At 56.1% G+C, this 115,343-nt stretch carries 92 protein-coding genes and 4 pseudogenes (2 of these 96 running past the window's edge); 50 read left to right on the plus strand and 46 right to left on the minus strand.

From position 1 onward, the window contains the following. The 3 genes from GST84_10105 to GST84_10115 all read left to right on the plus strand — a co-directional run. Positions 1-247: the 3' end of a LuxR family transcriptional regulator gene (locus GST84_10105; GenBank protein XGB12705.1), read on the plus strand. The gene continues 602 nt to the left of window position 1, outside the view; only the last 247 of its 849 coding nucleotides appear in the window; the start codon falls outside the window, past its left edge; its stop codon occupies positions 245-247. Positions 248-400: 153 nt separating this feature from the next. Then, positions 401-1,633 (plus strand): ethanolamine utilization protein EutH, encoded by a 1,233-nt coding sequence (gene eutH / locus GST84_10110; protein ID XGB12706.1) that lies wholly within the window; start codon positions 401-403, stop codon positions 1,631-1,633. A gap of 115 nt (positions 1,634-1,748) precedes the next feature. Further along, entirely contained in the window at positions 1,749-2,546 is a 798-nt protein-coding gene (locus tag GST84_10115; protein XGB12707.1) for a LuxR family transcriptional regulator, read from the plus strand. Positions 2,547-2,592: 46 nt separating this feature from the next. Here GST84_10115 and GST84_10120 read toward each other — a convergent pair whose 3' ends face one another. The 3 genes from GST84_10120 to GST84_10130 form a co-directional block, all read right to left on the minus strand. Then, complete coding sequence (locus GST84_10120; GenBank protein ID XGB12708.1) at positions 2,593-3,864, minus strand: FAD-binding protein; 1,272 nt, start codon at positions 3,862-3,864, stop codon at positions 2,593-2,595. 28 nt (positions 3,865-3,892) lie between these two features. Further along, complete coding sequence (locus GST84_10125) at positions 3,893-4,660, minus strand: SDR family oxidoreductase (GenBank protein XGB12709.1); 768 nt, start codon at positions 4,658-4,660, stop codon at positions 3,893-3,895. Positions 4,661-4,906: 246 nt separating this feature from the next. Further along, positions 4,907-5,779, minus strand: coding sequence for a LysR family transcriptional regulator (locus GST84_10130; protein ID XGB12710.1), 873 nt, complete (start codon positions 5,777-5,779; stop codon positions 4,907-4,909). A gap of 135 nt (positions 5,780-5,914) precedes the next feature. On the opposite strand from GST84_10130, the gene GST84_10135 reads away from it, so the two are divergent. The 5 genes from GST84_10135 to GST84_10155 all read left to right on the plus strand — a co-directional run bounded on the left by GST84_10135 (position 5,915) and on the right by GST84_10155 (position 11,196). Then, positions 5,915-7,036 carry a muconate cycloisomerase gene (locus GST84_10135; protein ID XGB12711.1) on the plus strand — a complete coding sequence of 374 codons (1,122 nt, stop codon included), beginning with the start codon at positions 5,915-5,917 and terminating at the stop codon, positions 7,034-7,036. Between the two features lie 21 nt (positions 7,037-7,057). Then, positions 7,058-7,348, plus strand: a complete 291-nt coding sequence (gene catC, locus GST84_10140) for a muconolactone Delta-isomerase (GenBank protein XGB12712.1) — start codon at positions 7,058-7,060, stop codon at positions 7,346-7,348. Positions 7,349-7,391: 43 nt separating this feature from the next. Beyond that, positions 7,392-8,327: a catechol 1,2-dioxygenase gene (catA, locus tag GST84_10145; GenBank protein XGB12713.1), complete on the plus strand. Its 936-nt coding sequence runs from the start codon at positions 7,392-7,394 to the stop codon at positions 8,325-8,327. 115 nt (positions 8,328-8,442) lie between these two features. Further along, complete coding sequence (locus GST84_10150; GenBank protein XGB12714.1) at positions 8,443-8,937, plus strand: GNAT family N-acetyltransferase; 495 nt, start codon at positions 8,443-8,445, stop codon at positions 8,935-8,937. 162 nt (positions 8,938-9,099) lie between these two features. After that, positions 9,100-11,196: an EAL domain-containing protein gene (locus GST84_10155; GenBank protein ID XGB12715.1), complete on the plus strand. Its 2,097-nt coding sequence runs from the start codon at positions 9,100-9,102 to the stop codon at positions 11,194-11,196. 17 nt (positions 11,197-11,213) lie between these two features. Here GST84_10155 and GST84_10160 read toward each other — a convergent pair whose 3' ends face one another. Beyond that, positions 11,214-12,038, minus strand: coding sequence for an aldo/keto reductase (locus GST84_10160; protein ID XGB12716.1), 825 nt, complete (start codon positions 12,036-12,038; stop codon positions 11,214-11,216). A 243-nt stretch (positions 12,039-12,281) separates the two neighbouring features. On the opposite strand from GST84_10160, the gene GST84_10165 reads away from it, so the two are divergent. Then, a complete protein-coding gene (locus tag GST84_10165) occupies positions 12,282-13,160 on the plus strand; it encodes an EamA family transporter (GenBank protein ID XGB12717.1) in 879 nt (292 codons plus the stop codon). A 59-nt stretch (positions 13,161-13,219) separates the two neighbouring features. Here GST84_10165 and GST84_10170 read toward each other — a convergent pair whose 3' ends face one another. Further along, entirely contained in the window at positions 13,220-14,125 is a 906-nt protein-coding gene (locus GST84_10170) for a LysR family transcriptional regulator (GenBank protein ID XGB12718.1), read from the minus strand. 386 nt (positions 14,126-14,511) lie between these two features. Here GST84_10170 and katG point away from each other — a divergent pair, with 386 nt between their 5' ends. The 3 genes from katG (at position 14,512) to GST84_10185 (ending at position 19,635) form a co-directional block, all read left to right on the plus strand. Then, positions 14,512-16,767, plus strand: a complete 2,256-nt coding sequence (gene katG, locus GST84_10175; GenBank protein ID XGB12719.1) for a catalase/peroxidase HPI — start codon at positions 14,512-14,514, stop codon at positions 16,765-16,767. 159 nt (positions 16,768-16,926) lie between these two features. Then, positions 16,927-18,138, plus strand: a complete 1,212-nt coding sequence (locus tag GST84_10180; GenBank protein XGB12720.1) for a M24 family metallopeptidase — start codon at positions 16,927-16,929, stop codon at positions 18,136-18,138. A 162-nt stretch (positions 18,139-18,300) separates the two neighbouring features. Then, positions 18,301-19,635, plus strand: coding sequence for an MFS transporter (locus GST84_10185; GenBank protein ID XGB12721.1), 1,335 nt, complete (start codon positions 18,301-18,303; stop codon positions 19,633-19,635). Between the two features lie 124 nt (positions 19,636-19,759). Here GST84_10185 and GST84_10190 read toward each other — a convergent pair whose 3' ends face one another. Next, a complete protein-coding gene (locus tag GST84_10190; protein ID XGB12722.1) occupies positions 19,760-20,767 on the minus strand; it encodes a helix-turn-helix domain-containing protein in 1,008 nt (335 codons plus the stop codon). 181 nt (positions 20,768-20,948) lie between these two features. On the opposite strand from GST84_10190, the gene pssA reads away from it, so the two are divergent. Further along, a complete protein-coding gene (gene pssA, locus GST84_10195; protein ID XGB12723.1) occupies positions 20,949-22,277 on the plus strand; it encodes a CDP-diacylglycerol--serine O-phosphatidyltransferase in 1,329 nt (442 codons plus the stop codon). Positions 22,278-22,508: 231 nt separating this feature from the next. Beyond that, positions 22,509-23,654, plus strand: coding sequence for a diguanylate cyclase (locus tag GST84_10200; GenBank protein XGB12724.1), 1,146 nt, complete (start codon positions 22,509-22,511; stop codon positions 23,652-23,654). 121 nt (positions 23,655-23,775) lie between these two features. On the opposite strand, the gene GST84_10205 is transcribed toward GST84_10200, so the two are convergent. After that, on the minus strand, positions 23,776-25,149 hold the full coding sequence (locus tag GST84_10205; protein ID XGB12725.1) for a DUF3412 domain-containing protein: 1,374 nt from the start codon (positions 25,147-25,149) through the stop codon (positions 23,776-23,778). A 292-nt stretch (positions 25,150-25,441) separates the two neighbouring features. Here GST84_10205 and GST84_10210 point away from each other — a divergent pair. Further along, positions 25,442-26,500, plus strand: a pseudogene (locus GST84_10210) (IS110 family transposase). 294 nt (positions 26,501-26,794) lie between these two features. Here the strand turns inward: GST84_10210 and GST84_10215 are convergent. Then, positions 26,795-27,856 (minus strand): putative sulfate exporter family transporter, encoded by a 1,062-nt coding sequence (locus GST84_10215; protein ID XGB12726.1) that lies wholly within the window; start codon positions 27,854-27,856, stop codon positions 26,795-26,797. 112 nt (positions 27,857-27,968) lie between these two features. On the opposite strand from GST84_10215, the gene GST84_10220 reads away from it, so the two are divergent. Next, positions 27,969-28,856 carry a LysR family transcriptional regulator gene (locus GST84_10220; GenBank protein XGB12727.1) on the plus strand — a complete coding sequence of 296 codons (888 nt, stop codon included), beginning with the start codon at positions 27,969-27,971 and terminating at the stop codon, positions 28,854-28,856. Between the two features lie 52 nt (positions 28,857-28,908). Here the strand turns inward: GST84_10220 and GST84_10225 are convergent, their stop codons facing one another. Both GST84_10225 and GST84_10230 read right to left on the minus strand, forming a co-directional pair. Next, positions 28,909-29,265 carry a nicotinate phosphoribosyltransferase gene (locus tag GST84_10225; protein XGB15740.1) on the minus strand — a complete coding sequence of 119 codons (357 nt, stop codon included), beginning with the start codon at positions 29,263-29,265 and terminating at the stop codon, positions 28,909-28,911. A gap of 315 nt (positions 29,266-29,580) precedes the next feature. Continuing rightward, positions 29,581-30,045 carry a helix-turn-helix domain-containing protein gene (locus tag GST84_10230; GenBank protein XGB12728.1) on the minus strand — a complete coding sequence of 155 codons (465 nt, stop codon included), beginning with the start codon at positions 30,043-30,045 and terminating at the stop codon, positions 29,581-29,583. Positions 30,046-30,354: 309 nt separating this feature from the next. Between GST84_10230 and GST84_10235 the strand changes: the two genes are divergently transcribed. From GST84_10235 to GST84_10245, 3 genes are all read left to right on the plus strand, one after another. After that, positions 30,355-30,777, plus strand: coding sequence for a hypothetical protein (locus GST84_10235; protein XGB12729.1), 423 nt, complete (start codon positions 30,355-30,357; stop codon positions 30,775-30,777). Between the two features lie 192 nt (positions 30,778-30,969). After that, the gene (locus GST84_10240; protein ID XGB15741.1) at positions 30,970-31,479 is read left to right on the plus strand and encodes a hypothetical protein; all 510 of its coding nucleotides are present in this window, start codon (positions 30,970-30,972) and stop codon (positions 31,477-31,479) included. Positions 31,480-31,904: 425 nt separating this feature from the next. After that, positions 31,905-32,162 carry a hypothetical protein gene (locus GST84_10245; GenBank protein ID XGB15742.1) on the plus strand — a complete coding sequence of 86 codons (258 nt, stop codon included), beginning with the start codon at positions 31,905-31,907 and terminating at the stop codon, positions 32,160-32,162. Positions 32,163-32,414: 252 nt separating this feature from the next. On the opposite strand, the gene GST84_10250 is transcribed toward GST84_10245, so the two are convergent. After that, on the minus strand, positions 32,415-32,705 hold the full coding sequence (locus GST84_10250) for a hypothetical protein (GenBank protein XGB12730.1): 291 nt from the start codon (positions 32,703-32,705) through the stop codon (positions 32,415-32,417). A 329-nt stretch (positions 32,706-33,034) separates the two neighbouring features. On the opposite strand from GST84_10250, the gene GST84_10255 reads away from it, so the two are divergent. Next, positions 33,035-34,378, plus strand: coding sequence for a DUF4427 domain-containing protein (locus GST84_10255; protein XGB12731.1), 1,344 nt, complete (start codon positions 33,035-33,037; stop codon positions 34,376-34,378). A 255-nt stretch (positions 34,379-34,633) separates the two neighbouring features. On the opposite strand, the gene GST84_10260 is transcribed toward GST84_10255, so the two are convergent. After that, on the minus strand, positions 34,634-35,863 hold the full coding sequence (locus tag GST84_10260; GenBank protein XGB12732.1) for an RES domain-containing protein: 1,230 nt from the start codon (positions 35,861-35,863) through the stop codon (positions 34,634-34,636). Between the two features lie 713 nt (positions 35,864-36,576). Between GST84_10260 and GST84_10265 the strand changes: the two genes are divergently transcribed. The 4 genes from GST84_10265 (at position 36,577) to GST84_10280 (ending at position 39,877) form a co-directional block, all read left to right on the plus strand. After that, positions 36,577-36,906 carry a hypothetical protein gene (locus GST84_10265; protein ID XGB15743.1) on the plus strand — a complete coding sequence of 110 codons (330 nt, stop codon included), beginning with the start codon at positions 36,577-36,579 and terminating at the stop codon, positions 36,904-36,906. A gap of 14 nt (positions 36,907-36,920) precedes the next feature. Beyond that, positions 36,921-37,880: a hypothetical protein gene (locus GST84_10270; GenBank protein ID XGB12733.1), complete on the plus strand. Its 960-nt coding sequence runs from the start codon at positions 36,921-36,923 to the stop codon at positions 37,878-37,880. Next, complete coding sequence (locus GST84_10275) at positions 37,867-38,547, plus strand: hypothetical protein (GenBank protein XGB12734.1); 681 nt, start codon at positions 37,867-37,869, stop codon at positions 38,545-38,547. The genes GST84_10270 and GST84_10275 overlap by 14 nt, the downstream gene beginning before the upstream one ends. 97 nt (positions 38,548-38,644) lie before the next feature. Beyond that, positions 38,645-39,877 carry an RES domain-containing protein gene (locus GST84_10280; GenBank protein XGB12735.1) on the plus strand — a complete coding sequence of 411 codons (1,233 nt, stop codon included), beginning with the start codon at positions 38,645-38,647 and terminating at the stop codon, positions 39,875-39,877. A 219-nt stretch (positions 39,878-40,096) separates the two neighbouring features. Here the strand turns inward: GST84_10280 and GST84_10285 are convergent, their stop codons facing one another. From GST84_10285 to GST84_10295, 3 genes are all read right to left on the minus strand, one after another. Then, entirely contained in the window at positions 40,097-41,080 is a 984-nt protein-coding gene (locus GST84_10285) for a hypothetical protein (protein XGB12736.1), read from the minus strand. An 83-nt stretch (positions 41,081-41,163) separates the two neighbouring features. Then, positions 41,164-42,282 (minus strand): ImmA/IrrE family metallo-endopeptidase, encoded by a 1,119-nt coding sequence (locus GST84_10290; GenBank protein ID XGB12737.1) that lies wholly within the window; start codon positions 42,280-42,282, stop codon positions 41,164-41,166. Next, complete coding sequence (locus GST84_10295) at positions 42,275-42,895, minus strand: hypothetical protein (GenBank protein ID XGB12738.1); 621 nt, start codon at positions 42,893-42,895, stop codon at positions 42,275-42,277. Before GST84_10295 ends, GST84_10290 begins: the two co-directional genes overlap by 8 nt. Positions 42,896-43,079: 184 nt before the next feature. Here GST84_10295 and GST84_10300 point away from each other — a divergent pair, with 184 nt between their 5' ends. Continuing rightward, positions 43,080-44,126, plus strand: a complete 1,047-nt coding sequence (locus tag GST84_10300; protein XGB12739.1) for a DUF4062 domain-containing protein — start codon at positions 43,080-43,082, stop codon at positions 44,124-44,126. Positions 44,127-44,170: 44 nt separating this feature from the next. On the opposite strand, the gene GST84_10305 is transcribed toward GST84_10300, so the two are convergent. The 3 genes from GST84_10305 to GST84_10315 form a co-directional block, all read right to left on the minus strand. After that, entirely contained in the window at positions 44,171-44,551 is a 381-nt protein-coding gene (locus GST84_10305; GenBank protein ID XGB12740.1) for a hypothetical protein, read from the minus strand. A gap of 190 nt (positions 44,552-44,741) precedes the next feature. Next, entirely contained in the window at positions 44,742-45,914 is a 1,173-nt protein-coding gene (locus GST84_10310) for a hypothetical protein (GenBank protein XGB12741.1), read from the minus strand. A 524-nt stretch (positions 45,915-46,438) separates the two neighbouring features. Further along, positions 46,439-47,635, minus strand: a complete 1,197-nt coding sequence (locus GST84_10315; GenBank protein ID XGB12742.1) for an IS256 family transposase — start codon at positions 47,633-47,635, stop codon at positions 46,439-46,441. Positions 47,636-47,769: 134 nt separating this feature from the next. On the opposite strand from GST84_10315, the gene GST84_10320 reads away from it, so the two are divergent. The 5 genes from GST84_10320 to GST84_10340 all read left to right on the plus strand — a co-directional run bounded on the left by GST84_10320 (position 47,770) and on the right by GST84_10340 (position 54,208). After that, the gene (locus GST84_10320) at positions 47,770-48,036 is read left to right on the plus strand and encodes a hypothetical protein (GenBank protein ID XGB12743.1); all 267 of its coding nucleotides are present in this window, start codon (positions 47,770-47,772) and stop codon (positions 48,034-48,036) included. Between the two features lie 24 nt (positions 48,037-48,060). Beyond that, positions 48,061-48,594 carry a hypothetical protein gene (locus GST84_10325; protein XGB12744.1) on the plus strand — a complete coding sequence of 178 codons (534 nt, stop codon included), beginning with the start codon at positions 48,061-48,063 and terminating at the stop codon, positions 48,592-48,594. A 1,618-nt stretch (positions 48,595-50,212) separates the two neighbouring features. Further along, positions 50,213-50,707 carry a molybdenum cofactor biosynthesis protein MoeA gene (locus GST84_10330; GenBank protein XGB12745.1) on the plus strand — a complete coding sequence of 165 codons (495 nt, stop codon included), beginning with the start codon at positions 50,213-50,215 and terminating at the stop codon, positions 50,705-50,707. Between the two features lie 41 nt (positions 50,708-50,748). Next, entirely contained in the window at positions 50,749-52,302 is a 1,554-nt protein-coding gene (locus GST84_10335; protein XGB12746.1) for a hypothetical protein, read from the plus strand. A 1-nt stretch (position 52,303) separates the two neighbouring features. Next, positions 52,304-54,208: a hypothetical protein gene (locus GST84_10340; protein ID XGB12747.1), complete on the plus strand. Its 1,905-nt coding sequence runs from the start codon at positions 52,304-52,306 to the stop codon at positions 54,206-54,208. Between the two features lie 415 nt (positions 54,209-54,623). On the opposite strand, the gene GST84_10345 is transcribed toward GST84_10340, so the two are convergent. From GST84_10345 to GST84_10355, 3 genes are all read right to left on the minus strand, one after another. After that, on the minus strand, positions 54,624-56,159 hold the full coding sequence (locus GST84_10345) for an IS66 family transposase (protein ID XGB12748.1): 1,536 nt from the start codon (positions 56,157-56,159) through the stop codon (positions 54,624-54,626). A gap of 63 nt (positions 56,160-56,222) precedes the next feature. Further along, positions 56,223-56,558, minus strand: a complete 336-nt coding sequence (gene tnpB / locus GST84_10350; GenBank protein ID XGB12749.1) for an IS66 family insertion sequence element accessory protein TnpB — start codon at positions 56,556-56,558, stop codon at positions 56,223-56,225. Continuing rightward, positions 56,555-56,875 carry an IS66 family insertion sequence hypothetical protein gene (locus GST84_10355; protein XGB12750.1) on the minus strand — a complete coding sequence of 107 codons (321 nt, stop codon included), beginning with the start codon at positions 56,873-56,875 and terminating at the stop codon, positions 56,555-56,557. The genes tnpB and GST84_10355 overlap by 4 nt, the downstream gene beginning before the upstream one ends. 155 nt (positions 56,876-57,030) lie before the next feature. On the opposite strand from GST84_10355, the gene ltrA reads away from it, so the two are divergent. The 6 genes and pseudogenes from ltrA to GST84_10385 all read left to right on the plus strand — a co-directional run bounded on the left by ltrA (position 57,031) and on the right by GST84_10385 (position 66,103). Beyond that, complete coding sequence (gene ltrA / locus GST84_10360; protein ID XGB12751.1) at positions 57,031-58,827, plus strand: group II intron reverse transcriptase/maturase; 1,797 nt, start codon at positions 57,031-57,033, stop codon at positions 58,825-58,827. Between the two features lie 364 nt (positions 58,828-59,191). Further along, positions 59,192-61,330, plus strand: a pseudogene (locus tag GST84_10365) (hypothetical protein). A gap of 1,840 nt (positions 61,331-63,170) precedes the next feature. After that, positions 63,171-64,580, plus strand: coding sequence for an AAA family ATPase (locus tag GST84_10370; protein ID XGB12752.1), 1,410 nt, complete (start codon positions 63,171-63,173; stop codon positions 64,578-64,580). Further along, positions 64,573-65,295 (plus strand): hypothetical protein, encoded by a 723-nt coding sequence (locus GST84_10375; GenBank protein XGB12753.1) that lies wholly within the window; start codon positions 64,573-64,575, stop codon positions 65,293-65,295. The genes GST84_10370 and GST84_10375 overlap by 8 nt, the downstream gene beginning before the upstream one ends. A 43-nt stretch (positions 65,296-65,338) precedes the next feature. Beyond that, positions 65,339-65,756, plus strand: a pseudogene (locus GST84_10380) (DUF4113 domain-containing protein). Between the two features lie 137 nt (positions 65,757-65,893). After that, on the plus strand, positions 65,894-66,103 hold the full coding sequence (locus GST84_10385; GenBank protein XGB12754.1) for a hypothetical protein: 210 nt from the start codon (positions 65,894-65,896) through the stop codon (positions 66,101-66,103). Between the two features lie 96 nt (positions 66,104-66,199). Here the strand turns inward: GST84_10385 and GST84_10390 are convergent, their stop codons facing one another. Genes GST84_10390 through GST84_10400 form a run of 3 tightly spaced genes read right to left on the minus strand, consistent with a single transcriptional unit; the run spans position 66,200 to position 69,551 of the window. Beyond that, on the minus strand, positions 66,200-67,105 hold the full coding sequence (locus tag GST84_10390) for a ParB N-terminal domain-containing protein (GenBank protein ID XGB12755.1): 906 nt from the start codon (positions 67,103-67,105) through the stop codon (positions 66,200-66,202). Then, positions 67,102-67,998, minus strand: a complete 897-nt coding sequence (locus GST84_10395) for a ParB N-terminal domain-containing protein (GenBank protein XGB12756.1) — start codon at positions 67,996-67,998, stop codon at positions 67,102-67,104. Before GST84_10395 ends, GST84_10390 begins: the two co-directional genes overlap by 4 nt. Beyond that, entirely contained in the window at positions 67,998-69,551 is a 1,554-nt protein-coding gene (locus GST84_10400; protein ID XGB12757.1) for a recombinase family protein, read from the minus strand. Before GST84_10400 ends, GST84_10395 begins: the two co-directional genes overlap by 1 nt. Positions 69,552-70,555: 1,004 nt before the next feature. Between GST84_10400 and GST84_10405 the strand changes: the two genes are divergently transcribed. The 5 genes from GST84_10405 to GST84_10425 all read left to right on the plus strand — a co-directional run bounded on the left by GST84_10405 (position 70,556) and on the right by GST84_10425 (position 75,974). Further along, entirely contained in the window at positions 70,556-70,765 is a 210-nt protein-coding gene (locus GST84_10405; GenBank protein ID XGB12758.1) for a hypothetical protein, read from the plus strand. A 633-nt stretch (positions 70,766-71,398) separates the two neighbouring features. Continuing rightward, complete coding sequence (locus GST84_10410) at positions 71,399-72,595, plus strand: IS256 family transposase (protein XGB12759.1); 1,197 nt, start codon at positions 71,399-71,401, stop codon at positions 72,593-72,595. A gap of 718 nt (positions 72,596-73,313) precedes the next feature. Then, positions 73,314-74,492, plus strand: coding sequence for a hypothetical protein (locus tag GST84_10415; GenBank protein ID XGB12760.1), 1,179 nt, complete (start codon positions 73,314-73,316; stop codon positions 74,490-74,492). Between the two features lie 73 nt (positions 74,493-74,565). Further along, complete coding sequence (locus GST84_10420) at positions 74,566-74,931, plus strand: H-NS histone family protein (GenBank protein XGB12761.1); 366 nt, start codon at positions 74,566-74,568, stop codon at positions 74,929-74,931. 809 nt (positions 74,932-75,740) lie between these two features. Continuing rightward, positions 75,741-75,974: a hypothetical protein gene (locus tag GST84_10425; protein ID XGB12762.1), complete on the plus strand. Its 234-nt coding sequence runs from the start codon at positions 75,741-75,743 to the stop codon at positions 75,972-75,974. Between the two features lie 83 nt (positions 75,975-76,057). Here the strand turns inward: GST84_10425 and GST84_10430 are convergent, their stop codons facing one another. Continuing rightward, the gene (locus GST84_10430; GenBank protein XGB12763.1) at positions 76,058-76,393 is read right to left on the minus strand and encodes an XRE family transcriptional regulator; all 336 of its coding nucleotides are present in this window, start codon (positions 76,391-76,393) and stop codon (positions 76,058-76,060) included. A gap of 634 nt (positions 76,394-77,027) precedes the next feature. On the opposite strand from GST84_10430, the gene GST84_10435 reads away from it, so the two are divergent. Continuing rightward, positions 77,028-78,386 (plus strand): DUF4041 domain-containing protein, encoded by a 1,359-nt coding sequence (locus tag GST84_10435; GenBank protein ID XGB12764.1) that lies wholly within the window; start codon positions 77,028-77,030, stop codon positions 78,384-78,386. A gap of 301 nt (positions 78,387-78,687) precedes the next feature. Here GST84_10435 and GST84_10440 read toward each other — a convergent pair whose 3' ends face one another. After that, positions 78,688-80,643 carry an AAA family ATPase gene (locus GST84_10440; protein ID XGB12765.1) on the minus strand — a complete coding sequence of 652 codons (1,956 nt, stop codon included), beginning with the start codon at positions 80,641-80,643 and terminating at the stop codon, positions 78,688-78,690. 1,140 nt (positions 80,644-81,783) lie between these two features. Between GST84_10440 and GST84_10445 the strand changes: the two genes are divergently transcribed. Continuing rightward, positions 81,784-82,467 carry a metallophosphoesterase gene (locus GST84_10445; GenBank protein ID XGB12766.1) on the plus strand — a complete coding sequence of 228 codons (684 nt, stop codon included), beginning with the start codon at positions 81,784-81,786 and terminating at the stop codon, positions 82,465-82,467. 397 nt (positions 82,468-82,864) lie between these two features. On the opposite strand, the gene GST84_10450 is transcribed toward GST84_10445, so the two are convergent. The 5 genes from GST84_10450 to GST84_10470 form a co-directional block, all read right to left on the minus strand. After that, complete coding sequence (locus GST84_10450; protein ID XGB12767.1) at positions 82,865-83,878, minus strand: DUF3800 domain-containing protein; 1,014 nt, start codon at positions 83,876-83,878, stop codon at positions 82,865-82,867. Positions 83,879-84,682: 804 nt separating this feature from the next. Beyond that, positions 84,683-85,510, minus strand: a complete 828-nt coding sequence (locus GST84_10455) for a hypothetical protein (protein ID XGB12768.1) — start codon at positions 85,508-85,510, stop codon at positions 84,683-84,685. A gap of 481 nt (positions 85,511-85,991) precedes the next feature. Next, a complete protein-coding gene (locus tag GST84_10460; protein XGB12769.1) occupies positions 85,992-86,666 on the minus strand; it encodes a hypothetical protein in 675 nt (224 codons plus the stop codon). Continuing rightward, positions 86,659-87,809, minus strand: a protein-coding gene (locus GST84_10465; protein XGB12770.1) for an IS3 family transposase whose coding sequence is annotated in 2 segments (ribosomal slippage) — positions 86,659-87,575 and positions 87,575-87,809 — 1,152 coding nt in all. Because the reading frame shifts where the segments join, the coding sequence is not laid out codon by codon here. Before GST84_10465 ends, GST84_10460 begins: the two co-directional genes overlap by 8 nt. A gap of 202 nt (positions 87,810-88,011) precedes the next feature. Further along, positions 88,012-88,659, minus strand: coding sequence for a hypothetical protein (locus GST84_10470; protein XGB12771.1), 648 nt, complete (start codon positions 88,657-88,659; stop codon positions 88,012-88,014). A 978-nt stretch (positions 88,660-89,637) separates the two neighbouring features. Between GST84_10470 and GST84_10475 the strand changes: the two genes are divergently transcribed. The 3 genes from GST84_10475 to GST84_10485 are packed head-to-tail and all read left to right on the plus strand — an operon-like array spanning position 89,638 to position 94,970. Beyond that, positions 89,638-91,017 carry a tyrosine-type recombinase/integrase gene (locus tag GST84_10475; protein XGB12772.1) on the plus strand — a complete coding sequence of 460 codons (1,380 nt, stop codon included), beginning with the start codon at positions 89,638-89,640 and terminating at the stop codon, positions 91,015-91,017. A 4-nt stretch (positions 91,018-91,021) separates the two neighbouring features. After that, positions 91,022-94,336, plus strand: a complete 3,315-nt coding sequence (locus GST84_10480; protein XGB12773.1) for an integrase — start codon at positions 91,022-91,024, stop codon at positions 94,334-94,336. Further along, the gene (locus GST84_10485) at positions 94,329-94,970 is read left to right on the plus strand and encodes a hypothetical protein (protein ID XGB12774.1); all 642 of its coding nucleotides are present in this window, start codon (positions 94,329-94,331) and stop codon (positions 94,968-94,970) included. The genes GST84_10480 and GST84_10485 overlap by 8 nt, the downstream gene beginning before the upstream one ends. 615 nt (positions 94,971-95,585) lie before the next feature. On the opposite strand, the pseudogene pncB reads toward GST84_10485, so the two are convergent. Both pncB and GST84_10495 read right to left on the minus strand, forming a co-directional pair. After that, positions 95,586-96,449: pseudogene (gene pncB / locus GST84_10490) on the minus strand (nicotinate phosphoribosyltransferase). Then, positions 96,446-97,096: an isochorismatase family protein gene (locus GST84_10495; GenBank protein ID XGB12775.1), complete on the minus strand. Its 651-nt coding sequence runs from the start codon at positions 97,094-97,096 to the stop codon at positions 96,446-96,448. The pseudogene pncB and the gene GST84_10495 overlap by 4 nt, the downstream one beginning before the upstream one ends. Positions 97,097-97,234: 138 nt before the next feature. Between GST84_10495 and GST84_10500 the strand changes: the two genes are divergently transcribed. Both GST84_10500 and GST84_10505 read left to right on the plus strand, forming a co-directional pair. Beyond that, complete coding sequence (locus GST84_10500; GenBank protein XGB12776.1) at positions 97,235-97,942, plus strand: NUDIX hydrolase; 708 nt, start codon at positions 97,235-97,237, stop codon at positions 97,940-97,942. A 200-nt stretch (positions 97,943-98,142) separates the two neighbouring features. Continuing rightward, positions 98,143-100,194: a TonB-dependent receptor gene (locus GST84_10505; protein ID XGB12777.1), complete on the plus strand. Its 2,052-nt coding sequence runs from the start codon at positions 98,143-98,145 to the stop codon at positions 100,192-100,194. A gap of 85 nt (positions 100,195-100,279) precedes the next feature. On the opposite strand, the gene GST84_10510 is transcribed toward GST84_10505, so the two are convergent. Next, complete coding sequence (locus GST84_10510) at positions 100,280-101,692, minus strand: cytosine permease (protein ID XGB12778.1); 1,413 nt, start codon at positions 101,690-101,692, stop codon at positions 100,280-100,282. A 377-nt stretch (positions 101,693-102,069) separates the two neighbouring features. Next, positions 102,070-102,522 (minus strand): winged helix-turn-helix transcriptional regulator, encoded by a 453-nt coding sequence (locus GST84_10515; GenBank protein XGB12779.1) that lies wholly within the window; start codon positions 102,520-102,522, stop codon positions 102,070-102,072. Positions 102,523-102,633: 111 nt separating this feature from the next. Between GST84_10515 and GST84_10520 the strand changes: the two genes are divergently transcribed. Continuing rightward, positions 102,634-103,248, plus strand: coding sequence for a LysE family transporter (locus GST84_10520; GenBank protein ID XGB12780.1), 615 nt, complete (start codon positions 102,634-102,636; stop codon positions 103,246-103,248). Between the two features lie 83 nt (positions 103,249-103,331). Here GST84_10520 and GST84_10525 read toward each other — a convergent pair whose 3' ends face one another. From GST84_10525 to GST84_10570, 10 genes are all read right to left on the minus strand, one after another. Continuing rightward, positions 103,332-105,515 (minus strand): response regulator, encoded by a 2,184-nt coding sequence (locus GST84_10525; GenBank protein XGB12781.1) that lies wholly within the window; start codon positions 105,513-105,515, stop codon positions 103,332-103,334. A 152-nt stretch (positions 105,516-105,667) separates the two neighbouring features. Then, positions 105,668-106,231: an NUDIX domain-containing protein gene (locus tag GST84_10530; GenBank protein XGB12782.1), complete on the minus strand. Its 564-nt coding sequence runs from the start codon at positions 106,229-106,231 to the stop codon at positions 105,668-105,670. A 2-nt stretch (positions 106,232-106,233) separates the two neighbouring features. Beyond that, the gene (locus tag GST84_10535; protein ID XGB12783.1) at positions 106,234-106,986 is read right to left on the minus strand and encodes an FCD domain-containing protein; all 753 of its coding nucleotides are present in this window, start codon (positions 106,984-106,986) and stop codon (positions 106,234-106,236) included. An 88-nt stretch (positions 106,987-107,074) separates the two neighbouring features. Further along, positions 107,075-107,464: a 4-carboxymuconolactone decarboxylase gene (locus GST84_10540; GenBank protein XGB12784.1), complete on the minus strand. Its 390-nt coding sequence runs from the start codon at positions 107,462-107,464 to the stop codon at positions 107,075-107,077. A 186-nt stretch (positions 107,465-107,650) separates the two neighbouring features. Further along, positions 107,651-108,136: a flavin reductase gene (locus GST84_10545; GenBank protein XGB12785.1), complete on the minus strand. Its 486-nt coding sequence runs from the start codon at positions 108,134-108,136 to the stop codon at positions 107,651-107,653. 12 nt (positions 108,137-108,148) lie between these two features. After that, entirely contained in the window at positions 108,149-109,630 is a 1,482-nt protein-coding gene (locus GST84_10550) for an aldehyde dehydrogenase family protein (GenBank protein ID XGB12786.1), read from the minus strand. Then, on the minus strand, positions 109,627-110,460 hold the full coding sequence (locus GST84_10555; protein XGB12787.1) for an alpha/beta fold hydrolase: 834 nt from the start codon (positions 110,458-110,460) through the stop codon (positions 109,627-109,629). Before GST84_10555 ends, GST84_10550 begins: the two co-directional genes overlap by 4 nt. Positions 110,461-110,528: 68 nt before the next feature. Continuing rightward, entirely contained in the window at positions 110,529-111,125 is a 597-nt protein-coding gene (locus GST84_10560; protein XGB12788.1) for an amino acid synthesis family protein, read from the minus strand. Between the two features lie 479 nt (positions 111,126-111,604). Then, positions 111,605-112,645, minus strand: coding sequence for an LLM class flavin-dependent oxidoreductase (locus GST84_10565; GenBank protein XGB12789.1), 1,041 nt, complete (start codon positions 112,643-112,645; stop codon positions 111,605-111,607). Positions 112,646-112,803: 158 nt separating this feature from the next. Further along, positions 112,804-113,289, minus strand: a complete 486-nt coding sequence (locus GST84_10570; protein ID XGB12790.1) for a flavin reductase — start codon at positions 113,287-113,289, stop codon at positions 112,804-112,806. Between the two features lie 316 nt (positions 113,290-113,605). Here GST84_10570 and GST84_10575 point away from each other — a divergent pair, with 316 nt between their 5' ends. Further along, positions 113,606-115,012 carry a cytosine permease gene (locus GST84_10575; protein ID XGB12791.1) on the plus strand — a complete coding sequence of 469 codons (1,407 nt, stop codon included), beginning with the start codon at positions 113,606-113,608 and terminating at the stop codon, positions 115,010-115,012. Positions 115,013-115,064: 52 nt separating this feature from the next. On the opposite strand, the gene GST84_10580 is transcribed toward GST84_10575, so the two are convergent. Next, positions 115,065-115,343: the end of a HAMP domain-containing protein gene (locus GST84_10580; GenBank protein ID XGB12792.1), read on the minus strand. It continues 1,347 nt past the right edge of the window; 279 of the gene's 1,626 nt are visible here — the last part of the coding sequence; the start codon falls outside the window, past its right edge — the gene reads right to left on this strand; the stop codon is at positions 115,065-115,067.

A 115,343-nucleotide genomic window follows, 5' to 3' on the forward strand; every position in this document is an offset into this window, starting at 1 on the left:
GGCAGCGTTCGACAGCTTTGGCTGCCAGGTGCTGACCGACCGCGAGCGGGAAGTGGCGCACATGATCTTGCGCGGGCACTCGGTGAAATCTACCGCGCTGGAGCTGGGTATCTCGCCGGAGACCGTGCGCATGCACCGCAAGAACCTGTACATGAAACTTGAGATCAACTCGCAATCGGAGTTGTTTGCACGATTTATCGACTGGTTACGCGGTGATCAGCTGGAAATCCTTAGCGTAACGCGGTGATCAATTTTCTATACCTCCCGGTATATGGACAGCCCTGCACCTTGCCGCATAGCTTAACCCTCGACGGGGCGCGCCATGCTCAAGCCATAACAACAACGATGCCCCGTTACATTTCAGTCCTGCCAACCCAAAACTCTAAAAATGAGGCGGCAAATGGAAAGCATCGGCACCTATGTCATCTACGTCATCATGGTGTGCGCGGTACTGGGTGCCCTGGCATCCATCTACAACCCCGAAGGCGAACTGGGCCAGGAGTTCATCGCCGGCCTGCACAGCATCGGCCCCATCTTTATCCCGGTAGCCGGCATCATGGCGGCGATCCCGTACATTTCAGCTGGTATCAGTCATGTGATCGCGCCACTGTTCCAGGCCATCGGGGCCGACCCTGGCATCGCCGGTCCCATCTTCATCGCCTCGGACATGGGCGGCTACCAGTTAGCCAAAGCGCTGGCGCAAAGCCAGGAAGGCTGGATCCTAGGCCTGATCACCGGCTTTCAGTGCGGCGCCACCATCATCTTCGTCATTCCGGTCGGGTTGGCCATGCTGCGCAAGGCCGACCACAAGTACATGGCACTGGGGATCATGGCCGGGCTGCTGACCATTCCGCTGAGCATCATGATCATTGCCATGACCATGCAGGCGCTTGGCCTGAGCGTGCGTCCGGACATCGCTACCACTGGCGCCGCTACCCAGGCACTGCACTTCACCTGGGCAATGCTGCTGCGCAACCTGATGCCGTTGATCCTGTTTTGCATTGCCCTGGCAGCAGCATTGCGCTACTTCCCCACACTGATGGTGTACCTGTTCCTCAAGCTCGGCCAGTTCATGTACATCGCCGTGGTTCTGGTGCTGGTAGCGTCCATCGTGCAGTACTTCACCGGCCTGTTCAGCCACCTGTTCGGCAGCTGGGGTTTTGCGCCGATCATCGCCGATGCCGATGATCAGTTTCGCGCCTTGGAAATTGCTGGCTACATCGGCCTGATGCTGTGCGGGGCGTTCCCCATGGTGCACTTGCTCAAGCGCTTCCTGGCGCGGCCAATCGAACGGGTTGCCTCGCGCTTTGGCATGTCTGGTGTCGGTGCGGCCGGGGTATTGGCGGCCTCGGCGAATATCCTGGCCATGTTTCGCTTGGTCAGCGAAATGCCGCCCAAGGACAAGGTATTGGTGATCGCTTTCTCTGTGTGCGCCGCGTTCACCTTTGGCGACCACATGGCCTTCTCCGCCAACTTCCAGCCCTCGCTGATACTGCCGTTGATGATAGGCAAACTCAGTGGCGGCCTGATCGCCATGCTGCTGGCCAGTTGGCTGGCGGTGCCCAAGGCGCAGGAGTTGGGGCGTCAGGACGCTGCCGCAGGTGTCTGCAAGGGGGTGGCCGAGCCGTCCTGAGCAAAAGCGTCATGCGCATAATCCGGAGCGTCCTGGGCGCTCCGGATTTTGTGTTTTTAACCGATCAAGGCGGTAAGGTCATGCAGGCCTTCGGTGCATGAGCGTGTGGTGAACAATGACAAAAGATGAGGCAAACGAGTTGGCAGCGGTGATCGAGGCGATCGGCAGCGAACAGCTGGGACCGGCGCTGGATGCGTGGCTGCGCAGCAAGCTGACGTTCGACATGAGTTGCGCCTACCTGTTCCAGTTCAATCAACCAGCACTGCTGGTGCATAACGGGTACAACCGTACGGTCACGGAGCGTACGTTGAACGCCTACGTGCGCGGCGGCTACCTGCTTGACCCGTTCTACGTTGCTTGCGTCAACGAGCACCCAGCCGGGCTATGGCGCATGAGCGAACTGGCACCTGACTGCTTCTTCTCTTCAGGGTTTGCCATTTCCAAGGACATCCACCCCTGCGTGTCGTCCGACTATGGGACGGCGGTGGATGAGGTGGGCTTCATCATTCCCCTTCGGCCCCGGTTGGCGATCGTCTATTCGCTGATGCGCAACCACGGCAGCGGGGATTTCGGTGCAGGAGAAATGGACCTGTTGGCTGCAATGTCGCCGCTGCTGGCTTCGGTTTTTGGTCAGCACTGTCGATTGCGTTACGCTGATATCCTGCGCGCAGCACCAGAGGGGGTGGTGCTGGAGGACGCCTTCGTAGAGATCTTGCAAGGGCAACTGACTGAAACGCAGCGCCTTATCGCCAAGTTGTTGTTACAGGGGCACAGCAATGCGTCGATTGCGCGGCAGCTGAATATTTCCGATGGGACGGTAAAGGTGCACAAGCACAACATCTATCAGCGCCTGGAAATTTCATCCAACGCCGAACTGTTTCGCCTGTTTATCGATTATCTGGCCAAGGGCTGATACAGCAAGGGGCTGCAAAGCAGCCCCTTGCTGTATCAGGTACAGGTCACCTGAACAGCGGACTCAGGTGCTCGCTGAGGTAGATCCCTTGCGGATCGAGCTGGCGGCGCAGCTTACGGAAGTCCTCGGCACGCGGGTATATTGCACTCACATCTTCACCCGTCAGGAAATGCAGCTTGCCCCAGTGCGGTCTGGCGCCATAGGAACGCAGGATCTGATCCACCGCCCGCAGATAGTCCCAGTAGTCGGTACCCGGCTGGCCGGACACTGAAATGGTCACGCTGTCCTGCTCGAAGAATGGGCTCATCCACGCCCCGTCACCGGCAGTAAAGCGGTACTCGATGGGGTAGATGGCCTTGGGGAAGTCCTCCAGCATCAGCTTGCGCACGGCCCGCAACGCTTCCTTGCTGTGGCGCAACGGCACAGCGTATTCCAGCTCGTGAAAGTTGGGCAGGTACTCGATCGGGTACACATCCGAGCTGTAGGCCACTTTCTCGAACTCGCTTTCCCAGATCGGGTGGCCGGTGATGTCCATGACCTTCACTTCGCAGACATCGGTGGTGCGCCCGCTTGTAGAGGTGGCGGCGGTATCGGGTAGGCAATAGCAATGCCGGCTTTGCTCGTAGGGGCACCAGAAGAAGCTGAAGTGGCGGTGTTTGCGTGCCAGTTCGTCGTGCTTTTCCATCACGCTTTCGAAGTCTTCGCGCCAGATGCGCTCGTGCAGGTTGAAGCTGTCGGTCACCTGCAAGGTCAGTTCGGAAACAATGCCCAGTACGCCCAGCGACACCCGACCCGCTTGTAGCAGGTCAGGGGTGCTTTCGTCGACCACGAGTATTTCGCCATTGGGTTGCACCAGCTTCATGCCGACAATCGACGAGGCCAGGTTGCCGAGGGTCAGACCGGTGCCGTGGGTACCGGTAGTCAATGCGCCTGCAATCGACTGGCTGTCGATGTCGCCCTGGTTGACCATTGATAACCCGGCGGCACGCAATGTCTTGCCCAAGGCATTGATGGTGGTGCCGGCGGCAGCGGTGACGCGCTTCCTCTCGTGGTCGATATGGCGTACGCCGCTCATGTTGGCCAGGGTCAGGTGCAGGCCATTGGTCAGTGCCACTGGGGTGAAGGAATGCCCCGAGCCGGCCACGCGCACGTTCATGCCATTGCTGCTGGCCTGGCTGACCATTGAGCACAGTTCGTCCTCGCTGGCCGGTGCCCCGCGTGCTGTACGGATGCAGGACTGGTTACCGGCCCAGTTGCGCCAGTGCGCGTGTTCAAGGCCGAATTCGTTGATATGCATGTTGTTGGAAGAGGTGCTCACATCGTTCTCCTGCCGGTTGTTCTTGTAATCAGAGGGCGGTGTAGCCATTGTCGGCAAACAGGTGCGCACCGTTTACGAAACTGGCGTCGTCACTGGCCAGGAACAAGGCTGCGCTGGCGACTTCCGAGGGTTGGCACAAGCGCCCCTGGGCGGCAGCGATGGCCTGTTCGCTGACGTCCACGCCATGTTTGCGCAACATATCGATCTCGCGCAGGCCGTGGGCGGTGGCGATGAAGCCCGGGCAGATGGCATTGGCGCGAATGCCTCGGTCGCGAAACTCCACAGCGATAGCCCGGGCGAACATATGGGTGGCACCCTTGCTGGTGCAATACAGCACCTCCATCGGCGTGCCCACCACTGCCGAGATGGATGAAGTGCAGACGATACTGCCGCCGCCGGCCGCGAGCATGCCCGGCAACACCGCGCCGGTGACCAGGAACATGCTCTTCACGTTCACGGCCATGATCCGGTCCCATTCTTCTTCACTGGTTTCCAGGAAGGGCATGGCCGACAGGATGCCCGCGTGGTTCATCAGCACGGTGATGTGGCCGAAGGCCTCTTCTACGGCCGCCACCGCGGCCTTCACTTGTTGTGCGTCCGAGACATCGGCGGCGGCGAAGATGGCCTGGTAACCTGCATCACGCAATCGCCTTGCAACTTCGGCGCCCTTGCTGCCGGGCAGGTCGACAATGCCTACCCTTGCCCCTTCTACCGCGAACAGCTCCGATGCGGCTAGCCCGCAGCCACCCGCACCGCCAGTGATCAGCGCCACCTTGCCGTTAAGACGTCCAGCCATGTTCGACTCCCGATGATTTTTGATTGACTGTCTTGAGCCCGGGCGTTTCGCGATTCGCGTGCCGGAGCATGAAACAGATCATCGGGAACATCCATATACCGATGGGTATACGGGGCACGCATAGGCAATGGGGCAGGGCTATAGAGTCCCTGTGGGGCCTGCCCGCGAAGCAGGAGAACCGGTGCATAGCACGGGCTTTGCCCGTGTTCGCCGGCGCGCCCGCTCCCCACAAGGTGCATGGTGTGTTCATATTGCCTGTTGCTCGATCAACGCCAGGCACCGCTTCACGATCGGGCTTACATCACCCTTGCGCCGGCTGAGGATGATGGGGCTGACGGCGCCGCTATCAAGCAGGCCGACATACTCGATATCGGGACGGTGCTGCTGCTGTACCGATGCTGGCACCAGGGTCACACCGACGCCAACCGCTACCAGGCCGATGGCGGTCTGCAGTTCGTTGGCCCACTGGCTGACACGAATGCTCATGCCGTGGTGGGCGAACAGCGCCAGCACGTGGTCGGCATAGCTGGGCCGGGGATTGGCCGGGTAGAGGATGAACGCTTCGCCAGCCAGCTGGGCCAGACTGAGCGGGCTGCCCGCCAGGGGGTGGCCCTTGGGCAGCACGGCCACCAGCGGGTCCTCGCACAGCACCTGCTGGTGAATCACCGGGTCGTCGATGCGAATGCGCCCGAAGCCAATGTCGATACGCCCGCTTTTCAGCGCCTCCACCTGTTGCAGTGTGGTCATCTCGTTCAGGCCCAGTTCCAGCTCGCTGTCCTGGCGAAGTTCGCGGATCAGCTCCGGCAGCACGGTGTACAGGGTAGAGGGCGCAAAACCGATGCCCAGCCACTGGCGCTGGCCCTGGCCGATGCGGCGGGTGTTGTCGCTGATGTTCTGCAACTGCTGCAGCACGGTGCAGGTCTGTTCGTAGAAGAAACGGCCGGCCTCGGTCAGCCGCAGCGGACGTTCGCGTACCACCAGCAGGGTGCCGAGCTGGTCCTCCAGTTGGCTGATCTGCCGGCTCAGTGGTGGCTGGGCGATGTGCAGCAGCTCGGCGGCGCGGGTGAAGTTCAAGGTCTCGGCCAAGACTTTGAAGTAACGCAGGTGGCGCAGCTCCATCAGACCTCCAGGGTATGGTGGGAGATTCATTTGATATTGGACGGTCGTCAGGGTCTCGCGCAATCCTTCAACAATCAAGTAAACGCATCACTCGGGCCTGCAACTGAAAGCCCGACCTGACGGGACCTGGCAACAATGACAAGCGCGCTGATTGAACACATAGAGGCAATTATCGTCGACCTGCCGACCATTCGCCCGCACAAGCTGGCGATGCACACCATGCAGCAGCAGACCCTGGTGGTATTGCGCCTGCGCTGCAGCGATGGCGTGGAAGGCATCGGCGAAGCCACCACCATCGGTGGTCTGGCTTATGGCTACGAAAGCCCCGAAGGCATCAAGGCCAATATCGACACGTACCTCGCCCCGGCGCTGATCGGCCTGCCAGCAGACAACATCAATGCCGCCATGCTCAAGCTGGACAAGCTGGCCAAGGGCAATACCTTCGCCAAGTCTGGCATCGAAAGCGCCTTGCTCGACGCCCACGGCAAACGCCTGGGTCTGCCGGTCAGCGAACTGCTGGGGGGCCGCGTGCGTGACAGCCTGGAGGTGGCCTGGACCCTGGCCAGCGGCGACACCGCCCGCGACATCGCCGAAGCACAGCACATGCTGGAAATTCGCCGGCACCGCGTGTTCAAGCTGAAAATCGGCGCCAACCCGGTGGCGCAGGACCTCAAGCATGTGATCGCGATCAAGCGCGAGCTGGGTGACAGCGCCAGCGTGCGGGTCGACGTCAATCAGTACTGGGACGAGTCCCAGGCCATCCGCGCCTGCCAGGTATTGGGCGACAATGGTATCGACCTGATCGAGCAGCCGATTTCGCGCATCAACCGCGGTGGCCAGGTGCGCCTGAACCAGCGCAGCCCGGCACCGATCATGGCCGATGAGTCGATCGAAAGCGTCGAGGACGCCTTCAGCCTGGCCGCCGACGGCGCCGCCAGCATCTTCGCCCTGAAAATCGCCAAGAATGGCGGCCCGCGCGCGGTGCTGCGCACTGCACAGATCGCCGAAGCTGCCGGCATCGCCTTGTACGGCGGCACCATGCTCGAAGGTTCGATCGGCACCCTGGCGTCGGCCCATGCATTCCTCACCCTGCGCCAGCTCACCTGGGGTACGGAGCTGTTCGGGCCGCTGCTGCTGACCGAGGAAATTGTCAACGAGCCGCCGCAGTACCGCGACTTCCAGCTGCACATCCCCTATACCCAAGGCCTTGGCCTGACTTTGGACGAACAGCGCCTGGCGCGTTTCGCCCGTCGCTGATCAGCAAGCAAGGAGATAACCATGTTGTTCCACGTAAAGATGACCGTGAAGCTGCCGGTCGACATGGACCCGGCCAAGGCCGCCCAGCTCAAGGCTGATGAAAAGGAACTGGCCCAGCGCCTGCAGCGTGAAGGCACCTGGCGCCACCTGTGGCGCATTGCCGGGCATTACGCCAACTACAGCGTGTTCGATGTGCCCAGCGTCGAGGCGTTGCATGACACATTGATGCAGCTGCCGCTGTTTCCGTACATGGACATCGAGGTCGACGGCCTGTGTCGGCATCCCTCGTCTATTCACAGCGACGATCGCTGATTCGCACCTGTATGCCTGACAAGAACAATACGAGGTAAGCACGATGACCGTGAAAATTTCCCACACTGCCGACATTCAAGCCTTCTTCAACCAGGTGGCTGGCCTGGACCATGCCGAAGGAAAACCGCGCTTCAAGCAGATCATTCTGCGCGTGCTGCAGGACACCGCTCGGCTGATCGAAGACCTGGAAATCACCGAGGACGAGTTCTGGCACGCCGTCGACTACCTCAACCGCCTGGGCGGCCGTAATGAGGCGGGCCTGCTGGCTGCTGGCCTGGGCATCGAGCACTTCCTCGACCTGCTGCAGGATGCCAAGGATGCCGAAGCCGGCCTTGGCGGCGGCACCCCGCGCACCATCGAAGGCCCGTTGTACGTTGCCGGGGCGCCGCTGGCCCAGGGCGAAGTGCGCATGGACGACGGCACTGACCCAGGCGTGGTGATGTTCCTTCAGGGCCAGGTGTTCGATGCCAACGGCAAGCCGTTGGCCGGTGCCACCGTCGACCTGTGGCACGCCAACACCCAGGGCACCTATTCGTACTTCGATTCGACCCAGTCCGAGTTCAACCTGCGCCGGCGTATCATCACCGATGCCGAGGGCCGTTACCGCGCGCGCTCGATCGTGCCATCGGGGTATGGCTGCGACCCGCAAGGCCCAACCCAGGAATGCCTGGACCTGCTTGGCCGCCACGGCCAGCGCCCGGCGCACGTGCACTTCTTCATCTCGGCTCCAGGGCACCGACACCTGACCACGCAGATCAACTTTGCAGGCGACAAGTACCTGTGGGACGACTTTGCCTATGCCACCCGTGACGGGCTGATCGGCGAACTGCGTTTTGTCGAGGATGCCGCGGCGGCGCGCGACCGCGGCGTGCAAGGCGAGCGCTTTGCCGAGCTGTCGTTCGACTTCCGCTTGCAGGGTGCCCAGTCGCCTGACGCCGAAGAGCGAAGCCATCGGCCGCGGGCGTTGCAGGAGGGCTGAGCCCGAGGTTGTGTCACTGTGATTTTGCCTGGGGCTTTCCGTGCGGGGAGGTCCCGGGCTTTTTGCTGCAAGGGCCTGGTGATCTAGAATCGTCCTTTTGCTCAGGCCCCACACCATGCTCCCCCTCGCGCTGCTGCCAACCACCATCGACCAGGCTCCACTGATCCGCAATCTCTACCAGTTCTATTGCTACGAGTCCTCCGACTGGGAGCAGGAAGACGTCGAGGCGGATGGCCGCTTCTACATCCACGAGCAGCACCTGCAACGTTACTGGCAGGACGACGGCTGGGGCGCGTTTCTGGTGCTGGCAGACGGGTTCATCGCCGGCTTCGTGCTGGTCGAGCGCAGCGAACTGCCTGGCATCGATGCGCAGGAGCTTGCCGACCTGTTCATCTTGAAGAAGTACCGTCGCCAGGGCATCGGCCAGGCGGTGGCGTTGCAGTTGCTGGGGGGCAAGGGCGACTGGCTGCTGCGCTGCTACGCACAGGATCTGGCCGCCGTGGCTTTCTGCAATGCAGTGCTGGCGAGCCTGCCGCGGCCGGCGCAGGCTATCGCTTTGGGGGATGAGCCGGACTTGCTCAATTTTCTGGTGACTGGCACCCGCCATTGAGGGGGCGTGCGCTTTCGTTCGGCCTGATAACGAGAAGCGCCATTTTTGTGAGTTGCTTCACAAAATTTTCATTGGCAGCATAATGCCATTATCGCTTTCCAAGACCCGGCCGCCGCTTGCCGGGGTCCCTTTTCATGCGTTTCGAAAGTTCAGGTAAAGTTCATGTCGCTCGCAGCAAACCCCGACATCATGTACCGGCTATTGATCCAGAGCGTGGTGGATTATGCCATCTACCTGCTTACCCCTGAAGGTATCGTCGCCAACTGGAACCCCGGGGCCCAGCGCGCCAAGGGGTACCATGCCGAAGAAATCGTCGGCCAGCACTACTCTGTGTTCTACACCGATGCCGAGCGCGCAGCCGGGTTGCCGACATTTAACCTGGAGCAGGCGCGCAGCACCGGACGCTTTGAAGAAACGGGCGCACGCCTGCGCAAGGACGGTACGGCCTTCCACGCCCATGTGGTCATCGAAGCGGTGTACGACGATGCCGGGCAACTGGTGGGTTTCGCCAAGGTCACCCGCGACATTTCCGAACGCCACCGCCAGGAGCTCGAACTGCTGCAGGCCAAAGAGCTGGCCGAGCAGTACAGCCAGGAGATGGCCAAGCTGTCGCAGTTCCTCGATTCGGTCATTGCCAACATTCCCGCGAGCGTCATCGTCCAGGACCTGGAAAGCCAGCGCATCCTGTTGGCCAACCAGCAGGCCGAACGCCTGTTCGGTGGGCCGCAGCGCAGCATGATCGGCCAGTTGCCCAAGGAATGCCTGGCACCGGCTGCCGGTGACTACCTGGAGCAGCAATTCGTGCGTGGTGCCCGCAGTACCAAGGGGCACGCCGCCGAAACCCGCGTGGAAACTGCCCGTGGTCCACGCACCCTGCGCAGCCGTACCCTGCTCAGCCAGAGCCGCGAGGGGCAGGCCGATTACGTGTTGTTCGTGGCTGAAGACGCCACCGAAGAGCTGGCCGCCCATGCGCAGATCCACCACATGGCGCACCATGACGCGCTCACCGGGCTGCCCAACCGCACGCTGTTCCACGAACGGCTACGCCAGGCCTTGTTGCGCGGCAGCGAAAACGCCAAGCTGACCGCTGCCCTGTGCCTGGATCTGGACAACTTCAAAAACATCAACGACTCCCTTGGCCATGCTTTCGGTGACAAGCTGCTACGCGAGTTGGGCAAGCGTCTGCGCCGCGAACTGCGTGAGCACGACACCTTGGCCCGCCTGGGTGGCGATGAGTTTGCCGTGGTGCTGACGGGCCTGGAGGGGCGGGATGCCGCATGTAATACCGCGCAACGCCTGATCAAGGCCATCAGCCCGCCGTTCCAGATCGAAGGGCATCAGTTCGCGGTGGGGGTGAGTATCGGCATCGCCATCGCGCCTGATGACAATGACCAGGCAGAGCAGCTGTTGGGCTATGCCGACATGGCGCTGTACCAAGCCAAGCGTAACGGCCGTAATCGTTATGAATGCTTCGATGTCGAACTGGACGTTGCCGCCCGCCAGCGCCGTCTGATGGAAACCGACCTGCGCACAGCGCTGCACCTGGGGCAGTTGCAGCTGCACTACCAGCCGGTAGTCGATCATCAGACCAGCAGCGTTACCGGTTATGAGGCGCTGCTGCGCTGGGAACACCCGACCCGTGGCATGGTCATGCCGATGGATTTCATCCCCATTGCAGAAGAAACCGGGTTGATCCACGAGCTGGGCAACCGTGCGCTGAATCTGGCCTGCCAGGAGGCGGCAAGCTGGGACGGTGAGCAGACGGTGTCGGTCAACCTGTCGGCGGTGCAGTTCAAGAACGGCGATCTGGTGCATACCGTCGCCCTCGCGCTGGCCGACTCTGGCCTGCCGCCGCAGCGACTGGAGCTGGAAATTACCGAATCGGTGCTGCTGGGCAACAGCGAGGAAAACGTGCGCACCTTACGCGCCCTGAAAGACCTGGGCGTGTCCATTTCACTGGATGACTTTGGTACGGGCTACTCATCGCTGGGCTACCTGCGCTCGTTCCCCTTCGACCGGATCAAGATCGACAAGTCGTTCGTGCATGACATGTGCGACAGCCGCGAGGCCATGTCGATCATTCGCGCCATTACCGAGCTGTCCAACAGCCTGATGATCAAGACCACGGCCGAAGGCGTGGAGTCGGAGGAGCAGATGCGCCGGCTCGCGGCGGAAGGCTGTTCGCACTTCCAGGGCTACTTTTACGGGCGGCCGGCACCGGCGAGCGAGCGGTTGAAGCAGGTCATCACGCAAGAATAGTGACTTGCGCGGCGGCCTCAGCTGTTCCAGTCCGGCGCAAACGGCGGGCTGACCACGCGCTGGTCTTTCGGCAGCCCGGCAATGGCTGCGCGGTCTTCGTCATCCAGCTGCACGGTCAATGCGGCCAGGTTGGCCAGCTGGTTTTCGCGGCTGCTGGCTTTGGGGATCGCCGCCACGCCGTCCTGATCCAGCAGCCATTTCAGCGCTACCTGGCTGGGCAGCACGCCATGCTTGCGGGCAATCGCCTGGATCACCGGCTGCGCCGCTGCCTGGCCGCGTGCCAGCGGGGTATAGGCGGTGAGCAACAAATCATGGCTGCGGGCGAAGTCGAGTAGCGGTTGCTGGCTGAGCAGAACATGGTATTCCACCTGAATCGCCGACAACGGCGCGCCCAGGGTTTCCACCACCTGGCGCAATAACCCCAATGGGAAGTTGGCCACGCCGATGTGGCGCGCCTTGCCTTCGTCACGCAGGGCTACCAGGGTGTCGATGCTGCGGGCCAGGTCCCAGTCTGTGCCTGGCCAGTGGATGTGGAACAGGTCAACCTGTTCGGTACCCAGCGCGCGCAGGCTGTCTTCCAGCGACTGACGCATGGCTTTGGGCTCCAGACGGTCCCACCAGACCTTGGTGGTCAGGTGAATCTGCTCGCGTGGCACGTCGCTGTCGCGCAGTGCCTGGCCAACGGCCGCTTCGTTTTCGTAGGCGGTGGCGGTGTCGATGTGTCGGTAACCCACGTCCAGTGCCTGGCGCACGGCCTGGGTGCATTCACTGCCGGTCATTGGCCAGGTGCCCAGGCCGATGGCGGGCAGGTCCAGGCCGGTGCGGGTGGTGAGCCTTTGCATGTAAATTCCTTGTAGGGTGCAGGGGTCGGTCGATGGTCAGCGATCAACCGTGCACGGGCCATGCATGCCAGGTGGAAAGTGGTCGATCAGCGAACAGAAATTGCACTTGGCCGGGGCAAGCGGCAAATGAACTTCCTTATTCTGCGGCATCTCTTCTAGAATCCCAGCTGTTACATCCGCCGGGCAATGCCTGCGCATCCTTCCCCGGGCGCGGCTTGCTGCCGCGCCGTCATCGAGAGAGCCATGAGTTCCAGCACACCGCTGTCCGGCGTCAACCAACCCCTGCGCGGCATCGCGTTGGTGGTGGTGGCGACGTTCCTGTTCGCCAGCCACGATGCCTTGTCCAAATTCCTGGGTGGCCTGTACCCGATAGTCATGGTGGTGTGGGCGCGTTATGTGGTGCACACGTTGCTGATGGCCGGCATCTTCCTGCCCAAGTCTGGGCTCAACGTGTTGCGCACCCGCCGGCCGGTATTGCAGACCTTGCGGGCCCTGAGCCTGCTGAGCACCAGCCTGCTGTTCACGACCGGCTTGCAGTACCTGCCACTGGCGGAGGCCACGGCCGTCAACTTCCTTGCCCCGGTGCTGGTCACCGCGCTGTCGGCGCCGCTGCTGAAAGAGCGAGTGACAGTGGGGCAGTGGGTGGCGGTGGTGATGGGCTTTATTGGCGTGCTGGTAGTGGTGCACCCGGGTGGGGCGATGTTTACCCCGGCCATTCTGTATCCGTTCGGTTCGGCATTGGGCTTCTGCTTCTATCAGTTGCTGACGCGCATTCTGGCGGCGCATGACAGCCCGACCACCAGCAACTTCTATGCAGGGTTGTGCAACACCTTGGCGATGAGTGCGCTGGTGCCGTTCTTCTGGGAAGTGCCGCGCTGGGACCATGCTCTGTTGATGCTGGCACTGGGCGGCTTTGGCATGACTGCGCACCTGCTGTTGACCCAGGCCTTCCGCCATGCAGCGCCAGCGTTGCTGGCGCCGTTCAGTTATTGCCAGATCGTGTTTGCCGGGTTGCTCGGCTTCGTGGTGTACAGCCAGGTGCCGGATACCCTGAGCCTGGTGGGGATTTTGGTGATCTGCCTCAGCGGGCTCGGTGCAGCGTGGATGCAGCGCGGCAAATAGCAGCCGCGTGCTTCAGGCTGTACGACCGTTAGGCGCAGCGTTGCGCTGCGAAGAGGGCATCACTGCGTGGCCATGAACTGCAGGATGCGGTCGCGCAGCCAGCGCTCGGCGGGGTCGTTGTCCTGGGCGCCGCTCCAGACCATCGACAGCTCGGCCTCGGTGATGTCGAACGGCGCCGGGTCGGCGCGCAGGCTGCCGTCGTCGGCGAGGGCACAAGCGGCATAGTCCGGCACGGTGGCGATCAGCTCGGTGTTGCGCAGCAGGGCACGCAGGCTACCGAACTGCGGCACCGCCAGCACCACCTTGCGGCAACGACCGATGCGGGCCAGATCGAGGTCGATGTTGCCGCTCATGTCACCGGAGAACGACACCATCACATGCGGGCGGGCGCAGTATTCGTCGAGGGTCAGCGGCCCTGGGCGGTCGTCGGCGCGCAGCACCCGTACGCCGATGTCGCGTAGTTTGCGGCGTTTGGCGGTGGCCGGCAGGTCGGTGGTATAGCTCACGCCTACCGAGATCTCGCCGCTGGCCAGCAGGCCGGGCATCAGCAGAAAGTTGGCCCGCCGCACTACCACGCTGATCTCCGGGGCCTCTTCGCGCAGGGCCTGCAGCAGGGCCGGAAACAGGCCGAACTCGGCATCGTCAGAAAGCCCCAGGCGGAACACGTTGCAGCTGTTGGCCGGGTCGAACTCGCGCGCGCGACTGATGGCGGCGGAAATCACGTCCATGGCCGGGCCAAGTTCGGCAAAGATCTGCAGGGCCCGTGGGGTGGGTTCCATGGCCCGGCCGTTGCGAATCAGCAGTGGGTCGTCGAACAGCTCGCGCAGGCGGGCGAGGGCGGCGCTGACGGTGGATTGGGTGATAAACAGCTTTTCGCCGACGCGGGTCAGGTTGCGTTCGATCATCAGGGCTTCGAACAGCACCAGCAGGTTCATGTCGACGCGGCGCAGGTCGTTGCGGTTCATGAGGGCTCGGCGTCCGGGGCAAAGGGTATGGCTGTGTATTTAAGCAGGGTGCCGGGCCTTGTGCCTTGTATGGATGTGCCGGCCTGGTCGCGGGCTTGATCGCGATGCGGCCGATACAGGCCAGTGCCTGACAGAGCCAGCCTATCAGGCTCCAACAGCCACTCTATTAGAACTCTGCCCAAGCTCGACTAGTCTTTCCCGTGGCCCCGCGAATTCCGCGACCGGGCAGCGCGTCAGCACCTGTGTGCAAGACCGTGGCCCCCCGGCGTGACAGCTTCGCAAGCCCCGTGTACACCTGATGAGGGGTAGTACGAGCCCACCCGCTCGGCTGAAAGAACACTGGCATAGACCGGAAATCTGGATAACCGACCCAAAGGTACCCGCAGATGTCGAACGAATCGAAATGCCCGTTCCATCAAACCGCAGGTGGCGGCACCACCAACCGTGACTGGTGGCCTGACCAGCTCAACCTGAGAATTCTTCACCAGCATTCCTCCAAGTCCAGCCCCGACCCGGACTTCGACTATGCCAAGGCGTTCAAGAGCCTCGACTTCCAGGCCCTGAAGAAAGACCTGACCGCCCTGATGACCGACTCGCAGGACTGGTGGCCGGCCGATTTCGGCCACTACGGCCCGCTGTTCATCCGCATGGCCTGGCACAGCGCCGGCACCTACCGCATTGGTGACGGCCGTGGGGGGGCGGGCTCTGGCCAGCAACGTTTCGCCCCGCTCAACAGCTGGCCGGACAACGTCAGCCTGGACAAGGCCCGGCGCCTGCTGTGGCCGATCAAGCAGAAGTACGGCAACAAGATTTCCTGGGCCGACCTGATCGTACTCACCGGTAATGTTGCCCTCGAGTCCATGGGCTTCAAGACCTTCGGCTTTTCCGGCGGGCGTGCCGATGTGTGGGAGCCGGACGAAGACGTGTACTGGGGCTCGGAAAAGGAGTGGCTGGGCGGCGATACCCGTTATGGCAAGGATCAGGCCAAGGCGCAGGCGCCAGGGCAGGGTGACCTGGTGGCCGAGCCGGCCAAGCATGGCGAAGAGCAGAATCGCAACCTGTCAGCCGAGCGTAACCTGGAAAACCCGTTGGCCGCCGTGCAGATGGGCCTGATCTACGTGAACCCGGAAGGCCCGGAAGGTAACCCGGACCCGGTGGCCTCAGGCAAGGACATCCGTGAAACCTTTGGCCGCATGGCCATGAACGATGAGGAAACCGTGGCGTTGATCGCCGGTGGGCACGCGTTCGGCAAGACCCACGGTGCCGGCCCCGCCGACAACGTCGGCCCCGAGCCGGAAGCGGCAGGCCTGGAGATGCAGGGCCTGGGCTGGCATAACACGTTTGGCTCCGGCAAAGGCGGGGATACCATCACCAGTGGCCTGGAAGTGACCTGGACCTCCACCCCGACCCGGTGGAGCAACGAATACCTGAATAACCTGTTCGACTTTGAGTGGGAGCTGACCAAAAGCCCGGCTGGCGCGCACCAGTGGCGGCCGAAAGACGGCAAAGGCGCAGGCACGGTGCCAGATGCACACGATCCCGGTAAAAAGCACGCACCGTCTATGTTGACCTCCGACCTGGCATTGCGTTTCGACCCCATTTACGAGCCAATCGCTCGCCGCTTCAAAGAAAACCCTGACCAGCTGGCGGATGCTTTTGCCCGTGCATGGTACAAGCTGATCCACCGCGACATGGGCCCGCTAGCGCGCTACCTGGGCCCGGAAATGCCCAATGAAGAGTTGCTGTGGCAAGACCCGCTACCCAAAGCCGACCCAGCCACGATCAGCGAGCAAGACATCGCGACCCTCAAGTCCAGGATCCTGGCCTCGGGTTTGAGCGTGGGCGAACTGGTCTCCACCGCCTGGGCATCCGCGTCGACCTTCCGCGGCTCCGACAAGCGCGGTGGTGCCAACGGCGCGCGTTTGCGCTTGGCCCCACAGAAGGACTGGGCTGCAAACCAGGGCGTGGACAAGGTGCTGGCGGTGTTGGAGAAGATCCAGGCCGAGTTCAACAACAGCGGCAAGAAGGTTTCCCTGGCTGACCTGATCGTGCTGGCCGGTACCGCGGCAGTCGAAAAAGCTGCCAAGGATGCCGGTTACAGCGGCAGCGTAGGATTCCGCCCGGGGCGGGTCGATGCGTCTCAGGAGCAGACCGACGTCGAGTCGTTCGCCGTGCTGGAGCCGCTGGCCGATGGCTTCCGCAACTTCACCAAGGCACGTTACAGCGTCAAGGCCGAGAAACTGTTGCTGGACAAGGCGCAGTTGCTGACCCTGACCGCGCCGGAGCTGACCGTGCTGATCGGCGGCCTGCGCGTGCTCGGTGCCAACCATGGTGGCAGCAACCTCGGCGTGTTCACCGACAAGCCGGGAACGCTGAGCAACGACTTCTTCCGCAACTTGCTGGACATGAGCGTGGAGTGGAAACCCACCTCGGCGGACAACGAGACCTTTGAAGGGCGCGACCGCAAGACCGGGCAGGTGAAGTGGAGCGGTAGCCGGGTCGATCTGGTGTTCGGTTCGCATGCCCAGTTGCGGGCGTTGAGCGAGGTGTATGGCAGCAGTGATGGGGGTGACAAGTTTGTCCGGGACTTTGTGGCCGCCTGGCAGAAGGTCATGGAACTGGACCGCTTTGATTTGAAATAGCGTTGCCTGGCGGGGGGCGCTTAGCGCCCCTCCTTGGCCACTGGTTATTCCGCCAATTCCAGGTCGGATAGATACAAAAGTGTCCTCGTCGGTTCTGTTGCAATGCTTCTCAGGCGGCCGGCCTGAACAGCGTGCTCACAACGACAAGGAACCCCGACCATGCAAATGCCCAAGACCCTGAAAATCCGCAATGGCGACAAGGTACAACCAACCTTCTCCGCTCAGGAATACGCTGCTCGCCACGCCCGGCTGCGGGCCTATATGGCCGAGCAGGACATCGAGGCGGCAATCTTCACCTCGTATCACAACGTCAACTATTACAGCGATTTCCTCTACTGCTCGTTCGGCCGCCCTTATGCGCTGGTGATTACCCAGGACAAGGTAGTCTCGATCAGCGCCAACATCGACGGCGGGCAACCCTGGCGGCGCACGGTCGGCACTGACAACATCGTCTACACCGACTGGCAGCGCGACAACTACTTTGTCGCCATCCAGCAGGCGTTGCCGCTGGCCTCGCGCATTGGCGTGGAGTACGACCACCTGAACCTGCAGAACCACGGCAAATTCGCCGCCTGCTACCCCAAGGCCGAGCTGGTGGACATCGCTGCGCCGTGCATGCGTATGCGCATGATCAAGTCGGCCGAGGAGCAGGCGCTTATCCGTCACGGTGCGCAGGTGGCCGACATCGGCGGGGCGGCAGTGGTCGAGGCCCTGCGTGAGCATGTGCCCGAGTACGAGGTGGCACTGCATGCCACCCAGGCGATGGTGCGCGAAATTGCCAAACGCTTCCCGGACGCCGAGCTGATGGACACCTGGACCTGGTTCCAGTCCGGGCTCAATACCGATGGCGCGCACAACCCGGTCACCAGCCGCCGTGTGGGCAAGGGCGAGATCCTCAGCCTCAACTGTTTCCCCATGATCGCCGGTTATTACACTGCGCTGGAGCGCACCCTGTTCCTTGACCACTGCCCGGACGAGTACCTGCGCCTGTGGCAGGCCAACGTCGAAGTGCACGAAGCCGGGCTGCAACTGGTGCGCCCGGGCATGCGCTGCAGCGATATCGCCCGCGAACTGAACGAGATTTTCCTGCGTCACGACCTGCTGCAGTACCGCACCTTCGGCTATGGCCATTCGTTCGGCACGCTCAGCCATTACTATGGCCGCGAGGCGGGGCTGGAGCTGCGCGAGGACATCGATACCGTGCTGGAGCCGGGCATGGTGGTGTCGATCGAGCCGATGATCATGCTGCCTGAAGGGCGACCGGGGGCTGGCGGTTATCGCGAGCATGACATCCTGATCGTCAACGACAGCGGCGCCGAGAACATCACCAAGTTCCCGTATGGGCCGGAGCACAACATCATTCGCAAATAAGCATCGGCGTCGGCTGCTTCGCGGGTGAACCCGCTCCTACAAAGATTTCACCGTTTTCGTAGGCGCGGGTTCACCCGCGAAGAGGCCGGCCCAGACAACAACAAGATCCCCGTATGACCACCAGACCCTGCCTCCAATTAAAAGAATCAGAGGGTACACGTCATGTCCAGCACCACCCTTGACCCGTCCGCTATTGCCGGCCCCGCACACAACGCCGAACGCCAGGCGCTGCGCAAGGCCGCCCGGGCCAGCTTCATGGGCAACTTCGTCGAGTGGTTCGACTACGCCGCCTACGGCTATCTGGCCACCATCATCGCCGCCACCTTCTTCCCGCAAACTGACAAGACCACCGGTTTGCTGGCCACCTTTGCGGTATTCGCCCTGTCGTTCCTGGTGCGCCCGCTGGGTGGCATCGTCTGGGGCCATTTTGGCGACCGACACGGTCGGCGCAACGCGCTGTCATGGTCGATCCTGATCATGTCGGTATCCACCTTCTGCATCGGCTTGTTGCCGGGCTATGCGCAGATCGGGCTGTGGGCGCCGGCCTTGCTGTTGCTGATCCGCCTGGTACAGGGGTTTTCTGCCTCGGGTGAGTACGCCGGGGCCGCTGCGTTCCTGGCCGAATACGCGCCGCCTGGGCGGCGTGGCTTGTACACCAGCATCGTGCCGGCCAGCACGGCAGCGGGGTTGTTGTTCGGTGCGGCGTTCGTCGCGGTGCTGCATGAGCTGCTCAGCAGTGAAGCCCTGCATGAGTGGGGCTGGCGCCTGCCGTTTCTGCTGGCGGCGCCGTTCGGCCTGGTAGGGCGCTATATCCGCATGAGCCTGCAGGACACGCCCAAGTTCCTGGAGATGGAGCAGCGTCTGGAAACCAAGGCCGGCATGGCCACGACGCCGCTGCGCGAACTGCTGGGCCAGCACCGGCGCAGCCTGGCGATCGGCATAGGTGTCACCTGCCTGAATGCGGTTGCGTTCTACCTGTTGCTCAGTTACATGCCGACCTACCTGTCCAGTGAAATGGGCATGAGCGAGCGGGATTCGTTCATCGCCTCGACGGTGTCGCTGGCCACCTATATCGGCTTGATCTTCCTGATGGGACGGTTGTCCGACCAGTTTGGTCGCAAGACCATGCTGGTGGTGGCCTCGCTGTTGTTCCTGGGGTTGACCGTGCCGTTGTTCCGCCTGCTTGATGGGCAACCGCTGCTGGTGATTCTGGCCATCCAGATCCTTTTCGGTGCGATGCTGGCGATGAACGACGGGACCTTGCCGTGCCTGCTGGCCGAAATCTTTCCGACCCGGGTGCGCTTCAGCGGGTTTGCCCTGAGCTTCAATGTGGCCAACTCGCTGTTTGGCGGGACAGCGCCGTTCATTGCCACCTGGCTGATTCAGGTGACGGGCAGCAAGCTGGCCCCGGCAGGCTACTTGCTGGCGGCAGCACTGGTGGCGCTGGTGGCCATGCTGATGTGTCGGGAGACGGCGCACGCGGCCCTTGAAGATTAGTTGACCTGCACTGGCCCCTTCGCGGGCAAGCCCGCTCCTACAACGGCCTGTGTCGGACCACCGATGTGCGTGTAGGAGCGGGCTTGCCCGCGAAGAGGCCAGCCAAGCCAGTACATGACCCTATTCAATGGAGAGAGGCCTGCCGCCGCTCCCCTAAAGGCGACAGCCCGAAGAACCGGCTATAACTCTTGGAGAAATGCGCAGGCGAACTGAAGCCGCAAGCCAGCGCTACCTCACGTACTTGCACGTCACTGCGCAGCAGTAACTCCCGCGCCCTCGACAGCCGAAGCTCCAGGTAATACTGGCTGGGCGTGCGCTGCAGGTACTTGTGGAACAGCCGCTCCAGTTGGCGCACGGTCACTTCGTTGAGGCTGGCCAGTTCCTCCAACCCCAGCGGTTCCTCCAGATTGGCCTCCATGATCGCCACCACCTGGCTCAGTTTGGGCTGAGCGCTGCCGAGCAGGGTGCGCAGCGGCACACGCTGGCGCTCACGCTCACCGCGTACGCGGTCGCACAGCAACAGCTCGGCGGCCTTGGCCGCGATGTCCTGGCCGCCCGTGTCCCGGGCCACCAGTTGCAGCATCATGTCCATGGCCGCCACGCCACCTGAGCAGGTGTAACGGTCGCGGTCCAGTTCGAACAGCTGGCTGGAGATCACGATACCGGGGAAGTGCGCCTGCAACGTCGGCAGGTCTTCCCAGTGGATGGTGCAGCGGTAACCCTTGAGCAATTCGGCCTTGGCCAGCAGATAGCTACCGGTGCAGATACCGCCCAGTGGCAAGCGCTGGCGGGCCAGTTGGCGCAACCAGTCGATCAGAGGGCGGTTGCTACGGCTTCGGTCGATCGGGTTGGCGCCGACCACCAGCAAGGCATCCAGCGCGGGGGCGTTGGCGATGTTGTAATCGGGCAGCACGCGCATGCCGTTGCTGGCCACCACCGGCGCGTCGTCTGCGGCGATCAGCACACTGCGATACAGTGGCTTGCGCGCGGCCAGGTTGGCCATGCGCAGGGTCTCCACCGCGGACGCAAGGCCGATGGTGGTGAAATTGGGCAAAATCAGGAAGCCAAAGGTCTTTGCCGAACAACCCTTTACAATAGACGGCGATAGGTTTGCAGAAGCGGGGTGGACCATTGCGCTGTTCCTGTGCAAGCTGAGGCCTGGTTGGTCAGGGGCAGTGAGAAAGCAGAGCCTCGCGTGGTTCTTGTTGTTATGTGTCGTTGCGGGGTCGATCATACACCCCGGATGCAGCGGCCAGGAATGGCCCCGCCGGCTGGCAGGGCCGACAGTGATTGCACAGAGAAGGTGAGCGTCAGTGAACCCCGAATCCATGCTGGCGGGCTTGTCAGGCTACGCCATGCCCCCCGAAGCGATACAGGTGCTGCCCGATGCCAAGGCTTACCGCGCGTGCCTGTTCGAGCGCATCCGTACGGCGACTCGGCGCATCGTTATTGTCGCGCTGTACCTGCAAGAGGACGAGGCTGGCCAGGAAGTGCTGGATGCCTTGTACCAGGCCAAGGCCGCGCGGCCAGGCCTGGAGATCACCATCGTGGTCGACTGGTTCCGCGCCAGGCGAGGGCTGCTGGGGGGCGGGCGTCAGCCGGGCAATGCTGCCTGGTACCAGGCCCAGCGCCAGTTGCGCGGGCTGGATATCGCCATCCATGGCGTGCCAGTGCAGACCCGCGAACTGTTCGGGGTGTTGCACCTCAAAGGCAGCATCATCGACGATTGCGTGATCTACACCGGTGCCAGTCTGAACAACGTCTACCTGCATCGTTTCGACCGCTATCGCCTGGACCGCTACCACCTGTTCCAGTCACCGGCACTGGCTGATGCCATGGTCGGCCTGGTGCATCGTTTGCTGCATCACACTGCCACACCGCGCCTCGACCTGCCGGCGCCACCTTCTACCCGCAGCTTGCGCGGCGACATTCGGCGCTTGCGCGCACGGCTGCGGCGCATGGCCTATGAGGTACCGGCCAGCGTGACGGGGCAGGGCCTGCAGGTGATCCCGCTGTTGGGTGTGGGCCGTGGCAATCCACTGAACCGGGCGCTGTGCGCCTTGCTGGCAGTGGCGCGCACGCAGATCATCATCAGTACGCCGTACTTCAACCCGCCGCAGGTCGTGATGCGCGAACTTGACCACGCCCTGGCGCGAGGGGTTGGGGTGGAACTGATTGTCGGTGACCGCACCGCCAACGACTTCTACATCGCCCCTGGCGAACCGTTCAGTGCCAGTGGTGCATTGCCCTATCTGTATGAGGATAACCTGCGCGCCTTCGCCCGCCGCCGCCACGCCGCGATTGCCAGTGGCCAGCTGCAAGTACGCATCTGGAACGATCCCGGGCATACCTTCCATGCCAAGGGCGTGTGGATCGATCAGCGTTATTCGTTGCTGACCGGCAACAACCTGAACCCGCGCGGGTTCAACCTGGACCTTGAGAACGGCCTGCTGATCGACGACCCGCAGGGGCAATGGCTGGCGCCACGGGAAGCGGAGTTGAGCGAACTGCGGCGCTTTGCGCCGAAAATCGGTTCGGCAGAGGCGCTGGGGGCGAAGGCCGAACATCCCAAGCAAGTGCGCAAGTTTCTGCGTCGGTTGCGCTATAGCCGGTTGGAACCGTTGATCAAGCGGGTGCTCTGACGTCGCCTGTACTGGCCCTGTCGCCGGCAAGCCAGCCACAGGGCCAGAGTGGTGCGCACCGTGCATTGATGTCATTATGATATTGCTGCCCACGGCCCTTTTCAGGGGCTGGATTACAATGTGCAGGCAACCGTGCAAGGCCCCTCTGAACGTGATCACGATCGCATACAGTCGGGCCTTTTCCCGTTAACCAGACAGGCCAATGCGTATATGGCGTTAGATCCACCCACGATGCTGACTATTTCAGTCGCTTTGGCCGCTGCGGCCGCCTTGTACCTGGCGATTGAATGGCGCAGTGTGCGCGAAACCTCGTTGCTTTACTGGAGTGCGGGTTTCGCCACGATTACGGTTGGTAGCACCCTGGCATTGTTGCGCGGGGCCGGCTTGCTGTTCATCGGTATCTGGTTCGCCAATGGCTTGCTGGTGATGGCCCACGTGTTTTTCCTGATCGGCGTGCTGCGCTTCACCCAGGAGCGCTTGTCACGTGCCTGGCTGATGATCGTGGTGGTCTGGTTCGCCTTGCTGCTGCTGCCCGTGGGCCCGCAATGGTCGAAGGTGATGTTGATGGTCAACTCGTTGTTGGTGGCCTCGCTGACGCTCAAGGCCAGTTTCCTGCTGCGGCCACATGGCAAATCGCTGAGTGTCGGCGCCGTGCAACTGCGCTACGTGTTGCTGATCCATGGGCTGTTCTATGTGGCCAAGGCGGCCATCGCGATCACGCCAGGCACGCTGATTGACCTGGCGACCTTTGGCGGGCTGATCATTCAGGTTTCGCTGGTGGAAGGCGCGATGGCGATCATGCTGATTGCCTTGTCGATGACCGGCACCGTACGTTACCGGCGTGAAGAGCGCATTGCCCGGCTGGCAGCCCGTGACCCGCTGACTGCGCTGTACAACCGGCGTGCGCTGGAGGTGCGGGCGGGGCATTTCTTCAAGGACGTGAGCCCGGCGCAGCCTGGGGCATTGCTATTGATCGACATCGACAACTTCAAACTGGTCAACGACCTGCATGGGCATATAGCCGGTGACCGATTGCTGATTGCCTTGAGCGAGATGATTCGTACGGCGCTGCCCGAGCGCTCGCTGGCGGCGCGTTTGGGCGGGGATGAGTTCGTCATCTTGCTGGGTGGCGCGAGCAGTGAACGGGTCATGGAACTGGGAAGTGGGCTGCGTGAGCAGTTCCAGCATTACGCCGACAAGACCGTGCCTACGCCCCAGGCGGTTACCTTGAGCATTGGTGCCAACCTGTTCGATCAGCCGCCGACGAGCCTGGCGGCGTTGATCGAGCAGGGGGATGTGGCGTTGTACCAATCCAAACGTGGGGGGCGCGACAGCATTCGGTTTTTCGAGCGGGCGATGGCTGAACTTCGCCAGTGAGCGAGTCACCTGGGTGGCTGAGCTTTCATGAAACCCATGTGGGTGATCCGTACAGGCGCTCCTGTCACCCGGCCCCCGCGTTTGACGGGCATCCATGCCCGTCGTCAGCAAAGCGGAGTGGTCAGGTCGCCACCTGATAGCACGGCACATACTCCGCGCCACCGGGCAGCTTCATCCGGTGCTGGTCGACGAATGCCTGCAGCAGCCGGCCCAGTGGGTCCAGTACGGCGCTGTCGCCGTGGATCTGATACGGCCCGTGTTCTTCGATCAGGCGGATGCCTTTGTCCTTGACGTTGCCTGCGACAATGCCGGAAAACGCCCGACGCAGGTTGGCCGCCAGTTCATGGGGCGGCAGCTCGCGGCGCAAGTCCAGTTCAGCCATGGCCTGGTGGGTCGGGTCGAACGGTCGCTGGAAGCTCTCCTCGATCTTCAGCAGCCAGTTGAAGTGGAAGGCATCGTTGCGTTCGCGGCGGAACTGCTTGACCGCTTTGAGGCCGTCGACCATGTGCCGGGCGACTTCCGCCGGGTCGTCGATGATGATTTCGTACAGGCGATGGGCGGCCTCACCCAGGGTGGCGCCGACGAAAGCGTGCAACTGTTGCAGATAAGGCTCGGCGCTGCGCGGGCCGGTGAGCACTACCGGGAACGGCAGGTCGTGGTTGTCCGGGTGCATGAGGATGCCCAGCAGGTACAGGAACTCCTCCGCTGTGCCGGCACCGCCCGGGAAGATGATGATGCCGTGGCCGACACGCACGAAGGCCTCCAGGCGCTTCTCGATGTCTGGCAGGATCACCAGTTCGTTGACGATTGGGTTGGGCGCCTCGGCGGCGATGATGCCGGGCTCGGTCAGGCCAAGGTAGCGGCTGCCATGCATGCGTTGCTTGGCATGGGCGATGGTGGCGCCCTTCATCGGGCCTTTCATCACGCCCGGGCCGCAGCCGGTGCAGACATCCAGCTTGCGCAGGCCCAGTTCGTGGCCGACCTTCTTGGTGTACTGGTATTCTTCGGTGCTGATCGAGTGGCCGCCCCAACACACCACCATCTTCGGCTCCACGCCCGGGCGCAAGGTGCGCGCGTTGCGCAGCAGGTGGAAAACGTAATCGGTGATGCCCTGGGAGCTTTCCAGGTCGATGCGCTGGCTGGCCAGCTCGCTTTCGGTGTAGACGATGTCGCGCAAGGCGCTGAACAGCATTTCACGGGTGCTGGCGATCATTTCGCCATCGACGAAGGCGTCGGCCGGGGCATTGAGCAGCTCCAGGCGCACGCCGCGGTCCTGTTGGTGGATACGCACCTCGAAGTCCTTGTAGGCCTCAAGGATGGTCTTGGCATTGTCGACATGGGCGCCGGTGTTGAGGATTGCCAGGGCGCACTGGCGGAACAGCGTGTAAAGGCTACCGGTACCGACTTCACTCAGTTGTTGCACTTCACGTTGTGACAGCGTTTCCAGGCTGCCTTTGGGGCTGACGGATGCATTGATGACATGGCGTTGAGGCATCTAAGTCTTTCCTGTGCGGGTAAAACATCCTTCTTTGACACCACCATACCGAGAAATGTGGGCGGCAACGAGGGGGGCGTGGAAAAACCTTGAGACCGAGCTGCCTGCTTCGCGGGTAAACCCGCTCCTACAGGGGCCTTGCCGTCTTCAGGGCAGCACCCACCTGTAATCGATGGACTCGCCCCCGCCGAGGCATCACAGTGCCACGGTGGTGTTCGAAGAAGCCAACGGCAGCGAGGGCGAGACCATGAAAAAGCATAGTTCGAAACACGATTCCCTGTCTTCCACTGATGTGGAGCTTTGCACAACCATCTGCGTAGACCTGGCCAAACAGGTCTTCCAATTAGCAGGCGAGGACGCTACTGGTCGGGTGATCTACGAAGATCGCATCAAATCCCGCCAAGCGTTCCATGATTTCCTGCTCAAGCTGCCAACGACCGTGGCCGTTTTGATGGAATGCGGTCCAGGTGCACAAGCTTGGGCCAGACTGCTGCAGGCCAAAGGTAATCCGGTTCGCATCCTGCCGGCGCAACGTGTCGCCGAACATCGCAGCGGTGCAAAGAACGATCGTAACGACTGCTATGCCATTTTGCGTGCCGGTCGCGATACGAGCATCGCTTCGATACCGATCAAGAGCACCACAGCACTGGCTATTTAAGCGCTGCACCGTATCCGGCGCGGTAACATCAAGCGACATACCGCGCTGGGTAATCAGATCCGTGGTTTGCTACTTGAGCATGGCGTATCCATGCCCCAGGGTGATGCCGCGATCAATAAGCATGTGCCTCAGGCGCTTGAGGATGCTTCCTTGCCTCTGCCCGACTTGTTGCGCGAGTTGCTCGATGAGTTGCTGATGGACTGGTTGTCTTTAGGTGAACGCATAACGGTGCTGAGCCGGCGGCTCGAAGCGACTGCCCAGGAGGATAAAGTCGCTCAGCGACTGATCACCATTCGCGGCGTCGGCCCTATCATTGCCACGGCGATCGTGGCGAAACAGACCGACCCCAGCCGCTTCGCCAGTGGCCGAATGTATTCCGCCTTCTTCGGTATCGTGCCCGATCAGCACAGCAGCGGAAACAAAATCAGATTGGGCAAGATGAGCAAGCGCGGTGACGGCTACATACGCAGCCTGCTGATCCAGGGCGCCCATTCTGTTTTGAGTCAGTTAAGGCCTGATTCCGATCAGCCAGATGATCGCCGCCTCTTGCGCTGGCTATCCCGCCTTGGGCGCAAGGAGGCGGCGATCAGGCTGGCTAATCGAAATCTGCGGATTATCTGGACGCTGTTACAGAGCGATCAGGTTTACCAACGCAAACCGAACGAAAAACCGGAGGCGGCTATGAGCCTCTGACCAACCGGGTAATGCCATCGGGGCGCTAGGCGCTCCAACCCCTGCTAGTGAACATTGACCCTAGGTAAGACCGTCGCAGACCGATGCCTCCGCTCCTACAGGCCTGATAGTGGCCTCAATGTAAACGGCACACTGCGAGCTCACCACGATGTTGGCCAGAAGCAAAAAGCTTCCTCGAATAGGCCTGATACATAGATGCAACCGGGTTCCTATGTTCAAAAAGCAGCTAGACAGTGTGGGCGAGTCCATACATAGGAGCGGGTTTACCCGCGAAGCAGCCGACTCGGTCTCCAGTCAGCCCAACAGCTTCTGCACCCCCAGGGTAATCGCCAGCCCCCCGCCAACCAGCCACAGGTTAAGGATCGCCCCGGTGGCCAGCGCCCGTGGCCCGGCCTGGCGAATCTGGCTGAAGCGCGTTTCCATTCCCAGTGCGGTCATGGCCATGGTCAAGGCAAAGGTGTCCAGGCTGTTAACTGCCTGGGTCACGCTGCCAGGCAGCACGTGTAGCGAATTCACCAGGACCAGTGCCAGGAAGCCGAAAGCGAACCAGGGCATGGCAATGCGCCCGTTGCCCTGCGCCTGGCCAGCCTTGCGCGAACGGCTGATCCACAGGCCCACCACCAGCAGTACAGGTACCAGCAGCATGACCCGGGTCATCTTGACGATGGTGGCGACGTGCGTGGCTTCGGGGCTGACATTGCTGGCCGCGCCTACCACCTGAGCCACTTCGTGGACAGTGCCGCCCAGCAACAGCCCGGCGCCCATGGTATCCAGATGCAGCCAGCCGGCATTGATCGCCAGTGGGTAAAGGAACATGGACAAGGTACCGAACAGCACCACGCTTCCGACTGCCATGGCGCTTTTATGGGGGGCGCTGCGCAGCGCCGATTCGAATGCCAGCACGGCGGCAGCGCCGCAGATGGCGCTGCCGGCGGCGGTCAGCAAGGCGGTATCGCGGTCGAGCTTGAACACTTTCATGCCACACCACAGGCCGATCAGCAGGGTACTGGTGACGACCAGCACCGACACGACAAGCCCCGACCAGCCGACTTCGGCAATTTCCTGCAGGCTTACCCGCAAACCAAAGAACGCCACGGCAATGCGCAACAGGCCGCGAGCGGAAAAATTGATACCTGCTGCCCAGCTTGCCGGTACGCCGTCACGCAGCGCGTTGCCATACAAGGCACCTGCGACAATACCCACGATCAGCGGGCTGATGCCCAGGTTGGCGATAGCGGGCATGGCCGCCAGTTGCGTGACTGCGACCGCGAACAGCGCGACGAACAGGATGCCATTGAGCCGCCCTCGGGTGGAGAGGGTAGGGGCAAAGGCGGGGTTGGACGGAACCGTGGCCATGTGAGTCCTCCGGAAAAGGTGTTTCGACAAGGCCTACGTTAATCTGGTTATAAGCTTATAAAAAATCGTAATTTAGGATGGCAAATATCCGTTTAGCTGATATTTTTGAATCATGACCCCAGAACAGCTGATAACATTCGCCACGGTTGCCGAGCACGGCAACATCAGCCATGCGGCTCAAGCCCTGCACCTGTCGCAGCCGGCAGTGTCCGGCCAGCTCAAGCTCTTGCAAGAGGCGTTTGGCGAACCCCTTTACCAACGCGCCGGCCGCGGTGTGCGGCTGACTGCGGCCGGTGAGCAGTTGCTGGCGCATGCCGAGCGCCTGCGCGAAACATTCCGCCAGGCCCAGGCGCTGCGCGAGGCCATGCGCGGGCTGGAGCGCGGCACCTTGCGCATCGGCGCCAGTACCACGCCCGCCAGTTACCTGCTGCCTTACCTGATCGCCGACTTTCACAGGCGTTATCCGGATGTGCTGGTCAGCACCTCGCATGGCAATACGGCGGAGATCGTCGCCGCCTTGGACAGTGTCGATATCGCCCTGATCGAGGGGCCGCCCGGGCAGGAGTTGCCGTTGGGTACGCAAGTCACGCCGTGGCGCGAGGACGAGATCGTGGCGATTGTGCCCCGTGGGCACCCCTTGGCAGGCAGTGACCAGCAGATGCTTGCGGCGCTCGGCGATTACCCGTTGGTACTGCGTGAAAGCGGCTCGGGCGTGCGACAGATTGTCGAGCGGGCGTTTGCCCGTGAAGGCGTGGCGATGCGTGTGGCGCTGGAGATTGCTGGCGTTGAGGGGGTAAAAGAGGCGGTCCGGGCCGGGATGGGCGTTGGCTTTGTTTCGGCGATGTCCATTCGTCACGAAGATGGCGTGCTGCACCGGCTGCAGGTTGCGCCGCAGGCATTGGTGCGGCGCTTTTCCATTCTGTTGCCGCATGCGGCTACGCCTTCGCGGGCTGCCTCGCGGTTTCTTGAATTGTGTGTTGCCATGCAGGAGGTGGGTTGATTGTACTGGTCTCTCTGCGGGTGTGCCTGTGAAGAGACCAGTACAGACACCCTCAATTCAACTGAAAGACGTGTTTCAGATAGGCAACGAAATTCTCATCCCGGCACTGTGTCTTGCCCGGGCTGTCGGAAATCTTCGCAACCGGCGCCCCGTTGCAGTCGGTCATCTTGATCACGATGTTCATCGGTTCCACCCCCGGTATGTCGCAGGTCAGCCGGGTGCCAATGCCGAAGCTCACATTGATCCGATTATGCAACGCCCGGTATAGCCCCAGTGCCTTGGCAAAATCCAACCCGTCGGAAAAGATCAGGGTTTTGCCTTTCGGGTCGATCCCCAGCCGTTCATAGTGGGCAATGGCCTTTTCCGCCCAGGCCAGCGGGTCGCCCGAATCGTGAAAGGTGATCCCAATACCGTCCTATAAAGTGTAGGGTATAGAGTAAGCACTTGATTTATATTTGATATTTTTGGGGCTAGATTTAGGAGATGATTGCTATCCAAACCCAAATGTGGGGGCTATCCTGCGTTGTGAATAGCTTGCCGGGATCTTTGCCAAGCATCTCAAGACTCAGGTGGCGCAATTTCTCACAAGTGCACGTGGGAATTTGCTGAGCTAATGCATGCACGTCCAAGCCATCGGCGACGCCTTACAGGTTCTCAGTGGTTACGCCGGTCTTTACGGCGAGTCTGTTATGCGCCTCAATCGGGCGCAGGTACCAAATTTTGATCAGATGGGTGGCTTAGTCAGAAAGCGCTGCACAGTCGTTTTTGACACACCCAATTCCTGGGCTATCTCAGCGTTCGACATGCCGGCTTCCTTCAAAAGGGGGGCCCGTTGGAGTGCTTTCTGTATGTCGCGGGTAGCAGGTCTACCAATTGGTCGCTCGGGCTGTGCAGCGATGTTCTCGATGACACCATCCTGTTTGAGAGCGCTGAGCTTGGACGAGATACGCTTGAGCGCGACGTCGACAGGTTCACCGGAGTGAGCAGAGTGGGCGAGCAGGAGAAGGAGAGCGGGGTCGACTTCGAGCATTGAGGCTACTTTAGAAAGCGTGTCTATCGTCACGTTAGCCTTCCCGCCCTCGATGCGGCTTCTTCCCCTCCGACCGATCATGGTCAGATCGTCCTGAGTCATTTTCCGGCTTTGTCTCAGTGCTCTGACAACCGCCGCCATGGCCTCGCTAAGAGACATGTTCTTCACCTGTAAAAGACAGGATGAAGCCACATTGCGCCGATCCATAACACGCCATATAATGACCGTTAAGGATCGAAAGCATCTATTCCCTATGCGCAAAAATCATGCGGGGGAGTCCTGCGCCCATAATTCAGGCGGTTTCAATATATGCCGTAAATTGACAAAAGTTGGGGTGGAGGCACAGATCCCTTCAGCCCATATGGTGGCAGTTTGGCAAGTCTGAATATGTGTTCGGCGGCACTTCGCTGCAAGGCGCTGGCTTTCGGCCAAGCCCTCATGTGCGAGTAAAAATGAAAGGATCGAAAAATGTTTGTCACCCATGAGTCATGGAGTTCGAATGCATCTGCGCTGTTAGGTGAGGGCCACACGTGCATGAGGATTGTGGAATGGCAAAGCTACCATCACTTCTATCAGGTTGTGGTAGAAGAATTGGAGAATGGGAAATTGGCATCGCGTCAGTATTTTTTAAGCGATGTGAATGTGCTTGAAGACGTTCTTGAAAAGCAGTGCGAAAATTTTAAGGTGACTGAGGTTTTGCTGATAAGTCCTGCCTGGATGAACGGAAGTGGTGGTTGGGCTATGAATAAGATCTTAAGTTTGATCGTTGGCCGGGGGGAGGAGGGCGGCAAAGTTTCGATGCACAAGGTTGCAGAGGGTGTTGTTTATACATCACCGGCAGGTGGGAAAATTGATACGCTCGAAGAGGAAGGTTTTAATGTTCTTATTTAAGTCCTCTATAAAGTGGCTGGGTTCTGTGGATTAATCTCTAGCGTTAAACAGAAGCCACGCTCCGCAAGCTCGCGTGAATTTTCGAGGTTTTTAGGCAGAGTGTTGTCACGAGGAGACGTGTGTGAGTATGGCCGTAGCCGGGGGCGTATCATGATAAATTCTTTACGACCTCGCGTCATTCGACCAGACGACGTGATCTTGTTTTTGGATTTCGATGGCGTGCTTCATCCTGATGCAGCTTTCCGAACTAGGCATGGGATTGAGCTTAGAGCTGAGGGTAAACTCATGATGCATGCGCCGATCTTATATGGAATTTTGCAGGGCTTCCCGACTGTCAAAATCTGTTTATCTACGTCATGGGTGCGAATGCTCGGGTATCAAAGAGCTCGTGCAGCTTTGCCAGTGAATCTTCAAGATCGCACAGTTTCGGCGACTTGGCACTCCCGGATGCGGGCTACGGCTAGGGAAGGGTATGACCTTTTTACTCGCTATGAGCAGATTTGTGGTGCGGTGACTCGTGCAGGGATAACGCAATGGATAGCGATCGATGACGATCCAGATTTCAGCTGGCCGGAGTATGACGATAGGCTCGTGAGGTGTGACCCAAATCTCGGGCTTGGTAGTAAGCAGACTCAACTCCAACTGAGAGCCAAGCTGCAACGTCTTTTTCGGATGAGAGGTTATGATGAGGCTCAGCGGTGAGTCAGAACCAAGCGCGGTTCCCGATGCGCTCTGCGATGTCTGCGGAGAATCGACGCGTGTAGGAGGCGAGTTTCAGTTCGCTACCTTGCAGGCATCCTGGAGAGAGGGATCAGAACACAGTGGTGAGGACTACGAGCTGCATCTTTGTGAGAGATGCTTTTTCACTCAAGTAGCAGGTATGAAACGCATGAGATGGCTCGGGTGCATGTTCGAAGACGCCGGTGATTCGCTTCTGCAGAATGAGTCGTACGGGCGGGTATGGAAGGCGAGCAGAGATGACGCAAAGGATGAAGAGTAAGTGTTGTCGTCTGTCTTAATCAATAGGCTATGAGAGGTGCTACATGGCTAAGAAGCGAGCTCCGTTGTCTACTTGTCATGCTGGCCAGGATGTGGCTGCCGCTTTGCCGACTAGTGTTGTCAACGCTATGCGGAGAGATTTCGGGGTGCCGGTTACAGCATATATTTCGGCGGCTGCTTATGGGCTAGGGGATCTCTATCTGGAGGGAGTGGTCTTCGCCGATCAAGGAGGACGTTTCGATGACGGTGACACCATACGCACATCAATCATCATGCATAGTTCGACTGTTGACGGTTTCCTGCTTGTACAGACGTTGAGCAGCATTTATGTGGTTTGCGATTGGCTCGGTGGAAGATTTTCTGACACTAAGATTTCTAATCACTGATCCATTTGAGGCGCGGTTGCGTGGCCTTGCGGTTCGGTAGTAGTGAATCAAGCCGAACTGCGTTCTGCTTTGGCCCTACTCGCTTCCATCCTCATTGCGCGCTCCGCTTGCAGCCCGCTTCGCGGAAAATGCGATCCTATTGTGGAGGGCGGCATGGTTCCGGTTTTGTGATTCTCATGCAACGGTTGAGATCAAGCCCCTAGTCCGTTTCATCCAGGTAAAAGCAGCATTTAATTGCTGCTTCCATCAGCGCTACAAAGCGGCGAGGAGGGTGCGGAGGAAGGTTTGCCGCCGGTGAATGTTGCTGATGATCAGGTAGTCACGCTCGCCGTCTTGGCTGAGATGACCTGCATCCACGAGGCCTAGAATGTACCCCTCCGCTTTGCCTCTGGCTTCGCGGAGGTCATGCTCACTGTTGCTTCTGTGGATGTCGTCTACCAGACGTTTCCAACAAGCGGCCTGGCGCTTACCGACCGCATCACTTAAAAATGTCGGCGCGTATAGCAGGGCGTCGTAATAACTTGGGGCAGTTTGCGTGTTCAAACGAAGGCTCCAGAGGGATATCCTGAACACATTCTATCATGCGGTCATTCAATTGCCTGTAACTTCCCTGTTGGCTGCTGACCATTTTGTGCGAAATTTATGTCGCTGATGGTCGTTGGCTATCAGAGGGCTTGGGTTTAGGGTGAATTATGGTTTGGATATAATTAATGCGAATCTATAATTCTGTCAATTTATGTATATTGTCGTGTTTTATTGGTTTGTTGACGGTGCAGAAAAAATTTGCTTCCAGTGATTTGGTGGTCTAGCTTTCAAGCTAATGAGTTTGATTGTATCAGTCTCTGATTTTTTGGAAATCATTGGAGGGGTACATGTGTGAAAATAAAGATAGTGCAGAGTTTTCACGTATCGCTCACTATTTCCGAGAGGTCGAGTTCTATAGCGATTCGTCCCCATCCTTCATGCCGGAGTATTTCTCGACTAACTGCTACGTCTCTGATGCGTTTTGGCCTGCTAATTTTCTGCTCAGAATTGGAATTCGCTTCCACCACCTCTGGCCCACCTTCGGCATCAGGAACGGCATTGAAACCATCCAGGGAACGCAGCCTGCCGTATGTTTCGCTGGGCTCAGTGTGGCTGACCTGATCGCTGTGAGGGACGGGTTGCCGGCAAAAAATGAACACGTGACCCAGTATGCGATCACTTTCCCAGCGAGTTCAGTGCTAAACGGAGGGGTAGCGCAGGTAATACAAACTGGCGATTTACGTGCTGTGCTGGAGGAGGAGAGCGGCTCAAAGGTTGTCACGTCGGAAGATATGCTTCGCAACCAGTTTCGATGCACAAATGTCCAGTTCGATTTGTTCAGCGACCATGTAAGCCAACCAGAGTGGCGATGGCCCTACACTGGGGATTACCAGCATGCGATTACGAAAATCAAGGAAGAGGGGCTTGAGGCTAATCCAATACCCGGATTAGATCTGACCGAGGAAAAATGGTCGGGAATCGGTATAGTGGTAGCTAATCAGGCCGAAGCTCTTAGGCTCCAATACGACATCCTCACCCTGATCGATCGCGGGCTTGTTGCTCCAAGCCATTTTGACCACATTCTGGTCTGCAAGCGTTTGCCTGCGAGCTTGAGCAGTCTCAGCAATTCAGGCGCTCAGCAAGCGATCCAAGATGCTTGCTACGACTTTAAGTCATGCTTGGCCATTTCAGACGATGAAACCGCCGCAGCTCTGCAAGACTTTTCATCACGCGTAGCACAGTTAGAGCTGCTCTATCCGATTAGTGCAGCGAAAGAGACAGGTGGTTGCTGGGTGTCTTTTGATGACAACACTCGTCCATATGTACGAGCGCTGTTAAAGGCTGGAAGAATTAAGGTCAACAGGCTGGGGCGCTATCTGGGTAGTCTGGATGAGCTAGACGCTAGCCGAGATCTTCGGGAGCGTCAGGGGCTTGTTAAAAATCTCTGCAAGCAACTGCAGGAAGTGCATGGGGTAATGTGCTCCTACTATAGCGTACCTGACTCCTGGTCGGTTGATGATCACCCTTTCTATTGCGGAAAACCTTGGAGAGGGTTGTATCGAATAACGGATGAGCCGGACGGTGTAGACGAAGAGGAGGATGAGGACGAGTGGGATGATGAAGACGAAGAAGACGAAGATAATGAGAGTGGGGTTGATGGGGAGGAAGAAGATGGTGAAGCCTGGCGTTAGCTTCTCCAGTTTCAGTATTTACCATTACCTCGACCTTAAGTGTCGCGCTTCCATGTTGAAAGCATGCGATCATGGTCTCGCCAAGTGCTAAATAACACTCCGACGGCGGGTGCTGACGGATGCAGAGTTTTCACAAGCTCGCGGATAGTGGGGCGATCGCCTGGGCCCGTGATGATCGAAAGGCGTAGTGCATCAGTTGCGCACGGCTGTCGTGAACCGAAACCAGGTTCACCTGGTCTCGGCCCTGCAGGCTGCTCAACTGCTGAGCTTGGTCGTGAGATACTCAACACGGGAAATTTCAAAGACCGACACACCATCCTTTGACGCGATGAGATCGAACTGAGGTACCCATTCAGGTATCTGCAGTGCTTCAAGGGGACTTCGGTCGAAAAGCACATAGTTAACACCGCCCTCTCGCTGAACTGAGCGGAACGAGATGCCATCAAACCTCTGCTTGTCATAGTACCGGATGAATTCAGCAAGCGCTTGGGTCACAACATAATCCGTGTCATTAGCGCGCACAGGCCGGGCGATCAAGTCGTGGAGATACTCAAGCAATAGCCGACGATCAGTTCGCTTCTGGTAACCAGGCTCAAACCAGCTCATTGATTGGTGCTCAAGCGAAGTGAGCGCGGTGAAATCAAAGAATTCCAACGGTCGGGTGGAGACGAATTCTGCCACCACCACTTTATCCCCAATCGAGGGCCGTACCTCCGCAATCCCCGTCTGTGCGTCGGCGGCGACGTAAAGCAGTGGTACGCCTGAAGGGCTCATCCTGTTATTGGCAGCGCGATCCTTTGGGGGCGCTCCTAGCTCCTTCGCGGGATCATTTTGAAATGCCAGGAGCTGATTATGAGTGGAGGCAATTCGAGCTCGATAAAAGCGAGTAGCTTCCGGGGCAACCTTGACGACAGCAGTCACATCAGGGGTTTCGCGCCTACTTGCTCGCATCGCTTCAAAAATCAGGGACTCGAAAAACATGCTGGCATTGGTATTAAAAAACCTGCGGCCATGCACCAGTTCAGTCGCTATACGCGTCCAATCACCCTCGACCCACCAGCGCTCGTGCTCCTCAGATTCAAACGGGCTTGATACCCGGCAATACTCCTGCCCGTTGAAGTAAAAGTCTTCCTCATCAGCATCTGTATCAATGAGCCGTTCGGCCACCGCATTACATACGGCTTCCGATTCGCACCGGATGGCAATACCAATTATCCGACTGAGGCCCATCTCGTAACCTGGGTGAAGTCCGTGGTCGATGGCAAAATGATCCGAAAGGTGCCTTTTGATCGTCGATGCAATTTTGCTGGAGGTGAGCGCCTCGAGCACTGAGCGGCCGCAGCAGGAGCAGAGCTGCTCCTGCGAACGTCTTGAGGCCTGTTTCTTGAGCCAAGTGTCGCCAATGCAGGTCACACAAACAAACATGGGTTCCTCAGCATCTTCTTTGGCGAGGATCTCATGCAAAATATTATCCAGTAAGGCCATCGAATTGCTTCCTTGTAGCGTTTGAGCAAGGCCAAATCGTATCACCGTCAATTAACTGCGGCACAATCTCCGAAGATCTACGCTTGCCGGCGCTGCATCAGCTATTGCTCCTCAATCTCAATGAACAAGGGCTGCTTCCCTGTTGATGACAATCGCCACCAACTGAGCTCTAGCGTTCGATTCAACCGGAGAGTGTCGCCGTAGCTGCCAACAACGTCACCGTCGTGGCTGCGAGGCCAAGTAAACGGGGGGGAGGGTGAGCAAGGCATGAGCAAACCATTACATTCGACATGTGGTTCGCTATCTCGAATCTGCGCTAGTTGAGCATGACAGGGCCGTCAATCTGAGGCCGCGTGCGTTCGATCAGCCAGGCAACTGCGTTGTGCGCCATTTCTGTGAAAGCACGAGGATTACTTGAGCACGATGCGCGATAAGTCGACGCTACATACTCGTGTCTGGGGCCTTGCCTTCCGTTTACCCCAATGCTGGCCAAATGGTATTGTCGGCGGGATCTCGTCTATCGCGACTTGCCCGGCAAAGGAGACGCCAGCTTGGGAGCTTTACAAAATTCGCCATTCCTCTCTCGATTTGCGACGCCAAGAACAGGGGAGGACACCATACCTGGCTTCTATTCTCCTGACCTCCAGATGTGGGCGGTTCAGGCTCCGAATGGTGAAGTCCCAATCATCGCTGACGGTGCCCTGAACGAGCTGATGACCAAGACGAAGGTCAACGCCGAACAAGATGATGAGGCGTGCTGGCAGATTGAGTTGTTGACCAAAACCTATCAGAAGGTCGAAAGCGATGACGATGATCCCAGTCCCTATCGTGGACAGTCGGCAGATCTGGGTGATTTGCGTAGTTTCGATTCCAGTAACCACCTGCTGCAGCTCGTGACCAAAACTGATGCGGTCACTGAGAGAGACGATCGGTGTAATGCCAACCACATCCTCGAACTGATCACGAAAACCAACGTCGAGCTGGAGCGCGATGACAATGGTGATCCTACGTTCGGCTTGGACACACGTTACTATTCAGACTAACCTGGAAGCGCAACATGTTGCTGTTGGTGACAAATCGCCGTGACATCACGATGGACTACGTGGTTGCTGAGCTTCGCCGGCGCGGCCAGCCTTTTTTCCGCCTCAATACCGAGGAATTGCCCGAAGCACTGTGCTCGATGGCAGGATTTCCTCGGGACGCTTGGTCTATTTCGCTGGACGGGGTAGTTGTTCGTGGTTCGCAGATAACTGGGGCCTATTTCCGCAGACCAGGAGCCCCTGTTTTAGCTGACACGGTCACAGATCCTGGCGAGCGGGCCTACGCCGAAGCAGAGTGGAGCAGCTTTCTCAAAAGCCTGTATTCCAGATTAGAGGGGCGGTGGCTGAACTCACCCTCAAAGATTTTTATGGCTGAGGACAAGCCGATGCAACTCCTCCTTGCGCAGGAGATTGGCTTCCAGGTACCTCAGGCTTTTGTCACGAATGACATTTCCTCTGCACAAGCTATCAATGCACTCGGCAAGGCGATTGGTAAGCCCCTTCGGCAGGCGGTATTGGGGGGTGAAACGGAGCGAGTAATCTTCACCACGCGACTCGCTGAGATTGAGGATGATCAGGCTGAATCAATCAGGCTGACCCCATTCATTGTGCAGTCAGAAATCCTGAAACAATACGATGTTCGAGTGACTGTTGTGGGCGAGGGTGTTTTCGCAACGGCGATCTGGTCGCAAGATAACGAGGAAACGGAAACTGACTGGCGAAAGGGTAGCCGGCCTGATCTTCGCCACGAGAAGATCGTACTTGAGCCTCGTGTTCAGCGCCAATGCGTGAAGCTCGTTAAACGTCTTGGTCTTCGGTACGGCGCCATCGACCTGGTATGCGATCGAGCGGGGAAATTGTGGTTTTTGGAGATCAACCCGAACGGGCAGTGGGCGTGGATCGAGAATCTAACAGGCTACCCAATTGCTTCAGCGATCGTAGATGAGCTGACGGTGAACAGTATTGCTCAAACTTAAAGAACGGCTCCGCTGGCTGTGGCCGACGGTCATCCCTCTGGCACCTACTGAACTGGCCGCGGATGCAGAGTGGAAGCAGCAGATTGCTGCATCAGTGCGTGAAGGGGATTGGACGACCGACAGCGATGTGGTGCTGGACGAATCTAGGCGACTTTTCGATGCGGAGGTTGACCGCCGCAAGAGTGCTGACGCCAAGGCAGGAATTTACCTCGCAGCCATCACGGCGCTGATACCCGTATTAGTCTCGTTGTTGCCGGCGCTGTGGAGTGACAAAGCGAGCAAATGGCTAGGCTGTGCGGGGCTCATGCTGTTCGGGTTGGCAGTTGCCTTCTTGTTGAGCGCAGGGGCCTGGGCGTTCAGAACGTTGAAAGTTGCAGGTTTCGCCCAGCTCGGCCCTGGGGAGCTAGCCACCACCTGGAAAGAAAACTCGCCTAGAGCGGGTTTAGCCAAACAACTCGCCCGCGCTGTCCTACATAACTATTCGTTGGTCAACGAGAAGGTTACCGGCATCAAGATGACACATGAGTACCTGCTACGGGCCTTCCTGACCTTTACAATTCTCATGGTGCTTCAAGTGGTATGGCCGGTTGGCGCCTGGGTGGTTGAGGAAAGCGTCAGACTGATGGACACTCCGGCCCCGGTTCCTTTAATCATGTGCTATTCGTGATCATAGTCCTGAAGGATGGTCGCTAAAGGTGATATGTAACCCCTGTGTCCCGAAGATTTTTGATCCTGCATTGTTTTGAGAATGAGGAGGCCGGCGTATGGGTGGCGTCAAGAGGATGATGGAAGAGGACATGGATCGGGGCTTCTCGCGAGTTGAGGACACGTTCGTATGCTTACGCTGCGTCGAGGATGAAGCTTTAAAAGCTTTCGTCAGGAAAAACTCGGTGCGAGGAAACTGTAGCTATTGCGATCAAAGCCGACGTGTCACTGACATGAACGACGTCATTGAGCATGTCGTTACCAGCTTCTCATTAGAGTGGGGCGACGCTGCTAACGAGGGACTCGCCTACGAAACCCGGGAAGGAGGATGGCAGGGGCGGGTTTACAGTACGTGGGAGCTTCTATACAACTACGGCCCCGAGTGCTCGGAAGAGGTGTTGAATACTCTCGCTGGATCCATATACGATGTGGCGTGGTGCGAGCGGGATCCCTATTCATTACCAATAGATCGAACTCTGGTTTACGGTTGGCAGAGCTTCAGTAACTTCATCATTCATACCGCACGATTTGTATTTTACAAAGCTGTGAACACCTCGTATGCGGCTGACCAGCACGATGAGATGAACCCGGTCGACATTCTTGAAACGCTGGGGAGCGTTGCCAAAAAGCTCGATCTGATAGGAACAGTACCAGCAGGACAGCCGATCTTCCGCGTTCGTATCGTCGATCCTGAAACTCAACTCACCCGATCGAGTGAGCTTGGGCCCCCACCGGCGGCTCATGCCAACATGCCGAACCGGATGAGCCCCGTTGGCATCCCCATGTTTTACGGTGCGTTCGATCAAGAAACCGCTATTCGTGAAACCTACGATCCAGGATGTGAAACCCTGAAGAAGGCTGCGACTGGAGAGTTTGTGCCTATCAGAGATCTACGGATTGTTGACCTATCCCGCTCGTTTTTTGTACCGAGTCTGTTCGATCCTGCACTGCAGACACTCAGGCCATACTTCCGCTTCATGCGAGACTTCATTGAGGATTTCACCAAACCGATTGAGCGAAGCGATCGTGCCCATGCTGAATACGTTCCGACTCAGGTCGTCACCGAGTATTTTCGGCACGTTTACCGCACCGATGATGATCATCAAATTGATGGGATCATCTACCCGAGCTCCAAGACTGGAGCCAAGGCGATTGTCATTTTTGCAGATGCCTCGGGATGTATCGATGTTGACGATCCACCCAATGATCGCGCGCTTTTGCGGCTGAACAGGGCATTCGACGTTGACCTGTCCGGGATCGCCGCGGCCTATGATGACGATGAAATTTTCTGACTAGCTCCTCAGTCCCGGTTTTTTCCAAGGCATCTGCCCCTCGGTCTGGGGCAGAGTGCCTATGCCGCCTAATCCTAAACGTTAGCGAAGGTAGCTGGCCTGGCCGGCGGACAGAGACAAACCGACTGAAAACTAGACCAGCCTCAGCGCAGCTATACGCTTATGCAGGCGTAGAATAAAACCATCTCCAGTCTCCAATTTGTTGCCGGCAAAGAGAACTCAGTTGAAGGCCTTGATGCCTCGCGGCAATAGGAATTCTGCAACAAAGTGCTGAATGAACAGTCCTCGCTGGACTTCAATAGGTAAGCCTTCTTCAAATTCGAAGTCGCGCAGTTCCTGAGAGTAATTAGGCAGTAGCGTCAGGCACCGATTTAAGAGCTCTCTTTTGTCTAGGGCACGAAATGGGTTTGATACGATGAAGCCGAAGCTGTCCGACAAGCTCCAGTGATTGGAAATGTTCGATTTCGATGAGTAGTCCTTGTGCCGGTGATACAGATTGGTCAGGTATACCGCGTCGACCCGCGAGTAGGCGGCCTGTGGTGTGAACGACTCTTGTGTGAACAAGCCTTCAGCGCCAATCAGGTAGTGATACCACTTTTGCATATCCTGAGGTGTATCGCAGCAGACAGCGAGTATGTTCACTGCGTCGTCGGTAGGAGTTGAGCTGAATTTTTGATGGGCGCTTTCTAGGTAGTCCTTCATTTTGTTATCCATGTTTTGCTGGACAACAAGGGGCTTACCATCCTCGGGCGTCTCGAAAATTGGCGCAAGTTGATCGCGCAGCGTTAGAAAATCGGGATGGCGTCCGAGAAAGCTAATTTTGAATGCATCCTGTCCATCGATAGCTTGCGCTTTAGTGTAGTCAGCGCATTTGACTTCAATATTGTATGTCACGCCCTCCACGCCAAATGAACAGTCTACATCCTTAGGAGGATTGAGGGCTGGCTCATACTTAAAGGTATCGGGATATGCAGCAGCAAAGTGTCCGCAAACCGTAAGTTCACACGCCGTCTGAAGATACTGCTTCTCGGAGAACGACTGTGGATTCGGTCTCAATTTGGACTCGCGAAGGTTCCTAAGCTTTTTAGTAGAAAGGAACGGCGTCAGTTTTTCCAAAAGTTGGTGCAGATCGTTCTGATACGCGACGGATGCTTCAGAGTCGTTGAAGTATGCATTATGAGGCGAAGATTGCTGGTCGTTCATGGGGCTCTGCCGGTAAAAGGTCTATTCTAGGCGCGCTGCTAGATGATCAAGTAAATTTGCGCTCAGGTGGAGATGGCTCCGAATCACCCTTGTGATTCGCCAGTCCTTATCAGCCTTAAAGGGGGCATAGGTACCTTAAGCATGAATTGGGCCTCGACCATCTGACTCGTCAGCCCCGCCCCTGCAAGAACCCGGCTCCATGTCGAGAAATCCAGTAGATCGATTGCGCGCTGAACAAGCAGAGGAGACTCCATAGGAATGAGCTCATCGAACTCTTCATGCTTGGTAAACCCTTTCCGCGCGAGGTAGGTAAATCCGCTCTTGGCTTGATCTGCGGTAAGCAGATCCAAAGCCCGGGCGCGATAAATTAGCGCCTTGAAGCTGACCTTCCAGCGAAGCTTCAGCTCTTTCAATGCTGGCCAGTTCAGATACTTGCCCCGCATTGCCGGAAACTCCGCGGCGAAGCTCGCCCTCGGCATAAGGAGGGCGCTGGCAAACTGGTTGGCTTGCTCTTCTGTTTCACGGCAACCAGTCTCTATACCTTGGTGCATAACCAGATGACCGAGCTCGTGAGCCAGATCGAAGCGCTGCCGTCCAGGGTTTACTTTTGAGGTGTTGCGGACGATCAATGGACGTTTGTTGAATAGCGAGAATGCGTCAATGCGATCGTCTGCGTCAGCCAGGTTAACGACGAGCACACCTATTTTTTCCGCCAGCTTGGTAACGCTCGAGAGTGGGCCTAGGCCAATGCCTTGCTCTCTTCTGAAACGCTCGGCAACCTGCTCAATTTTCCCGGCACCGGTAACCGGTTCCTCAATCACGTGAAAATCAACCGCGGGGAACGCTACCTCTTTGTCCAACTCATCAACGAGAAGCTCAAACATTTCTACCTGAGCTGCGATGGTTTTCTTCAGCGTCTGTGTCGAGGTGCGCACACTGCGGAAGTTACATTGCTCAAGCTCAACACCACTCTTGCGGGGGGCAAAGAAAAAGCTTTCTTTGACGTTCAGGATTTCGCAGAGCTGCTTCAACTGTCCTGGGTTGGGAATTGAGTTGATCTCGAGCTTGTGTGCGTATTGCCTAGTCACTCCAAGGAGCTCGCCGATTTCAGCAAGGGAGCGCCCCGAGGCGCACCTCGCGAGGCGGAGCTTGTCGGGTGAGAACTCATCACCCAGAGGCAGGAGGCCTGTTGTGTCATTCATCTTTCAGGTCAGCGTCTTTCGTTTCTTTCTGCCCAGCGTCCTTGTCGCGACGAACTGGTAGAGAATCATCAATTTCAACAACAGGGGAGAGCTCAGTGGTGCGGACAGAAACCAGAGGTTCGTAATTGTGTGTCCACTTGCTGATGACATTGCGGTTGGTGTCGAAGCCCAAGACAGATACGGTCAGCGTTGGGCCATCTGGGTTCCTATCGCTGTCAACATACAACCGCCAGGTAACGTTCCCGTCAGTGGCCGGCCCAAGCAAACTGTCGTGGTAAAGCTCTACGACGTTCTTCTCCAAGCGATAACCTTTCTTACGTGTGTCCGGGTCATCCGTCACCACCTGCATCAAAATCCCATCAATGCTGATCGTGTAATCCAACGTGTTGTTGACGAGCTTGAACCAAGGGAGGTCACCCTGACGATGTAAACGCTTAAACCGACCATGGATGCGACCGTAAGGAAAAATCCCTTTCGTCCAGTTGGTGTCATCTTCAGTGGATGTAGCCTCAAGAGCTTTGTAAGCAGCATCCAAAAGGTTGTTGCAGACGACATCAAGATGGGCGCGGCTGAGCTTCGGCTCGAGCTCACTTGGATGCTGATATTCAGGCATGCATTTCTCCGAAAAGCGTGCAAATAATCTGTAGTGTCAACCAGGATTTTTGTGCATAATTCTAAGAATGTCAACCTTTGGCGTTCCGGGGATTGAGTGTTCAGTTGCCATGCCGCATTGGGGCGCGCTACGGCCGCTCAGGCGCATATGAGCTTGGCGAATCTTGGGGTGATTGGGGGTTTTTATGAACGTGTTCATCAGCTCTGTCGTGCGTAATTTTGAGAGCTATCGTGCCGCTGCCAAGAAGGCTGCCTTACTGCTCGGGCATGTGCCAGTCATGTGTGAGGACTTTGGTGCTCGGCCGTATTCCTCTCAGGAAGCCTGCATGACTGAAGTAGAGCAGGCGGATGTGGTGGTGCTTGTCTTGGGTGCTGATTTCGGATTCAAAACTGAATCTGGGGAGTCGGTGACGCAGCAGGAGTTCCGGCGCGCTCGAGCCACTGGCAAACCGATCCTGGCATTCCTGCATGACGTTGCGGTGGAAGGGCCACAGCAGGAGTTTCGATGGGAAGTATCGGATTACGTCGACGGACTCTTCCGTGCTACATTTACCAATGAGCACGAGCTATCTGATTGTGTCGTCCGGGCTCTGAATCAGCTAAGTACGAGCCGCAGTGCCGGCAGTGAGGCGGAGTTTGCGCAGAGGCTGCAGATTCGCAACGCAAACGGACGATGGGGCGGCAGAGATCACGAAACCCGACTTGAGCTGGCTTTCCTGCCTCAGCCGGCTAATCCGGGTAGCTTGCGCTCCATCCACTCTGAACACGAATCCTATTTCTTAAAGTTTTGCCAAGCTGGACTAAGCACCCTCAAATCTGGCTATGAGGATTTCGATAGGGATGAACTCACAGGAATTGACGCTCCTGGTCTGGTCTGGCGGCATCACGACAGTGGCCTGTCTTGGTTGTCGATGACTCTCACAAACCCAGCGCGTTCGTCTAACCACTTCGACGGGTACTACGTATCGCCAACCCAAGTGAGGCGCTTGGCGGAAGCTGCGCATGTCATCCTTTGCCAAGGCCGAGGAGGGTGGTTTCAGCTGTCTCTGCATGGCGTGTCATACAAAGTTTTTGCAGAGCCGCCTGCGGTTGCGACAGGGCATTTCACTATGTCGCACCGCTCAGAGCAGGAGCTGCAGGAGCGTCGGCTGCTCATTCCGGCGACTCCTGCAGCTTATGGGCGATGGCTAGACGACGTGATGTTTAAGTTCAAGCGTAAGCTTTCGTCCTAGCACTCATCCGCGCTTGGCGTTGGTCTGTCAAGCGCAGTTCGCGCCTAGCCGGGCGAAACGTGCAATGCCATCCCGTGTTCCGCCACCTCCTCGAGCTTGAAAAACCGGCCAGCCACTTTCAGGGCGGGGAAGACAATACATGCGGCGTAGGGCTCACTGTATTGGGTAGTTAGTCCTTGAACGTCGAACACGATTTGACCTGGTGGGAACCCCAGGTTTTGGGCTTGCTCAAGGTTATGAAGTGCACCCTCCTGTTCCCCATTAGCCTCAGCGACTTCAATGACCTTCTGGCGGAGCGTGGCCACGTCGCTGTCAGTCACTTCTGTGAAAAACTGCTGCCTGCGATGCTTTCCGTAGCCAAAGCCTGCGGAGTTTGCAGAGCCAATCCGATTTAACGCAATGCATGCAACAGTAACAAGCTCCATCTCTTTCCTCATACGGTTTGCCGGTGCAGCTTTTACACATAGATCAGAAAGTCGAGTCACGCCAAGATTGCTCAATTGCCTGCCGGCACCCTAGATGCATCGTCATCCTCAATCCGTATCAGCGTCGTGTTTTGGATTCACGAATCTTAAGGGTCTACCGCTCGAGGAAGAATTTTCTAAACGGTTCTATTCACAGTGCTGCGTGAGGATTGCGCTCCCTCCAGATAACGGCATCGAGTTCAGCCAGATTTTTAGCGGGATAGGTTTTGGCCCGACTCAGCGCGATGCGGAGCAATCGCGCCGATCGGATGTAGTTGGCTCCCTGGCTTGCACCTCTCACCCTGTCAGCGCCTGTTGCTAGCAGCCAATCGCGGATTGGGGAATTGAGGACGAAGTAACGTTTTGGGAAAAATTGGCAGAGCATCTCAGAGAATAGAGCTCCACGTGTGCTGACCCCAGCGCTGGCAAGATGATCAATTTCTACCCTGACAACCCTATCCCGCGATATCTCTTTGGCATTGAGCACTTTTACTAAGCTTATGGCCAGCTGCTGGAAATTACTGCTCCTTCCCTGACGCTCCCAGCCGGCACCTTGGAAACGATTTTGATGGTCATAACACCAGAGACTGTTGAGCTGGGCATAGAATTTTGCATCGTCGCTCGCCTTCCAATTTTTTTTATCTGCTGCTGCCCTGAACGCTGCCTCCAGTTCGGAGCGGAATTTGGCGAACTGCCGCATTTGCCCTCGTCGTCGAGCCAGCACTTGGTCGAGCCTTGAAAGGGATTTGGGATTAGGTAGCTCTAGCTCGAACACCGCCCCATCGTCATCCCCATCCTGCCGCCCCGGTCGCTTAGGTTTACTTGGCTGCTTTGCTTCCTGATAGCCCGCAAGCCAGTTCGAATCGAGTGTCGCGCAATTGTTTGCGAGATTCTCAATCCATTTCTCAGCCGCTCGGAACGTTGTCTTCGAAATACGCGAATATCCGTTGGCCTCGTGGTTGGATGAAAACGCAGCTTTGGAGAGATTGGATGAGCCAACGAGTGCATAGCATGATCCATTCACCTCCTGCCAAAAAACCGCCTTCGGGTGAAAGCCCACAATACCTTCTGCAACGAGGAACTCCTCGTGCCATTTTTCAGGAAGCCATTTGAGCACCTGCTTGCAAGCCGCTATCCGAGTGATGCCAAAGTCCTTGCCGACGATGAAAGTAAAGGTCTCGCACTGCCTCCCTAAATCTTCTTCGATGTCCCAATGGGTGAGGTAGGCGCTGACTATGTACAGATGGGTTGAGTTGCGGAAAGCGCGACGGTAGATGTCCGCAAGCTCTGTTTTCGAGCGCTGAGGGAGCAGCAGTAAATCCATTCGGTGGCATCCATGCAGAGAAAAGTAGCGGCAGAATTAGCCCAGATGACTTGGAAGTGGTGCCACTCCCAGCGAAGTCTAGTGCTAGTAAATGGTACAGCTGCACAGGCAGCAAAATTGCCGTCCAGGGATGCTGTCATATGGCTATCAATGCTTGCGTATGCCCCCAGCTTTTGCAAGCTTTCGAGCCCGCTACGTTAAGGGTGAGCAGAAAAGGGCGGCTGTCACGTGCGTGGCACATTGTGCGCGTTGCTGGCAATGATTCCAGCACGTCCAAACTGGTTTTGAGTGACTGACTCCCGACTTGACGTGGTCTCGAATTTTTCTCACTATTGAGCCCACGCCATTGACGGTGGCGTTCGGCCCTAGCTAGGTAAAGCCCCTGCACCGTCGTTTCATCCTCCTCCTTTGTCACCTTGATTGGTCAACAAATACTAGGGCTTAGAGTTGATCGTGAGAGGCTAGGCGATCGTGTCCCAGGAAGTGGTGTAACTCATCATGGCTCTGGCCACTGAGTTTGCCGTTTAGTTGATCACGGCCGACAGCTTGGCCTGTGGATTATCGCTGACTGCCTCAAAGGCCTCCAACTGCATGTAACGCCGTTGCAGGCACCACTCGTCGTTCTGCTCCAGCAGCATCGCGCCTACCAGACGCGTAATGGCCGGATCGTTGGGGAAAATCCCCACGACATCGGTGCGGCGTTTGATTTCAGCGTTGAGCCGCTCAAGCGGGTTGGTGCTGTGCAACTGCTGTCGATGAGCCTTGGGAAACGCCATGTGCGCCAGCACTTCATCCTCGCAACCATCCATGAGCGCCGCGATCTTGGGGTATTTTTCGCGTAGCTGATCAGCCACCAAACGCCATTGCTGATGGCATTCGGCACGGCTGTCCTGGGCGAAGACCGTGCGCAGCAGCGCCGCTACCATGGTGCGCTGGCCCTTGCCGACATGGGCCATGGCGTTGCGCATGAAGTGCACGCGACAGCGCTGCCAGGTCGCATTGAAGACCTTGGACACAGCTGCTTTCAGGCCTTCGTGGGCGTGGGAGATGACCAGCTTCACGCCCCGCAAGCCACGTCGCATGAGGCTGCGCAGGAAGTCTGTCCAGAACGGCTCGGCCTCCGATGGCCCAACCCGCATGCCCAGGACTTCGCGGCCACCGTCAGTGTTCACGGCCACGGCGATTATTACGGCGACCGAGACGATGCGCCCGGCCTCCCGCACCTTGACGTAGGTGGCATCGATCCAGAGGTAGGGCCAGTCACCTTCAAGTGGCCGATCAAGAAACGCATGAACGCGTTCATCAATCTCGCCTGCCAGCCGTGACACCTGGCTTTTGGAAATGCCGGTCATGCCCATGGCCTTCACCAGCTCATCTACTGAACGCGTTGAAACGCCTTGAATGTAGGCCTCCTGGATGACCGCCGCCATGGCCTTCTCGGCGGTGCGTCGAGGTTCGAGGAAGCCCGGAAAGTAGCTGCCTTGGCGCAACTTGGGTATCTTCAGGTCGACGTCGCCGGCACGGGTTTGCCACAGGCGGTCACGGTAGCCATTGCGGCTGTTTGTCCGGTCTGGGCTTTTGACATCGAAGCCGGCACCGCACAGGCCTTCGACATCGAACTCCATCATGCGCTGGGCAACGAACTGGATCATTTGCTTGAGCAGATCAGTGTCTGCCCCTTTCTCAACCAACTCGGTCAATGCGATAGTGGGCTTGGTCATCGTGGTTTCTCTGGTGAAGGTTAAGTCCGCAAACTCAACGTTAGCCAAGAACCACGATGACCATCCTCTTTCGCCCGCAGGGCGCCTTCGGCTGGTTCAGTTACACCACTTCCCGGGACACGATCGGCTAGGCAATGAAAACTACTCATACCCCATCGCTTGCTGCGTTCAAATCCGACGCAGTGGCGCTGCGCAATGATTTCCGAAACGGTTGTCCTGAAGCGATTGAGAGAATTGCTGCTGCTGGAATGCGTGGCCCAGGTGCCAAGCTCGCCACCTGGCTCCGTGTGATTGCTAACGAGTACGGTCTGAAATACGAAGATATCGTTTCCGTTGACCGGATGATCTCGACGTATGCCCAGCACAGCTACTCAGCGGGGCGCTGGGTAGAGCCCTATTAGGGAGCGTTCCGTCGAGCTCGCTTTTTGCTGCAGTTTGACGCGCTTGTGGAGTGCCTTCGTGACCAGGTTCCGTTAGCTGTAGCTGCCGACAAGAGGGGAGTAGACTTCAGTGGGTTTCATTTCAGTCTGTTGTTGTTCAGCAGGATCGATCGTGTAGTTGATCGGCTGAGCCTCCCCGATTTCAGTGGTCTGCAGGCTCCTGGAAGCTTGGTGCATTATCACTGGCTGCAAGATGTCACGAAGCTGAGCCGCTCAAATTTCAGCAACGCTAAATTCTACACGATCACTGCCGACCCACTGGTTCAACCTGGTGCTTACGGCTGGGAGGCAGACTTCAGCTATGCAGACCTTAGAGGTGCAGACTTTCGTGGGGCTTACCTGAGACGAGCTCGATTTGTAGGCGCTAAGGTGGATGGTGCTGACTTCCGCAATGCGAACATTAACGAGTGCATGTTCACAGGGGCTCAGGGAGTCTATGTGGGCGGAAACGTTAAGAATCGAAATTGGGATGTAGGCCCGAGAGGGCCTGTTTTTGATCCCTTTGAAAGCGACGATTAAACCCAACAATGAAGGCTTTTCCATTATGAGAGCTGTTTTTCATGCTGGTCTTAATCATAAGTTTAGACGGATCTACCCGATAGCATGGACATCTGATGCGATACCGATGCTATTGGGGTAATTGCATGGATGTTAAAACACCAGAATCCGCAGAGCTTATACGGGAAGCTTTCGTTTCTTGTCAGGGGGCTTGATGCCTTGGATCCAGGCGCCTCAGGAATGCGTCGGAATTGCGATGGTCATGAGTCAGGTGTAAGTCGAAAGCAGTGTTCGCAAGAAGTCTTGCCGACGGTGCACGCTACTGAGGATTTTGTAGTCGCGTTCTCCGTCTTGGCAGAGATGACCCGCTTCGACTAGGCCGATAATGTAACCCTCAGCCTTCCCCCGAGCCTCGCGCAGGTCTTGCTCTGTCGAGCTTCTGTGGATGTCGTCAACCAGACGTTTCCAGCGCTCGGCTTGGCGTTTGCCGGCAGGGTCGGAGGAGAAAGTAGGAGCGTGAAGCAGTGACTCGTAATAACCGGGCGCAGCTAGCGTGCTCAAGCGGGATGCTCCAGAGATTGAACTTGAGGCAAGGGTATCATGCGTACACTCAATCGCCTGTTACTGGCCCGTCAGGGGCAGGCTGCTCGCATCTAGGCGCTGCAAGCTGAGCATTGAGTTGTGGCGTCTGGCAGGGCACATGCTGGCAGTTTGCGGAGGTGTGGTAGGAAGGTCACGCAAGCAGGTGAACATGACATAGCCATCGACGTGGTTTGCGATGTTTGCGGTGTGTCTACATGGGATGGCGCAGGTGAGCCTCAGTACGGAACGATGCATGCGTCATGGGGCAATGGCTCAGCGCACTGCGGCCAAGAGTACGAGCTTCACCTCTGCGAACGCTGTTTTTTCTCTCAAATAGCTGAGATGAAGAGGGCGCGTTGGCTTGCTGTGATGTTCGATCAGGAAGGCGACACGATTTTAGGTGATGACGCCTACGGTCGGATCAGAACACCTACCCCAGATGGTGGTTGCGAGAATACCTGACCGTTTGCCCGATCGTTTTAGGTCAAACTATGGAAAACCAATAATTATTGTTCAGACATAATTCTCGTAATTCTGAGCCCGTTGCCATGCTAGGTATCAGTTTTTGGGTATTTCACGGCTGCATGTCGCTATTGCTATGTGCTAGCTGAAAATTTGACCTTTTCATTGTCTGAGAGGTGCCGCACGTAATCGCTCGGGCTCTTACTTTTCGATGATGCCCCAGATGATATCGCGCTTGCCGCGGGGCAGCTTCTTGACGACATTCTTGCGGGTTCTGCGGATCCCTGTATCGGTGCCATGGATACGATGTGCGAGCAGAAGCACCAGGAGTGCATGCTACATCGTCATGCGATCACCTGGGTCTTAGCGTTCGATTCAATCGGACTGTATGGCTTTAGCACTCCACGGAGGTCGACCGTGGTTGTGGCTTGTGTGATGTGGCACCTGCTTGCAGGAGCGACCGTGCAGAAGGTCGTCTGCCGCGAGCTACTAGTTCCCTAATTCAAGCCTGTAGAGGCTCAGCCGATAAAAGCTGCAGACCACAGCAGTAAGGCTGTCACTGCTGTGAAAATTTCTGACTCTCGAGGAATTTCCTATGGCCCACGCATGGCACCTGTTCGAGGCGTCGTTGCAAGCGCACAACCCAGCAATTTTGGCCGACCTGAATCCACCTGCGACGAGTAAAGATCTTCAACGATTGCAAAGTGAGCTGGGCGTCAGCTTGCCTGAAGATTTCCTCGATGCCCTGCGTGGGCACGATGGTCAGATGGGAAACAGCGAGCCGCTGCTAGGTGCTTATCAATGGCTCTCCAGTGCGCGGGTCTTGGATGCCTGGGCCTTCTGGAAAAAACAGTCCGAAAGTTCAGGGTTCGATAACAGCGGGGCTGAAGCAGACCCGGGTGTGCAGGACGATTGGTGGAACATTGGATGGATTCCATTCGCTACCAATGGGAGTGGCGACTATCTGTGCCTCGATCTTAGGCCTACTGCTGGAGGCAAATTCGGGCAGGTGATTTCGGTATGGCACGATGACGGCGCGCGCTGTGTAGTCAGTGAAAGCTTCTCGGCCTGGTTCGCTCAGTTTTTCTGAAAGACTCTCTGCTCACCCACTACGTTATTCAAGGAATAGGTATGGAACCGACCCTTACCGAATTGAAGGAACAGAGACTCCAGAAGTTGTTCAGCGATTGTCAGCAACAGGTCATTGCTCAAATCATTGGGCCATTCGGCCTGTCTACCGCTATGTTCGATGATCGCAATGGCGGCAATGTTACCACCGTACATAACTTCGAAAACGCCAGTGCCGATTATGTGGCGGAAAAAGACCAGAACACCTACGCCGCTTCCCGCGAGCGGTACGACCGCAGCAAGCTCAAGGACATCAAGCAGAGTGTCAAGGATAGGTTGAAGGCAGCAGGAGTAGACGGTTATACCGGTAAGCAGGTCGATCCTGTAAATCTTGAGGCCGATCATGTGACGGCCTTGAAGAAAATTTATGGCGATCGCAAGAACCATCTGGCTTACAACACAGGTGAGGGCTTGGATCGTCTTAGCGATGTGGCCAACAACACCGAAAACCTGGTCGCCACGCATCGGGATGTGAACAACCCCAAGCGAGCTAAAGACATCCTTGAGTTTGCTGATGAGGTAGTCGATGGCAAGACCCAGGCCGAACGTCTGGAGCTCGATTCGGAGCGGATGAGGGCGGCAAAGGAACGTTCTGAGGATTTCCTTGAGCGCACTGCGAACCGTGCGATCAGAGTCAAGCAAACCGGTGAACTCCTCAAGACAGGCGCAAACCAAGCAGCCCAGATGGGGATGCGCCAAGCTTTGGGTGTGCTGCTCAATGAGTTAGTGAGTGGGTTGTTCAATGAGATCAAAGCTCTGATCAAGCATGGGGTAGAGCAAGGAAAAACCTTGTTCGAAGAAATCCGCCAGCGCTTGGCTAGCGTGGCAGTGCGGGTGCTAAAGAAAATTCCCGATGCAGTCTCCCAGATGTTCCAAGGGGGCATCAGCGGCTTTATGAGCAATTTGCTGACCTTTGTGCTCAACGAATTTCTGTCCACCGCCAAGCGCTTCGTCACTGTCATTCGTGAGGGTCTGATCGGTTTATTCAAGGCCTTCAAGATGATCCTCTTTCCACCCGCGCATCTGACGCCCGATCAAGCGCTGCAGGAGGGTTTGAAGCTCCTGAGTACGGTGGTGATCTCATCGGTGGGCATCCTGCTTCAGGAGACTGTGAAAACGTTCATCTCAAGCATGGCGTTTCTGCTACCTGTGGCAGATATCTTATCGTCGGCGTTGATAGGAACCTTGAGCGGTTTGTTGTCGGCGTTTCTTGCCTATCAAATCGACTGCATGTTCGATCGCTATCGTCATGGCTACGACGAGAGATTCTTGGATGAACTTATCGCTGACTCTCGGCGCCGGGAGGAGTTCGCGCAAGGCTTGGTTGAGCTGTCTGAGAGCTCACTGCGCAATGTGAGCGCTTTCAACCGGTCGATCATGCTCTACCAAGATATCGGACAGACGTTAGCGGATTCGGGGCGAATGGCGGATTCGACCTTGGCCAGCCTCGAGCAAACTGTATCCCAGACACGCGAACAGGTGGCTAAAAGCGTGGCGATGATCGAGTACATCGAATCGAGCCAACGAGACATCGAAGATTTTCTGGAATCGCTTTGATATGGAAATGAACAACCGCACTGCGACGCGACAAGACCTCCAGATTGTCGAAGCATTTTCTTCGGTTAGCGTGCCGGAGCAGATTATCCGCCAGAGCAACATCAGGGAGCTGGTGCAGGGAATGACCGATGCCCAAGCGTCGGTTCAATCAACCACCAGTAAATTGGAGCGTGCGCGGCGAGAGCAAAAGGAAGGTAATTTCCTCGGCAACTGGTGGAATGATAGGGACGATGCGGTTCAGGATGCGCAACTGGACTTGAACAAGTCAATTGGCAGCCTGACGCAGAAGTCCTCACAGCTTTTGATCGTTAATACAGCGATCTCCAAGATCCTGCATGATCAGCAAGGTGTTCTGTTGCAGCAGCAGAATATCTTGAAAGGTCAGACCGATACGCTGCAGACGCAAAACAGCAAGATTCTCAGTCAGCAAAGGCTACTAGAGCAGCAGCAACGAGAAATTAATGCTGCCAACGAAGGACTGATGCAAGCGAAAGGGATCTCCCAGGAGCAGGCGAAAAAGCTTGTGGGGTGTGTGGTGCGGGTGAGTGATGCCGAGAAGGCCATTCACCAGGCAAACCAAGACTTGAGTCAAAGTGTCGATCTTCGGTTGAGAGAGTCTGCTCAGGATTATCTAGCGTGCTTGCGTCAAGGGTTAGAGGAGCGGGATGAGCGTTGGTCGATTGCAGAGCGGCAGGTGCACCAGGCGCTCGATGCACAGAACAGGCAGATGCAGCATGACCAAGCTGCGTTGCATGAGCAGCTCGTGGTTCTTGAAGAAAGCCTGGAGCTGAAGCTGCAAGCTAACGAGCAAGCGTTCAAATCGAGCGCGACCGCTCAGCGGCAGATCATCCAGCAAATGGAGGAGCGCTTCACGCTAGAGGTCGATAGCGTTCAGCGGGCTTTCGTGGAGTCTGCCCAACGAAGCGAGTTGGCTCTCGAAAAGACGCATGAGGCTTTCGAGTCGCAGAATGCCCAACTGAAGCATCAGCAGACTGCCATACGGGAGCAGCTCGGTGCCCTTGAAGGGAATCTTGATCAGCAAGTGCAAGCCGGTGTGCAGGCGCGTGAGGCATTCGAAGCGCAGAATGAGCAACTGCGGAACCAGCAAACGGCTTTGCGTGAGCAGCTCGGCATTGTTGAAGAGACTCTTGAGCAGCAGCTGCAAGCAAGCGTGCAGGCGCGTCAAGCATTCGAGGTGAAAAACGCGCAGCTGCAAGATGAGCAGACTGCTATGCGTGACCAGCTCGGTACCCTAGAAGAGAATCTTGAGCTGCAGGTGCAAGCAAGCGTGCAGTTGCAGGATGAGCAGGCTGCTATGCGTAAGCAGCTCGGTGTCCTTGAAGAGAATTTTGAGCAGCAGCTGGAAGCCAGCGTACAGGCGCGAGAGGGATTCGAGGCGCATTACGCGCAACTGCAAAGTGAACAAACTGCTTTGCGTGAGCAGATTGATGTTCTTGTGGAAAGTCTGGAGAAAAAGCTGCAAGCCAGTGTGCAAATGTTAGATTCGGGCATGACTGCTCAGCAGGAGTCCATCCACCAAATGGAGGAGCGCTTCTCGCTGCAGGTCGAAAGCGTTCAGCGTGCTGTCGTGGCATCTGCCAAGCAAAGCATGTTGGCGATACTGAACACTCGTAAGATGATGACAGGCACGTTCGAGGCAACCCGTCAGGCGGTTAAGCAAGCGTTGCAAACCCAAGGAACAGATTTCAAGCTGTCTCTCGAGCATGTCGTGACGGATCTCGAGGCAGCCCGGCAAGAGTTGATGACCCAACAATCGCAACTGACCGACCTCCAGCAGGCACTCAAGGAGAGCCAAAAAAGACAGATGATTGGTCTAATTTCTGTCGGATTGCTGGCTCTCGGTGCACTGGTTTGGCAAGCCATCTTGTATTGGGCGCAAACCTGACAGCGGGCGTAGCGTAATTAAAGTGGAGGGCGTGCTGTATTCGCTAGCGAGCTGTCGAACAGGGCACTGCTCGCAGTCCACCCGATTAGACTCACCAACTCCATTTTCTTGGCATCGCTGAGGCTTCAAGGCTTCCTATCGGAGCGATGTTCGATGAGGAGGGGGATGCGACTTTAGGTAATGACGCCTATGGTCGGATCAGAACACCTACCTCAGATGGTGGTTGCGAGGATACCTGACCGTTTGCCCGATCTCCTTTTAGGTCAAATTATGGAGAACAAATAATCATTGCTTAGAGATAATTCTCGTAATTCTGAACTCGTTGTCGTGCCTGCTCCCAGCACCGGTCTGCCGAGAAGCTCCGTGCTCCCTAGTCACTTTGCAGTAAGCGTCCGGCGAACTCACCTTGCGTAAGTCAGGCCGGCACCCACTGATGCGGCAGCAACTGTCCGATCTCACTGGCCCGTTGGGTCGGCAGCCGCGTCAGCACATCTTTGAGATAGGCATACGGATCATGCCCATTCATGCGCGCCGACTGGATCAAACTCATGATTGCCGCAGCCCGCTTACCGCTGCGCAGGGATCCCGCAAATAACCAGTTCGAGCGCCCGAGTGCCCATGGCCGTATCTGGTTTTCGACCTGGTTGTTGTCGATGGGCACAGCCCCATCTTCTAGGTAGCGCGTCAGCGCTACCCAGCGTTTCAGGCTGTAATCGAGGGCTTTGGCCGTGGCTGATCCATTGGGCACCAGGTCTCGCTGCGCCAACATCCAGTCATGCAGTTTTTTGAGGATCGGCACCGCCAGTTCTTGTCGTATTCGCCAGCGCTCTTCATCACTCATGTCCCGCGCCTGACGTTCGACCTCGTACAAGCCGCTGATCGAGTGCAGGGCCTGTTCAGCCAGCTGACTTTTGTTCGCCACGTGCAAATCAAAGAACTTGCGCCGGGCGTGGGCCATGCAGCCGATTTCAATGATGCCTTGTTCGAAACCGGCTTTGTAGCCAGCGAAGTCGTCGCAGACCAGCTTGCCGTTCCAGTCACCCAGGAAGTTGCGCGCATGTTCGCCAGCACGGCTTGGGCTGAAGTCGTAAACCACCGCTTTGAGCCCTGAAAACGGCGTCGTGCTGTACGCCCAGATATAGGCCCGATGGGTTTTCTTCTCGCCTGGCGCAAGCATTTGCACCGGTGTTTCATCAGCGTGGATCACGCCCTGGTTCAGCACGGCTTCACGCAGTGCATCGACCAGTGGCTGAAGCCGCACGCCGGTTTGTCCGACCCACTGCGCCAGGGTCGAGCGAGCAATTGCCAGCCCGGCGCGGCCAAAAATTTTCTCCTGCCGGTACAGCGGCAAGTGATCGGCAAACTTGGCCACCATCACGTGGGCCAACAAACCTGCGGTCGGGATACCTTTGTCGATAACCTGGGCTGGCACCGGGGCCTGGATCAGGGTTTCGCACTGGCGACAGGCCCATTTGCCCCGCACATGTTGCTCGACGGTAAACACGCCCGGCGTGTAATCCAGCTTCTCGCTGACGTCTTCGCCGATGCGTTGAAGTTGGCAGCCACAGACGCACTGGGTGTTTTCGGGTTCGTGACGAATCACCGTGCGTGGAAACTGCGGCGGCAAAGGCGCACGTTTCGGGGATTGCCGTGGTTCGGCCTGTGGCGCATCTGGGAGAAGCTGTTTTAGCTCGGCCTCGATAGCTTCAAGGTCTATGTCGAGCAGGTCATCCAGCAAGCTGCTTTGCGCCGGGCTGATTTGCTCGCTGCGCTTGGCAAACTTGTGCCGTTTGAGCAGGGCGATTTCGAACTTGAACTGTTCGATGAGGATTTCATCGTTCTGAATCTTCCTGCTCATCGCCTCGACCTGAGATTGCAATTGCAACGCCTGTGCCGCCAAGGCACGAAGCTGTTCCGGGGTCATCTGGTCGAGGTTGGGCGAGAAAGTCATGCCGCCGATTGTGCCAGAGCAGGCTCGGGGCGACGACAAGTAGACCGGCCAAATGGCCGGCGTTTACAGCATGCTAATCACACCGCCTGCACCGACGCGCTGCCACGGCAGGCCCAGCACCAACGCCTGGAGTTGTTCGCTGTCGAGTTCGACCTCGCAGCCGTGGCGAATGCCGGGCCAGTGGAACTTGCCTTGGTTCAGTCGACGCGCTGCCAGCCAGACACCGACGCCATCGTGCACCAGCACTTTCATCCGGTTAGCCCGGCGATTGGCGAACAGATAAGCGCAGTGCGGCTTCGCCGCACCGAACACCGCAATCACCCGAGCTAATGCTGTCTCGGTGCCAGCGCGCATGTCCATCGGCTCGGTGGCCAGCCAGATGGCATCGATGCGGATCATTGAGCGAAAGCCCGAATAAATTGCGCACAACCCTCGGGATCCGAGGCTGGCCATTTCACCGTGATCACTTGCCCGGCCACGGGCAACTCGATGATCACTGACGCTTCGACTGGCCGTTTAGGTGCGGCTTTTAGCGGGACGAAAGCTGGTAGTGAAGCCGCTGCGGGCTGATCTCGATAGAGCGGCAGCCATTTGCGGATGACGTTGGCATTGATGCCGTGGTTGATGGCGACACTGGACACGGTTGCGCCAGGTTGCAGGCATTCCTGAACGACCTGGGCTTTGAACGGTTTCGGATAAGAGCTTCGTTGGCGCATGGAAATCCTGGCGATAAGGGTGATCGCGTCCGCTTAAAAATACGCGGACACCATCGCCCTTAATGCTGGAGTTCGGAAGGTGAGTTCGCCGGACGCTTAGAGCGCCAGTTAAAGCTGGCGGAGGATAGTCGATGAAAGTTCGATACTGGTAAGAAATGGCGAATCAACCAGGCCCCGAGTCATGCACGCTGCACCGTGAGGTGCAGGGTGAAGCGTTGACAGGGGAAACCGATGGGCCAGCCATTGAGCCGCGTAATCAGGAATTCGGGATGCCGATGCTGTTAAGCGAAGCAGAAGGCAACACGGAGCATGGCGTTATACGCCAGTCATGCTCTGATCCCGCGCGGTCGGAGACCCTGTGCACGTCGGGAAGTCCTCCACACAGAAACTGGGAGATCTCAGCGGCGCCCGGTGCGCAACCACCGGGCGGAGCAGGAAAGGCCAAAAGCTGTAACCCTGCTGTCTACGCCGCCGAGAAGTCGGATACGTCCGTAGTACCTGAGAAGCCATCGAACAAAGGGCCTGGCCCTGCGGAGATAGTGGAGGAAAGGGACGTAGCCAAGGGAAACACCAACAAGCCTCCCGCGCCCCGGACACTGAGCCGGATCAGTTGCGCGTCGATGGGACTTGAAGGTGTACGTGAAGCAGCCCGAAGGAACAAGGGCATGCAGTTCACGGCTTTGCTGCACCACATCACACCGCAGTTACTGGCGCAGAGTTTCTATGCCCTGCGCCGCGATGCAGCGGTAGGCGTGGACGGCTTGTCGTGGCGGGAATACGAGGAAGGTCTTCTCCAGCGGGTAACTGATTTGCACGCAAGGCTCCACGGTGGAGCCTATCGGGCAACGCCATCGCGACGGGTCTACATTCCCAAAGCCGATGGCAGGCAGCGTCCGCTGGGCATTGCTTCTCTGGAGGACAAGATCGGACAGCAGGCAGTCGTTACCGTTCTGAATGCGATTTATGAAGAGGACTTTCTGGGTTTCTCGTATGGGTTTCGGCCGGGACGTAGCCAGCACGATGCGCTGGATGCGCTGACGGTCGCGCTCAAGGGTCAGAAGGTGAACTGGATATTGGATGCGGATATCACGTCGTTCTTCGATGAGATCGACCATGAATGGATGCTGATGTTTCTGGGTCACCGGATTGCAGACCGGCGCCTGCTTGGGCTTATCTGCAAATGGCTTCAGGCGGGTGTTATGGAAGATGGCCGTAGGGTTGCTGCGACCAAGGGGACGCCTCAAGGCGCAGTGATATCGCCATTGCTGGCGAATATCTATCTTCACTACGTGCTGGATCTGTGGGCAAGGCAGTGGCGCCAGCGGCATGCCCGTGGCGATGTAATTATTGTGCGTTATGCGGACGACAGCGTGGTGGGTTTCAGGACGAAAGTGCAGGCTCAGCAATTTCTGGTGCAGTTGCAGGAACGCTTGGCCAGGTTCGGTTTATCACTCAACGCATCGAAGACACGGCTGATTGAGTTTGGTCGTTTTGCTGCGAGAAATCGTAGGAAGCGAGGCTTGGGTAAACCGGAAACGTTTGACTTTCTGGGCTTCACACATTGTTGCAGCACCAACAGAAGCGGTGGTTTTCAAGTACTGCGACTGACGGTCAAGAAGCGAATGCGTGCAACGCTACTGGCCATTCGGGATGAGCTGAAACGTCGACGTCATGAACCCATCCGGGTTCAAGGGCAATGGCTCACTCGGGTGGTGAGTGGTTACCTCAATTACCACGCGGTGCCGGGAAACCTGATACGTCTTGGTGGTTTTCGTTCGGCGGTCTGCCGCCTCTGGCGGCAAGCCCTCAAACGTCGCAGCCAGCGTAATAGACTTCAATGGTCACGCTATGGACGCCTTGCTGATCTCTACATACCTAGGCCCAGAAATGCACATCCTTATCCCGAGGATCGCTTCGCGTCACATACCCGAGGCAGGAGCCGTATGCGGTAGTTCCGCACGTACGGATCTGTGCGGGGGGCGGCAGGTAACTGCCGTCCCTACCGCGACCACTTTGCAAACGGTTACGGGTGAGCATTCGCACGGGCATGTTCAATCCGGATGAAATGAAGTACGCAAATGGCGTCTTGGTCGAGCTGCCATATCCAACGGACGATATGCGTTGCGTAACAGATTCGTCGTTGCTCAGTGCTGGTAAAGGCCCGCTCTGTAAGAGCTCATCAAGCGTTGCCGCCTGCCTGGCAGTTTTATTGCGGCGTGGGGTAGAGCGCCTCTTCGCGGACGAGTCCGGCTCGTCACGGCGACGGTTGTTGCACGAGAAAGGAGAAAATCGTTGAAGTGGATCAATGCGCTTGAACTGGGGCAGTGGGCCGACACCCTCCAAGGCAGGGATAAGGTGCCCGAGTTGGTGGCTGGGCTGATATGGGCCACTTCCACAAGGGTGCACCGGCTTCGGTTTCTGCATGGTGATATGGGACAGGTTCGGGGCTTCGATGGATACCTTAACGCCGAGGCAAATTCGCCATTTGTACCTGATGGAAAGTCGATCTGGGAGTTTGGCACGAATGGCGCCGGCAAGGCCAAGGCTGAGGACGATTACACCAAGCGCACTGAAGAGATAGATGCAGCCGTTCGGGCTGAGTGCACATTGGTCATCGTCTCACCGAGGACGTGGGATACGCCGAAGGTCAAAGTTGAAGATTGGCTTGACGAGAAAAACGAGCTCAATGAGTGGAAGCGTGTCGTCTATCTCGATGGGCCGCTACTGGAAGATTGGCTCGCTCAGAGCCCAGCAGTAGCTTCGCGCTGGGCGCGAAGCGTTTTCAGGCGCCCCCCTCAACACGGCGTGCTCAGCACCGATGAATTTTGGGAGTTGTTCTCCTCTCGCTTCGAACCTGCCTTGGTGGAAGACGTACTGCTCGCCGGACGCGAGTCTCAGGCAGATGATTTGCTGCGAACCCTGACACAAGGTAGTGGGCGACTGGCGTTTGCTGCGGACACTACCGATGAAGTAATCGCCTTCGCGGTCGCAGCGATCCGCAAGGCGCCGGAAGTCGTGCGCAAACCATTAGAAGCTCGCACCCTGATTGTCGAAACGGAGGAAGCGGCTCGGTACCTCGTGAGTACCTGTAACCTGATTTACCTGCCCAGGCTCGGCGCCCGCAAATGCGTTGGATTACTGAAGACCTCTGGCCCAACGGTCATAAGTGCAGGAGCCGACGACAGGAAGAACGATCATGTGGAGCTGATCCGACCGACCAGTTCCCAGCTCGGTAAAGCATTTACCGGCATGGGCATGTCTGAAATTGAGGGGTATGAAGTTGCCCGCACCTGTGGCCGAAGTTTGGCGGTCTTGGCTCGGCAGAAACCAAGTGGAACTGCCGAGTTACCCACTTGGGTTGCAAACGCTGATGCGTTGATCCCTGTCATGTTGGCGGGCGCGTGGGTCAGTGATGTAGACCAAGATCAGCACGTTCTCAGCTCGCTTAGCCAGAAGCCTTATGACGATACCGAGGACGATCTGCTTGAGTTCTTGGTCATGCAGGATTCGCCCCTCGAACGCATCGAGAACCTGTGGGCAACCAGAGCCCCAGTCGATGCGTTTCTGCACCTAGCTCATCGGGTTGGGCGCCGACATCTGGAGCAATTCAAAGCGGCACTGGTTGCCGTTTTCGAGACGGCTGTAAGCGCACACAAGCCACCGACCGCTGACGAACCTTTCGTGCAGAATAGCAGGCGCGAACAGGACAACTCGCATAGCGAACAGCTCAGGAACGGGTTAATGACGACTCTGCTCCATATGGCTGTGCTGCATAAACACGCAAACTTCAAAGTGGCAGGTGGGGATCCGCAGACCTTTGTTGATGATTTGGTCAGGTCGATTCCCGGGCTATCGGACAACGTCACACTGCTCGCGAGCTTGAGCCAAAATCTGTCGCTGCTTGCTGAGGCTTCCCCAAAGTCTTTTCTAGAGGCCCTTGAGCGTCAGCTTGAGGGCGCCTCGCCGAGTATTTTGCCAATCTTCGACGAGCACCCAGGCATGCTCACGCCTGTGACTTATCATTGTGGATTGCTCTGGGCGCTGGAAGTGATTGCCTGGGATGCCCGTTATTTTGAACAGGCCGTGTTGTGCCTCGCTAAGCTTGCGGCGATCGACCCGGGTGGCAAGCTTAGCAATCGCCCGATCAACAGCCTGCGAGCGATCTTTTTGTCCTGGGCTCCTTCTACGTCGGTAACGACGAAGCGTCGATTGGCCGTGTTGCAGTCTGTCGTGAATGCGCTGCCAAGCATCGCTTGGGCGCTCCTTGCCAGCTTGCTTCCCCGTTCACACGACACCAGTTCGCCCACCGAAAAGCCAAAGTTCCGGGAATATGAGCAGGATCATGGTGAAACCCTGACTTTTGGTCTGGTGTGGGAGAGTGAGGCCAAGATCATTGCTTTGGCTGTTGAGGCAGCAGGCATGATTCCGGAGCGTTGGATCTCACTGATTAATTCGTTGCAGAGGTTCCAGCCCGATCCATTCAAATCCGTGGTCGAGCGACTCGGTGAGGTACTGAGCTCTGCCGATGCTGATGTGCGTGCGCAGATTTGGAAAGCCTTGAACGTGCAGATCAAGCATCACCAGAAGTATGCCAAAACCGAATGGGCGATGGAGAAGGGGCGAATCGAGTCCTTGCTGCCGCTGATCGACCGGTATGCGCCCGAAGCGCTGGTGGAAAAGTACACCTGGTTGTTTGATGAGTGGGTGCCGCCTGTGGAGGGTATTGATGAGGACGGTGCGGACATTGGGCAGCTCACTGAAAATGCCCGATCGCAAGCAGTGGTGGATGTGTATGAAGCCTTGGGCATTCAGGGCATCCTGCAGATGGCGTGCCGAGCCAAAAGTTCTCACTTCGTTTTGAGCTCTGCGCTCCGCCTAGAGCTATCTTACGAGGAGCGCTTAGCGCTGCTCACCAGCCTGCTCAGCAGCGACCTGCAAGACTTGGAATTCGCAGCCGGTATGGTCATGGCAGATGGAATCATCCGCTTTGAGGAAAGATGGAAACAGGACGCTCGGTCGATGCTCTTGGACAGTGGTCTGGGTATTGATCGTGTCGCAAGGGTTCTCGAACGCATCTTGGAGAACGAGCAGACGTGGTCGTACGTTGACTCCTTTGGTGAGGCGATAGCGCAAGCCTACTGGACTGTAAAAGCCCCATATCCTCTTGAAGTAAGCGTGACTGAGCTGCTCCAGGCAATAAGCAAATACCGACATGTTGAACGTCCCGTTGCAGCGTTGAGCGCTGCTTCGCGTCGACTGGCAGATGTCTCCTCCGAGCTCGTTATAGAGCTGTTGATGGAAGGCGTTGCGGAGCAAAACGCCAAACCAGGAGCGCAGCTTGCAACCAGCTTCTTTGATGTAGAAAAGGTTATCAGGGAGTTGGCTCAGCGAAAGGATACGACGCTTGGACAAATTGCGAACCTGGAGTTTGCTTACCTGCCAGTGCTTCGCGATGAGCCTGAGGCCCTGCATAAAGTTCTGCTTGAAGATCCGGGCTTCTTCATGAGCCTGGTCAGTTTGGTATTTAGGGCCAAGGGAGCAGAGCGAGCAGAGGTAGCCGCTCTGGAAAGGAATCAAGCCACCAATGCGTATCAGTTGCTAAAAAGCCTGAAGACCTTGCCGGGGCAGAATAATCAGGACGTCGATCAGGAAACGTTGATGGCCTGGTGCGTTGAGCTTCGGTGTTTGGCGGCGCAAGCGAATCGTCAGGAGATTACCGATCAGCTCATTGGGCAGGTATTGGCGCATGCGCCTTCGAGTCCTACGGATGGAGCCTGGCCACACGAAGCGGTTCGTCATGTCATCGAGGCGCTCGCGTCTCCGCAGCTTGAAACGGGCGTTTGCATCGAAAGATTCAACATGCGCGGCGTGTTCTGCAAAGCGTTCGGAGAAGGGGGCGACCAAGAGCGAGATTTGGCTCAGCAAGCTCAACAGTGGGCCCAGGCGTCAGTCGATTTTGTTCGTACTCACGCAATGCTCGAACAAATTGCTGAGTCGTGGCTAAAGGACGCTGAACGCGCAGATGGCCAAGCAGAACGCGCTGCGTTACTGATCATAGGGAGGTGTAACCACCTTCCAGATCTGATTGTGATCGTTATTGCGGTACCGATGTACTATTTCAAGGTAGTCCTACTGCCCGTATTTCCAGTATGAAAAGCAATGGCTGCCTAGGCCGTCGCAGATCGGAAAATGGAACGCGAAGTCGCCACAGTATGGATTTCTGGTCTGCGGAATCGTACTCTCGGTTATCAATTCGCACGTCGTTCGTGCCGGGCCTCTGCAGGGAGCATCATCGTTGGAAATCCATAGTGTCAAAGCAGACCGTGTTTGGCTTGATCTGGAAGCTAAAGTCGACGGTGGTAATAATCGTGTTGACCTCCTGACTGGCCCTAACGGTTCTGGAAAGTCAGAGATTCTGAGTTTTCTTGCCAACGCTTTTAAATCGAGAAAACACAATGGGGCGATCGAATACAGGCGCCAATTTGGTAGCCAACCCTACCACTTTAAATCGGAAGACTCTCATGAGCCCGCGAGAGTTATTGCACAGACTTACAGCCCGTTTACCCGCTTTCCATCTCCGCTAACTCACGAGTCTTCTCTTACTAAAGTCTACTCGGAAGGTGCGGAGTCAAGTTCATTGTACGTGTGTGCTGGTCTCCATAAATCTACGCGAGTGGTCAGTTCAAGTTTGTCCAAGAATACGCTTGAGCAGGCTATTTATCGTCTCAGCGAATCACTTGAGAGCGTAGGATCAATACTCCGCGTGATGGAAAATCTGAAGCTCTCAGATAGGTTTGATTTCACTTATGAGCCTAGGCCTGGCCTGGTCGATCTAGCAGATGCTGTACGTGGCGGATATGTGGTGGACTATTTTGAGGGAAAAAAAGAAGAGTCTATTCGTCGTAAGTATCCTCGCTCGGGCTTACTAATGGAGCTTCGAAAAGAAAGCCCTCAGGAGCTCGGAAGTTTGGTCGCCGAGGCATTTTATTTGCTAGGGGACGAGGTGCTAGAGTTTGGCCAGCTTAAACGTGGGATTGGTTCTATCGGTCGTAGGGATCGATATGAGTATGCGGCCTTCCAATCACTGTCGTTGTTGAGGCGTTTGGATCTCCTCACGCTAAGACGGTGTGAACTCACAAGCCTTTCAGGCGAGATTTTCGATGTTGCAAATGCAAGTTCCGGCCAGCAGCAAATGCTTTGCTCGGTTATAGGTCTCGCAACAGCTCTTAGAGATGACAGCCTTGTGCTAATCGACGAACCGGAGCTAAGCCTTCACCCGCGTTGGCAGCAACAATATCTGGATAATCTTTTTGCAACCTTAGAACCCTTTAAGGGGTGCCACGTTTTGGTGGCCACCCACTCGCCATTAATCGTACAGCGTGGCCACGCTTTGGGTGCTGGAGTTGTTCAGGTGAAAAAAGAGTCGGCTTCAGAGCGTTTAGCTCAAGATGGTGAGTCGGTAGAAGCGACGCTGCAGAACGTATTTGATACCCCAGTAACTGGAAGTGTTCACCTTGCCAACGAGATTTTCGCATTAATTACGGAGGCTGAGACTGAAGGTGGCCCTGTAAGGCAAAAGTCTCTCGTCGAACTGAAGCGATTGGAACGTCTCTATTCTGATGGCGAATACCGTGATGAAAAAACCTTGCAGCTTCTTCGGGACGCCATTGATTTGATTAATATGGATATTCAGTACAATGCGTGAAATTAGGAGAAAAGCTGAGGTTTATAGTGGTTTCCGAAGGCTGACACAGGCGCAGCACGATCAGCTAAAATCCGATGGCGCAGCAAACGTCGGCCTATGGAAGGAGACGACTGGTGATGTAGGTGCCTGGGTTGTTCAATTCAAAAGTGAAGTGAAGCAACACTACTATCACCGTCAATCCATGAAGTGTTGCTACTGCAGCAAGGAGCTGGACGCTCATAAAGGCTCTTACGATGCCGAACACATACTGGATAAAAACGGTCATCCGCAGTTCATGTTTTACTGTGAAAATATTGCGGCGGTTTGTAAAACTTGTAATGGGTCTAAGAGTGATAAGCCTGTCCTTGAACCAGGCGTCTCGGTTGCTAGTTTTCCTGGGGATACAGGACATTACATGCTGGTACATCCGCATCACGATGAGTGGGGAGACTACCTCGAGTTTGATGTGATAGGCCGAATAGTGGCTAAACCCCACAGCCCAAAAGGAGGCAATACCATCAGAATTTGTGGGATAAATTTCCTAAATGCCGCTCGCCTCGCTGGTCATTTTCTCCCTGGTGACAGTGAGGTGGCTGAGAAAAATTTGGAAAGTTTTTTTCGGTTAACGATGAAGGCTTATAAACTCAAAAGAATTGAGGTGCTCAAAGCCATGGCCGAACAATTCGACCTAGCACAAGCTAAAGCGATCATCGACGTCTTGGAGCGTGAAGTCTAAAGCCTTAAGTCGGATTTGTTGATCGTAATCTCAGATTAGTTCGCTGACTTTTGTTCTCGTTTTCGGCAACTATTGCCACGAGTCCCCACACGCTAAGAAGAATGGAGACGAACATGGCCGAACCACCAAACGAAACCCAAGGGACGACACTCGCTTGCTGACAAATGCGGCGCAGGAGGGCGTGGAGCTGGTGCACCGGGAGCTTTTTCGCTACAGAAAAGCAGAGGTGCTGCTGCTCGACTCACCCAACCGAAAGAAATCACGGGTGACCTACTGCTGCTCAGCCATTGGCGAGTGAGAAGTTGATTGGTGTGGTGGATGCGGTGAACGGCAGGTGGGGTAGGGGGACGATGCGGCTGGCAAGCGTGCCGGTCGATCCAAGCTGGGGTATGCGCCGGGAGATGATGAGTCAGAGCTTTACCACTCAAGTTGATGAGCTCTGGACTGTTTACTGTAAATAACGCTGTTCCAACCTTTGAGCGCGAAGCTGTCAGAAATAGGGTACATGCGGCTGCGTCACATCGCATATCCCCCGAAGGGGCTAAGAGCCATACTGTAGAGCGCGACATTGAATGATTAACGACGCAGAGGCAACCAAATGAAGCGAACACTGCTGGGAATAGCGGAAGCAGGTGAGCTTCTACTGAAGCAAGCGCTGGAGGCCATCAGAGCCTACAACGAGGCAATGGCCCAAGGCCGACCCGAAGCTGAGCTCGAGCGCCTTCGGATCGATGCGGATCACCTGTTCCAAACGGTGGTCGATTATCAACTGTACAAAGCCGGTACGCTAGGTGAGTCGGTACATTAGAGAGACATGCGGCCGATAGGCCACTGGATCGTAACAGTACGGATTTCTCGGCTGTCTTCAATCCTACAAAGATAAAAAAGCTGAATCGTATGGCCCTTACTCCCGCTCTAGATTTCTCGCATCTGCTGTGACTGCATCCATAATCCCCATTAATTCCCGAGCTAAGTCAGGCTCGAAACGTTGTAAGTATGCCGAAATTGAGTCGTTGCGTAAAATTCTAGTCAAATAACCTTTTGCTACAACAAGAACCAACATGGTTTCTCCCAAAGTATCTTCAACAAGCCGGTAATCGTGATAGAGTCTCTCCATTTCTCTTTCCATTTTCACGATATTTTCAGGAGATACACCTTCGACTGAGGTCTTAGTCTCCAATAAGTCCTCAGGTCTTGTTGCGGTCAATACCATCTGCGCGTAACGTCCGGTATAGCAGTTTGCAGAAATCATCATTTCTGCAGCTTCGATCTGCCGCATTGGCTTCATTTTTCTAAGTGCATGGAAGACCGGCTGACTAACCATTCTTGTTTTTAATAGTTCGATGGCCTCTTTCGCTATTCCTTTCAGTAGGTTTTGCCTCAGCTGGATCCGGTCAAGGCTAATATTGAGGACTTCAGCGATTCGCTCGGCAGAAACTCCTCTCTCGATAGCCTGAGTTATCATCTTGCTTTCTTGAATGGGAGTTAGTCGACTTATTTGTCTGTTATACGTGAATCCCTCGTCATCGGTCGAAAGCATACAAAGTGCATGTCGAGCGCTTAGCTGCTTTAACGCTGCTAGTCGCAGGTGTCCGTCAAGTACTAAATATCTCGATGGTTGCTCATTCAAGTCAATTGGCTCATGATGTATAGCTATTGGCTCAATGATTCCAAGCTCTCGTACGGATGCTAGTATCGTTAAATACTTAGGCGAGCTGAGAGTTGATGCTGGGATAATTCGTGATGGCAGCAATTGGGATGTTGCCAAAGTTAATAACCTGCTATCAAACGCGCTTTTAACCTCGTTCATATTTCTCCCTTGACGCGATCGGCTAAAACCTGTGGCATGTCCTCAATGCCTTCACTCTTCAACAGGGAGCAAAAATACTCATCAGAGAGAAGTCTTCTTAATGCTGTGACGATAAATAATAGACGTTGTTCGCCGATGTCCGCTTTCTTTACCATCAATCTTTGTCTGCGTACCTCAGATTGATACGCATTAAGAAGCTGGCGGGAGGTAGTGATCTTTACAGGTGTTTTCTGATGTTTGAAGCATTTCCCGCCAGCGCGACGATTGTCGATTAAGCGGCGGACTTTCATTAATTGCTCGCCTCTCAGCAACCCATTTTCATATGCCTCGAGCATGGCTGCTTGAGTTACAGTATCATCTGAGCGTGCGACTGTTATAGCAATTTTAATTGGTAGCCAGCCTTTTTCTACAGCGCTGATTAATCGCTCTTCACCTTGCCTTAGTAAAATTAGTATTCCGCCAACATAGTTATAGTCTAGGCACGTCTTCTGTGATATTTGTTTGGTGGTGTATCCGCGATCATGTAACGAATTTATTGCTTCTAGCAGGTCGCGGTTCGAGTGCTTTCGCCGCGCGAGATTTTCTACTAGACTGATCAGATATCTGTCCACTTCACTAGCGGTTATCACCACGCAAGGGATTTTTCTCTCTCCTAACACCTTAAAGGCTTCAAATCTACCTTGACCACACACTAGGTCGAAGCCTGCGTTAGTGCGGGCTACAGTTACAGGTCTTTTTAATCCTATATTTGCTATATTTTCAACTAATCTGGCGAAAACTTTCTTATTGCGCTGCCTTGGGTTAATAACCTTGATGAGCTCTAAGGGGATTTGTTCAATAGACGAAGCTCGGGCGACATGTAGTGTCAGCGGAGCTTCCTGAGGCGCGTTCATTACGCGGCGCTCGTCAGGTGGAATCGCTTGCTCAGCGTGGACAAGATTTCCAAACTTTCGAAGCGATACAGTTCCAGTTCTCGGGGGTTTGCGTCGCCGAGCCGCAAATTAGGCGCTACCAGATCAATCATAGGAAACAGATAGTAATCAAGAACTTCTTCTTCCCCTGGGAGCATGCGTACGGCGACAGTGATGTCCGGGAAAAGACTGAAGTCGAATCTTACTTGCCAGCGTCGACGATTCGCTCCTATTTGCTGGCAACGGCAGAGTACAATGGAAATTGTAAACTCATCATTAACAAGTACTAGTTGAGAGCTCGGATCTATGGTTATTCGTCCTCCTACAGCCTCAATTTTCTGCTGCGTATCAGTGAGTATCTCAGGATAACGTTCTCGTAGATGACGATTGGCTTCAATGAAACTATAGTCCCTACCCGGCTCATATCCGATGAGACGATAGCTGTCAATCAGACTGCCAAACCGCTTTCGGTAACAGCTGCTTGATGGTATGTCCTCCTGTTCGTCAATGATAAGGCCTGAGAGACACCCTCGCTCTTGAAATAAATCTTTTAGACTCGTCAGCATTTCTTCGTTTGACCATAAGCGAGTACGAGCCTGAATTATTGCCTGGGCAGCAATAAATAGCGAGCGGTCAACTATTGCTGGAAATGCTGCGTCCGCTCTTATCCATTCAGCCGCGGGGTTGGCGATGCGAGGCATCTTTAGTTTTGCTGAGGTATGGTTCCAAACGTTGTTACCGATATACTTTTCATTCACAAGAATTTGATGTACAACACCGCGCGTCCATGGCCTGTTTAGGTCAGTAAGTAGCCCGCGCCTGTTTAATGAATCGGCAATTTCTTTTTCTGTCAGAGCCTTTTTAATAAATGAGTTATATATCTCTAGCACTACTTCTCGCTCAGCGTCTGGCCCAGGCGCTAGAACTACCCTGTCGGTTTGAAGACTTTTATATTCTTTGCAGGAAAGCGTTGCCTTAGGTCTGCCAGCTTGGTCTATGAGGTGGCGACGTAGACCGTAACCTGCAGTGCCGCCCTGCCTATACCCTAGCTGAATCAAACGTGACTGTCCGGCAAATACCTTTACAGAAAGTTCGCGACTGTATTCGCCAGCCATCATTCTTTTCACGCTTTTGATGATGCTGGATACGGGGGAACCGTCATTTACAAATTGTTCAGCACAATATTCTACTCTAACGCCTGCTTGCCGGCAGCGTACTTCATAACTTGCGCTGACGTCTGGGTCTTGAAAGCGCCCCCACCGACTGACGTCATAGACGAGCACGGTAGCGAAGTCGCAGTTTCTATATTCTACATCCGCAAGCAGACGTTGAAGAGCTTCGCGACCATCTAGACTGAGTCCACTTTTCCCTGCATCCGTGTAGATTTTCACAATATTGAGATTGTGGGCCTGCGCGTAAATGTTGATAGCGTCCAGCTGATTTTCTGTGGAGTACTGCTGATGCTCAGTCGACATCCTGACATAAGCTGCCGCCCTGTTAGTGGTTTCTGCGCTAAATGATGTGCTCGGTCGCATTTGGCAGGCCTATCAGTTGGTTTGTGGCATACCTATTACCCTAGGCAAGACTGTTGTATGCCTATCGGCGCATATCAAATAATAAATTTGGGAGGTGGAAAAATGATCGCGAAAATGGGCAATTCTTTTCCAATAAGCTCTGACGTGTACGCCCATGCCTTGGCGTCAGCGCTGCTGAACGAGCTTGGCACTTCACACAGAGCTATTAAGACCCTGCGAAATTGGACTAACGCGAGTGAAAGAACGACAAAAAATTGGATCTCTGGAGCCAACGGGCCTAGTGGGCTACATTTGATAGAAATCATGCGGCACTCCGATGCCGTTCTTCATATCGTCCTTGAACTCGCTCAACGAAGATCTATCGTCGCAGTGACGCTTCTCCCAGCTTTGAGCCAGCGACTGATCGAGACTGCTCAACTCATTGATGCGTGTTTTGCACCCAGCTTCCACCCAGCCACATCGTGACTTTTACGGAAACGCTCTGCCGGAATGGCTAAGTGAAGCAAGCGCTCGGGGCGATCCGTGTCTACAGTGAAGCGATCGCCCTAGGCCGACCCGGCACAAAGTCCGAGCGCCTTTGCGTCGAGGCCTATCACCTGACTGTGGCCGGCTATCACCTGCACGCAGTCGGTACGTTAGGTGAGTCGGTACATTGAGCTGAGATGTGGCATCGGAAGGCCGCTGATTCGCAGCCATGCGGATTGCGGTGCTCTCCTCAGCCTCCATGGAGTGCGAAGCTGGTACCGCAGAAGCTGACGTATTCGAGGCTATGATTCATGTAATCGTATAGGCCCTAGTGTGGTGTTTCAGAAGTGCCGATGAAAATTTGAGCTAGGCTTTGTAGAAACTCACTCGTCAGAGTTTGTATCAACATGGGCCGACCAGCAACCGTCATCACGCTTTCCGAAACTGAGACATCCTTGTCTCGGTCGCTCGTGCAGCGCGGGCGCTGGGTAAATGATTTTCAGTGGCACTTCTGAAACACCACACTAGGAAATACCACGATGATGAAGGATCCCAATAGCGTCCTGCTTCCTGATCATCCGATGTACACCGATGCCGTGGAGGCTATGAAACGTTATCACCAGGCGCAAGCCGACGGTGTCAGCGGGGCGGAGCTCGAGCGCCTGCGGCTGTTGGCAGAGCATAGGTTTCAGGCCGTTACTGATTATCAGCTGCGCGCACTTGGCGGCCCATCCGAGACTAGTCACTAGTAATGGCCACTTAACGCCACACTTGATCAAGAGGTGCCGCTTGGAAGGCCAAGTCGTTCTAGCGGCATGGAGTCATTTGAGAGGATAAAAAGTGAGAAATCCTGGGCGGAGCGCGGCGGCGTGACGGATGGAAGCCCGAAGGGCCGAGACATCGCTAGGCGATGGCTCGGTTCACGGCAGCCGGGCCTGGTAAGGCACGCCCTAAACGCTCTACAAGGCTTTTAACATGCGCACCAGGCTCTGATGCTCCCATGTCGATAACAGGGCAACCGGATCTGTCCGGTTACCAGGATCGAAATCCCAGCGCTACCCATCCGGGCTAACGCACCGCTCGCAATAGTCCAGCTCATCACAGTCGTTGTAGATCGTGATCCGCCATCCCTCTATATCCACTTCGAAATGGCAGGCGTACACCTGCTCCCAGGACTGGCTGCCAATCTTGGTCATTGTCCGGCGCCCGAACACCGCCTCTCGCAACACTTGGCAGACGTCCCGCGCCGTCAAAGGATCGTGTCCCGGGAAGTGGTGTAACTGAACCAGCCGAAGGCGCCCTGCGGGCGAAAGAGGATGGTCATCGTGGTTCTTGGCTAACGTTGAGTTTGCGAAGACCAAACACTCACCAGAGAAACCACGATGACCAAGCCCACTATCGCATTGACCGAGTTGGTTGAGAAAGGGGCAGACGCTGATCTGCTCAAGCAAATGATCCAGTTCGTTGCCCAGCGCATGATGGAGTTCGACGTCGAAGGCCTGTGCGGCGCGGGCTTCGATGTCAAAAGCCCAGACCGGACAAATAGCCGTAATGGCTACCGCGATCGTCTTTGGCAAACCCGCGCAGGCGACGTCGACCTTAAGATTCCCAAGCTGCGCCAAGGCAGCTATTTCCCTGGTTTCCTTGAACCTCGACGCACCGCTGAGAAAGCCATGGCGGCAGTCATCCAGGAGGCCTACATCCAAGGCGTTTCAACACGCTCAGTGGACGAGCTGGTCAAAGCCATGGGCATGACCGGCATCTCCAAAAGCCAGGTCTCACGGCTAGCTGGTGAGATCGATGAGCGCGTTCACGCCTTCCTTGACCGCCCGCTTGAGGGCGACTGGCCCTATCTCTGGATCGATGCCACCTACGTCAAAGTGCGGGAGGCCGGACGCATCGTCTCGGTCGCCGTAATAATCGCCGTGGCCGTGAACACCGACGGTGGCCGCGAAGTCCTGGGCATGCGGGTTGGGCCGTCAGAGGCTGAGCCGTTCTGGACAGACTTCCTGCGCAGCCTCACGCGACGTGGCTTGCGGGGCGTGAAACTGGTCATCTCCGACGCCCACGAAGGGCTCAAGGCGGCTGTTTCCAAGGTCTTCAACGCGACCTGGCAGCGCTGCCGTGTGCATTTCATGCGTAATGCCATGGCCCACGTCGGCAAAGGTCAGCGCACCATGGTGGCGGCCCTACTGCGCACAGTCTTCGCCCAGGACAGCCGTGCCGAATGCCATCAGCAATGGCGTTTGGTCGCTGATCAGCTACGCGAAAAATACCCCAAGATCGCGACACTCATGGACGGCTGCGAGGATGAAGTGCTGGCTCACATGGCGTTTCCAAAAGCGCACCGACAGCAATTACACAGCACCAATCCACTGGAGCGGCTTAACGCGGAGATCAAACGCCGCACCGACGTCGTAGGCATCTTTCCCAACGATCCTGCAATCACACGGCTGGTAGGCGCGATGCTGCTGGAGCAGAACGACGAGTGGTGCCTGCAACGGCGTTACATGCAGTTGGAGGCCTTTGAGGCAGTCAGCGATAATCCACAGGCCAAGCTGTCGGCCGTGATCAACTAAACGGCGAACTCAGCGGCCAGAACCATGATGAGTTACACCACTTCCCGGGACACGATCCGTCAAAGCGCCTGACGGTACGTCGTGCTGGTTATGTTCAGTCATACGCTGCCTGTGTCTCTCAGTGATCAGCCATCGATAATACCCTGTCTCAAAGGTGCTCCGGAAAACACGCAGGGTAGGGTGATTGGTGGATACAGTGACAGGAAGAGGTTGGAGTACAAATGTGCTCCGTGGCTCTAGAGAAAGCTGTTGCTCCATCTCGTGTATCCAGCCGGGAGGTTGCGCTGCCTTCACTAATGAGAATTCAGGCCATGTGGCGGCCCTTTACCCCTAGCATGCAGCTGTTGAGTCATCTCTGGTGTCCTTGATGTATCGCTCACGAGATCTGCGCTATGAATCCAACGACACCAGACGGACGCTATTTCGTTGTCAAAGGTCAGCTCTGGCGCAGCACGAATCCTTCATTGAGTGAATGCGAGCGGCAACGCCTTGCGCATGCCCTGATGGATGCTCGACGAGATGTCAAAAAGGCCAAGCGCGCTGACGATTCGAGCATGCTGAAATCTGCGCGTGCGCGAGTGAATGCTGCCAAAGTGGGTCTGGGCGAGCGGGGGCCAGTTTGGTGGGACGACGGCAGCCCGGACTACAATCGCTGTCGGGTAGACCTTTCGCCATACGCTGATTGGTACAACGCTTTGGATGCCACAAAGGGTGAGTAATGTACGTTGAAAAGACATTCACACCTCAACAGCTATTTGAAATGGTGTGGGAGCGACCTGTTCTCATCATCGCAAAGGAAATAGGTGTCTCGGATGTGGGCTTGTCGAAGGCCTGCCGCAAAGCGGGGATCACGTTGCCTACCCGGGGGCACTGGGCCAAGCCAGCCCCGAAACGCCCGCGTCGTCCAAAGCCTCCAGCCTCTACCACGCCTGTCACTTTTCACTTTCTGAATGTCGAGAAGGCTGCCAGGCTGAGGCCTGAAAATGTTATCAAAGACCCTAAAATCTTGATGGTGCCCACGGAGTTATCTGACCCTCATCCGTTGGTAAAAAAATGGCTAAGTGCAGCGAGGAAGGCCAAAGAGCTCAATAATGCACTGGTATTCGACAAAACAAAGGTATTGAACTCGCACATCTTCCGAAATGAGATGGATCGCTGCGCGCTTCTCTATGACACCTTGATCAAAGCCAGTGAGTCGCTGGGCTACACCTGGGGTGTAGGTAGTAAAGGTAGTTTCGTGCGAGTCGACGGGGAAGAGCTACTGATCACGATCCAGGAGCGCATAAAACGCTTCGATATTCCACCGCCTGCTTCCAAACCTATCAAGCCTGGGCAGCGATGGGAGCCTGACTTTGCCGCGATGAGGGCCGCTCGCTTTGGGTGGGAGCCCACTGGCGTATTCTCCCTCATCGTCGATGCGCGATCCGAAGTACTGATTCAAAAAACTTGGACGGACAGCAAAACAGGGAAGCTCGAATCGAAGCTTGGTCAGATCCTTACGGGCTTTGTTCGTATTGCCGCTTCCGTGAAAGCCCAACGATCATCCGATGAGGCTAGTCGCCGTCGGCGGGCAGAGGAGGAGCGAGTGCGCACAGAGAGAATCGACCAGCAGCGTCGGTTGGACAAGCTGCGTCAGAATTTGACGAAAAATCTAGAAAGCTGGGAGCGCGCTCAGCGGCTGCGAGCATTCATCCAGGCGACAATTGAAGCCTCGCCTCGGGACGAAGCAACTCAAATGGCAATGGCAATGTGGGTTAGCTGGGCTACACAACAAGTAGAGCTGCTTGATCCATTAAAAGTAGATATCCGAAAAGTTATTGACCTATCCGTGGACTTGCCGAGCTCAGAATACGGCTACTGGAGCAGCAGTAAGAAAGCCGATGACTGGTGGCCCTGATTTTCATTTGGGTTTGAACTTAACCTGCGTTAGGATTCTCTTAAGACCAACTACACATTACGGAGTGATGCACATGTCGCGATTGGCCGAATTTCGTCAGCTTGAGCAAAAATTGGCAGCCCAGTTGGCTGAGCTGGAAGCTATGAAGGGCAGCAGCGAGCTTCAGAAAGAAATCGAGTTTGAGACTAAACTGCGCGATTTGCTGGCCAAGTACGGCTTCAGCTTGCGTGACATCATCAACCTACTAGATCCGCAATCTGGTCGCCGTGCTGCGCCTGCAGTGGTTGAGAAAGCTCCGCGTCGCGCTCGCCAAGTCAAGCAATATAAGAACCCCCACACGGGCGAAGTGATCGAGACCAAAGGTGGCAACCACTCGAAGTTGAAATCCTGGAAAGCTGAATACGGTTCTGATGAAGTAGAAAGCTGGCTTTCTAAGTAAGTCGTAAGGGCTGAAGAAACCTCCGCTTTCGGAGGTTTTTTTATGGCTTGCGAACGAGGTCTTATCTGCTGAGCCCATCAGTAACGGCACCACATGCGTAGCCCCGCTGGCTATGCAGGATCGCGAGTCTGCTTTCGGTAGGGCGGATAGAAGAGGCTCCAGAGGATCAATGACTCCATGCTCTTCAAGCGGATAGACGTACTGACTCGATGCCGGTTTCGAAACCGCCATCAGTTCAGAGCCTTTTGAGCTCGCCAAGGCGGGATGTGAGCGATGCCTGATCGTGTGCGGCTAGAGCTGGTTCGCCCAGCAGAGCAGGCGTTTTTGCGTAGATGACAGGGGATTAGAAAAGGGCTCACGAAAAATAATTTCAAAACACCCCCTTGAAATTTTTTTTGCGAGACGGAGTATATATTTTGTAATCAACAAAAAGCAGCGAGCTCTCGGGCTCCCTCGCCAAATCAGGCTTCACTCCTACTGCTTCCGCTGTTGCCATTCCTTTACGCTCTGAAAATCCTGTCTATTTTTTGACCATCAGCACGCGTTGATCACCAGACTTTGGGTAGGATGCTTGGTAAAAGTCGCTTTCTTCGGCCGTCAGGCCGGCTAGCTTTGCCCTCGTGAACAAATTTAGAGCTGCCCCCAATTTTTTTGAGCTGAGACCAGGCAGGTTGCGATATGCAGGCGGCGCTGAAAAGAAGTGGGTCGCACGAACACAAGTCGGTTACTCGCATAGATCCTGAACAGCTTTGAGGTTCTTCTACCCAGCATGCAAACGGGTAGCCGCCGGCGCACATAGAGGCCTTTTCATGCAGGACGACTACAAAGCTCAGCTCACAAAAGCCACAGAAGGGCTGCACTACTGTGACTTGATCCTGACAGCTCAAGAGGCTGAGGATCTGCGCGCGCTCGTCCAAGTACTGCAAGGGACGGGGAGATACCCAGGGCTCAGTGACGTGTTCAGAACGATCGTTGAAGAAACCTGGAGCAGTGACGAACCTTGGCCGACCATCTCATCACCAGCGGCGTCCGGGCGCGATTGAGGTTATGCGACACCCAGCGGGCGACTCGCAGGAATACTGCCTGTGATTCATGATGCTGGAGGGCACATCTGTGTTAGCCGTGCCTACGACGCCAGCGGTATGCACGATTGACGGGCAGCCTGTTCTAAGCCCGGCACATCCCCATCGCGTTCCAATCTCTCAATTTCTGAGCGGACGTCATCGATGAGTTCTGCGGCAGTTCTACCAGACTCCTGGCTCAGGGTAAGGGTCAGCAACGTCAATGAGCTCAGTTCAAGCCGGTGGCTCACCTGCTCAAGTTTGTCCAGCGTTAGGCTTGATCGGGCGCCTTCCAGTTTGGAAAGGAAAGTCCGGCTGATATCTCCGAAGTCGCGTTGCGAGATTTTTCGCCTGGTGCGAAGCGTCCGCAGCACGATGGCGAATGATGACTTCAGTGACATGTGCAACTCCTCCATATGTGCTCGTCCTCAGTAACGCCACGTAGAGGTCACGGCCTGCCTCAGTCTGAATGTTCCTCTGTTCAGGACAGCGAGGAGGTGTGACGAGCGTTCCCCTGCGTCGACTCACTGTTGATGCATACAGTGTATCTCGCTAAGCTCAGAGGGAGAACATTTGTACTCCATGCGGTGACGAGCGCTATGAAGAATTCACACGAGACCCAGGACGACTGCTTCGGGTTTTTCTCGAGAGAGGAGTTGCTCGAGCACCAGTGCCTTCTACTTGAGAGTGAGCTGCTTGTGATGGGCGAGGAGTTAAGCGCCTCTCGCGAAAAAATTGCCACCTTGGTTCTGATGTGGACGGGCATCAAGAATAAGCTACGGCAAGCGGAGGTGGAGTTGAGTGAAGCTAGGCAGCAGCTTGATATGAGCACCGCTGGTCACTCGTAAACCTATTCACCCTATCTGTCTTCATGATGGCTTTCTGATTTCACTCCGGTTACGCTCATTCGCAGCAGGGAAGAGGTGCATTGAGCTAACGCCAGAAATGCTCCGCACGGCAGGTCGTTGTAGGGCGATCCATATCTACCTCGTGCTTTCCCACTCAAAGCATTCGATTCAAACGAGGAAGGATCCCATGTCGTTTAGCGACTATCTGAAAGGCCCAGCCCATCGACAGCGTGCTGAAGCTCTTGAAAGACAGCTTGCAGAGCTTCAGGTACAGCATTCGCAACTGCAAGAGCTCGTCACGAAAATCGGCGCCATGGACGTAGTGAATATCCAGCAGCTGATTGAGCAAGAGCAAGCCAGGCTCTCGGGTATACGCGAAGAGACCCAACGTGCGCAGAGGGAGTTGGCTGCTCTCGCACAGCGCTCCACAGATCTGCAGGGGCAGATACTCGTTTGGGAAGAGACGTTGCTCCTGGAAAGCTTCGCCCTCTATGAGCCCAAGTTCAAGCTAACCAGCAGCCAGGAGTACAAGGCTCGACTGGATTACGTTCGTGATCGTCAGAAAGTCCTGATCAAGAATGGGCAGGCGGCCACCGGCAACATGAACTGGACGGTGAACAACAGCCAGACCCAAGGCCGGAAGCTGGTCAACGACATGATCAAGCTGGTGATTCGCTCGTTCAACAACGAAGCTGATGCCTGCGTGGCGAACGTGAAATTTGACAACGTCGAGCTCGGAGAGAAGCGAATCCTCAAATCGTTTGAAGCTTGCAACCGGCTAGGCAAGATCATGAGCGTAGAGATTTCTGGGGTCTACCTCGACCTTAAGCTCGATGAGCTACACCTTGCCCATGAGTTCCAGATCAAGAAGCAAGAGGAAAAGGAGGAGGCAAAACGCGCCCGGGAAGAGCTGCGGGAGCAGCAAAAGCTCGAGCAAGAGTTCCGTGCTGCACGGGAGAAAATCGCCAAGGAGCGGAAGCATTTCACGACTGCTATGCGTGATCTTCAGACTCGCCTTGAGCAGGTGCAATCTGATGAGGAGCGTTCAGCGTTGCTGGTGAAGCTGGCCGAAGTTGAGGCTGGCCGAGCCGAGCTCGAGAGCGAAGAAAAGCTCATTGATTACCGCGAGCAGAACGCCAAAGCCGGTTATGTGTACGTGATCTCAAACCTAGGGGCTTTCGGAGAGGGCATCTACAAGATCGGCATGACTCGCCGCCTAGAGCCCATGGATCGGGTAGATGAGCTGGGTGATGCATCGGTGCCATTCTGGTTCGACGTGCATGCAATGGTGTTCTCGAACAATGCTCCCGCGTTGGAAGCCAAGCTGCAAGATCACTTCGCTTCTGGTCGTCTAAACAAGGTCAACGGGCGCAAAGAGTTCTTCCGGGCTGACATCGCTGAGATCGAGAGGGTCATTCGGGATAATTATGATGCTGTCGTCGAGGTCACCCATGAGGCGCCGGCGGAGCAGTATCGTGAAAGCCTTCGCATGGCATTGCCTAAGCCTGCCATTCACCAATCGGAGCGGATGGCAGCACAGAGCTAAAGTCGCGAATGCATGCATGTTTTGGCCAAAGGTTCGTTAGTCATGCCTGCACTCGGGAAGGTGGCCTCTGTTTGTACCCAAGGCTAGTAGCCGCCCGCGAATCGTTATCGCCCCATGAGAGCGAGGCTTAGCCGTTTTCGGGCCCCGAACGGCTAAGCAATACGGCTACAGCCTTCGCGAGATAATATCTTGGATCCGCAGGCTAGCAGCCGTGCAGCTGCTACGGCTCGTGCTGATAAGACTCCGCGTCGTGCTCGTCATGTTAAAGCATATCCTCTGATATATATCGGAGGATGACTATTTATTTTAAATCGCGTCTAATTTCCTCAATCCAAGCTGGAGGGGTGTTTTCTTCAGTTGTTAGTTCCTGTATGTAGGTGTGCGCGAATGTTGACTTCATGTGTTCTTGATTGAATATGTTTTTTAGCTGAATGTATTCTGATGAGCGCCAATCAAAAGCGGAGCGAGCGCATTTGCTGAAATCTGGCTTGTGTATTTTGTTAAAAAGTTCGTCTACTTGTGGGTCATTTACCGCTAGTGCGGCTAATGTTTTTAGAAATATTTCAGCGTCCAATGCATCCTCAATTTCGGTTGGTGGGGTTTTTCGAATGTCATTGCCCTTTACTAAAATTATATTGCCATTTAAATCGAGTAACCGTCGTAATTTCAGATTTTTATAATCGGGGCAGTCGCACTCAATTTGCTGTTCATCCGTATCAATGAGGCAAAATACTTTGCCATATATTTCTTTGCCGTCTTCTTTTATAGGGAGCTCTAGGTAGTCAAAGATCTTCTTGACTTCTTTAGCGCCGCCTACCGGAAGAATTTTTAGTTTGCGACTAAGAATTTCGGTTCTGAAATATTGCTCAAAGTAAATTCTTTCAGAGGTGCCCTCACAGATAATCCAGCTATAGGGTTCTTTTTTTCGTAGGGAAGACATAATGGTCTGAATGAGATCGTTTGTACTCTTGAGGCCGATATCTGCTGGAAGCAAACCCTTGCTACTCTCCTTTTGTCGTCTTACGGTTTCTCTATAAAAAGATAGGTCTATCAGTGATGTCTCAATACTTTGAGCAGTTTTTAGAATGTTTATTGCTGCACCTTTTGCTAGCGTTGGTACAAAACCATACCAGTGAGTGGTGACTAAGCACTGAATGTTCAAGTCTGCCAGCGCCGCAACTTTCTCAAACTGTTCGAAAATTGCTCCTGTATGCAAGGACGCCTCAGGCTCGTCCATTGCAAATATCACCTCGCGGCCTAGGTCGCCATTATTTTTGAGAAAGGCAAATGCGATATCTACTAGTGCTTTCTTTTTTTCGCCGGAGCTCAACTGGCTGACAGGGGTTCGCGTTTTTCCGTGAGACTTGTTTAGTACTCTGATATTGAAGTAGGTTTCGATTACTTTGGAGCTCAAGTCGGAGAAGGTCAAGTTTGACTGACGCTTTTGAGGTCTTTTGTACTCGTAATCACCTAAAGTTTCTTGAATTTCAGCGATAAAAGTGGCTAGCTTTTTATTGATGTCCTTAAGTGTGGTGTCGCTAATAACATTGCGTAGAATTGTCTCGATGTTTTTTCCTGATAGTTTCTGGACAGCTCTGCTTTCAATTTTTGTATATTTCTCTACGTCTACTTCCGCGGGGGTATAAATATAGGTGTAGTGTGGAAGAACGAATTTGCTGATTGCAGCTGTCGCTTCGCTTATTAAATAGTCTTTAGTTGGAGTGTGTTGTTTATAGTTTGTTGCGATGACATTCTGTAGCTCTGCGATCGACCCGAAAATTGAGATATATCTTTTTTCAGTTGTTTCGTACTCTTGGCCAAAGGCGCAAAGGAAATATTGGCTGTGATCTATTTTGGTTTTTAATAGGTCGCGATGTTGTATGAACTTGGCGGCGTCTTCTCGCTGGGCCGCGTTGAAAGAATCCGTGGTTGCACTCCAGAGAACCTTGCTTATATTCTCCACTAAAGATAGTGCTTCTTTTTCTTTAGTAGTCCTTGCAAAGGAAGTCCATTTGTCTTTTTCGAGGAGAAATATCGGACATATGAATGGCTTTCGAGTTGAGAGGCCGCCTACCAAAGCGTCATTATTTACGTTCCATTGCCCACCATTGAAAAAGACATCAAGTGCTTCTAGAATTGAACTCTTTCCTGCACCATTCTCACCTATGTAGGCGCTGAAATGATGACCGATTGAAACGGGGATATAATTGATGCCGCTATAGCATTTAAAGTTTCTGAATAGTAAGCCGATTATCACTACAGTATCCCTTTGGTGTGATGGCCATACGCCATTATTTTTCTTGACCTTACTAGTTTTTTTTGAGCGTCTCAATACCTAAGGGATCACATTTTTGGAGACCTCAAAAAAGAGGCGCCGGATGACTCCTCCCTTTCGGCTATCGAAGAATTTGTGTTCAGATGTGGGCCATCCAAGGCCATAACATCATCGCTAGCCAGGCTGCGTTGTTGGTGGCTGATTTTAGGGGGAAGCATCGCAAATCATGCCTGGCACATGCATCAGCGAGCGCTGTGGGTATAAACACATTCCAGTCCGAAACCTGTATAAGCCATTGAACAATGGTGATGGCCGCGAGCCCTCGAGCGTGCCACGGTGCTCGCTCTTACAGGTAAAATCCTGCAGTCACAACAGGCCTTTGGTTGTCTTGATATCTATCAGTCCTTGAGACCCGCGCTATGTATCCAACGACACCAGACGGTCGCTATTTCGTAGTCAAAGGTCAGCTCTGGCGCTGTAGCAATCCCGCGCTGCCTGATGCAGAGCGTCAGCACCTCGTGCACGACCTGATGCAGGCACGGCGAGCCGTGAAAGAAGCGAAGGCCTCGAATGATGCGGAACAGCTTCGCAATGCACGAGTAAAGGTCAACGCAGCTAAAGTGGCCTTAGGTGAGAGAGGGCCTGTCTGGTGGAACGACGGCAGCCCGACTACAACCGCAAGAGGGCGGTCAAACGCCCTATGCTGACTGGTACGCCTCTCTGCGCGATCCTACGTGAAGCTCAATCGAGCTCGTCCTTTCCCGCAAAGGCTACCTGTCGCTGTAAAATCATGCGACCGAATGTGCTGGTCGGATTGGTCTACGGAGCAGGACGCATCTCGAGTAGCATCACAATTATTCAGGACGTTAATGGATGTGATCTCTGTGGCTAGCGTGGCTCTCGCTAATCTCACGTTCATTTTCATACCGTGCGCGCTCCTCAGCCTCGGAGTGCTGCTCGTCCTCGGCATCGATGATCGTTTTGTGCCCCGTTGTGGCTTACGTGGCGCTCCCAGAGGCGATTGTCATCAGCGGTTATTTGGTGCTCCGCTACTGGAGGCAAATCACCGAAATCATCAAGTCGTTTACACCGTGGTGATATAGGAATGCGTGGGGGAAACGAGTGATTTGGTTTCTGGGCGACGTACATGGGCGTTTTGACCATGTGATCAGGCTGGTGAAGCTCCATCGCCCCGAGGCAGTGGTGTTCCTGGGTGACCTCGAATGCAGCTTGCCCCTAGACATGAACCTGCGGCCAATCCTTGATATCACCGAGGTCTGGTTCATCCACGGTAACCATGACAGTGATAGGCCTGCTTACTGGCACAACCTCCATGGAAGCAGTCTCGCAGATCGCAGTTTGCATGGTCGGGTAGTGGAGATTGCTGGCCATCGCATAGCGGGGCTGGGTGGCACATTCGAGTCGCAAGTCTGGCTACCAGGCAGCCCTGATACCGGCATCCAGAATTACGCAGACTACCTCGACCGTCTGGCGCTCAGACCTCACCACGAAGACATCGTAGCGACGAAGAAGCAGCACGCGCTTTCTGCAATCTACCCGGACGACTACTTCACGCTCGCTATGGAGAAGGCGGACATTCTGGTCTGCCATGAGGCTCCCAGCTGCCACCCTCACGGTTTCTCAGAGATCGATGAACTAGCCCAGGCAATGGGCGCAAAAATGGTCGTGCATGGACATCATCATGATTGCCTGGATTACAGGTCAGAGTGGCCGAAGCTTGGTTTTGAGGCTCATGGTGTAGCGTTCAGATCCATCATGGCCATCGACGGCTCTGTCATCAGTTAAGGCTTGGTGTCTGCACGGTGCGGCAAGCTGCTTGGTCATAGCCATCGGCGTTTCGGGCTCGAAGAGGCCCGGCTGAGTCGTCGCTAGGTCTTCTATCCTGAGCTTGCGGGAGAGAGGGCGAGCAGTTGCGTCAGGTCATCGTCGCGGAGTGGGGTGAGTACATGAAGGTTGGTGAGTTGATTCAGTTGCTGCAAGCGTTCGACCCTGAGATGAAAGTGCTGATGACACGCTCGGATACGGGCCTGGAGGACATTGTCGCTTGCTATGACGACCTGGTTTGCGAAGGGCGGGTTGCCGGGTATGACCAGCTCGATGAGTACGTTCAGTCAAAGGGCGCAGACGCAACCACTGCTGACAAAGTGGTTGTCATCGACATGTGCGAGCTCCTACCGATGACTCATCCACGAATCATAGGTCGTTGCTGTCGCTTCATCATTTTGACCAGCCTTTCGGTGGGCTTGTCGAGCACCTTTTCCTCGCCCATCGATAGCAGCAGCAAGGGATGCCGACCGCGTCCGCGAGCAACCATTAGCCGCCCTAAAAAAGCCGCCGCTCTGAGGTTGTCTTTGAATCCTTTTTTCAGACACCGTCTCAACCCTGAGGCTAGTAAATCCGCCAATTGGATACCGAAATCACTCTGAGAATCGACGAATTGGAAATCCTCTCTAATTAATTTACCGATATCCAACACATCGCTCAGGTCAACATCAATTCCGTATTGCTCTTGGAGATAGGTTGGGCGCTCTTCAAAATTATACTTCGCCATGTGGCTGTAATCGAAACCTTCGATCATTATGAGTGGGTCATCTAGAGACAGCGTCTGTAGATACGGTGCGCTGAGCTCTTCGAATACGGTTTCAAACTCAGTTTTTCGTGTAGGCTCTTTTTGATCCACGCGCCATGCAAATGAACCCAATGACTCCGGGCTCCTTTGTACGTAGTAAATTACCGCCTGAGAAATTATGTAGTGCATCAATTGGATTTGACTTGCGAACTGAATGTAGAGCTGATCTGACAGGCCTAGCACTTTTTGGGAGAGGTTCAGAATACTGTCCTTCATGCTTTGGTGAACCATTTTGTCGATATGCTTCACCAGCGCCTCAGCAGCTTGATTTTTGTGTCGGCGCGCAGCTTCGGGGGTATTGAGGTGAGCGTTTGTCGCCAGTCCATAAAATGTGCAATTTAGCTGTGCGAGCCGATTTAGCAGCCGGAAGTAGCTCAGCTCGTTGCCAGCCATTCCGAGCTTTACCTCGTCAGTTACTGTAAACCCATTCTCTACTTTGAACTGTTGGAGCGCACTTTCAGCAGCGCCCATCGCCTCGTCGAGGATGACCACTGCTCCGATGGTGCTCCAGGCGTTATTATCGGTTGCGTAGGCGAACGATCCTGACTCGTCGATAAAAATTCGCATCACTTCTCCATGCTTCGACTAATGGGGCAACGAGTGGCGTGCGCCGAATTCTCCGGGCAGACCCTACTCATCATAAGTGGCCAAGAACGAGCGCGAAATTACATTGCCAGATCGAGAGGGGAGGGTTCAAGTGGGGCGCATCGCTAAAGGGCTTCTATGCGCAAACTCGGCCCGTCACCAGGAACATTGACGAGGGAGGTTGAGCCGAGTCTATTGAAACTTCGGGCTCGAAGAAGCCGGCTGAATCGTCGCCAAGGCCTTTATCCAGACTCGTAGGGTAGGGAAAGCTCAAGGTCACAATTGAACAGATCTGCAAGCGCTGGCAGACCGCCAACAAGCCGCTGATAGCGTTCCTGATCACCTATGAGATATCCGGGAGGAAGCGACGCTTCAAGGAGCTTCAGATCTACATGTTTGCAAAGGGCAAATACAAAAAAACCGCTCTCAGCCTGCTTTGCCTTGGGAAGTAAATCGAGCGAAGGCGAATAACGAGTCTGAGGAAGCCGCATGATCGGGAGGCGTGACTAATGAGGCGGTAGGGGGCGCCGAATCAAGTGCCCCCTAGACTCCTGGCTATCCCTCAGATTCCCCAACCACTGCTCGTCGGCATTGGTAGGGTTGAGAGGGCCTGCTGGGTCTGTCCCGAGACAACGGCCGCCTAGGTGAGCGCGTCCGCTGTGAGGGTGGGAACTCCAGTCTATGCCCTCCGCCTGATTCACCAAGGTTGTGGCTGCGTCCTAGCGGGAGCACTGGAGCTTACGCTGTACTGAGTGGCGACCACCATCGATCGGTTATGCGCATAATTTAAGCCGCTGCCTTCAAGGGTAATCTTGCGTCATAGATCGGTAAGGTGGCCCGTTTTAGCAGAGCTTGAACAAAAAAGTTTAAGGTGTTTTTGGAGCACTTTCCCTTACGGCGCTCTAGGTAGAAGTCCCGCGAAGCTCTCCAGGCTAGTGCAACCATGCCAAAGACTACCACGCTATAGATGGTAAGAACGATGCTGGTAACAGTATACGCTGTGAGATTATGAAGGTATGGAGCTGCTTGCACTTTCAAGCTCTCATTGTTGTCCAGTATTCGGAACGTAGCATTCATTGCGAGCCCGACAAAGCCAAGGGTAAAAAAGCCGCGAAACAATTTGAAGCTAAATATGTGATTAAGAATATTTTCTCCAAGAGTAAGCGCATTTTCTTTGAAGCTTTTGCTTAGGCCAATTACTTTGTTGAGATTTTCTACGATCTCTAGATAAGAGGCCTCGGGTGCATTAACGTTTCGCTTTAACCAAACTGTTTTATAGTCTTCGAGCTTGCTTTTTGAGAAATTGCTTTCATTACCTAGAATGCGATGCTTTCTGAGCATGAACTGCCGGTATTGCGGTTCGTACCTGCGCGCCAGTAAGTATAATGCGACAAGTTCGAAGATGGCGGCAGTAAGGCTAAGGGGAAGTGTGAGATTCGAATCGGCGACTTGCGCTGCGATCGATACGCCCATGAGAATCACTGTAAGAAAGATGAAACCAATGGCAAGCCTATAGGTTTTTGTCTTGGGGCCAGATGCGATTGTTGAGGGGCCGAAAATCAGATTATATCTCATCGCCAGTGTTTCAATCTTTTCTAATGTTAAGGTTTCCATCGGTTCTCTCAGCCTGTATTTAATTCATTGCAAGCGCGTTTTTAATAAATCATTTACTGAATAGCTATGTTGAGTGGCTGCCCAGGGCACCGTACCGCACTTCGCCAGGGCTGTCAGCGCTCTATCCCATGCCATGTGCATTTCGCCGCTGCGGGATCGAAGAGGCCGCCTGGGTTGGAGATTAGTCAGACGGTTGGACTGGTCGCATACCTGCACACGGTTGCACTTCCGTTTTCCAGATTTGGCTGGGCGCTTCCACCCATCTGCGCTACCTGTTCTCTTCCATATGGGGAAAGTGCGGGTATAGGATCTAACTGGGTTGAAGGGGGTAGGTGACCTATCGCTTTTCCCCGCAGGGGCTGCGGTTTTTATTCACGAAATTGGAGTCGAATAGAGAATCGGGTGGTCTTCCACGTTGTGACTTGCAGGACAGCGGCTGAACACACCAAGAGCGTCAGCCGTTTGTCACAGATCGAAGAGATCACCAGCCAGCATAATGGCTGACGAGATGAGCCCACGTTTTCAATGCCTGGCCGTCCTGGCGCAGGACTTTGAGAGCTTCCGCCGCAGAAATTTTGGTAGGGCATCCACCGGTAAGGAAGATTTTGTCACTCTCTTGAAGGTAAAGATGCAGCAGGGTAAGAACCATAATCCTCTGCACTGGCTCCATAGCTCTGTATGACTTGCGCATAGCTTCTAATGCTTCTGGAATAGGCTCTGAGTGGTCATAGTCGAAACCCTGCGGTCGCATTGTGTAGTGACGGCCTTCATCACCATAGGGGTGTACTTGCTTGAAGCAACTCTCGAAGCCATAGTCGTTGACAATCTGCCAAGCGGTTTCGCCAAAAATCTCTCCACGCTGGGCTGCTGAAGGGAAGAGCGGCGGTTCTGCACCGCAAATAATAGCGAGCGCGGTGAGTTCAGTAGCGTCCATGCAAAATATTTTAGTCACCAAATCTACAAGTGAGTAATTAGATATGCGACCTGCGGCGAAGATGGGGTCGATTGCCGCGTACGCTGCCACAGCCACGGGGAGGCGAGAGTGGTGAATGTGACAAGAGCTCGCCGATCCTATGTCAGTAAATGACCAGGTGCCAGTAGGCGTTCGGTAAACGCCTAATTTATTGATGTGAATCGCCCCTGGTTTTCTAGACACTCTCCAAGCTCAGGAAATAGCGTTTCTCATACTCTACTGGAGACAGCTGCATAGCACTGCTGTGTCGGCGTTTAGGGTTATAGAACATCTCGATGTAATCGAAAATATCACTTCGGGCTTCTTCACGGGTTGTGTAGATCTTTCGTCGGATTCGCTCTCGCTTCAAAAGCTGGAAAAAGCTCTCGGCTACGGCATTGTCGTGGCAGTTTCCCCGCCGGCTCATGCTGCTGATTACATTGTTGGCCTTCAAAAAGCTTTTCCAATCCGAGCTACTGAACTGACTACCTTGATCTGAGTGAATCATAACTTGCTGCTGAGGCTTGCGTCGCCAAACAGCCATCAACATCGCGTCGATAGCCAGGTCGCTGCACATCCTTGGCTTCATTGACCAACCAATTACTTGGCGTGAGAACAAATCCAGCACTACCGCGAGGTAGAGCCACCCTTCATAGGTGCGGATGTAAGTGATATCTGTCACCCAGACCTTGTTCGGCTCACTTACCTTGAACTGCCGCGCGAGGTGGTTGGGCGAGGCCACTGTTGGTTTTCCACCATAGAACCCTGGACGCCGCCGATAGCCCGTTTGAGAACGCAGCCCCTCCGCCTGCATCAAGCGCCTGACTCGATTTCGGCCGCATTCCTCTCCCAGCTCACGCAGGTCATCGTGAATTTTGCGGTAGCCGTATACACCTCCGCTTTCCAGCCAAGCGTGTTTGATCAAGCCAAGCAGACGTTGATCTTCTTTTGCTCGGGCAGATTGAGGCTCGGCCAGCCAGGCGTAATAGCCGCTGGGGTGCACCTTGAGGGTTTGGCAAAGGCGCCGCACCGGGTAATCAGTCGAGTGCTTCTTGATGAAGGCGTACTTCAGCCGCACTCCTTGGCAAAGTACGCGGCGGCCTTTTTTAAGATGTCTCGCTCTTCCGTCACGCGCTTGAGTTCAGCGCGTAGCTTGCGCAGTTCGGCCTGCTGATCGTCGTCTTGCTGACGCTGCTCTTGGGGCTTGCTGTAGACCTTGATCCAGGCGTAAAGACTGTGCACGGACATGCCCAGGCGCTGGGCGACATCGGCGACAGGTTTGCCTTTCTCGGTCACTTGCTTGACCGCTTCGATCTTGAATTCTTCGGGGTAACGCTGACGACTCATGGCACCTCCTATTTGGGCCTCATTATGAGGCTTGGAGGTGTCTACGAAACCAGGGGCGATTCAGATATTTATTTAAACGGTAAGTCTTTTACTAGTGCCTGCGGTCATAGAGATCTAAGGTTTCGAGAGGCATCGAACAAGGGTTTCAGGGTTCATGCCCCCGATTACTCAATTTCATTCCAGATGACGTGGGGATTATCAGCTATTTTTTAATGTCTTTTGGGTTGGAGTAAGCACCCGAGGTCGCTCGGATGTCGTGTCCTGTCTTGAGGTTTAGTGCAGTAGTTGAATAGTTATAATGCTTCGCGTAGGTGCAAAACTTGTTGAGCATAGCCGAATAGTAGATGGTTGACGCTCTTCCCAACCTTGGCTCAACTCCGGCGGCGCGAGCCCAGTTGGTGCATATTTGGCTAAGCATGGCCGAGGTCATAGGTTTGTTTGCATCTTTGTCTGATGCAAAGAGGTATTCGTCATGTGACAGTCTCGATGCCTGGATGTGCTCATATATGGTACTGCCGTCTTTTATGGTAGTACGATTTGAGATATAGCTGTTGCGAGCTTTTTTTAACTCTATTTCTATTTTTTGATCGTCGTTGGTTTCGTGGGTTATATGGCGTACTTTGATTGGCAGAAATAGGGCCGGACGTAATCCAGAATTGATTAAGCTTAGTAGGGCTTGATCCCTTAGGCATCCCGACTCGGCAACGCTACTGTTGATACGGCTCAGTTGGTCTGTGGTCAATAATTTTCCTTCAAACATCATGTGTTCTGTTAGCTGATGAAACGGCAAAATATAGCTTTGAAGAGTGTTTGGATAGGACGATCTGGATTGCTTCTTCGAGTTAGACATATCAAAAGCCTCTTGGGTGCTGTGTTAGCAGTGAAGCATTACATGACATCGCTGATGAAGGATGGCAGTGCTTCAAAACTTTAGAGCTCGCTCTCTTAAAAGCAAGTGGTGCGCTTGGTCATCTGATGGCTCTTTAGTGGCGAGTGGCTGTGATTTTTGTCAATATATGTATTTGATTTAGAAGCTATTAAAACTGTACCGGTCTGTTATCAGTGGGTTACGAATGTTATTGGTAAACTGTTACGGTTCGTACTTAACGATGGGTGGTAGGGGACAGTAAAATTTCCCGATGAATGGTATCGCTAGCCAGCATTCAACTGCGTTGAAATTTGTAAGTTCGAGCTCAGCTGCTTCAGCTATTACGTTAGAAGCTGAGCGTATGCTGACAGAGCAATCAGCAGATCTAGCTGAAAGGCTCTCGCTGAGGGGCATGAAGCCCTGCCTGGAAAATCAGGGCTTCTATCTGAAAGTTGACGGGTTGAGAGCAGTGTATCTATGCGCCGTCTGTCGGGGGATCAGTCTCTTGGAGCAGTACAGTTCAACTTTGAATTTAGCTAAGTCTCTGATTTGTAGCCAGTACAGTCAAAAATGAAATATATAAATTGACAACTTTTGGGTAAGCCTTGATTCCACAGGGTGGAGCCGGATTTTTTATTGAGCTAGCATGACATGCAATACTTGTGAGCTTAGAAAATGAAGTGGGCGTGTTGTGGATGCTCTTAAGTTGAGCGGTTGTCTTGAGGCTTGTTTTAGCCCTCGGCTTGAAGAGGATAGGCGTCGTTTTTGTGGCTATTTCCTATCGGAAAAGTTTTCCTGTAAATCTTTATTGGGTGTGGGTGGCTCAAGGAAAAATTCACGAAATTTATCTAGTGCTTGCTTGTGTATTCTTTTTAGCTTTCTTAAGTGCTAGTGCTCGCATTCAATAAGATGTGGTTGATCTTGCGCAGTTTTTGGCTATGTCGTTAATAGGTGGCGAATATGAAAACTCTATTCGAGTCATCACATCGTGAGTTCAGGCGCGTCATTGGTGATGCTACGCAGCGAAGTGTTGTATTACCAGTGATAATCACTGACCAAGGTGCGCTTGAACAGCCTATTCGGTACCTCTACTTAAGGCGACGTAAGAGCCGTTCTTGGCAAGATGATGCTGTATTTGCTCTTCAGTTATTAGTGGATTTTACTGCCGTTAATCAAAGCTATTATGGAAAACCTCAGGATCTATTTACTGAGTTTTCGAACGCTCTTTACACCGGTACGATCCAGGGGCGGTTTGATCCCTCAGGTCTTTACTGGGATCCACGCCCAAATGATGCGAAAAAAATAATCCGCCATATTACCCGATTTACCGATTGGTTATCTAAAGTTAATAATGACTGCAGTCTTCAGCTAAATCCTTGGCGCGAGGCTACAGGTTATGAGCAGTACTTGAATTGGGCTGCGCATTCCCACCGGAAACACAATGCGTTTCTCTCCCACCTGTTTGTCGATAGAAGTGAGATCCATAATTCTAGGGAGGTACGCGCTGAAAATTTTCCCATTGATAGTCACACTGCGCTTAAAGCCTTTCCTGAAGAGAAATTAGGCGAATTGCTGTTGAATGGCTTCCGACGAGTGCGACGTGATGGGCGTGGGATCATCAACCTAGGTAATGTACTAATCACCATATTGATGCATTACGGCAGCCTGCGCTTGTCTGAAGCGCTCTCATTGTGGTGCGACGATGTAACAATTGAGAACGGGGAAGTGGTGGTAAGAATTTATCATCCCGAGTTTGGGCTGGCTCCAGATGGAAAAAGCACGCGTGCTGCGTACCTTCAACGGCGTTACGGACTTGTACCCCGAAATCAGCTCGTTAAGGCTATAGACCCCCTTTACCTTGGTTGGAAAAGGCCTGTAATTACCGATATATATCGAAAATGCTTCGAAGTCTATTTCTTTCCGCATGTGGCTGCTATTCATTTTGTGCGTTTATGGCGTGAGTATCACCATATTCAACGTGTTAAACCACAACCAGGATTTGAGCATCCATATGCTTTTACTAACCAATACGGGCAGCCATATTCTCACCGAATGTTTCGCAAGGCACATAAGCTTGCTGTCGAGAGAGTGGGTTTGGCTCATGGAAAGATACGTGGGACAACTCCACATGGACATAGGCATGCTTTTGGGCAACGAATGGCTGGGGCAGGGGCGTCGAAGCTTAAAATTAAGACGGCTATGCATCATGCGGCCCTTTCCTCAAGCGATCCATACACACAGCCTTCTGCTGCAGATTTCCGCCAATACATGGCTGATTTAGAAGATCGGCTTTCTGAAAAGTATCTAGACGCTATATTTAAAAATTCGAATATGAGGTAGAGGTATGAGAGAAAATAGCACTGAGAGATACTCGTATTCAGAAGCTGAAGCTGCCGTTCGGAAACTAAAGATAAAGAGCAAAAAGTCCTATTTTCTGCGTTATCATGAAGATGCTGGCCTGCCTCGAAACCCAAGTATTTCTTATCGTGGCAAAGGTTGGGTAAATTGGTATGTTTTTCTAGGTAATGCCGATCGTACAGCATATTACAGTCGTTACGAGGATGCCAAGGCTGCTGCGATAAGGCTCGGCCTCAAGGGGGCGGCTGATTACAAAATTCGTCGCAGGGAAGATCCTAAATTGCCTGCAGTTCCTTCAACTTTCTATATGAATAAAGGGTGGGAGGGAAGTTGGGGTATTTTTCTAAATATCAAGAGGTATAATTATGACGAGGCTCGAGCTTCAAGTTTAAGTTTAGGCATCAAAAGTATGAATGAGTATAGCCTCCGGTATCACGAAGATCCACTACTTCCTGCCGCCCCTCAGATCGTTTTTTCGAATAAAGGGTGGAGTGGTTGGTGTCATTTTACGGGGAGAAGTAAGAAAGAATTATATTCCTACGAGGAGGCACAGGCGGTTTGCTCAAGGCTGAATATTAAAGATGTTGCTGGCTACACCGCTTGTTGTAAGGACGACCCTAAGCTACCAGGGTCTCCTCACCATACGTATGCCGGTAGAGGGTGGAAGGATTGGTATTGCTTTCTTGGGAAGAAAAGATTTCGTTGGTACACATTTGAAGAAGCAAAAAAAACATGTCAAGAAATGGGAATTAAATCTAACAATGATTATTCGAAGCGTTACCGTGAGAACCCGAGGCTTCCATCCGCACCCGAGAAAACATATAAAGGCATCGGCTGGCTGGGATGGTATGATTTTTTAGGTAACGAAAAGCCTGAAAATTTTAGTTCTGACTATCCTCGTATTATGGCAGACGCGGATCGTTGGATTAAAACTCAAACCTCAATACCGATTAAAAGGGCCGCTATAAAATTTTTGTTAAATTGTTATGTTAGAGGTTTGGGGCTTCCTGATGATCCATTGTATTTACTGTCAAAGTTAAATGTTTTCGAAGCATCATTCTATACTGGTTTGATTGACGAGTTGCCACCGTCTGCCAAGCAGTCTTACCATAATGCATTAGCATCTTTTTTTACGTGGCTGTTGGAGCAATACTGCGTTGATGATGAAGGGGGCGAGCGTGTCGTGCTTCCGGATTATCGCAACCCATTATTGACAGTTCTATCAGAATATTTTGACGGGCTCGAAAAAAATCGTCCATCACAGTCAGTTAAGCCAGTTTTAGGGTATGAGTATATTCTGCGAGCTCGCAATTATTTGGTTCCCAATAGCGAGTCATCTTTATTACGGAGGCCGACGTTAAAGAGTTTACCTCACTTGCAAGAGGTGTTCGATTCAAAATGGGATTGGAAGGATGTTGATAAGAGCTGTATTGATATGACAGATCCGAATTGTGTTTGGCGTCTAGTCACGAAGCCAGGATTAGCTGCGGGAGGGGCAGCAGTTCGAGTTGATCAGTATCAAGTCTGGTCGCCACTGCGGTTTATTGCACTTTATACTCTATTGCGCTACCCACTACGTGGTCAACAAATTTTGTGGCTTGACAGCGGGGAGGCTGATGCAGAGCTGCCTGTTCTTAGTGATAATGGGACGATCTCATGGAAAACTAATACAGAATGTGTGGTTTCAAAAGGACGAAAGTCACGCTCCTCTCAAGGAGTTATACAGCGGGGAGCTAACGGAGTAGCTGAATGCTATATAACTACAAATAAAACTGGTCGTAAGGTTGGTGGTTATCGAGTCGATTGGATTCCGGATGATTTGGTGTACTGGTTAATTGTGCTGCGTGAGTGGCAGCGCAAATATAATCCTCTCGTTAAGCCAACGGCATGGACTGAAATTGAGCTTCCACAAGAAACAAATGAAAAAATTCTGAAAGCTCGAGGAGCGCAGTGCTTCTTGTTCCGAATAAACTCTTCGGGGCAGCCGCTTTCGATTAAGAACTGTTTCGCGCTCACCTTGCCGGCCGTTCTTTATAGAATTCAGAGGGATTCTGAGGATCTTGCCTCGAAGGGTGAGTGGAGAGCCCAGTATAATAGTAAATATACGCCTCACAGTTTGCGCGTGAGCTTAATTACTGCATTTATCGCTGATGGGGATGCTCCACTTCATATCATATCAAAATTGGTGGGTCATGCCAATTTGGTAATGACTATTTACTATACAAAACTTAATAGTGAGCAAATCAGGCGGCCTATGGGGGAGATTGAAAAGTTGGCAGGCCAGCGTGCAGCAGAGCGAACGCTAGAGTCCATCAGGCTCAATGGGTTGTCAGCAGTTAAGGGGCAACTAATCGCTACAGTTGGGAATCGTGCGCTCCTCGAATCTAATGTTCCAAAAACTGCTTGTGTTGTATTTGATTTTGGAATATGTCCTATGTCCGCTGCTGGATGTCATATCGGTGGTGATATTATTATTAAAAGGCAGAAAGAGGAGTTTTACAATCCCGTTGAAGGAGGTTATTTGGGGCAAAAGAATTGCGCGCGGTGTCGATTCTTTATCACTGGAGTACCGTTTCTTGGAGGGTTGGTAGCACTTGCCAATGAAATCTCACTTGAGATCAACTCTGAGAGCATGCGTTATTTGAAATATACTGATGAACTAACCTTGCTTGAGCAGCGGTACTATGATGCATGCCGTGCTGGGATACCTTTTCAGGATGAAACTCAACGGAAGAAAGCTGTAGGTAATCAAGAGTCAAGTGCCGGAAAGCTTGAGGTGTTGCTGCGTGATTACGCATCGCTTAATGCTCACATTCAAAGCTGCATAAAGCTTGTTAATCAGGAAGGGCAAGGTGGTACAGAGGGCATTAGATTAGTTTCCGCAGGTGAGATTCGTGAGGTAGGTGTCGCATTTAATGACTCTGACTCGCCATATCATTTACTTGCTGAGATATGTCAGAATGCTGTTATCTATAAGTCAGCCAACCCTTCACGCGCTATACCCTTGATAGCTCAAGCAATTGATCGGATGGCGGAAAACAATGGTTTACCCGCTCGGATGTTCAAACTCACTGACGAACAGACACTCGTAGTCGCTAATGAGCTTACCAATCTCTTGATTCAACGCTTGGGTTCTTGGAGTAGGATTGATGACCTTTTTACGGGAAATTTGATGTTGCTTGATGTAGGGGTCGAAGAGCCATCATTGGAATGTATTACAGCTGAGGTTAGACAGGTTCTTTCACGCACTAGCAATAGTGCTGGGGCGACTATTGCTCAGAAGGCGGGTTCTAATGGCTGATAATTTATTCTCCCCAGAAGATACGTATGAGCGGCTGATTAACGAAGCGAGTGATCCGCGCCGTAAGAGAAGTCTTGGGGCCATTAATACGGTATGTCGATTGCTCCACGAGCGCCAATCTCAGGATTTTACATATAAGAATATAGAAACGCTTGGGAAAGATCGAGGGCTTCCGATCCCCAGTGAAAAATCAATTGTCAATGATGCCGGTTCTCACTATCGTGAATTAATCCAGTCCTGGAAAAAGTTTTCTCTTAACGACAAAGCAAAAAACGCCTCAATACACAGCGATTGGATAACCTCAATCGAAGATCCTGTGTTGCGATTGAATGTTTCGATATTAGCTAAGGAGTTGCGCTCTATAAAAGCTAAGATTGCGAGGCAGGGGCGTGTTAACAGCGCGCCAATATACTTGGGGTCAGGTCAACATGAAGGGAAAATTCATTCGGGTAAGCTCAATTTAAATGATGCTGAAATCAATGCGCTCAAAGGCGCCATAGACTCTCAGATTCTTACTCAGCTTGGATATCGCTTCGGCGAGCGGGGGGAGGTGCTGGATATGAAGGGTAAGCAAATTTTCAAGCCAGGGTTTCGTGACGCTCTGGAGAAGATCCTCTCTCTCCATACAGAATAGTGTGATGTGAGGACTTTGGGGTCACTCCAATTAAATGACAGAGGCTCTCGGTTCGAGTAGCTCCCATATCTCGGCAGATAAGCGCGAAACCTTCAACCAATGTTGCTATGACGATGCAGACTGCGTTTCGTTACTCTTCAGTCGGTGTCCACAAGTTTCCTTTAAATGAGCTTGCAAAGCAGGCCACGCTCAACTCATTGATCATGCGTCTTCCACGGCAGGTTCCCGGCAGGCATTCGTACGCTTTCGTTTACCTCTCTATCTTAACTGCGTAGTTGGAAAACCTTGGAGGGAATCATCCTGGTCACTTGGTCGCACCTGATTTTGACAGGTGGATTGACCTAAAAATTCAGCAACAGATTCTCGTCCGCTTGCTGCCAGTGGGCTAGTCAAGGATGAGCAGACGGCATTCAGGACAACGGCTCTTAATAAAACACTCTGAGCTTTCGCATTCTGGGTGACCGCTGGAAACCACTCTCGCTCGGGAGGAGCTCTGACCAGTTATGGAGGATCGCACCTGGCTTTCTGTTGATGGCGAGTGTTTATGGTTTTATTTGGGGGGGGATGGGGGTGAGTAGTAGAGCTTACTTTTGGGACTCTGCTCAGGGATAACTAATCATGTCGCAAGCCGTCGAATAGCTTGGCGAAGTACAGGTCGAAATCGCCGAGGAACGCGTCCATGGTAATGCAGTCGGTCAGGGCGATGCCCAGCAGCCCCCGGTACTCCCGCACCCAGCATTCCAGCGCGGCGGCTTGGCTATCGACCAGACGCGGGCCGAGCTGCTGGTGGGCCATGAACCATTCGTGGGCCATGGTGCCAAGCGGCCTGAGTTCGAATTCGCGAGCCAGGTGAACATTGCTGGTGCCGACAAATCGGCCCGGAAAGTCGTGCTTGAGGATGTGCACCACCTCTTCCTGCACCCGGTAAGAGAAACGCCGCCGGGTACCGAAGTCTGCCAGCTGGAAGCCAGCCAGCTCATCGGCGCTGGCCTCGGCCTTCAACCAGTCAAGCTTCTGGTACAGCCGTTCGCCGACCTGTTCGAGCATCACCTCACGATAACGGTAGCGGTTGCGCACCTCGCTGATGATCGCCAGCAGCGGGATTTCATAGAGAATCACGTGCAACCATGGCCCACGCACGCGGATTGCCAGTTGCCCGGCGCCGTCCAGCCCCACCTGCACATAGCGCAGGTTGAAACGGAACAAGCTGAGAAAGCGAATGAAGTCCGGTTTCAGGAACGGGATCTTCTCCAGATAGGCCAACTGGTCGTGGGTGACCGTGACCTCGGCCAGTTGTTCTACCTGGTAGCGGATCTCCGCCAGGTAAGGGGACAGGTCTTCGTCATTGCGGCAACGGAACTCCCATTCCACTTCGGCATTGGGGTAGTTATGCAGCACCGCCTGCATCATGGTGATCTTGTAGAAGTCGGTGTCCAGCAGGTTCTGGATGATGCGTGGGCCGAAAACACTATCTCTCATGGGCGGTCTTCCTTGATCAGGGCAAGCTGGTGGTCGAGGGCGACCTCGTCGCCGCAGAGGATCACGCCCTCGGCGGCCAGGGCGCCGCACGCCTCAATGGCGCCGGCCTGGGTCAGCGCGCGGCAGGCTGGCAGGTACAGCAGTACCTGGAAGCCGGCCTGGCGCAGCTGGCGGGCGGTGGTCTTGACGCAGTAGTCCAGGGCCAGACCGCCGACGATCACTGCACCTACCTGCTGCACCTTGAGGTACTCGATCACCCCGGTGGAACGGCGTTCGGCGAGGTCGTGGTAGCAGGCGCCGTATGGGTGAAGATCGGGTTCGACCCCCTTCCACACGAAATAGTCGTAGTCGATAGGGGCGGGCAGGCCGGGTAGCAGTTCGAAGCCCGGGGTGCCGGGGACGCAGTGGCTGACCCAGGTAAGGTCGGCGTTGGCCAGTTGCAGCGGCTGCAGCATGTGTGCAGGGTCGGTGACCACCCACGCGGCGTTGGCCGGGTGGGCATCCTTGCTGCCCAGGCGCAGGTCGGCGCGCAATGCCATGGTATTCAGGTCAACCGCAATTTCATCGCCTTCGGGAACAGGAAGCTCCTGCGGCGCGTTGGAGGTGAAGCCGTTCTGCGCGTCGACATCGAAACTGGCGATCTTCATGGCGATTCTCCTTGCTGGAATGCCAATATAATTCATCTGGTGCTATAAGTATGTCAAGTGTTCTAGATAGCGGGTTCAATGGTTGATTTACTTAGTGGCTCTGGTGGATTATTGGCTCACTGAACAAGGAGTAGCCCGGTGAGTACAGTTGAAGTCCTGACCAGCGTCGATATCGTGGCCCTGCGTCTGGCCCCTGATGCGCAGCATCTGCAGGTATTGTTGCACCGTCGTGAGCGCGACCCCCATGCCGGCCAGTGGGCCTTGCCCGGTGTGATCGTCAACGGCCGTACCCCTGACATCAGCCTGGAAGCTGCTGCCGAACGCGCGCTGCGCGAGAAAGCGCAGGTTGTGCCTTGCTACATGGAACAGGTGGGCACCGAGGGCAATGCCTTCCGTGATCCGCGCGGCTGGTCGCTCAGCACCTATTACCTGGTCTTGCTGGACCCGGGGGAGGTCGTCCAGTGTGAGCAATTGGCGTTTTTCGACTTGGACAGCGTATTGGCGCGCAAGGTGCTCTTGCCGTTCGACCATAACCTGCTGGTGGAGCGCGCCCGCGATCGGTTGGCGGCAAAGACGGTGTACAGCAGCTTGCCGCTGTATCTGCTGGCAGAGAAGTTCACGGTGCTGGACGCATTAGGCGCGATGCAGGCGTGTTTGGGGCAGGCGGTGAATAACACCTCGCTGCGCAAACGCCTGGAGCGCTTGCGCGAGCTGGGGTGGGTGAGGGACACCGGGGAGAAGAACCAACCGAAGCTGGGTAGGCCGCAGCAGCTGTATCAGTACACACCGCAGGGTGGCCGGGCGTTCATGTTTGATCGCAGCTTGTTGCCGGAAGGAGGCCTATAGCGTCCGTAGGATCGCCGACTCGACCGGATGAGCTGATAAAAATGTCCGTGTCGAGCAGGTTGAGCGTCAGCACCAACGGGTCAAAAACCCGATACGCTCACGCTAATTGTTATGGTATAACATATTTTACTTAAAGCAGACGCAGATCTTGCCTCCTCTATCTGTGCGCCAACATATTCAACCCCGCCTCAGGAACCTCCATGCGATTCACCCCAGCCTCGTTTGCCATCTTTACGGCAATGTTCACACCTGAAGTCCTCGCCGAACAGACCGGTACCTCCACCATCGTCCTCGGTGAAGTGAATATCACCCAAACGGCCGGTACAGCCTTGAGCACTGAAAATGTGCTCACGTCGGTCGACGTCCTGGGCGGCGACCAGGTGCGAGACAAAAATGTGATGAACAGCTGGCAGTTGTTGGGGCAGATGCCGGGCATCCAGCTGACCGAAACGGGGCAAGGTGCCGAATCAGGCAAGGTCACTTTTCGCGCGTTCAATGGTGAGGGCTACATCAACGGCATCAAGACCCTGATCGACGGTGTGCCGAGCAACGTCAACAGTGGCAACCAGCGCTTCATCGATATGATCTTCCCGCTGGACATCGAGTACATCGAGGTGGTGCGCGGTACCAACGATCCGCGCTATGGGCTGCACAATATCGGCGGCAACATCAACTTCGCGACCCGCCAGGGGGGAAACTATGTCGATAGCCGTGTGACTTACGGCAGCTTCGATACGCGCGAAGTGCAGTTGGCGGTCGGGCACGAGGAGGGGAATTTCGCCCAGAACTATATCCTCGCCAAGCAAGACAGCAACGGTTACCGCGACCACAGCGAATCCAACAAATACACGCTCGGCGGCAAGTGGTTCGTCAGCAACGACGAACAAGACTTCCGTGTCGGCCTGATCGCTCGCCTTTACCACCACCAGGCCCAAGAGTCAGGTTTCCTCACCCGCGAACAACTGCGCGCCAGCCGCACCCAATCGCCGGCCAAGAACGCCAACGATGGTGACGACCGCGACATGAAGCAGTTGAGCCTGCACGCCGACTGGCAGCTTGACGACGACCTGAGTCTGAGCAGCAAGCTGTACTACAACAGCTACAACGATGATCGAACCATCACGTTCACCGATTACCAGCCCGGTAACGCGCCACGCCAGCGTCGGCAGTGGGATGAACAGCAGCGAGGGATGCTCAGCAACCTGACCTGGCGCGCTAACGATCTGCTGACGCTGGATGGCGGCGTCAACTATGAGGAGCAGGACAACCAGTACCGTCGCCTGCGCTACAACTACGGGATCCCGACCGATTTCGACGCCACGCCGGCACGTGTGCAGAACGACGACACTTACACCCTGCGCAATATTGGCGGTTATGTGCAGGCGGTCATTCAGCCGACCGACGCGCTGAAGATCATTCCTGCCATGCGCGTCGACAAGTTTTCGGGTAACAGCGAGACGCTCGGCGGCGTCAAGGCATCCCTGCAGGATTATGGCTGGATCCGCCAGCCGAAGCTGAGCGTAATTTACAGCCTCACGCCGGAGATCGACCTTTACGCCAACTGGGGGCGTACTTTCCAGATCCTTACGGGCTCTGGCGGGCCAGCTTATCGGGTGCCTGGGCAAGCCTCGTACGACCCGTCGATCAACACCGGCAAGGAAGTGGGCATCAAGTTTCAGCCATTCCCGGGCGCTCAGGCGCGGGTTGCGCTGTGGCAGCAGGACGCGACCGATGAAGTCGCGAACATGCCCAGCACTGGTACCACGGTCGGCCTTGGCGAAACACGCCGGCGTGGTGTGGACATGCAGATCAGTGCTCAGCTGGACGATCAATGGACGGTTTGGGCGTCCCACGCGATCCAGGAGGCCAAGGTGGTCAAGGCCTACGCTGCAAACGGCCAGTCATTGTCGGGCAAAGAGGTATTTTCCACTCCGCGCTACATCAGCAATGTGGGTGTCGACTACCGGTACAATGATGACTGGAAGTTCGGGGCGCAGGGGCGGGCGCAGGGCAGCTACTACATCGACGAGTTGAACGAGCAGGGTAAGTACGGCGGTTTTGTGGTCGTGGACGCCAGTGTCAGTTACCGTGTTACCTCGTCGACCAGCGTCGACCTGCAGGTTAAAAACCTGTTTGACCGTGAATACGAATACGTCTGGTACGACAACTTCTTCTGGGGAGGCAACGACCAGGCGATGTTCTCGCCGGCACCAGGCCGTTCAGCGTTCGTGTCGATAAACATGAGCCTTTGACAGGGCGGGTGCATTGGCAAGGAGCCTCTTGAGGGCGACACATATCGCCTTCAAGAGGTCTGCGGGATCAACAGGCCAGTGCAGCTTAAGCCACCGCTGCCAACTTGGCGCTGGTCTGCCGACGACGGTAGGCACTGTCACGGCTCGCCAGCCACCAGTACAGCGGCGAGGTGATCGCCAACCCTACCAGCCACGACAGGTCAGCCCCGTTGATGTGTTCGGAAATCGGCCCGACGTACAGCGGGGTGTTCATGAACGGTATCTGCACCACGATACCTACAGCGTAGGCGATCAGTGCCTGCGGGTTGTAGCGCCCGTAGATCCCACCATCGACCTGGAAGATCGACTGGATGTCGTAGTCGCCTTTGTGAATGGCGTAGAAGTCGATCAGGTTGATCGCCGTCCACGGCACCAGCACCACCAGCAGTACCAGCACCATGTCAACGAAATGGCCGATGAAGTCTGCCGAAGCGAACACTGCTACCACGCAGCAGGCCGACAGCACGATCAGCGACAACACTGCCCGGCTTTTGGCGGTGGGGATCCAGCGGTAGGCGAAGGTTTGCACCAGGGTGATGATCGACAGCACCGCGCCATACAGGTTGAGGGCGTTATGGCTGATCACGCTGAGCAGGAACAGCACCAGCATGATCGGGCCGAGCGTGCCGGTGGCAAGCTTGACCGCGTCCATGGTGTCCATGCCGGCCGGGATCGCCAGCACGGCCACGGCGCCGAAGATGAACGACAGGCTTGAACCCAGGGCCGAGCCCAGGTAGGTGGTCCAGAAGGTCGAGCTGACTTTTACATCTGCCGGCAGGTAGCGCGAGTAGTCCGACACATAGGGCGCAAAGGCGATTTGCCACAACGCCGCCAGCGACACGGTGGCCAGCCAGCCGGCCAGGTTGAAGCTGCCACGGGTGAGGAAATCGTCGCTCTGCACATGGGTGAAGATGTAGCCGAAGCCGACCACGATACCGATGCCCAGTACCCAAGTGCCAATGCGATTGAGTACGTGGATGAAGCGGTAGCCGATGATGCCGATGATGCCTGAGCCCAGCGCCCCGATGACGATGCCCACCGGTACCGGAACGGCGTCGACCACACCATGCAGTGACTTGCCGGCAAGGACGATGTTGGAAGCGAAGAAGCCGATGTACATGACGCCGGCGATCACCACCACCAGCAGCGCGCCGAGGGTGCCGAACTGGGCGCGGCTCTGGATCATCTGTGGAATGCCCATTTGCGGGCCCTGGGCCGAGTGCAGGGCCATCAGCACCCCGCCAACCAGGTGGCCGACAAGGATGGCGACGATGCCCCATACCAGGTTCAGGTGGAACAGTTGCACGCCCAGCGCGCCGGTGACGATGGGCAACGGCGCGATGTTGCCGCCGAACCAGAGCGTGAATAGATCCCTTACCTTTCCGTGGCGGTCTTGCGGGGGCACGTAGCCGATCGTGTGTTTTTCTATCAGGGGTGCCGAATTGGCTGCACTGGTCATGACTGACTCCAAGGCAAGGTAGGGCATTGGGAACTGCCCGGGGGCGTGCCGGCGGTGGGCGACGCGTTCTTGTTGGAGCGATGATGAGGGGCGCGGGGATAACGAGAAATTAGTAAATATGTACCCATAAACCTTAAAAAACCTAAGGCTGACAAAAGCTTAAGCGGGTGACGGTAGCAAGGAGAGTGCCAGCTGGCTGAAGGCCTTGGGTTAGAGGGGCGGCGGGTTGGCAACCGGATCACGGTGGGCTGGGTTGGTGCGATGTGCGCGTTTTCAGGGCAGATGAAAGGTTGCCTGCGCAGGCCTCTTCGCGGGTAAACCCGCTCCTACAGCAGGAGCGGGTTTACCCGCGAAGAGGCCTGCACAAGAGGAAACAGCTACATGGGTAACAACCGATCCTGAATCACTTCCTTCATCACCAAGGTCGAGCTCAAGCGTTTCACATTGGGGATACTGGTCAGATGCTCGTCATACAGCTTCTGAAACGCCGGCAGGTCCTTGGCCACCACATGCAGCAGGTAATCCGGGTCGCCGAACAGCCGCTGCGCTTCGACAATCTGCGGGATCTGCGCCAGTGCCGTTTCAAAGTCCGCCACCGGCTGACGGGTCACCTCGCGTAGCGTCACAAATACCAACGCGGCAAAGTTCAGCCCAAGGGCGCTCGGTGCCAGCCGTGCGTGATACCCCAGAATGGCTCCGGACTCTTCCAGTGTCTTCAAGCGCCGATGGCAGGGTGACAGGCTGAGCCCTACGCGGTCGGCCAGCTCGGTTACCGACAACCGTCCGTCTTTTTGCAGCTCGGCAAGGATTTTTCGATCAGTTCTGTCCATTGGGAAGAATCTTCCAATACATGAATGCTAAGGGGAAATATACGAAAGAAAATCCCCGAGCGAAATCCGTAATCTTTCGACATCCCAATGCAGTAGATAAGGAAGATTCAAGTGGCTATCAGTGTGCTGACGGCGTTCTGGGCTGTGTCGATGCTGTTCGTGATGACCCCGGGTGCAGACTGGGCTTATGCCATCTCGGCCGGCATGCGCGGGCGCTGGGTGATGCCAGCGGTGGCGGGGATGTTGTCGGGGCATTTCCTGGCCACGCTGGTGGTGGCGGCCGGGGTCGGCAGCCTGCTGGCTGGTCACCCGTTGGCGCTGACCTTGCTGACCCTGGCGGGGTGCACCTATTTGCTGTGGCTGGGCGGCAACCTGTTGCTCAGCCCGGCATTGCCGGCGGCCGGGCAGGGTGGGGCGGGGGAGTCTGGCTCGCGCTGGGCGTTGAAGGGGTTTTGCGTCAGCGGCCTGAACCCCAAGGTATTCCTGCTGTTCCTGGCCCTGCTGCCGCAGTTCACCGACCCGCAGTCGAGCTGGCCCGTGCCGTTGCAGATCTTGTTGCTGGGGCTGGTCCACCTGTGCAGTTCGCTGGTGATCTACACGCTGGTCGGCTATGGCGCCAGAGCTGTGCTCAGCACCCGGCCAGGAGCGGCAAAGCTGGTCGGGCGGGTGTCGGGGATGGCGATGATTACAGTTGCCCTGGGCTTGATAGTCGGGCAAATAAACTGATTTCGCGAGGCCGGGTTGGTTTCTCTTGGCAGTGTGGTTTTGAGCTTCGTGGCGCCGTTTATCGCCCATCGCGATGCAAGGTATCAGTGACCGAGTACTTTTCCGAGCACCTGGCACACCTGTTCTGCCGAGTAGGGTTTGGCCAGAAAGGTGAACCCTTGGTGCCCACCTTCGGCAATCGCCTCGCTGTAGCCCGAAGTAAGGATCACCGGCAACTGCGGGCGCTGGCGGCGAAGTTCGCGGGCCAGCGCCAGGCCACCCAAGCCGGGCATGACCACATCGGAAAACACCGCATCAAAATCACCTGCGGGGCTGGTCAACTGCGCCAGCGCCTCTTCCGCTGAGCGCGCATAGCTGACCCGGTAGCCGTGGTCCTCAAGGAACTGAGCCGTGAAGCTGCCCAGGTCGGCATTGTCTTCTACCACCAGTATCCGTCGCCGCTCGCCCTGTACCTGCGGCTGGCTGCCGGCCGAGGCGTCCTCGGGCGAGGCCGCAGGTGGGGCCTCTTGCGGCAGGTAGAGGGTAAAGGTGGTGCCCTGACCGGGGATGCTGTTCACCTGTACATCGCCCCCGGATTGCTTGGCGAAACCGAACACCTGCGACAACCCGAGCCCGGTACCTTCACCTGAGGCCTTGGTGGTGAAGAACGGGTCGAAGATGCGTTCCAGCAACTCGGTGGCAATACCGACTCCGTTGTCGCTCACCGATATCGCCGCGAACGGACCTGGTTGTGAAGGCTGACCGCGCAAGGCCGGCAGGCACTGGTCGGCCTGCAGGCGCAGCTGCAAGGTACCTTCGCCAGCCATGGCATCGCGGCCGTTGAGCATCAGGTTGATCACCGCGGTTTCCAACTGGCTGAGGTCGGCGCGGATGTGGCAGGGCGCTTGGGGAAGTTGCAGCTCGACCCGGATGCGCGCGCCAGTGACGGTGTCGAGCATGTCGGCCATGGCTTCCAGCCGTGGCCCGGCTTCGAACACCTGCGGGCTGAGGGCCTGGCGTCGGGCGAAGGCCAGTAGCTGGCCGGTTAGTTTGGCACCACGGTCGACCGTGTCGGACATGGTCTTGAGGTAGCGCTCGCGGCGCTCCTCGGCCAGGTTGGGGCGCTGCAGAAAGTGCAGCGACGAGCGAATGATGGTCAGCAGGTTATTGAAGTCGTGGGCTACGCCACCGGTCAGTTGGCCAATGGCTTCCAGCTTCTGGGCCTGGCGCAGCACGGCCTCGGTGTGCAGCAACTGAGTGGTGCGCTCTTCGACGCGATGTTCCAAGGTGGTGTTGAGCGCTTCAAGGGCCGCCATCGCTTCGCGCACTTCGGCATGGGCCTGGGCCCGCTGTATGTGCGCCCAGCATCGTTCGGTCACTTCCCTGATCAGTGTTTGCTCGTAGTCGGTCCATGCCCGGGGTACGCGGTCGTGAATCGCCATCAGCGCGGTCAGCCTGCCACCCTTGATCAGTGGCATGCAGATGGTGGCCGTAATGCCGATGGCCTGAAACGTCGCCGCCTCGTCAGTGGCCAGTTCGCGCAGGTTGTCGTTGATCACCAGGGCCAGGCCGCTGCGCAGGCGGCTGACTGCCAGGCGGCCGAAGTCATGCAGGTGATAGTGGCCCACCAGACGTGGTGAGCCGGGTGCCACCGCATCGCCGCAGATGGTGAAACCGTCCTCGTCGGGGTCCATCACCGCATAGGCGCAGCCGGACAGGCCGAGGTGCTCGACCAGCATGCGGGTGGTGATGGCCATGATCTGGTCCGGTTCGGCCGCCTCGGTAACGGCTCGCCCGAGGGTATCGAGAAAGTTCAGGCGTTGGTTGGTGACCACGCTGGCGGTGGTTTCGGTGACCGTGTCGAGCATACCCAGTATCTCGCCATCATGGCCGCGAATCGGGCTGTAGCAGAAGGTGAAATAGGCCCGCTCCAGGCCTCCGTTGCGGTCGATCATCAGCGGGAAGTCTTCGATGTACACCGCTTCACCGGCCAACGCACGGTCCGCCATGCTGCTGATTTCATCCCAGGCTTCGTGCCACACTTCGCGGAAGGGGATGCCCAAGGCCAGGGGCTTGCGACCGAGAATCGGGGTGAAGGCATCGTTGTACAGGGTGATCAAGTCCGGGCCCCACAGCACGGCCTGCGGAAAGTGCGAGGCCAGGCACAGAGCCATCGTGGTTTTCAGCGCGTCGGGCCAATGCTCCAGCGGGCCCAGGGGGGGGCTGGCCCAGTCGTGGTTGCGGATGCGTTCGGCCATTAGCCCGCCGCCGTCTAGCCATCTAGCCATGTGCTTTGCCGGTCCTCTGTCTCAAGGTCCTTAGGGTGCACCGAGAATAGACCGTTGGCGAGGCTTTTGTGATGGCCTGTGCTACTTGCACAAGCCTCTGCAACTGCGCGATCCGAGTGGGAGCAGGTTCACCCGCGAAGCGGCCGGACAGGCTAGCGGATGAAGTGCACCTTGCCGGTGTCATCATTGCCCATGTAAATGCCATACACCCCGGCCTGCCGCTCAAGGATGTAGCGCTCGAGAATTTGCCGGATGGCCGGGTAGTAGATCTCATCCCAGGGGATTTCATCCGGTTCGAAGAACTTGTACGCCAGCGTCTCCGGCCCATACTGCCCGGTCTCTTCGGTGACGATGGCACGGAAGATGATGTACACCTCGCTGATCTTTGGCACGCTGAAGATCGAATACGGCGAGACGATGTCCGCACGTACGCCGCTTTCTTCCCATACCTCTCGCAGCGCCGCCTGTTCGGTGGTTTCGCCAGCCTCCATGAACCCGGCAGGCAAGGTCCAGGTGCCGGGGCGAGGGGGGATGGCGCGCTGGCACAGCAGGTACTTTCCATCGCGCTCGATGATGCAGCCGGCGATGATCTTGGGGTTGATGTAGTGGATGTAGCCGCAGCCGGCGCAATGCAGGCGTTCGTGGGTATCGCCTGTGGGAACGCCCCGGGCCAGTTCCGTGGTGCAGTGCGGGCAGTAGCGCGGGGCATTGGGCATGATCAGCGACCTATGCGGGGTTCCTTCAGGGCCAAGGGTTCGACAATGTCGCGCACCTTGGCGTTGTCATCCTGCTTCTGGCGCAGGTAGTCCAGGGCCACCTTGGCGGCGGCGCGGACGTGGTCGACCGAGGCCTGGTGGGCTACCAGCGGGTCACCGCCCTTGATGGCCTCGACGATCTTTTCCATTTCGCGGTTGCTGGCGCCGCGGCGGTTTTCCTGCGATACCGAGGTGGCGCGCAGGTAGCTGATGCGTGCTTGCAACTGGCGCAACTGCTGGGCCGCCACCTGGTTGCCGGAGCCTTCCAGCAGCACATCGTAGAAACCTTGTACCGAATCCAGCACCTGTTGCAGCTCACCTTCTTCCAGTGCCTCGCGGTTCACTTCCAGCGCGCGTTCCAGCGCACGGATGTCCTTGGCCTTGGCGTTGAGGGTGAACAGTTGCACGATCAGGCCTTCGAGCACACAGCGCAGCTCATAGATGTCACGTGCGTCTTCCAGGGTGATGATGGCCACCCGTGGGCCTTTGGCGTCGGCGAACTCCACCAGGCCTTCGGACTCCAGGTGACGCAGCGCTTCACGTACCGAAGTGCGGCTGACGCCGAGGCGGTCGCACAGGTCGCGTTCGACCAGGCGGTCGCCGGGCAGCAGGTGAAAGTTCATGATAGCGGCGCGCAGCTTGTCGAGCACGATTTCGCGCAGAGTAACGGGATTGCGGTTGACCTTGAAGCTGTCGTCGAGTGGCTGGCGTTTCATCAGGTGCGCTCTTTATGAGGCTGTTGCGCCAACATCGCGGAATGCCTCGAACCGAGGCTTTCCATGCAGTGGTTCGAACAGCCCGTTGTTAACGGGTTGGCTCCGCATCGGCTTCGGCAAAGGCTTCACGGGCCAGGCGGAAACTGTCCACCGCCGCGGGTACGCCGCAATAAATGCCGACCTGGAGCAGGATTTCGCGAATCTGTTCACGGCTCAGGCCATTGCGCAGGGCACCGCGAATGTGCAATTTGAGCTCGTGGGGCCTGTTGAGCGCGGAAATCATGGCCAAGTTTATCATGCTGCGCTCTTTCAGCGACAAGCCTTCACGGCCCCAGACGTGACCCCAGCAATACTCGGTGACCAGCTCCTGCAACGGTTTGGTGAACTCATCTGCGTTCTGGATCGAGCGGTTGACGTAGTCCTCGCCCAGCACCTGGGTGCGGATTTTCAGACCCTTTTCGTACTTTTCATTGCTCATGTGCAGTACTCCGGCATAAAACAGGGGCCGCAACCGAGGGTGAGACGATTAGCGCGACCCCTGAAAACAGGGTCATCGGTGTTGGCTTTTTCGCGGGCTTGCCCGCGCCCACGGGTTCCAGGATCTGTGCGATACCTGTGGGAGCGGGCGAGCCCGCGAAAAAGCCAACATCGACTTCAAGATGTATCAGCCAAGCGGCGGCAGGGCGCCGAGCTTGCCCTTGTGGTACACCATCGGGGTCACCGGCTCGGCCGGCAACACCAGGTTCTTCACCGCGCCGACAATGATCGCGTGGTCACCGCCGTCGTACTCGCGCCACAACTCGCACTCGATGATCGCCGTAGCCTTGGCCAGCAGGGGGTTGCCCAGCTCGCTCAGGTGCCACTCCACGCCCTTGGCCTTGTCCTTGCCCTTGCCTGCGAAGGCATAGGCTTCGGCGGTCTGGTCGGCGGACAGCAGGTGGATGGCGAACTGCTTGCTGTCGCGCAGGATCGGGTAGGTGTCGGAGGCGTAGTTGGGGCAGAACAGCACCAGTGCCGGGTCGATCGACAGCGCGCTGAATGCACTGGCGGTGATGCCGACGATGCCGCCGTCGGCGTCCAGCGTGGTCACTACCGTGACGCCGGATGGGAAGGAGCCCATCACGTCTTTGTAGATGCCGGGTTCGATCATCTCGTGTTCCTCCTAGCGCATCACGAACGGGTCGGGCATCGGCGCGGTGGACAAGTTGATCCACACGGTCTTCAGCTCGGTATAGGCCAGCACCGAATCGATGCCGCTCTCACGGCCGTAGCCGCTGTTCTTGAAACCACCTATCGGTGCCATGGCCGACACGGCACGGTAGGTGTTGACCCAGATGATCCCCGAACGCACGTCGCGGGCCAGGCGGTGGGCACGGCCCAGATCGCGCGTCCAGATGCCGGCAGCCAGGCCGAACTGCGAATCGTTGGCTATGGCCAGCGCTTCTTCTTCGGTCTTGAAGCGGATCACCGCGGCGACCGGGCCGAACACTTCTTCCTGCATGATGGTCATCGCGTTGCTGTCGCACTCGAACAGGGTCGGCTCGTAGAACCAGCCGTCACCTTCAACGTCGGCACGCTTTCCGCCCATGTGCAGTTTTGCGCCTTCGGCCTTGGCTGCTGCCACCAGGCCTTCGACGACTGCCAGCTGTTGCGCGGTGGCCATCGGGCCCATTTCGCTGGCGTCGTCCTGCGGGTTGCCGATGCGGATGCGCTTGGCGCGGGCAATCAGGCGCTCGACGAACACGTCGAAGATTTCATCCTGCACCAGCAGGCGCGAACCGGCCACGCAGCTTTGCCCGGACGCGGCGTAGATGCCGGCCACGGCGCCATTGATGGCGCTGTCCAGGTCGGCGTCGGCGAAGATGATGTTCGGCGACTTGCCGCCCAGCTCCAGCGACAGCTTGGCGAAGTTTTCGGCACTGCTGCGCACCACGTGGCGGGCGGTGGCGGCACCGCCGGTGAAGGCGATCTTGCGCACCAGCGGGTGGCGGGTCAGCGCCGCGCCGGTGCTGGGGCCGTAGCCGGTGACCACGTTGACCACACCGGCCGGGAAGCCGGCCTCAAGGGCCAGTCGGGCCAGCTCGAGGATGGTCGCCGAGGCGTGCTCGGACGGTTTGAGCACGATGGTGTTGCCGGCAGCCAGGGCAGGCGCCAGCTTGATCGCGGTGAGGTACAGCGGGCTGTTCCACGGGATGATCCCGGCAACCACGCCGATTGGCTCGTGCACGGTGTAGGCGAACAGGTCGGGTTTGTCCAGCGGCAGGGTGCCGCCTTCGAGCTTGTCGGCCAGGCCCGCAGTGTAGTGGAAGAACTCCGGCAGATAGCCGACCTGACCGCGGGTTTCGCGGATCAGCTTGCCGTTGTCACGGCTTTCCAGCTGGGCCAGGTGCTCTTTGTTCTCGGCAATCAGGTCACCCAGACGACGCAGCAGCTTGCCGCGTGCGGTGGCAGTGATGCTGCGCCACGCCTTGCTGTCGAAGGCACGCTGGGCGGCCTGAACGGCCAGCTCCACATCGGCTTCATCGGCGTCGGGCAGTTGCGCCCAGGCCTGGGCGGTGGCCGGGTTGAGGCTGTCGAAGGTCTTGCCGCTCTGGGCATCGCGCCATTGGCCGTCGATGCACATCTGGAAACGAACGAGGGTCATGCAACAATCCCCTTGGCGGATTCGGTGAGGGTGCGGGCTTGGGTGAGGAAGTCCAGCAGCATCTTGTTGACTTCACGCGGTGCTTCCACCGGCATCATATGCCGTTGCTCGGCGAGGACCACACTGCGTGCGCCAGGAATACTGGCGGCGAGCTGGCGGGTCATGGCCGGGGTGGAGCCCGAGTCGAGTTCGCCGGTGGCGATCAGCGTCGGCACCTGGATACTGCCCAGGTCGTCGGCGCGGTACATGTCCTGAGTGGCGAACAGCGAATAAGTGGTGTGGTAGCCCTGCGGGTCGTTGCTCGCCAGCACCTGACGAATGGCGGCGACCTGCGCCGGGTTGGCAGCCTTGTATTCACGGCTGAACCAGCGGTCCAGGGCAGCATCGACGTTGGCGTCTGGGCCCAGCTCCGCCGCCTGGGCAGCACGCGCGATCACCCCGGCACTTTGCTCGGGGGTGCGGTTGAACACGCTGTTGAGCACAACCAGTGCAGCCAGGCGCTGCGGGTAATTGAGGGCGAACGCACGGGCAACCAGGCCGCCCATGGAGAAGCCGATCACGGTGGCTTGTGCAATTTGCAGGTGGTCAAGCAGTTCGGCGAGCTGGTCGGCATAGCCTTCCAGCGGTGTGTCGGCGGCCGGTACGCGGCTTTGACCGTGGCCGAGCATGTCGTAGGCGATGACGCGGTAGTCGTTGGCCAGGCCAACGAACTGACCGCCCCACATTTCCTTGTTCAGGCCCACGCCGTGGATCAGCACCACGGGTTGGCCCTGGCCGACATCCAGATAGCTGGTGCCGGCAGGTGTGCGTTCAGCGACAGGCTGAATCATGGAGGGCGCTCCTTGAAGGTCGGGCGCGGCGGGTAAGCACGCCACGCCCCGGCCCGTCTTGGTTGTTGTTATTGAGCGTTGGCTTTTTCGGCAGCCAGTTCTTCCAGGTCGATGTAACGGTTGCCGATGCGCGGGTGCAGGCGGCCGCCATCGGCTGCGCCCAGGACCACGACGATTTCATCGGCACGCGGGGCATCTTCGATCTGCATTTCCAGGGTGATGTAGTGCGAACGCAGGCCTTCGTCGTCCTTCTGCATCATCGGGATCTGGATCGAAGTGCCTGGGCCGCCGCGCTTGTTGGTGAAGCTCAGGTAGCTCTTGGCCTGTACTGCTTCGCGGTAGTGGTTGCCGAAGCGCAGGGTGTGGATTACGGCCGAGGCGTGCTCGATTTCGCCGTCGGCGCCGACTACGGCGGCCTTGCCGTAGGCCTCGATCTTGTCGGCGCCGCCAATGGCAGCAGTCAGGCGCTCGACCATCAGGGCACCCAGCTCCGAGCAGTTGGCGCGAATTTCCGGTTTCAGATCTTCAACGAAACCGCGACCGGCCCATGGATTCTTGATCACGACGGCCAGGCCGACCATGGTCACCGGCTTGTCGGTGGCCTTGCCGCCTTCGATGCGGGTCTCTTCGGAGTAGGTGACGATCTTGCGGATTTCGAAACTCATGGGTGGCTCCTGGTGAGGGTTATCAGCTCTTGTTGTCTGATGGTATACCATAATATTTGTTGTGCAAGAGGTGGCTGGAAATTTCTCTTGCGGGGGGACGAAAGGTGGGGCTGCCGGGTATGCCTTGAGGGTTGTGGTGTATTCGAAATCGAGCGCCGCCCGCGCGGCGCATCGCGAGCTGCGCTCGCTCCTACGTTTGTTTCGGGCCAGTCACGCCTGTGACAGGCGCGCGCGACTGCCTTGTTTGTACGACGCGATTTCGCGCGATGCGCCAAGGCGTTCGCGCGCAAATCCCACAGGCATGACTGGCCCGAAACAAACGTAGGAGCGAGCGCAGCTCGCGATGCGCCGCGCGGGCGGCGCTCGATCTCGACCACTCCGCAAGACTCAAGGCGTACACCCCAAAAAAAGCCCGCTCACGCAGGCCACGGAGGCCACGTGAGCGGGCTGTGCCCCGCAATGTTTCAGGCAATGGGAATTCAGGCGAACGCCGGCACCACTTCCTTGATGAACAGCTCCAGCGACTTTTTCTTCTCGGCGTGGGGCAGGCTGTTGTCGCACCAGAAGCTGAACTCGTCGACGCCCAGTTCCTGGTAGTACTTGATGCGTGCGATGATTTCTTCCGGGGTGCCGATCATGGTGTTCTTGCGGATGTTTTCCAGCTGGAACGCCGGCACTTCGGCGAATTTCGACTCCGGGCTCGGCTCCAGGAAGCCGTTCACCGGGGTGGTCTTGTTGCCGAACCAGGCATCGAACGTGCGGTAGAAGCGCGAGATGGCCTGGGCGCCAACTTTCCAGCCGTCCGGATCAGCCGGACTGTGCACATGGGTGTGGCGCAGCACCATCAGTTGTGGGCGCGGCACGTCCGGATTGTTGTCCAGGGCGGCCTGGAACTTGTTCTTCAGGTCCAGCACTTCTTCGTCCCCCTTCATCAGCGGGGTGACCATGACGTTGCAGCCGTTGGCCACGGCAAAGTTGTGCGAGTCCGGATCGCGGGCGGCGATCCACATAGGCGGCGTGGCGTTGAACGGCTTCGGTACGCTGGTGGAGGTCGGGAACTTGTAGACTTCGCCATCGTGGGCGTAGTCGCCTTCCCACAGCTTTCGCACGACGGGCACCATCTCGCGCAGCGCCTTGCCTCCATCGGTGGCGGGCATGCCACCTGCCATGCGGTCGAATTCGAACTGATAGGCGCCGCGGGCCAGGCCCACTTCCATACGACCGTTACTGATCACGTCGAGCAGTGCGCATTCGCCCGCAACGCGGATCGGGTTCCAGAACGGCGCGATGATGGTGCCGGCGCCCAGGCGGATCTTCTCGGTGCGTGCGGCCAGGTAGGCCAGCAGTGGCATCGGGCTTGGCGAAATGGTGTATTCCATGGCGTGGTGTTCGCCGATCCACACGGTGCTGAAACCGCCGTTCTCGGCCATCAGGGTCAGTTCGGTCAGGTCTTCGAACAGCTGGCGGTGGCTGACCTGTTCATCCCAACGTTCCATGTGCACGAACAACGAAAATTTCATGGGTTTTTCCTCAACGCTTGTTGTTACCCGTCAGTAAAGCGGGCTTCAGTGTGGGAGCGGGCTTGCCCGCGAAACAGAACACGCGGTGGGTGGCACCGGCTTCGCCGGTGTTCGCGGGCAAGCCCGCTCCCACAGGGGTCTGCGTCGAATTGCAGGCTTCAGGCAAAGGCCGGTAGGCTGGCCATTTTGCCGCGGCAGTACACCATGGGCCGTGGTGCTTCTGCCGGGACGATCAGGTTGTGCACCTTGCCAACCATGATGGCGTGGTCGCCACCTTCGTATTCACGCCACAGTTCACATTCGATCACTGCGGTTGCGCCGGCCAGGATCGGGTTGCCCAGTTCGCTCAGGCTCCACTCGATACCGCTGGCCTTGTCCTTGCCCTTCTTGGCGAACGCGTAGGCTTCTGCCTGCTGCTCACCCGAGAGCAGATGAATGGCAAAGCGCCTCTGTTTGATCAGTACCGGGTAGGAGTCGGAGGTGTAGTTGGGGCAGAACAGCACCAGTGGCGGGTCCATCGACAGGGAGGAGAAGGCGCTGGCGGTCAGGCCGACGACCGAGCCGTCGTCGTCCTGGGTGGTGATGACGGTAACGCCGGACGGGAAGGAGCCCAGAACGTTCTTGTAGACAGTTGCGTCGATCATCGGGAGTACCTCTGAAGGGCTGCGGTGGTCCGCGGTTTTTATCGTTGATGTGTCTGATGGTATACCGTAATACCTATTTTGCAAGCGGAATTTTCAACCCGTCTTTTTCACGATGGACGGCTCAAGGCCACGTATATCGTGGCCTTGAGCGATCAGGTAGTTTGCCGCCAGGGTTGCGCAAGCGGATCAGCGGGCGTTTTTTACTGCGGATCAGTGTTGTCAAAAGTTTGGAATACCATAATATGGTCTGCAGCTGAGAGGCCGCCTAGATGCGGTTTCCTTACAAAGATAAAAACGACCTTTCGAGCTGAAAACCATGTCCCAACCGTCGTCGCAGCACCAGTTTGTCGAGAATCACACGGTCGATTACGTTCCACCTGCCGAGCGCCATGGGAAGGCGCGCGACCTGTTCACCCTCTGGTTCAGTACCAACATTGCACCACTGCCCATCGTCACCGGTGCCATGGTGGTCCAGGTGTTCCACCTGAACCTGTTGTGGGGGTTGATAGCCATTGTCCTGGGCCATCTGGTCGGGGGCGTGGTCATCGCCCTGGCCTCTGCGCAGGGGCCGCAGTTGGGCATTCCACAAATGGTGCAAAGCCGTGGCCAGTTCGGCCGTTACGGCGCCTTGCTGATCGTGTTCTTTACCGCGCTGATCTATGTCGGCTTCTTTATTTCCAACATTGTTCTGGCAGGCAAGACCATCCACGGTATCGCCCCGAGTGTGCCGATGCCCGGCGCGATCGTGATAGGTGCCCTGAGCGCTACTGCCATCGGCGTGATCGGCTATCGTTTCATCCACATTCTCAACCGCATCGGCACCTGGGTGATGGGTTCGGCTTTGCTGGCCGGTTTCATCATGATGTTCATCCAGGAATTGCCGGCAGACTTCTTCAGCCGCGGCGCGTTCAACCTGTCGGGCTTTATCGCCACCGTGTCGCTGGGCACCATCTGGCAGATCAGCTTCTCGCCGTACACGTCAGACTATTCGCGTTATCTGCCGCGTGAAGTGGGCATTGCCAAACCGTTTTGGGCGACCTACCTGGGCGCCACCCTGGGTACCATCCTGTGCTTCAGCTTTGGTGCAGTGGCAGTTTTGTGTGTCCCGCAAGGCACTGACGCAATGGACGCGGTGAAGCAGGCTACCGGCTGGCTGGGCCCGATCCTGATGGTGCTGTTCCTGCTTAACATCATCAGCCACAACGCCCTCAACCTGTATGGCGCGGTGCTGTCGATCGTGACCGCAATCCAGACCTTCGTGGCCGAGTGGACGCCGAGCGTCAAGGTACGGGTGATCCTGGCCTCGGTCATTCTGGTGGGCTGCGGGATGGTGGCACTGAATGCCTCGGCGGACTTCATCGGCCAGTTCATCGGCCTGATCCTGGCGCTGCTGCTGGTGCTGGTGCCGTGGGCTTCGATCAACCTGATCGACTTCTATCTGATCAAGAAGGGCCAGTACGACATCGCCTCGATCTTCAGTGCTGACGGCGGCATCTATGGCCGCTTCAACCACCACGCGATCATTGCCTATGCCTGCGGCATCCTGGTGCAGTTGCCCTTTGCCAACACGTCGCTGTATGTGGGGCCGTATTCCAATATTGTGGAAGGGGCCGATTTGTCGTGGCTGTTCGGCTTGCTGGTGACGGTGCCGCTGTATTACTGCCTGGCGACGCGCGGCAAGGCTGCCGAGAAGGCGGGGCGAGTTGTGAGTGTCAACGACTGATAGATTGTCGTTGCTGTAACAGGGGCTGCTTTGCAGCCCCTGTCATTTCCGATCAGACCTTGAACTGCGCCACCATCCCGTTCAAGTCCACTGCCAGCCGCGACAAGTCTTGCGCTGCCGCACTGGTCTGATTGGCACCCGCCGACGTCTGCATCGCCAGATCACGAATGTTGACCAGATTACGGTCCACCTCCCGTGCCACCTGTGCCTGCTCCTCAGAAGCACTGGCAATTACCAGGTTACGCTGGTTGATGGAGGCGATCGCCTCGGCAATCACCTCCAACGCCAGCCCTGCGCCTTGTGCCACTTCCAGCGTACCGCTGGCACGCCC

This window comes from Pseudomonas putida, assembly GCA_041879295.1.
In the GTDB taxonomy this organism is placed as follows: Bacteria; Pseudomonadota; Gammaproteobacteria; order Pseudomonadales; family Pseudomonadaceae; genus Aquipseudomonas; species Aquipseudomonas putida_Y.

Coding starts and splice junctions, on each gene's coding strand:
- eutH (XGB12706.1), top strand. CDS start 401: ATGGAAAGCATCGGCACCTATGTCATCTACGTCATCATGGTGTGCGCG.
- GST84_10115 (XGB12707.1), top strand. CDS start 1,749: ATGACAAAAGATGAGGCAAACGAGTTGGCAGCGGTGATCGAGGCGATC.
- GST84_10125 (XGB12709.1), bottom strand. CDS start 4,660: ATGGCTGGACGTCTTAACGGCAAGGTGGCGCTGATCACTGGCGGTGCG.
- GST84_10130 (XGB12710.1), bottom strand. CDS start 5,779: ATGGAGCTGCGCCACCTGCGTTACTTCAAAGTCTTGGCCGAGACCTTG.
- GST84_10135 (XGB12711.1), top strand. CDS start 5,915: ATGACAAGCGCGCTGATTGAACACATAGAGGCAATTATCGTCGACCTG.
- catC (XGB12712.1), top strand. CDS start 7,058: ATGTTGTTCCACGTAAAGATGACCGTGAAGCTGCCGGTCGACATGGAC.
- catA (XGB12713.1), top strand. CDS start 7,392: ATGACCGTGAAAATTTCCCACACTGCCGACATTCAAGCCTTCTTCAAC.
- GST84_10150 (XGB12714.1), top strand. CDS start 8,443: ATGCTCCCCCTCGCGCTGCTGCCAACCACCATCGACCAGGCTCCACTG.
- GST84_10155 (XGB12715.1), top strand. CDS start 9,100: ATGTCGCTCGCAGCAAACCCCGACATCATGTACCGGCTATTGATCCAG.
- GST84_10160 (XGB12716.1), bottom strand. CDS start 12,038: ATGCAAAGGCTCACCACCCGCACCGGCCTGGACCTGCCCGCCATCGGC.
- GST84_10165 (XGB12717.1), top strand. CDS start 12,282: ATGAGTTCCAGCACACCGCTGTCCGGCGTCAACCAACCCCTGCGCGGC.
- GST84_10170 (XGB12718.1), bottom strand. CDS start 14,125: ATGAACCGCAACGACCTGCGCCGCGTCGACATGAACCTGCTGGTGCTG.
- katG (XGB12719.1), top strand. CDS start 14,512: ATGTCGAACGAATCGAAATGCCCGTTCCATCAAACCGCAGGTGGCGGC.
- GST84_10180 (XGB12720.1), top strand. CDS start 16,927: ATGCAAATGCCCAAGACCCTGAAAATCCGCAATGGCGACAAGGTACAA.
- GST84_10185 (XGB12721.1), top strand. CDS start 18,301: ATGTCCAGCACCACCCTTGACCCGTCCGCTATTGCCGGCCCCGCACAC.
- GST84_10190 (XGB12722.1), bottom strand. CDS start 20,767: ATGGTCCACCCCGCTTCTGCAAACCTATCGCCGTCTATTGTAAAGGGT.
- GST84_10200 (XGB12724.1), top strand. CDS start 22,509: ATGCTGACTATTTCAGTCGCTTTGGCCGCTGCGGCCGCCTTGTACCTG.
- GST84_10205 (XGB12725.1), bottom strand. CDS start 25,149: ATGCCTCAACGCCATGTCATCAATGCATCCGTCAGCCCCAAAGGCAGC.
- GST84_10215 (XGB12726.1), bottom strand. CDS start 27,856: ATGGCCACGGTTCCGTCCAACCCCGCCTTTGCCCCTACCCTCTCCACC.
- GST84_10220 (XGB12727.1), top strand. CDS start 27,969: ATGACCCCAGAACAGCTGATAACATTCGCCACGGTTGCCGAGCACGGC.
- GST84_10230 (XGB12728.1), bottom strand. CDS start 30,045: ATGTCTCTTAGCGAGGCCATGGCGGCGGTTGTCAGAGCACTGAGACAA.
- GST84_10235 (XGB12729.1), top strand. CDS start 30,355: ATGTTTGTCACCCATGAGTCATGGAGTTCGAATGCATCTGCGCTGTTA.
- GST84_10245 (XGB15742.1), top strand. CDS start 31,905: ATGCGGAGAGATTTCGGGGTGCCGGTTACAGCATATATTTCGGCGGCT.
- GST84_10255 (XGB12731.1), top strand. CDS start 33,035: ATGTGTGAAAATAAAGATAGTGCAGAGTTTTCACGTATCGCTCACTAT.
- GST84_10260 (XGB12732.1), bottom strand. CDS start 35,863: ATGGCCTTACTGGATAATATTTTGCATGAGATCCTCGCCAAAGAAGAT.
- GST84_10265 (XGB15743.1), top strand. CDS start 36,577: ATGACCAAGACGAAGGTCAACGCCGAACAAGATGATGAGGCGTGCTGG.
- GST84_10270 (XGB12733.1), top strand. CDS start 36,921: ATGTTGCTGTTGGTGACAAATCGCCGTGACATCACGATGGACTACGTG.
- GST84_10280 (XGB12735.1), top strand. CDS start 38,645: ATGGGTGGCGTCAAGAGGATGATGGAAGAGGACATGGATCGGGGCTTC.
- GST84_10285 (XGB12736.1), bottom strand. CDS start 41,080: ATGAACGACCAGCAATCTTCGCCTCATAATGCATACTTCAACGACTCT.
- GST84_10290 (XGB12737.1), bottom strand. CDS start 42,282: ATGAATGACACAACAGGCCTCCTGCCTCTGGGTGATGAGTTCTCACCC.
- GST84_10295 (XGB12738.1), bottom strand. CDS start 42,895: ATGCCTGAATATCAGCATCCAAGTGAGCTCGAGCCGAAGCTCAGCCGC.
- GST84_10300 (XGB12739.1), top strand. CDS start 43,080: ATGAACGTGTTCATCAGCTCTGTCGTGCGTAATTTTGAGAGCTATCGT.
- GST84_10305 (XGB12740.1), bottom strand. CDS start 44,551: ATGGAGCTTGTTACTGTTGCATGCATTGCGTTAAATCGGATTGGCTCT.
- GST84_10310 (XGB12741.1), bottom strand. CDS start 45,914: ATGGATTTACTGCTGCTCCCTCAGCGCTCGAAAACAGAGCTTGCGGAC.
- GST84_10315 (XGB12742.1), bottom strand. CDS start 47,635: ATGACCAAGCCCACTATCGCATTGACCGAGTTGGTTGAGAAAGGGGCA.
- GST84_10320 (XGB12743.1), top strand. CDS start 47,770: ATGAAAACTACTCATACCCCATCGCTTGCTGCGTTCAAATCCGACGCA.
- GST84_10330 (XGB12745.1), top strand. CDS start 50,213: ATGGCCCACGCATGGCACCTGTTCGAGGCGTCGTTGCAAGCGCACAAC.
- GST84_10335 (XGB12746.1), top strand. CDS start 50,749: ATGGAACCGACCCTTACCGAATTGAAGGAACAGAGACTCCAGAAGTTG.
- GST84_10340 (XGB12747.1), top strand. CDS start 52,304: ATGGAAATGAACAACCGCACTGCGACGCGACAAGACCTCCAGATTGTC.
- GST84_10345 (XGB12748.1), bottom strand. CDS start 56,159: ATGACTTTCTCGCCCAACCTCGACCAGATGACCCCGGAACAGCTTCGT.
- tnpB (XGB12749.1), bottom strand. CDS start 56,558: ATGATCCGCATCGATGCCATCTGGCTGGCCACCGAGCCGATGGACATG.
- GST84_10355 (XGB12750.1), bottom strand. CDS start 56,875: ATGCGCCAACGAAGCTCTTATCCGAAACCGTTCAAAGCCCAGGTCGTT.
- ltrA (XGB12751.1), top strand. CDS start 57,031: ATGGCGAATCAACCAGGCCCCGAGTCATGCACGCTGCACCGTGAGGTG.
- GST84_10375 (XGB12753.1), top strand. CDS start 64,573: ATGCGTGAAATTAGGAGAAAAGCTGAGGTTTATAGTGGTTTCCGAAGG.
- GST84_10385 (XGB12754.1), top strand. CDS start 65,894: ATGAAGCGAACACTGCTGGGAATAGCGGAAGCAGGTGAGCTTCTACTG.
- GST84_10390 (XGB12755.1), bottom strand. CDS start 67,105: ATGAACGAGGTTAAAAGCGCGTTTGATAGCAGGTTATTAACTTTGGCA.
- GST84_10395 (XGB12756.1), bottom strand. CDS start 67,998: ATGAACGCGCCTCAGGAAGCTCCGCTGACACTACATGTCGCCCGAGCT.
- GST84_10400 (XGB12757.1), bottom strand. CDS start 69,551: ATGCGACCGAGCACATCATTTAGCGCAGAAACCACTAACAGGGCGGCA.
- GST84_10405 (XGB12758.1), top strand. CDS start 70,556: ATGATGAAGGATCCCAATAGCGTCCTGCTTCCTGATCATCCGATGTAC.
- GST84_10410 (XGB12759.1), top strand. CDS start 71,399: ATGACCAAGCCCACTATCGCATTGACCGAGTTGGTTGAGAAAGGGGCA.
- GST84_10415 (XGB12760.1), top strand. CDS start 73,314: ATGTACGTTGAAAAGACATTCACACCTCAACAGCTATTTGAAATGGTG.
- GST84_10420 (XGB12761.1), top strand. CDS start 74,566: ATGTCGCGATTGGCCGAATTTCGTCAGCTTGAGCAAAAATTGGCAGCC.
- GST84_10425 (XGB12762.1), top strand. CDS start 75,741: ATGCAGGACGACTACAAAGCTCAGCTCACAAAAGCCACAGAAGGGCTG.
- GST84_10430 (XGB12763.1), bottom strand. CDS start 76,393: ATGTCACTGAAGTCATCATTCGCCATCGTGCTGCGGACGCTTCGCACC.
- GST84_10435 (XGB12764.1), top strand. CDS start 77,028: ATGTCGTTTAGCGACTATCTGAAAGGCCCAGCCCATCGACAGCGTGCT.
- GST84_10450 (XGB12767.1), bottom strand. CDS start 83,878: ATGCGAATTTTTATCGACGAGTCAGGATCGTTCGCCTACGCAACCGAT.
- GST84_10455 (XGB12768.1), bottom strand. CDS start 85,510: ATGGAAACCTTAACATTAGAAAAGATTGAAACACTGGCGATGAGATAT.
- GST84_10470 (XGB12771.1), bottom strand. CDS start 88,659: ATGTCTAACTCGAAGAAGCAATCCAGATCGTCCTATCCAAACACTCTT.
- GST84_10475 (XGB12772.1), top strand. CDS start 89,638: ATGAAAACTCTATTCGAGTCATCACATCGTGAGTTCAGGCGCGTCATT.
- GST84_10480 (XGB12773.1), top strand. CDS start 91,022: ATGAGAGAAAATAGCACTGAGAGATACTCGTATTCAGAAGCTGAAGCT.
- GST84_10485 (XGB12774.1), top strand. CDS start 94,329: ATGGCTGATAATTTATTCTCCCCAGAAGATACGTATGAGCGGCTGATT.
- GST84_10495 (XGB12775.1), bottom strand. CDS start 97,096: ATGAAGATCGCCAGTTTCGATGTCGACGCGCAGAACGGCTTCACCTCC.
- GST84_10505 (XGB12777.1), top strand. CDS start 98,143: ATGCGATTCACCCCAGCCTCGTTTGCCATCTTTACGGCAATGTTCACA.
- GST84_10510 (XGB12778.1), bottom strand. CDS start 101,692: ATGACCAGTGCAGCCAATTCGGCACCCCTGATAGAAAAACACACGATC.
- GST84_10515 (XGB12779.1), bottom strand. CDS start 102,522: ATGGACAGAACTGATCGAAAAATCCTTGCCGAGCTGCAAAAAGACGGA.
- GST84_10525 (XGB12781.1), bottom strand. CDS start 105,515: ATGGCTAGATGGCTAGACGGCGGCGGGCTAATGGCCGAACGCATCCGC.
- GST84_10530 (XGB12782.1), bottom strand. CDS start 106,231: ATGCCCAATGCCCCGCGCTACTGCCCGCACTGCACCACGGAACTGGCC.
- GST84_10535 (XGB12783.1), bottom strand. CDS start 106,986: ATGAAACGCCAGCCACTCGACGACAGCTTCAAGGTCAACCGCAATCCC.
- GST84_10540 (XGB12784.1), bottom strand. CDS start 107,464: ATGAGCAATGAAAAGTACGAAAAGGGTCTGAAAATCCGCACCCAGGTG.
- GST84_10545 (XGB12785.1), bottom strand. CDS start 108,136: ATGATCGAACCCGGCATCTACAAAGACGTGATGGGCTCCTTCCCATCC.
- GST84_10550 (XGB12786.1), bottom strand. CDS start 109,630: ATGACCCTCGTTCGTTTCCAGATGTGCATCGACGGCCAATGGCGCGAT.
- GST84_10555 (XGB12787.1), bottom strand. CDS start 110,460: ATGATTCAGCCTGTCGCTGAACGCACACCTGCCGGCACCAGCTATCTG.
- GST84_10560 (XGB12788.1), bottom strand. CDS start 111,125: ATGAGTTTCGAAATCCGCAAGATCGTCACCTACTCCGAAGAGACCCGC.
- GST84_10565 (XGB12789.1), bottom strand. CDS start 112,645: ATGAAATTTTCGTTGTTCGTGCACATGGAACGTTGGGATGAACAGGTC.
- GST84_10570 (XGB12790.1), bottom strand. CDS start 113,289: ATGATCGACGCAACTGTCTACAAGAACGTTCTGGGCTCCTTCCCGTCC.
- GST84_10575 (XGB12791.1), top strand. CDS start 113,606: ATGTCCCAACCGTCGTCGCAGCACCAGTTTGTCGAGAATCACACGGTC.